Here is a 111923-nt window from a genome sequence, read left to right as displayed (position 1 = left end):
TGTGTGTGGCATCAAGAAGAGCGTGTTGCTGGTGCGCTGACATGGGCGGCCCAGCTTGATGGGTGGCATTCGGCGCTGTAGTGGGCGTTGCAACGATGCCCATGGAGAACACGGCTAAAGCCAGATGATACGCGGCTTGCATGGTTATCCTCTATCACTAGCGTGCTAGGACAGAGAACGGATCGGTCATGAGGTTTATTCCGATCCTTTACAAAAAACGGCATACCTCTTCCGAGGTAGGCTGCAGACTAGCGTACGAATTCGGCTAATGCCTTAGCCTCCGCCTCTCCTTCCAGGGGGCTCCCGGCACCGAGATTGCCAAGATAGGCATCGACAAGGTCACCGCCCGAGCTTGGCATATACTCAGCCTCCTTCACAGGAGTTGCCAAAGCAAAGGTCACGTTCCATTCATCAGATCGGCAGGCGACTGCATTGGTTGCGCTGGAGGTGGAGTGAAGCCTGAACTCTCGGCATAGCGATTCATTTGCGAGTCGGTATGTCGAGACCACCCTTAGCCGCCCAATCGGAAGTTCGACCTCACGACCAGATCCGAGGCGGCTCAGTTCCTGCCGAACGAGGGGGTCTTCCAGCTGTGCCAGGCGACCTGCCTCCGGCTGGGATTGCTGCCCGATCAAATAGCCTGCGGCCACCGCGACAGCTGCAAAGGAGGCGGCCAGAGCCATCCTCATGGGATATGGTCTGCTTGGCCTTAGGTTCCTTGTCTCTATGGGTGTAGGTCTATCGCCGCTCTGACTTGTAGCTTCATAGGCCTCAATCTGCGCCGAAATGGCTGCATGAAGCTCACTTGGGACATCAGGAGCAAGGTTGCTGGCAAAAAATGAACGTGTCAGGCGGCGGCTTCGCTGAAACTCGACAATCTTCCTTGCTATTGCTGGATCCTGGGCCATGACTCTGGCGACGGCTGCAGCCACGGGCTCATCGAGCTCTCCGTCCGCAAAGGCCATCAGGATTTCATCGGTGAGATGCAGCTCCGACATCTTCCTACTCCACTCTTATCTCTTGTGCCCTCAGGCAGCCGCTGTCATTTCGACCAGTCGCTTTCTGGCTCGAGCCAGACGACTCATGATCGTTCCAACAGGGATTTGCAGCACCTCTGCAGCTTCCCGGTACGTGAGATCCTCTCCACACACCAAAGCAAGGACCTCGCGCTGTTCCTGCGGCAGGCTATCGATCGCCCGCTGAACTTCCGCCAAGGCGAGCCTGCTCATGATCGGCTGCTCGCCCGGATCGCCGATCAGCTGCGTCTGCGAATCCACGTCTTCCATCATGCCTTCGGTTCTCATTCGTCTGAGGTGGTCGATCCAGTGATTACGGAGAATTCGGAACATCCATGCATCGAACCGGGTGCCCGGCGTCCAAGTGTTCGCGTTGGCGAGAGCGCGTTCGCAGGCCCCTTGAACAAGATCATCCGCAAGGGGCTGCGAGCGGCAGAGCACCAACGCGAAGCGTCGAAGCCTCGGGAGAAGCGCCACAAGTTCCTGTCCTATGGCTGTTGCCATTCCTGCTCCACGTGACCTGATAGAACCATAACGGGAAAGCTAGTCGTTTTATTCCAACCTCAAGAGGAGGCGACTTCACCGAGGCGCTGAGGAGGACGTTCGCTTGGCCAACCAAAATGAAAAAGGGCGGCCCAGAGGCCGCCCCAAGCTCAATACTAAACCTAGTTAGCGTTAGCGGATAACCTGCACGATCCTGCGGGTGCCGGGCTCGACAAGCACGGGGGTGTTGTTCACCACCGTATAGCGGTAGCCCTTCACCTTGTACTGGGCCGGAACCTCATGGAAAGTCACACCGGATTCAGGCAGGGTCGCGCCGACACGCACCTCTTCCTTATAGGTATAAGACGGCACGCTCTGCGTGGTCACATACTGGCGGAATTCCGGCTGCTGCTGGTCGGCAATACCGCCCACGATCGCACCCGTGACACCGCCCACGGCCGCACCGACAGGGCCGCCAACGACCGCGCCACCAACCGCACCCGTGGCTGCACCCGCAGCGGCACCGCCGGACTGTGCAAAGGCCGCCGCAGGGGCAAGAGCAGCGAGAACAACGCTGGTGAGAAGAATCTTCTTCGACATGATCTGACTCCTGAACAAAGCTTCGGGATTATCACCCGGCAACCGACAACGCGCTGCCAGCGAAGTAGTTTCCAAGAAACAAAGATACAGATGCCGATGTTCTTACATAAAAATCTTCATGAACGTACGATGAACAGGAATGGCGGCGAATATTCATAAAATTCCAATAAATACGAATGTGATATTTTGAACCTGCTCACTTCTTTACATTGACGTACATCATTTACCTAGCTTGTTAAACCAAGTGACTTCTAGCCAACTGCTTCAACTTACTAACTTGCTGCCGCTGCCCAGAGACTTCGAGGGATTCTGAAACCAGCTGGCGCTCTGACCGTTATCTTATGTTCACTGGGCCATTAGAGCCCATTGCGGGAACATGGGCCCGTTCAGGGCACATTGGCGAGCCGGGATGATGACATCGAAACGACGCTCCTTGCTGGTATTGGCATCCTGTCTTGCCATTGCTTGGCCGGCTAAGATCCAGTTTGAGATCGCCGAAGGTATGAGCCTACCCATCACCGGAGCTCGAGCCATAGCCGAGCCCGGCAACAACGGTGGGAATGGCAATGGGGGCAACGGAAACGGTGGCAATGGCGGCGGGAACGGGGGCGGAAGAGGTGACGGCGGGTCTCCAGGAAATTCTGGCAACAGCGGCAATGCAGGCGACCGAGGAAATGGCGGCAATTCGGGTGACCGCGGAAATAGCGGGAACGCAGGGGATCGCGGCAACAGTGGAAACACAGGAGGTCGAGGAGATTCTGGCAACAATGGCAGCGGCAGCGCAAATGGCAATGCCGGGGGCGCCGGAAACTCTGCTGGAAACAATAGCTCCTCCGGCAACGGCAACGGCAACGGCAACGGCAACGGCAACGGCAACGGCAACGGCAACGGCAACGGCAACGGCAACGGCAACGGCAACGGCAACGGCAGAGGGGCCGGGAATGAAGGGGCCGGTCAAGGCAAATCCTCAGGCCAAGAGGGATCGTCAAACGCCGGAGGGACGTCAGGCCGAGGAGATTCATCTACGCAAGGAAATTCCTCAGGCCGGAATACGGGGAATACCTCTCAAAACAGCCGCGCTTCGCGCTCCCCGACACCTGCAGGGATGCCAGGATTTTTAGGGGCGATCACCAACAGCCTTCGCCCCATTGCAGCAGCTCCTGTCAAAGCCATCGAGAGAGCCTTGGCTCCCAGGGGCACTCCAAAAGATAATTCTGCTCGATCCGCGAAATCCAACGCAACCTCATCGCAGAAAGCGGCGCGACCAGGCAAAGCTGACCCCAATCCCAGCAAGGCCGCGGCAACCTCTGCAAAGCCCCCTAGCCCTCCACTTCGAGCACGCGTCCAGGCAACAGGTGCGGCTGCGGATCAAAACCTGCCTAAACCCAAGCAGGCATCGCGCTCAATCGTGGCTGTCGGACTCACTTCGGAGAGCCTCACGCGCCTGAGGGCGCGAGGATTTCAAGCTGACAGGCAGACCAAGGGCACCCTCGCGAGCGTAGTGCGTCTTGTCCCGCCCCGTGGCATGTCTCTTGCTCAGGCACAGCGCGCCGTGCGCGTAGCCGATGCGGCGGCTATCGCCGATTATGATCACTTTTACTATACGGATGGAGCTTCGGGCTGCACTGGGGTCAGCTGCGAGGCGGTCTCCCTGGTTGGCTGGAACCTGCCGGCCACCAAGCAATGCGGTCCAGTTCCGACAATCGGCCTCATTGATACGGGCATCGACCGCGAGCACGAGGCTCTGCGGGGCCAGTCAATTGAGATTGTTTCCGGACTGCAACTTCACGGCGATCCTTCTCAGCGCGACCACGGCACCGCTATCGCGGCTCTTCTCGTGGGTCGGAGTGGAAGCAGCGCTCCAGGTCTTCTGCCCGAAGCACGCATTCTGGCGGTGGATGCCTTCTATCGCGATGGCGGAACGGCGGATCGAACGGACGTGACGACGCTCGTCATGGCCCTGGAGGCACTGGCGGAGAGAAAAGTACGCGTCGTCAACATGAGCCTGTCCGGACCTCCCAACGAAGTGCTCAAGCGGGCTATTGCCTCGGCCCAAGCAAAGGGCATGACCATCATAGCCGCAGCCGGAAACAATGGTGCAGGCGCCGAGCCATCCTATCCCGCCGCTTATCCAGGCGTGATCGCCGTCACGGCCGTCGACAATAAGCGCGATGTCTATCGCCGTGCGACTCAGGGCGATTACATCGACCTTGCGGCGCCCGGAGTGGACCTGTGGGTTGCCGCGCCGGGTGGAGGCGGCACGACGAAAAGCGGCACATCCTATGCCGTGCCCTTCATCTCCGCCGCTGCCGCAATCCTGCACGCTTCCGACACAACCCTGAACCCGGCTGACCTCGAGGCTGCTCTCGATAGCAACGCATTGGATTTAGGCAAGCCGGGCCGTGACCAAACCTACGGGCACGGGCTTTTACAGGCGGCGAACCTGTGTCCGTCTCACGCAGACGAAATGCCTGTCGCACAATCGCACGTCGAATCTGACGCCACGGCTCCTTGAGGAACTCCGGCTACAGGACGAGAATGTCGTGGGTGATCTCATCCATTGAGAGCAACCTGCTCCCAATGGATGCCGGATGGCCTTAGACCAGCCCGCTTAGATAGCGTTGCAGGGTTGCGCGAGTGCCTTCGCGCCAGAGTCCGCTCAATGCGGCCGCGAACCGGGACCGGAAGACCGGGCTTTCGGAAACATCGCCGAAGATGTCTCTCAGGTTCAGGAAGGCGGGCGCATCGTCTCTTGCAGCCAATGCGGCCGGTTGCAGACGGCTGGCATTCGGATCGTCAAGAGAAAACGGTTGGCCCTGATCGTCCAGACCTGCGCAGTACCGGCACCAGAGCGCAGATACGAGGGCCAACCCTGTGACATCACCGCCAACCTTCAGTCGGTCACGTGTCGAGGGAAGGATAAACTTGGGCTGTCGGTTGGAGCCGTCCTGGGCGAGACGCGGGATTGTGTCCCCTACATCGGGATTGCTGAAGCGGCGGGCGATCAGCCGGTAGTAATCCTGGAGATCGACACCCGGCACAGGAGGCACGCAGGGGATGATCTCCTCCATCTCCAGCTTGTCGAGGAAGCCACGCACCAGCGGATCCTCCATGGCCTCATGGACGAAATGAATGCCCAGAAGCCCAGCCGGATAGGCGATGGCCGCATGCCCGCCATTGAGAATGCGCAGCTTCATCAGCTCGAACGCCGCTACGTGAGGCGTGAAGGTGACACCAACCTCCTCCAGAGCCGGACGTCCGGAGGGGAAATGGTCCTCGATCACCCATTGACGAAACGGCTCGCAGAAAACGGGCCAGTTGTCCTGCACGCCGAAGCGCTCGGCTAAGGCGGCGCGCTCCCTGTCCGTGGTTGCTGGTGTGATGCGGTCGACCATGCTGTTGGGAAAGGCCACCTGCTCCCGAACATAAGCTGCAAGAGACGGGTCAATCAGATCCGCAAGGCCAGCAACGGCCTCCCTCGCGACCCTCCCATTATGAGGAATGTTGTCGCACGACATGATGGTAAAGGGCGCAAGTCCCTCATCCCTCCGGCGCTTGAGGGCCGCTAGGATGACACCAAACACACTCCTGGGCGTCTGCAAGTGAGCGGCATCATGCACGATGTCCGGGTGCTCGGGATTGAAGGCCCCTGTGCCCGGATCGATGCAGTAGCCTCCCTCTGTGATGGTGAGAGACACGATCCGCAGCGCAGGATCATTGAGGGCTTGGACAATCGCGCGGCCATCTTCTCCAATAGGAACGAAGTCGACCATCGCACCAGTCACCCGGGCATGGTTGGCTCCGGGCTCAAGCTCCACCACGGTAGTGAGCCAGTCCTGAGGCTCGAGCGCTTGCCGCATCGCTCTATCACCAGCGCGAATGCCCGCGCCGACGAGAGCCCAATCAAGGTCTTTGCCGGCATTGAACAGATCATCCAGATACACGGCCTGATGAGCGCGATGGAAGTTGCCGACGCCGACGTGGAGAATGCCAGCCCGGAGTTCTGCACGATGATAATGTGGCCGGGCTATGCTGGGGTGCAAATCTGAGAGGTGGGCTAGGTTCAGGATCCGGCTCATGATGGTGACTTTGGCTGGAATCGGAGGAAGAGTGCTTCAGGGAGGTGGCTCCCCTCCATCCATCAACATTGATTGTAACAATGTCAACAGTTCGGCTTTAAAATCCAGCGCTGCTTTAGCTCTGCTGATAAACTGGCCTATGCGCGTCTCTCATAGAGGCTTTCGTAATCATCTCGGAGCATGCAACTTTGATGCCGGCAGACGTTGGCTGCACATCCCTGTGATGTATTCCCTTATAGTCCCGCTATGGCCATTGTCAGCGCTATTCATGAATCGACCCTAGCTGTCACATCGTTTAGGATACGGCTTGGAGCATAAACCGATAAACTGCAGTGACACCTGATCTGGCTCGGACGACCAGCAAAGAGAGGGTTCGCCTGTTATAATGTCAGCATAGTCTCTTCTGGCAAGTGCTCCGAAGACGTTGATGCAGCCAAGTGGCGGGAGGATCGCCATGGAACGGAAACTGTTGCGTCTTGCTGCGGCCATTGTCTTTGCAGTGGTGGGGGCCAGTTCGGCTGGCGCTGAGATTCTCATCGGCATGGCAGGAGCACTCACTGGCCCTAATGCCTACCAAGGCGAGCAGCAACAGCAGGGCGTGGAGATGGCCATCGTAGACATCAACGCTGCCGGCGGTCTGCTCGGCCAGCAACTGAGGCTCATTTCTGTTGATGATGCTTGCGACAGCGGCCAAGCGATCGCCGCGGCTCACAAGCTTGTGGCCGAGAAAGTAGTCTTTGTCGTTGGGCACCAATGCTCGGCCGCCTCCATTCCAGCAGCCGGTATTTATGAGAGAGCCGGCGTCATCCAGATGACTCCGGCCTCGACCAATCCACGACTGACGGAAGAGGGTCGCGCGAATGTCTTTCGCATTTGTGGAAGAGATGACCAGCAGGGCGCAATCGCTGGGGCCTATCTGGCAGAACGAGGGAGGGACGCAAAGATCGCCATCCTCAACGACGGCTCGATCTATGGCAAAGGGATTACCGAGGAAACCCAGCGTCAACTCCGCCAACATGGGGGCGCAGAGACACTCTCCGAGGAGCTTGAGCCAGGTTTGAACGACTATTCACTCCTCATCGCAAAGCTGCAGGGTGCCGGTATCCAGATTGCCTACTTCGGTGGATACTACCGGGAAGCAGCCATTTTGATCCGCAATGCCCGCGAGCAGGGTTACAATCTGCAGCTGGTGTCCGGTGACAGCATCGCGAGCGAAGCCTTCGTACAGGTAACGGGCGAGGCTGGAGAAGGCACGGTATTCACCTCCTTCCGAGACCCCCGCCGAAACCCCGGCGCCGCCTCTCTCATCGAGCGCTTCCGGCACCAAGGGTTCGAACCTGAAGGCTACACGCTCTACAGCTACGGCGCCGTTCAGGCCTGGGCTCAGGCCGTTGCCAAGGCAGGCTCAACCGAGCCTCAAGCCGTAATGAGCGCGCTTCGCTCGAACGAGTTCGACACCATTCTTGGGAAGGTCAGCTTCGATGCCAAGGGCGACGTGCGGCAACCCGGCTTCGAATGGTTCATCTGGCGGAGTGGCCAATATGTGCCCCTGGAATGAGGAAGGGGCCTTGCCCCTGCTAGAATGCCCTTCTACCTGAGCGTCCGCTGGCGCTTGCTCCTCGCCTTTCTCGGAATCAGCGCCTTCGCGGTGCTGGCCGCAGCCACGGGGACCTATGCCTTCCGCCAGATGGCCCATGTGATTGAACGGATCACGGAGCAGCGCGTCCCCTCCGCTCTTGCTGCTCTCGACCTGTCGCGGCAAGCCGAACGCACTGTTGCCGCAGCGCCAACGCTTCTCACAGCCCGCTCACAGGCGCAGTATCGGGAGATCTCTGCCGCCGTTACAGCGGAAGTCGAGCGTCTCGAAGATCTGCTTGCCCAGATCCGGAGCGAGGTTGATCCCGCCACGGTCGCCGCCATGGAGCCCGCTGTCGCGGGATTGCGGCGCAACCTCACGGCGCTCGCCGGCCTTGTGGCAGGACGCCTCGCAGTAGCAGCGCAAAAAGATGCACTCGTCCAGCGCCTTTCAAACGCAACAGTCGCAGCGCAACGCCTGATCGCCCCTGCTCTTGTGGTTTTGGACGCCAAGTTTGCAGCCTCCCGTCGCATGGACCGTGGCGAGCAGACAACTGCCGGCTTCCCGCAACCTCCTTCGGTGATTGTGCAGGAGATTGCCGAGAATCTTCTTATGCAGAAGGCGCAGCTCGAATTCGCCTCGATCAGTGACGGCTTGCTCAAGGCGTCACTTGCCGAGAAGCCTGCCGATATCCCGGTGATGAGCTTCCCTCTCAACCGCTCCCTGTCGGCATTGCGCCAGATCGCTTCCGAACTCGCGGATCAGCGTCTGCGATCGCGTTTCGATCAGCGGATCTCGGACTTCGCTCGGCTGACCGATGGGCAGGACAGCATCCTGTCCGCACGGAGGACGGAGCTTATCCTCGTCGAGGATGCCGAGCGACTTCTTGCGGAGAATGCTGGCCTTTCCGCACAACTGACGAAAGCAGTCGATGGTCTTGTCGCAACGTCCCGCGGCGATATTCGTGCGGCAAGCGACGAGGCCTTGATGGCTCAGAGCATCGGCCGGAATATCCTGCTGAGTGTCGTATCTCTCAGTCTTCTGAGTTCTCTGCTCATTGTCTGGATCTATGTCGATCGCAATCTCGTTGCGCGGCTGCAGAACCTGAGCAACAGCATGCTGGCGATCGCCGGAGGCAACCTGTGCGCTCCTTTGCCAAGGGACGGGGGAGATGAGATCGGACAGATGGCAAAGGCTCTCGCCGTCTTCCGAGACACGGCGATTGAGGTCGAGGAGAAGAACCTGCGCGAGGTCGCCGATGCCCGGCAACGATTGATCGATGCAATCGAGAGCATCAACGAGGGCTTCGCCCTCTATGGCGCCGACGATCGCCTCATCCTATGCAACAGCCGCTATGAGGAGCTCCTTTATCCTGGAACCGGTGTTCCCATGGAGCCAGGAACACCGTTTGAGACGGTGATCCGACGCGCGGCGGAGCGCGGTCTCATCCTGGAGGCAAAAGGACGGGTCGACACCTGGGTTGCCGAAAGGCTGGATCGGCACAGGAACCCGGTCGCAGCCGAGATCCAGCACCGCGATGGCAATCGCTGGATTCAGGTCTGCGAACGCAGGATAGCAGGAGGCGGAACTGTCGCGGTCTACACCGACATCACGGAAATCAAACACCATGCGGCACAGCTGGAGCTCGCCCGCGATGAAGCCATGGCAGCGACACGGGCGAAGAGCCAGTTCCTCACGAACATGAGCCATGAGCTCAGAACGCCACTGAATGCGATTATCGGCATCACCGAGATGCTCAAGGAAGAAGCTGAGGAGACCGGCGAAGAGCCGCTGGTGGAGCCGCTGGACAGGATCCGTCATGCCGGCACGCATCTGTTGACCCTGATCAATGAAATCCTCGACCTTGCCAAGATCGAGGCGGGCAAGCTCGAGCTCCACCCGGAAGAGATCGACCTCCGTGTTCTGATCGGAGAAACCTCCATGACGGCTGAGCCTCTCGCCAGAAGGAACAACAACCATCTCAAGGTCGAGATCGCCTCGGATATCGGCCGGATGCAGACCGATCCTGTGCGCCTGCGACAGGTTCTGCTCAATCTGTTGAGCAATGCCTGCAAATTCACCAAAGGCGGAACCGTGACAGTAACGGCCTCTCGGATCATGGATCGAGGAGGAGACACGATCACCATCGCGGTTCGCGATACAGGCATCGGCATGACAGCAGAGCAACGCGACAGGCTCTTTCAGGAGTTCAGCCAAGCGGACAGCACGACGACACGAAAATTCGGAGGAACGGGGCTTGGACTTGCCATCAGCCGCCGACTTTGCCGTGTCATGGGTGGAGACATCAGCGTGCAAAGCGCCGTGGGGGTCGGCAGCACGTTCACCGTTTCCATGCCGACGGGCGGGGTGGTGGGCCCTCCCAGGAGACGCTCCAGCGCAGGGAGCTCTTCCGTGATGCTGCAACCTCTCGGGCAAGGACAACGCGCGCTGATCATCGATGACGAGACCACATCGCGGGAGATCCTGCGCCAGATCCTGATGCGTGAAGGCTTCGAGGTGGTGATGGCGGAGAGCGGTCAACAAGGGATCGAGATCGCCCGTGAGATCCGGCCGTCCGTTATTACCTTGGATGTGCTGATGCCGGGTCTCGATGGCTGGAGTACCCTCCAGCAATTGAAGCGCGATCCTGAGCTTCAAGATATTCCTGTCATCATGGTCACCATCGTCGACGAGGAGAACCAGGCATATGCCTTAGGTGCCGCCGCCTATCTGACGAAGCCAGTCAATCGCGAGTGTCTCCTGAAAGCTCTTACGGCCTGCCGAACCGACCACGCAAGCTCTCGAGTTCTGATCGTGGAAGATGACCCACACACCCGAGGATGGCTCGCCCGTATCTTGCGTGAGGACGGGTGGGAGGTGGCCGAGGCCGAGAACGGACGGGTTGCGTTGGACCGGCTTCCGCTCGTCAAGCCCGACATCATCCTCCTCGACCTCATGATGCCGGAGATGGACGGTTTCGAGTTCGTCGATGAGGTCCATCGAAATGAGGAGACGCGGCATCTTCCTTTGATCGTACTGACGGCAGCCGATGTCGACGAGGAAGCTCAGCGTCGCCTGAGCGGTGGGATTCAAAGGATCCTGCGCAAGAAGTTAGGTGGCAGGGATGAGGTGCTCGCCACCTTGCGGGACGTCATTGCCGATTGCCTTCGGCTCGGCAGACCGGAGCACCAGGGGCGAGTATGACCAGAATTCTCTACGTCGAGGACAACGAGGACAATGTCTACATGCTGACCCAGCGTCTGACGAGACACGGCTTCGAAGTCAGCATTGCCTCGGATGGCACACAGGGTATCGAAATGGCTCACCGGGAGAAGCCCGATCTGATCCTGATGGATCTCGGTCTGCCTTCTCTCGACGGCTGGACGGCGGCACGTCAGCTCAAGCAGGGGCCAGATACCCAGGATATTCCGATTCTTGCACTGTCTGCGCACACGATGCCAGGAGATCGGGAGAAGGCGCTGAGCGCCGGCTGCGACGACTATGATGCGAAACCGATTGTTTTCGAGCGATTGCTTGAGAAAATTGATGCACTCATCCGGAGCCGGAGCTTTCCATGACCGCTTCCGGCGTCCGTATCCTTGTCGTGGATGACAATGAGGACAACCGATATACGCTGACGCGGAGGCTGCAACGTGAGGGATGGACTGATCTGGCGACCGCCGAGAATGGACGCGAGGCTCTCGCCCTGATCGCCGACGAGCGCTTCGATCTCGTTCTTCTCGATATCATGATGCCCGAGATCAACGGCTACGAAGTCCTGAAGCGGCTCAAGACGGATGTGGCTACGCGCGACATTCCGGTTCTGATGATCTCCGCCCTGTCGGAATTCGAAAGTGTCGTCCGCTGCATCGAACTCGGAGCCGAGGACTACTTACCCAAGCCTTTCAACCCGGCGCTCTTGAGAGCACGCGTGAGAGCCTGCCTTGAAAAGAAGAGACTGCATGACCAAGAGGTCAATTATCTTACCGAGATCGACCATCAGCGGCGACGGGCTGAGGCGCTCCTTCATGCCATTCTGCCGTCACAGGCTGTGGACGAGCTCGAGCAGTCCCATACCGTGATCCCCCGCCGCCATGAAGATGTGGTCGTGTTCTTTGCAGACATCGTCGGATTTACGGCCTATTGCGATCTCCTTGCGCCGGAGGAGATTGTCGCGAACCTTCATGTTTACGCTTCAACCTTCGAGGACATCGCGTCGCAGCACGGCCTTGAGAAGATCAAGACCATCGGCGATGGGTTTCTCGCAACCGCCGGCCTGCTTCTGCCCAATCCGGATCCGGTGATGGCGAGCATCGAATGCGCAATAGCGACTATTGCCTCCGCCCGTAGCCTGCCTCTGCCCTGGGATGTGCGAGTCGGCATTCACATCGGCCCGGTCGTCGCGGGCGTCGTAGGCCGGCAGAAATTCAGCTTCGACATCTGGGGCGATACCGTGAACGTCGCCGCACGGCTTGCCGGATACGGTAGGCAGAGCGGCATTAATCTCAGCGCCCCCGCCTGGGAGCGAGTCCGGACGCGGGTCGACGCCGCTCCTCTGGGACCTGTTCCCATCAAGGGCAAGGGCGATATCGAGGCCTACAGGGTTGTCCCTCCCGAATAGATAAGACGGACGGCCGGCACCGTCCGCCGGTCTCAGATATGGAGCTCACGTCCCAGGGATTTCAGGGCACTCTCCTGGAAAGCCTCGCCCTGTGTGGGGTGCGCATGGATGGTGCCGGCGATATCCTCAAGACGTGCCCCCATCTCGATGGCGAGGCCGAAGGCTGCGGAGAGTTCGGACACGCCCTGCCCGACGGCCTGGATACCGAGAATCAGATGGTTGTCCGCCCGGGCCACGACGCGAACGAAACCGTCCTCGCCGAGCTTTGTCATGGCGCGCCCGTTCGCCGAGAAGGGGAAGTGGCCGACGCGGATCTCACTGCCGATCTTCTGAGCCTCGTCCGAGGTCAGGCCAACAGCGACGATCTCCGGATCGGTGAAGCATACCGCCGGGATGGCTCGCTTGTCCCAGACTCGCTTATGGCCTGCGATGATCTCGGCCACCATCTCACCCTGCGCCATGGCGCGGTGGGCCAGCATCGGCTCGCCCGTCACATCACCGATGGCATAGATGCCCCGCATCGAACTCTGGCACCTCTCGTCGATCCGAATGAAGGGGCCATCCATATCAAGGACAAGTTCCTCCCTACCCCACCCATGAGTGACCGGCCTCCGGCCAACCGTGACGAGGATCTTGTCGGCCGCAAGCGGCACTTCAGATCCGCTCTCCGTTTCCACCAGCAGAGTCCCGCCAGATTTGGCCAGTCCCTTGGCCTTTGCACGTGCCATAACGTCGATGCCGAGAGCCTGCAGCCTCTTGGAGACAGGACGGGTGAGTTCCGCATCGTATTGCGGCAGAATGCGCGCCTGCGCCTCGACCACGGTCACTTTTGCGCCCATCTTGGCGAAGGCTGTTCCAAGTTCCAGGCCGATATAGCCGCCGCCGACGACAACGAGTTTCTCCGGAACCGATGTCAGCGAAAGCGCTTCGGTCGAGGAGATCACGGTGCCGCCAAACGGCAGGTTGGGGAGTTCGACGGGAGCCGATCCGGTTGCGATCACGACATTCTCGGCACGGATGATCTGCCGACCGGTCTCGGTTTCCACCTCGACCGTCTTCCCGTCTCTAAAATGTGCCCGACCTTGGACCATCTTGACCTTGGAGCGCTTGAGGAGACCCGACACGCCGCTGTTCAGGCGACTTACGACGGTGTCTTTCCAGGCAATGGTTTGAGACAGGTCGATCTCGGGTCTCGTCGTTCTGATCCCAAGAGGGTTCTGTCCCGATGCGAGATGAACGATCCGATCGTATTCTTCCGCCGCATGAATGAGCGCCTTGGAAGGGATGCAGCCCACATTGAGGCAGGTTCCGCCCGGCTTTTTCTCTTCGACGATCACCGTATCGATCCCAAGCTGCCCGGCACGGATGGCGCAGACATAGCCGCCCGGTCCGGCTCCGATGACAAGGAGCTTGCAGGAGATATCTTTCATGACTTCAAGCCTCCACGAAGATCATGGCGGGTGTCTCCAGCAGCGTCTTGATGCGCTGCACGAAGACCGCGGCGTCCCAGCCGTCGACGATCCGATGATCGAAACTGGAGGACAGGTTCATCATCTTGCGCGGAATGAACGTCGAGCCGTCCCACACAGGCCGCACCATGATCTTGTTGACTCCGATGATGGCAACCTCCGGGTGATTGATCACCGGTGTCGTGACGATGCCGCCCATCGCGCCAAGCGACGTGATGGTGATCGTCGAGCCGGCCAGCTCCTCGCGGGTGGCAAGACCGGCCTTGGCGGCTTCGGCCAGACGGGTCAATTCTGTGGCGCAGTCCCAGATGTCCCGCGCCTCCGCATGCCTGACGACTGGCACCATCAAGCCTGAGCCGGTCTGCGTGGCGATGCCGATATGAACGCCGCCGTGCTGGTGAACAACGCCCGCCTCGTCATCATAGATCGCATTCAGGTGCGGCTGCTCGGCAATGGCCTTGACCATGGCGCGCATCAGGAAGGGCAGCAGGGTCAGCTTTGGCCTGTCGGCTCGTTTGGTCGCGTTGAGTGTCGTCCGCAGGTCCTCGAGAGCGGTCACATCGACCTCTTCGACATAGGTGATGTGCGGGATGCGCGACTTCGCGATCGCCATCTTCTCCGCAATCTTGCGGCGCAACCCGATCACCTTGACGTGCTGGACCGATGTGTCCTGAACCAGGCCCTGGGCTCTGGCGACCTGCGGTCCGTGGGTGAGGAACGCGTCCAGATCCTCATGGGTGATCCGGGCAGCAGGGCCGGTGCCGGGAACTTGCCTCAGGTCGATTCCAGCCTCACGGGCTCTCAGCCGAACGGCCGGCGAGGCAATCGGCTTGTCACCCTCCATCCGCGGGACGGAGGGGCGGTGCGCCCTCACAGGCGGGCTCTGCGGAACTGCGGCAGGTTGAGGCCGGGGGGCTTCCCTCGCCTGCTTCTCGACGACGGCATCCGAGGTTTTAACTGCACCATCGGCCTGCGCCTCGATGTCCTTCGGCCGAGCCGGCGCTTCAGGCCCCTTCTCGGATACGTCTCGACCGGAGGCAGCGCTCTCCTCGTCCCCTGTCTTCAGGCGGATCAGGGGAGATCCGATCGCGACGACGTCCCCGATGTCCGCGCCAAGCCACAGGACCTCGCCATCGACGGGAGACGGAATCTCCACTGTCGCCTTGTCAGTCATCACAGCGGCGAGCAGAGCATCCTCGCGCACGAGATCGCCGACCTTGACGTGCCATTCAACGAGTTCGGCCTCAGCGATCCCCTCACCGACATCAGGCATCTTGATCAGGTGCTCACTCATGTCAGGCCTCCACCGTTTCGACGAGCGCGCGCCCGACCCGGGCCGGCCCCGGGAAGTAGTCCCATTCCTGCGCATGCGGGTAGGGTGTGTCCCATCCAGTCACCCGCGCAATCGGTGCTTCGAGCTGGAAGAAGCAGGCCTCCTGCACGAGTGCCGCCAGTTCCGCCCCGAAGCCGGACGTGAGCGTCGCCTCATGGACGATCACGCAGCGGCCCGTCTTCCTGATGGACACCGTGATCGTCTCCATGTCGAGGGGAAGCAGGGTGCGCAGGTCGATGATCTCCGCATCGACACCTGTTTCAACTGCCGCCGCCTGGGCGACATAGACCATCGTGCCATAGGCCAGCACGGTCACGGCTGCCCCCTCACGCACGATGGATGCCTTGCCGAGGGGCAGGGTGAAATGCCCGCTCGGCACTTCGCCGAGGTCGTGCTTCGACCAGGGCGTGATCGGGCGGTCGTGGTGACCGTCGAAGGGGCCGTTGTAGAGCCGCTTCGGCTCGAGGAAGATCACCGGATCGGGATCCTCGATGGCGGCGATCAGGAGGCCTTTGGCATCGTGGGGGTTCGACGGCATGACGGTTTTCAATCCCGACACATGGGTGAACAGTGCTTCCGGGCTCTGACTGTGGGTCTGCCCGCCGAAGATTCCGCCACCGGTCGGCATGCGGACGACGAGCGGACAGGTGAACTCGCCATTCGAGCGATACCGCAGGCGGGCTGCCTCGGACACGATCTGGTCATAGGCCGGATACATGTAATCGGCGAACTGGATCTCGATGCAGGGGTGAAGCCCGTAGGCCGCCATGCCTATGGCTGCTCCGACAATGCCGGCCTCGTTGATCGGTGCATCGAAGCAGCGCGTCTTTCCGTATTTCTGCTGGAGGCCTGCCGTGCAGCGGAAGACGCCCCCGAAATAGCCCACATCCTCCCCGAACACCACGACGCGCTCGTCGCGCGCCATCATCACGTCCATTGCATCCCGGATGGCCTCGATCATCGTCATGCGTGCCATGGATCAGACCCCCGCCTGCTGACGCTGCCGGCGCAGATGAGGCGGCATCTCGGCATAGACCCCGTCGAACATGTCGCGCGCAGACGGCTTTCCGCCGGCATGCAGCGTGCCGTAGCTCTCCGCCTCCTTCTGGGCGGCGATCACCGTATCGAGAATCTCGGCCTCAGCCTGCTTGTGCCGCTCCTCGGACCAGACGCCCCGCACGATCAGATGGTTCTTCAGGCGGATGATCGGGTCGCCGAGAGGCCAGGCGTCGGATTCGGTCTTCGGCCGATAAGCCGAGGGATCGTCGGAGGTGGAATGTGCTCCGGCCCGGTAGGTGACGTATTCGACCAGCGTCGGCCCGAGATTGCGACGGGCCCGCTCGACGGCCCACTTTGCCACCGCATAAACGGCCAGATAGTCGTTGCCGTCCACCCGCAGGGACGGAATGCCGAAACCTATGCCTCTGGCTGCAAAGGTGCCCGACCCTCCTCGGGCGATGCCCTGGAAGGTCGAGATCGCCCATTGGTTATTGACAATGTTGAGGATGACGGGCGCCTTGTAGGTGGAGGCGAAGACGAGGGCGGCATGGAAGTCCGACTCGGCCGTTGACCCGTCACCGATCCATGCTGCAGCGATTTTGGTGTCCTTGCGGATCGCCGATGCCATCGCCCAACCGACCGCCTGGATGTATTGGGTCGCCAGGTTGCCGGAGATCGTGAAGAAGCCGTGCTCCTTGGAGCTGTACATGACAGGCAGCTGGCGCCCCTTCAGCGGATCGCGCGCGTTGGAATAGATCTGGCACATCATGTCGACCATGGGATAGCCGTCCGCGATCAGGAGGCCGGCCTGGCGATAGGTCGGAAAGTTCATATCGCCCGGCGAGAGCGCCCTTCGAAAGGCGCAGCTGATCGCCTCTTCCCCGAGATGCTGCATGTAGAAGGACGTCTTGCCCTGGCGCTGGGCGATCAGCATCCTGGCGTCGAAGGTCCGCAGCGTCATCATGTGGCGCATGCCCTCGATCAGCTCCTCGTCGCTCAGTAGGCCGGCCCACGGACCGACGGCCTCGCCATTGCGGTTCAGAACGCGAATGATGGAAAAGGCGAGATCCCGGATGGTTTCCGGATCGACATCGATCTCGGGCCTGGGCACGGCTCCTGCCTTGGGGATTTTGACATTCGAGAAATCCGGGGTTCCTCCCGGACGAACGGCCGGCTCCGGCACGTGAAGAGACAAGGGGGCGTCAGACGTCATGATTTGTTGTTCTCCTCCGGAGAGAACTAGGAAAGAAACACCGTCTGGCCATAGGTGCAACGATGCGGACATGAGAGCCAAGAGCGGAGTTTGCTGATCCCCAACTTGCTTCTGCTGAATCAGGGATGGTCCGACTCAGCTCAAGCCTCTCGACCTCCCTTCAGGTATGCACGAAGACATCCGCATGCTCGGCCGAGAAACGCCCCAGTTCCTCCATGACCGCCTGGAGATGAGCCGCCATGGCTTGGTGCGCCGTCTGAGGGTCACGGGTTTCAAGAGCTTGGAAGATCTCGCGATGCTCGGCCAGGGTCACGGTATGGCGGCGAGGCGACGAGAGGAGCCGGCGCACCCGGTCGATATTGGCCCGGGACGCATCGATCACGGCAGCCACGCGGGGCAGGTTCAGCCCTTCGACCAGGATCGTGTGGAACACGAGATCGAGGGCATAGAAGCCGGGGCGATCCCCACGCTCGACCGCCTCCTGCTGGGCCTGCAGGTTTTCGCGAAGGGCCTCCAGATCGGCCGCCGACAGGTGTTCGGCTGCCTTTTCCGCCACCATGCATTCCAGAGCCTGGCGGATCAGCATCGATTCCCTGATCTCCGGAAGGCGGATGCGTGCGGCACGGCTGCCACGCTGCGGCAGGATTTCGACGAGCCCCTCCGCCGCAAGGCGCGCAAGAGCCTCCGAGACAGGAAACCGCGAGACCCCGAGGGCAGCGCAAACAGCCCCTTTGTCGATGAACTCGCCCGGCTCGAAATCGAGATCGACGATGGCCGACCGAAGTGAGCGCTCGACCTGCTCGGTCGTGTTCCCCCGCGGTCCACGTTCCAAGGGAATTAGGAATTCGTAGTATTTTCTCTTGTCGAACGCGTCCATATGCCTAACATGTTAGTCCAACCGATGGGCGAAAGCTATCAGCTTGTCGGGTGCTTCCGGTGAGCGGGCTGCTCGCCGATCATCACGAACCGGCCGCAGAGCCGGGCTATTTCGGAGGAACGCCTATGTCATCTTTGACCCGCCGCCTAGCCTTCGGCCTCATCGCCGCCGCGACCGTCGCCCTCCCCGCCCTGCCGGCAAGCGCCCAGACCAAGCTCAAGTGGGCCCACGTCTACGAGACGTCCGAGCCTTATCACAAATGGGCCCTCTGGGCCGGTGAGGAACTCAAGAAGCGAACCAACGGCAAGTACACGATCGAGGTCTTCCCAGCCTCGTCCCTCGGTAAGGAGAGCGACATCAACGAGGGCCTGTCCCTCGGCACGGTCGACATCATCTATACCGGCCAGCTTTTCGCCGGCCGCGCCCACGGGCCTGTCGCCATCGGTGGCGCTCCCTACATGTTCCGCGACTTCGGCCACTGGAACGCCTTCCGGAAATCCGATCTCTTCAAGGAACTCGGTCAGGGATACGAGAAGAAGACCGGCCACCGCGTCGTGAGCCTCACCTATTACGGCGAGCGGCACGTGACGGCGAACAAGGACATCACCAAGCCCGAGGACATGAAAGGGGTGAAGATCCGCGTGCCCGATGCGCCGCTCTACACCATGTTCCCGAGAGCCACTGGGGCCAACCCGACGCCGATCGCATTCGCGGAAGTCTATCTGGCGCTCTCGCAAGGCGTGGTCGACGCGCAGGAGAATCCCCTCGTCACCATCCAGGCCAAGAAGTTCCATGAGGTCCAGAAGAACATCGTGCTGACGGGGCACATCACAGACGCACTTCTCAGCATCGTGTCCGGCGGCACGATGAAGCGCCTCTCGGCCGAAGAGCAGAAGGCGCTGACCGAAGTCCTGCAGGAAGCGGCAGACAAGTGCACCGACGACATCGCCAAGATGGAGAAGGAGCTGGTCGACTGGTTCAAAGGACAGGGCAAGAACATGGTGACGGTGGACCGGGTGCCGTTCCGCGAAGCTGTGGTGAAGATGCACATGGGCCCCGACGCGACCTGGGACAAGGCGGTCTACGATCGTCTCCAGGCCATCAAGGCAACCACCAACTAGCACGACCATCGAGGCTCTCTCCCTCGTGGAGAGAGCCTCACGCTTCTCATTGAGAAAAGCCGGAACGCATGCCCGCAACCCAGACCACCCAGGCTCCCGCCGCGACTGCAACGGGGAACAATGCAGCTCCTCCGGAGGACATCCACCGGGACGTGGATGAGCTGTTCGAGCAATGGCGCGAGGAGGAGACCCATGTGGATCTCTCCGACCTCCGGTGGTCGGATGCCTTGGTGTTCGCGATCTTCTGGATCCTGTTCAGCATCGTCTTCCTGCAGTTCTTCACCCGCTATGTCCTGAACAACTCCTTGGGCTGGACGGAGGAGATCGCCCGGTACTTCCTCATCCTCGTCACCTTCTGCGGCTCGGTGACGGCCATGCGCAAGGGCTCGCACATCGCCGTCGAGGCGCTTCTCGTCTACCTTCCCCGTGAAGCCCGGCACTGGACCCTTGTTGCGGTGGACGGCCTCGTTGCCCTCTTCTGCGGCGCAATGGCGTGGTATGCCTACCAGCTCGGCGCGCTTGCCCCAGGCTACATGGTCTCCATCGACATTCCGAAAAGCTACCTGTACTGGGCGGTTTCCGCGGCCCTGGCTGGCGTGACCGTGCATGCAACCTTACGGTTCCTGCGGCGTCTCCGGCGCCACGAGGCGGATGCTCCTCACAGCCTGACAATCGACTGAGAGCTGATAATTCCATGCTAATCACCCTGATGCTCGTCGCGCTCCTGGTCATGATCGTCATCGGTGTGCCGATTGCGGTGGCACTGGCCGGTTCCTCGCTCCTGTTCCTCTTCGTTGGAAACCTGACCGGTGAGATCACGACCCCGGTGATCACGGTGATCCACCGCATGGTGAACGGAGTCGATTCCTTTCCTTTGCTGGCTGTCCCCTTTTTCATCATGGCTGGCAACCTGATGAACTCTGCCGGCATCACCAAGCAGATTTACGACTTTGCCGTCGCAGCCGTCGGCTGGCTCAGGGGCGGCCTAGGCCACGTGAACGTCGCAGGCTCGGTCATCTTCGCCGGCATGTCGGGAACCGCTGTAGCGGACGCGGGCGGTCTCGGAACGATCGAGATCAAGGCCATGCGCGACCATGGCTATGACACGAAGTTCGCCGTGGGTCTGACTGCAGCCTCATCGACCATCGGGCCGATCATTCCGCCATCCCTGCCGCTGGTCATTTACGGCGTGGTTGCCAACGCGTCGATCAATGCACTCTTCGTCGCAGGCATCATCCCCGGTCTGATCATGGCACTCTTCATGTCAGCCACTGTGGCTCTCTATGCCCATCATTATGGGATCGGGCGCGATGCGAAGTTCGAATTCGGCCGCCTTGGACGCTCCTTTATCAATGCCTTCCTGCCTCTTCTCACCCCCGCCATCATCATCGGTGGCATGAGCTTCGGCCTGTTCACGCCCACTGAAGCGGCCGTCTTCGCCTGCGCCTATGCGCTGCTGCTGTCGACCGTGATCCATGGCAGTCTCAATATGCTGTTGGCGTTACGGGGGCAGCGAGCCCGCTATTCGGTGCTGAGCCTGCGCCAGCTCGTTCGTGTCACCATGGACACGATCGAGACAACGGCTGTAGTTCTTCTCATCGTGGCAGGTGCTTCGATCTTCGGCTGGGTGCTGACTACAACCCGTACCACCGACGCTCTTGGTGAGTGGATCATCACCTATGCGGCCGATCCAATCACCTTCCTGATCCTGGTGAACGTCTTCCTGCTGATCGTCGGCTGCTTTATGGAGACGATTGCAGCCATCACTATCTTGACCCCAGTGCTGCTGCCGGTTGCCATCAAGCTCGGCATCGACCCGGTTCACTTCGGCATCATCATGGTCCTCAACCTGATGATCGGATTGCTGACGCCGCCTGTCGGAATGGTCCTCTACGTGCTGACCCGCGTGGCGAACATTTCCTTCGAGGAGTGCATGAAGGCTTGCGCGCCTTGGCTGATCCCCTTGCTTCTCGTTCTTATCCTCATCACCTTTGTCCCTGAAACCGTCCTTTGGCTGCCGCAATTCCTCAAGGAAAACGGCTACCTTTGATTTTGAAAAGTGATTGCCATGAATACCCCCCGCACAATCCGTCTTTCACCTGATGACAACGTCGTCATTGCCATCGATCTCGTGAGCCAAGGTGCCGACGCTGCCGGTCTGACAGCCCGCGAGCGCATCCTGCGCGGCCACAAGATGGCCGTTGAGCCGATCCGCGAAGGGGATCCTATTCGGAAGTTCGGTCAGATCATCGGCTTTGCCAAGAATCATATTGCGCCAGGCGAATGGGTGCACGAGCACAATGTAGGACTGCACGATTTCGAGCGGGACTATGCCTTCTGCGCCGATGCGAGAGACAGCGATCTGCTTCCGCCGGAACTGCGGGCCACCTTCCAGGGATACCGGCGTGCCTCGGGCAAAACTGGAACCCGCAACTACATCGGCATCCTCACATCTGTGAACTGCTCCGCGTCCGTCGCGCGCTTCGCGGCAGCCGAAGTCGAGCGCTCAGGCATCCTGCGCGACTATCCCGGCATCGACGGTATCGTGGCCATTGTCCATGGCACAGGTTGCGGCCATGCGGCTTATGGCGAGGGGTTCGAGATTCTGCGCCGGACCCAGTGGGGCTATGCCAGTCACCCCAATTTCGCGGGCGTGATCATGGTGGGCCTGGGCTGCGAGGTGTTTCAGATCGGGCGCATGAAGCAGGAATACGGACTCACCGAGACGGACACATTCCGCACGCTGACGATCCAGGAGACAGGTGGCACGCGGAAGACCGTGCAGGCTATTGTCGATGCAGTGAAAGCTATGCTTCCCATCGTCGCGAAGGCGCAGCGGGAGACACGTCCTGCCTCTGAACTCATCCTGGCTCTTCAATGCGGCGGCTCTGACGGTTATTCCGGCCTCACTGCCAATCCCGCTTTGGGCGTTGCCTCCGACCTGCTTGTGCGGCACGGCGGGACATCTATTCTCTCTGAGACGCCGGAGATCTACGGCGCTGAGCATCTGCTCACCCGCCGCGCCGCAACCCGGGAGGTCGGTGAAAAGCTCGTTGCGCGGATCAGATGGTGGGAGGCCTACACGGAGCGTAATGGCGGCGAGATGAACAACAACCCGTCACCCGGCAACAAGGCAGGCGGCCTTACGACGATCCTCGAGAAATCTCTGGGCGCCACGGCCAAGGGCGGGCGCTCCACGCTTCAGGCCGTGTACGAATATGCCGAGCAGGTGAAGGATCACGGCTTCGTCTATATGGACACGCCCGGCTACGATCCTGTCGCCGCAACAGGCCAGGTAGCGGGCGGCGCCAACTTAATCGCCTTTACCACCGGGCGTGGATCCGCTTTCGGCTGCAAGCCTGCGCCGTCGCTCAAGCTCGCCACCAACTCGGACATCTACCGCCGCATGATCGACGACATGGACATTAATTGCGGCGACATCCTCGACGGCGTCTCCTTGGAGGACAAGGGACAAGAAATTTTCGATATTCTGCTGAAGGTGGCTTCCGGAGAGCAGACGAAGTCTGAGGAACTGGGCTACGGCGACCTTGAGTTCGTGCCCTGGCAGGTGGGCGCTGTCATGTGACCAGGAGCGAAGGGAGAAAGCCTCTGCCCGCCTCACCTGCCCTTTCTCTCTCCAGGAGGCGTCAGGGGCGCGGTGCGCCAGGCCGCCATCTGACAATTCTTACCTTAAGGAAGCATCTTTTAACGCTGTGTTAACTATATTCCGGCAACCATGCTCGGGCTGATCCAACATAGGGATCAACACTCTCCCATAAGTGAAGGAGGCACGGATGTACTGCCTCGCTTCGCTTTGGGATGCAGTGTCTTAGGGCGTGACGAGGCCCGCGAATTTATCGCGGGATATGAAAAAAGCTCGGCAGTTTTGGACTAATCATCTGCCGTCAGCCGTTCAACCTGCGTCAGCCCATGACATAAAGCGCCGTTGCAAGGGCCGCGATCCCGCCGACGAAGGCATAAGGATACCAAGCGGGAAAAGGCTTTTCGTGATCTTTGAAACCCACACTGAACTCCTCGATGCAGAGCGTCCTGTTGGTTTCTTGTCCTTTTCCAAAACGGTATTTTTGTGAAGCATGGAGGATGCTCATTCGAGAGCGATCGAGAGCACTCGGCAGACGCGACGCTACCAAAAAGCAGAGAAAATACTTTGAAGGTATTTTAAGGAAGCGAATTCGTTCCCGTTCTCAACACTGTAGGGCCTGTTTTAGAACACCTCTGACTTTCGCATAACCCCTTGATCTTAATGACTTCTCCCAGGTATTTCATCTGATCGTCTCACAAGAAGCTTTCGCTGATCCCGGACCAGCGGACCACAGGGACGCCAGCGTTTTATCTCGCGTCCGTGAGTCTGCGCATTCTGCGCGCTCGTCGATACGAACGAGGAGGAAGAGTTCATGGGGACAAGCACGTGGAACGAGCCTGGATTTTCGACAGGCAGCATATGGGCATGCCTCGCCCTGCTTTTTCCCTTCAGCGGATCGGCTCTGGCTCAGGACCGTGCTTCGCCCACTCCATTACGGATCGAGCTGAACAAGATCGAGGCTGCGGGTGACAACTGCCGAACCTACTTTCTGATCGATAACCAGAAGGGCGACAGCTGGCGCTCGCTGAAACTCGATCTTTTTGCTCTCGACACTGACGGTGTCGCGGCCAAGAGGCTGGCAGTCGAAGTCGGCCCGGTGCCCGGCCGCAAGACCCTCATCAAGCTCTTCGACTTTCCAGGCTTGAGTTGCTCCCGGTTCGGCCGCGTTCTCCTCAACGATGTCATGGCATGCGAGGATGCTGCAGATTCACGGGAAGAGTGTCTGTCCGCAGTCGAGACGTCCTCCAAGATCGACACCGTTTCATTCACGAAATGAGATTGCTGCGATGACTGACACCGTACCCGCCACTCTGCACGATCTGTCATTTCTGGGTCTCTTCCTGCAGGCCGACCCGATCGTCAAAGGGGTTATGATCCTGCTCATCTTGGCATCGCTCGGCTGCTGGACGATTGTCGTCGAGAAGCTCCTGCGTTTCAGAAATGCCCGCTATCAGGCGCGCACCTTTGAAAAGTCAGCCCGCTCGGCTGAAAACCTTCACCCGCAATCTGCCGGGACGACGGGGCGGATCATTGCCGCCGGTCACGAGGCGTGGCGCGATCAGGACCCGTCGGAGAGCCGTGGGGAGCGACGGGAGCGGATCGAGCGGGCCATGCGTGCAGCGCTCTCTGCCGACATGCGCCAGCTTCAGGTAGGACTGCCGTTCCTGGCCACCACGGGATCGGCTGCCCCCTTCATCGGCTTGTTCGGCACAGTCTGGGGTATCATGAACTCGTTCTCCGCTATCGCCGCAAGCCAGGACACCAGCCTCTCAGTAGTGGCGCCCGGCATCGCCGAGGCCCTGTTCGCGACGGCCATCGGCCTTGTCGCCGCCATTCCCGCCGTGATCGCCTACAACAAGCTCACGACCGATCTCGGACGCCTGCAGCAATCCTTTGCGGCGGGCATCACGGCGCTCGGCGACCGGCTCGCGCGCGACCGCAAGCCTCATCTGCGCGCAGAGGCCGCCGAATAATGGGCATGGGACCGCTCCGCGCAGGCGAATCCGACGGCGATTTCGGTGTTGCACCTCTGTCCGAGATCAACGTCACACCGCTCGTCGACGTGATGCTCGTGCTGCTCATTATCTTCATGGTAGCAGCACCGCTGATGACCGTTGGCGTCCCAGTGAACCTGCCGAAGACGGCAGCGGCGAAGGTGTCGCAGCCGAAGCAGCCTGTTGTCATCAGCATCGACGCGCAGGGCCAGCCGTTCCTCGATAAGGATCCGCTCACGCCGGACACGATGATGCCTCGGCTCAAGGCGCTTGCGAGTGCCGATCCGACTCAGGTCGTGCTGGTCCGCGGCGACAGGGCAGTTCCTTACGGTCGCATCGTCGAGATCATGGGACAAGTGAGTGCAGTTGGCTTCAGCAAGGTATCGCTCATAGCACAGGCTCCGAGCGGACTACCGGTTCAGTGAGACCTGCAGCACGTCCGATGTCAGCCCAAAGCATTAGATCGACACAGGAGCCGAGTCGGCTCGGGATTGCCTTCGTCACGGCCCTTGCCCTGCACGGAGCCGTTCTGGGTGGGCTGACGCTTTGGCATTCCACCGAACGTGATAATCCCCCTGGCGAGCAGGAGATCACCATCAATCTTGCTCCCGCCATGGAGGAGGCAGTATCCGTGGCGCCTGCGGAGATAGCCGCGGTGGCAGCGCCCTCAGCAGAACCGGAAACAGTACCGCTGGAACCGGAGACTTTCGAACCTCTGCCGCCTGAAGAAGTACCGGCAGAGCAAACGAAGGAAGTAACCGAACTCCTCGAACCACAAGAACCGACGGAAGTGCCTCCCGTCGAAGCGGAGTTGGCGACAGAGCCCGAGCCTGTGGTGGCTCTTCCCCCACCTGAGATGGTTGTCGCAAAGCCTCTTCAGGAGCCGCCATCCCTGAGACCCGAGCCAAAGCCCGAGAAGAAGCCGCCACCGTCAAAGCCCATTGAGCGGAAGCCTTCTCAACGGCGGGCCGCCGCGCAGCCGCCGCAGCCCCCGTCGGAGGCACGTCAAGGACAGGCATCCTCCTCGCGTGAGAACACAGGAGGAGCCGCAGCCTCGGCCGATCCGAACGTGCTCAACCGATATGTGAGTTCTCTCACCGCAGCTCTGCGGGGTCGTCTGCGCTACCCGAATATCGCACGCAGTCAGGGCGTAAGCGGGCTCGCGACCCTTCGCTTCACCATGGATCGCTCGGGGCGCATTATCAGTGCGACTCTGGTGCGCAGCGCTGGCCATCCAGCTCTCGACCAAGCTGCGCTCGCGGCCGCAGGACCGGGCTCCTCTCTTCCTCCGGCACCGGCGGCTCTTCCTCAGCAGCAATTCACCATCTCAGTACCTCTGCGCTTCAATCTGCGCTGATCGCCCCCGCCTGCTGCAAGAACTTGACGGTCGCGGGGACGGGTTTAACCTGCTCTCAAACAGCGCCTTTGGTCATTTGACCGTCTCGCAAACGACGGAAGAAGGGCTTCGGCAAGCGGGAGGAACACATGACTGAGAAGACTTTCGCCTCGACGGGAGATATGTCCGACAAGACAGTGTCCTTCACCGAGATCGGACCGGATCTCTACGCCTATACCGCCGAAGGCGATCCTAATTCCGGCATCATCGTCGGTGACGACGGCTGCATGGTCATCGACGCACAGGCAACTCCGATGATGGCCGAGGACGTGATCGCCCGCGTGCGGTCCGTGACGGACAAGCCGATCAAGTATGTGGTGCTCTCGCACTACCATGCCGTCAGAGTTCTCGGCGCTTCGGCCTACAACGCGCAGGGCATCATCGCGTCGAACGCCACCTACGACCTTATCGTCGAGCGCGGCGAGCAGGACAAGGCCTCGGAGATCGGCCGCTTCCCGCGCCTGTTCAAGGGCGAGAGCAGCATTCCGGAGGGCCTCACTTGGCCGACGCTCACCTTCGAGAGCGGCATGTCGGTCTTCCTCGGCAAGCGTGAGGTGAAGCTGTTCCATCTGGGCGCTGGCCATACGGCTGGCGATATCGTCGCCTGGGTGCCGGATGCCGAAGTTATGTTCACGGGTGATCTCGTGGAGTACCACTCGGCCTGCTATTGCGGCGATGCCTACCTGCGCGAGTGGCCGCAAACACTCGATGCCATCCTGGACTTCCAGCCGCAGGCCATCGCGCCCGGTCGCGGCGCCGCCCTGCAGGGCAGCCAACAGGTGCGTGAGGCGGTGGCCATGACCCGCGACTTCGTCACCAGCCTTTATGGCGCGGCCGAGCTGTCGGTGGCGCGTGGGCGCTCGCTGAAGGAGACCTTTGCCGCAGCCCGTGCCGTCATGGACCCGAAGTTCGGGGGCTTCGCCATCTATGAGCATTGCCTCCCCTTCAACGTCTCGCGGGCTTTTGATGAGGCCTCCGGAATCGACCATCCGGTGATCTGGACGGCCGACCGGGATCGCGAGATGTGGGCGGCTCTTCAGAGCTGATGCTCGATAGGAGATGGAGGAAGGGGAAGCGCCATGAACACCCGCAAGATCCTCTATCAATACGGCTACAGCCGCTGCCTTGATCAGGATCGCGCCTCCCCTGCCCGGCGTCCTGTTATCGTCATCGGGGCCGGACCTGTCGGATTGTGTACGGCCATCGATCTCGCGCAGCGCGGCATTCCTGTGGTGCTGCTCGACGATGCGGACAGGATCGGTGAGGGGTCACGCGGCATCTGCTATGCCAAGCGCACCCTTGAAATCCTCGACCGCCTAGGAGTTGCAGATCCTTGCCTCGAGAAAGGCGTCACCTGGAAGATCGGCAAGGTCTTCCAGAACAATGATCTCCTCTACGCCTTCGACCTTCTGCCCGAGGACGGGCAGAAGATGCCGGCCTTCATCAACCTCCAGCAGTACTACCTGGAACATGCTCTCGTAGAGCGCGCTGCAGCACTGCCGAATCTCGAGATCCGTTGGCGCAACAAGGTGGCTGGCCTGAAGCGCCGCAATGATGGCGCCACACTCACGGTAGAGACGCCCGAAGGCCTCTATGATCTCGACGCCGAATGGGTTATCGCCGCCGATGGCGCTCGCTCCGCCTTACGCGGGATGCTCGGTCTCGTATTCCAGGGCGAGGCTTTCGAGGATCGTTTTCTGATCGCCGACGTGAAGATGAAAGGTGATTTCCCGCCCGAGCGCTGGTTCTGGTTCGATCCACCCTTCCACGAGGGTTACTCCGCTCTGCTGCACAAACAGCCGGATGATGTTTGGCGTATCGATCTGCAGCTCGGGCGTGACGCGGACGTGAAAGCCGAGCAGGCACCTGAGCGTGTGATCCCGCGGCTCAGGCAGATGCTGGGTCACGACGAATTCTCGCTTGAGTGGGTCTCGGTCTACACCTTCCAGTGCCGTCGCTTGGAACGCTTCGTGCATGGCCGCGTGGTCTTTGTCGGAGACGCAGCCCACCAGGTCTCGCCCTTCGGCGCACGAGGCGCGAATTCCGGCATTCAGGACGCGGAGAATCTGGCGTGGAAGCTTGCTTTCGTCCTCAAAGGAGAGGCGCCGGATAGCCTGATCGAGTCCTACGATGTCGAACGCTCCGCCGCAGCCGATGAGAATATCGCCCACTCCACCCGTTCAACGGATTTCATCGCACCCCGCTCGGCGCAGGAGCTTCGCTTCCGCAATGCTGCTCTGTCGCTCGCGCGCCATGCTCCCTTTGCCAAGCGAATGGTGAATTCCGGCAGGTTGTCGATGCCATCCACCTATGAAACGCCCCTTTCGACACCGGATGTGGACCCTTGGTCCGGCTCTGCCCGTCTCGGCGCCCCTGTTCCCGACGCTCCCATGCGAGATCGCAGCGGACGATCAATCTGGTTGCTGGAGGCGCTCCGCGGTGAGGAGACGATCCTGCACGTCCCGAATGGGGTTCAGCCACCACCGAACGGCTCTCGCGTTCTCGTCCTCGGGGCTGATCTTATCGACGAGCACGGCATCTTCGCGCAGCGGTTCGACGCGAGGCCTGGGAGCACTTATCTCGTGCGGCCTGACCAGCACCTCGCAGCACGCTGGCGCCACGGAACACCCTCGCTGATCAAGGGCGCCTCGCGACGCCTGCGAGGCCTTGAGGGAGGGCATGCATGAGCGCGCTTGTGACTGAAAACCGTTTGGCCGATCCGGACCGCAGCTATCGCGCCCTGATCGAGGCTCATCGCGGATTGTCAGATGAGGAGAGTGCGGCGCTCAACAGCCGCCTCGTCCTGATCCTTGCCAACCATATCGGCGAGCATGCCGTGCTCCAAGAAGCCATTGCCCTTGCGAAGCAGAGCATTGAGCCGGTGAAAGCCACATCGGAGTGATGGGGTCGGCGAGTTACGCAATGCCGAGATAGGCCGCCTTCACCTGGGGGTCAGCGAGCAGGGAAGAACCCGTTCCGCTGTAGGCGACCTTGCCGGTCTCAAGCACATAGCCGCGATCGGCGATACCTAAAGCCGCGCTGGCGTTCTGCTCCACGAGAAGCACCGTGATCCCGTCCTTCCTCAGGGAAACGATGGCATCTAGGATCTGGTCGACCAGGAGCGGCGACAATCCAAGCGAAGGCTCGTCCAGCAGCAGGAGCTTCGGGCGCCCCATCAGGGCCCGACTGATGGCCAGCATCTGCTGCTGACCGCCCGACAATCCACCAGCCAGGAGATGACGCTTCTCGGCCAGGATCGGGAACATCGCGAAAACCCGGTTTCGATCCTGCTCGATCTCCTTGTCACGCCGCCTGTAGGCGCCGAGCCTCAGGTTGTCGTCGACGGTAAGAGGTCCGAATACCTGCCGGCCCTCGGGCGACTGGGTGATGCCGAGCTCCACCCGCTGATGAGACGGCAGGCGATCGATGCGCTGTCCGTTGAAACGGATCTCCCCACCGGTCATCGGCTGCACACCTGAGAGTGTGCGCAACAGCGTCGTTTTTCCGGCACCGTTCGCGCCGACGAGCGCCACAACCTCGCCGGTGCGCACCTCTAGGCTGACGCCTTTTAGGACCTCAATCCGGCCATAGGCGCTGCGCAGGTTCTCCACCTCAAGCACGGGCAGCCTCCCGGGCGCCGTGCTGTCCCAGATAAGCCTCAAGGACCTTTGGATCATCGCGCACCTCCCGCGGCGTTCCTTCGGCCAGCGGCCTGCCTCGCTCCAGAACCAGGATCCTGTCGGAGATTTTCATCACGAGCTTCATGTCGTGCTCGACCAGCACGACGGCGACACCCCTATCGGCAACCTGCCGGATCAGATGATCAATTTCCTCGGTCTCGACAGCATTGCAGCCGGCAGCCGGCTCATCGAGAAGCAGCACGCGCGGCTCGGCGGCAAGAGCGCGGGCAATCTCAAGACGCTTGCAGGCACCGTAGGGGAGCGAGCCGGCCGGCACGTTGGCCACATCCTTCAAGCCGACATAAGCAAGAAGATCGAGCGCCGCAGTGCGCGTCTCCCGGTTTTGACGCGTCACAGACGGGGTTCTGAACAGCGCCGGCAGAAGGCTGCACTTTTCCCGAAGGTGGCGCCCGACCATCACGTTCTCGCAAGCCGTCATGCGCTGGAAGATCTGCAGGTTCTGGAACGTGCGGGACAGCCCGCGCGCCGCCAGCTTATGCGGCGAAAGACCGGTCACGTCCTCATCGGCCAGATGAATCGTGCCACGGCTTGCTGCATAGATGCCGGACACGATGTTGAAGAGGGTCGTCTTTCCGGCGCCATTGGGGCCGATGATCGAGAGGATCTGCCCCGAACTCACGGAGAAGCTCACGCCATCGACGGCCTTCACACCGCCGAAGGAGATGCCGATATCCGTTGCCCTGAGGATCGTCATGACCGTGCCCTCCTCAGCAAGAGGCCCGAGAGGCTCGGCACGATGCCGTTGCGCATGAAGATCATGGACACGATGATGATAAGCCCGAGCAGGAGATGCTCGTATTCGGCGAAGATCGTCAGCGCCTGCGGCAGCGTGACAAGGACGGCGGCGCCGATAATGCTGCCGACGACGGATCCAAGGCCACCGAGCACCACGATGGTGACGAGTTCCACGGAGTGCAGGAATCCTGCCTGATCCGGATTGATGAAGCCGTTCATGAAAGCCAGCGCAGAGCCTGCGATCGAGGCATAAACGGCCGCGATCACGAAAGCCTGCAGCTTGAAGCGGGCGACATCGACGCCCACCACCTGGGCGGCCACTTCGCTGTCGTGCAGCGCACGGAAGGCCCGTCCCGTCGGTGTCTCGTCGAGGTTGAGCGCGATCCAGGTTCCGACGAGCAGGAGGGCGCCGGTCACCCAATACCAAGTATAGGACCCGCTGACGCGCCAGCCGAACAGGGTCAGCCGCTCGACCGGCATGCCGTCCGGCCCGCCGGTCCATCTGCTCTCTGTCGAGATCACGAGCGCGACGAGCACGCCGAGGCCAAGGGTCGCAATGGCCAGATAATGCCCTTTCAGCCGCAGGATCGGGCGCCCCACGAGATAGGCGAGCACGGCGGACAGCGCGGCTCCGATGAGAAGCGCCGCCCAGGGCGGGATGCCGAGATGCGTTGGCCCGATGGCAACGGCGTAAGCTCCGATTCCGAAGAACGCCGCATGGCCGAGGCTGACCTGTCCCGCCTGCCCCATGAGGATGTTGAGGCCGATGGCGGCCAACGCCGACACCCATACGAGCGACGCCACGCGGAAATAGTAGCTCGAGGGAAAGAGGAACGGGAGCACGGCGATAACCACCGCCAGAATAGCAAGGATCATGAAGCGCTGGTTCAGGCGAGCACCCATTCTCACACCCTCTCAACGGCTCTGCGTCCGAACAGCCCCTGCGGGGCTGCGAACAGGACGATGAGAATGACCAGGAACGCGAAGGCGTCCTTGTAGGTGGAGCTCAAATAGCCCGCACCAAAGGCCTCCAGCAGACCAAGCAGAAGCCCGCCCACGACAGCACCCAACGGGTTGCCCATGCCTCCCAGCATGGCGGCGGCGAAACCCTTCAGGGCCAACAGCGTACCGACATCGTAGTTCGTCAATGTGATCGGCGTCACGAGAATGCCCGCGATGGCTCCAATGGCGGCGGAGCCTCCGAAGGCAAGTGCCATGATCGTGGTCGTGTTGATGCCGACCAACCGTGCTGCCAGCCTGTTGGCTGCTGTTGCCAGAACAGCCTTGCCGAGGAGCGTGTGCTCCAGAAAAACGTAAAGCGCGACCACAACGACTGCGGTTCCGCCGAGAACCCAGAAGCTCTGCGGCTGCACGGCCGCGCCCAGGATGTCGATCGGCGCCTCGCCCGTGAAACCTGGAAGCTTGTGGAACTGCTTGTCGAAGACGATTGCGGCAATGCCGCGAAGCAGGATCGATGCCCCGATCGTGATGATGATGAGGGTCACGGCCGATGCCCCGCGGGCAGGCTCGATGGCGAGACGGTGGAGGAGCAAACCGATGACCACAGCGGCCACGACCGCGATGACAGCAGCCAGCGGCAGCGGCACGCCGGCGGCCGATACGAACACCGTCACCATACCCCCGAGCATGACGAACTCGCCTTGCGCGAAGTTCACCACGCCGGATGCGTTGTAGATCAGCGTGAAGCCCATCGCGACCAGCGCATAGACGGCGCCCACCGTCAGCCCGGAGATGAGAAACTGGAGGAACTCGGCCATGATGATGTCCTGGGATCGTCAGATTGACCAGCGGGAGGCTGATGAACCCGCCTCCCGCTGGTCTCTATCACCGCGGATCAGCTGCCTGACGCCACCAGGTTCCAGTCGCCGCCCTTGATCTCGAGCATGCGGAACGCCGAGAGATCGAGGCCGAGATGATCGGTCGCCGACATGTTCACGATGCCCGCCGTGCCGACGAAGCCCTTGGTCTTCTCGATCTCGTCACGGATCTTCTGCGAATCCGTGGAGTTGGCGCGCTTCATGGCCTCGACCAGGATGAAGAGGCCGTCATAGGCATGACCGCCGAAGGTCGAGACAGGCTGCTTCGTGGCGCTCTCATACGCCTGCTTGTACTCGGTCACCACCTTCTTCTGCGGATCGCTGTCAGGCAGCTTGTCGCCCACGAGCAGGGCCGCGGCCGGCAGGCGAACACCTTCCGCCGCAGCACCCGCAAGATCGATGAAGCTCTTCGAGGCGACGCCATGGCTCTGGTAGAACGGAATGGTGTTCATCCCGAGCTGAGCATAGTTGCGGGTCACGATGGCGGGACCCTGGCCGAAGCCCGGATTCACCACCGCCTGCACGCCGGCCGTGCTCTTGATCTTGGTGAGCTGAGCGGTCATGTCGCTGTCGCGCGGCCCGTAATTCTCGTCGGCGACGATCTGCATGCCGTAGGTGGGCGCGACCTTCACGCATTGCGCGCGCATGGACGCGCCGAAGCCATCGGTGCCGGAGATCAGGCCGATCTTCGTCAGATTGCGCCTTTTCAGGTCCTCAAAGATCTTCTCGCACGCCATCTTGTCGGTATGTGGCGTCTTGAAGACGGACTTGCGCACGGGATCAATCACCTCGATGGCGCCCGCGAGCGAGATGAAGGGAATCTTGGCGTCCTCGAACACCGGGATCATCGCCATGGTGCTGCCGGTCGTCGTGCCGCCGACCATGGCGATCACTTCGTCATCCTCGACAAGCCGTGTCGCGAAGGTGCGCGCCTTGTTGGCATCGCCCCCATCGTCATAGATCACCAGCTCGATCTTCTTGCCGGCGACGCCGCCAGCCGCATTGATCTTTTCAACGTAGAGCCGCAGCGTCTTATCCTCAGGCTCTCCGAGGAACGACGACGGACCGGTGACCGAGAGAACCGAGCCGATCTTGACGGTATCCTGCGCGAGAGCGGCTTGTGACATGCCAATCGCCATGGCGCTGGCGACCAATAAGCTTTTGAACGTTGCTTTCGAGTTCATCTGTTTCCTCCTGGTTCGTTGTCGGCGGTTTTCTTGTTGTTGCGCAGGCAGCGGGGCTCAAATGAGCCTGCGGTTCGTTGCGGAATTGAAGCACGGGGATCTGGGAGACAGCAGCATGACGCACGTCGAAAAAACGTCAGCACTCAAGCTGCGGCGCATGGCGTGCGCATCCTGTCCGTCGTCGAAAAATGCCATCCTGTCTGCTCCCTTGAGGGCCGAGTGTTGGCTCATTGACGCTGCTTCTCCAATCAATATAATTGACCGAACGGTTGGTCAATACTACACAAGATGCAGAAAGCCCGCTTGCCATCAGCGATAGTTTGGGAGGGCCACGGTGGAGACTGATCTCATCCTCACGGAGCGGCGCGAGGGATATCGCGTCATCACCCTCAACCGGCCCGATCGCCTGAACTCCTTTAACGAGGCCATGCATGCGGCATTGATGTCCGCGCTCCTCGAAGCTGAGGCTGACGACAGCTGCAGGGCGGTCGTTCTGACGGGTGCCGGACGCGGGTTCTGTGCGGGCCAGGATCTCTCAGACCGTGTCTTCAGCCCCGGACAGGTGCCGGATCTCTCCTCCACCCTTGAGCGGCTCTACAATCCCCTCGTGCGCAAGCTGCGCGACCTGCAGATGCCGGTCATCTGCGCCGTCAACGGCGTCGCGGCCGGTGCCGGGGCCAATATTGCGCTCGCCTGCGACATCGTTCTGGCGGCCCGCTCGGCGAAGTTCATTCAAGCTTTTGCAAAGCTCGGCCTCGTACCCGATTCCGGTGGAACCTGGTTCCTGCCGCGCCTCGTGGGACCTGCCCGTGCGCGCGCTCTCGCGCTCCTGGCGGAGCCCGTCATGGCAGAGCAGGCGGAAGCTTGGGGCATGATCTGGAAAGCGGTCGATGATTCCAGCCTGATGGATGAAGCCCATCGTCTTGCCGCTCACTTCGCAACGCAGCCCACTGCCGGACTGGCACTGATCAAGCAGGCGCTCGATGCCTCGCAGACGAACGACCTCGACCGGCAGCTCGATCTCGAACGCGACCTGCAGGGCCGGGCTGGCCGCACGCCGGATTACATGGAGGGCGTAACGGCCTTCTTCGAGAAGCGGCAGCCAAAGTTTACCGGGAGAGCCTGATGGACGCATCCTCTTCCGCAATCGCGGCACATGATATCGCGCAAGCCTGCGCGCAGGCCATGTGGGCCGAGGATCAGGCGAGCCAGGGCCTCGGCATGGTCGTGGAGTGGGTTGCGCCGGGCGAGGCCGTTCTGTCCATGCCAATCCGACCCGATATGACGAACGGCCATGGCATCTGCCATGGCGGATTCATCTTCACGCTCGCCGACTCGGCCTTTGCCTTCGCGTGCAACACCTACAACCAGCGCACCGTTGCCCAGCACTGCGCCGTGACGTTCCTTCAGCCGGGTCGCAGAGGCGACACGCTGACCGCTCATGCAGTCGAGCGCAATCGCTCCGGCCGCTCCGGCATCTACGATGTCACGGTTCGCGATGGCCGGGGTGAGGTCGTCGCCGAGTTCCGGGGACACTCGCGCACCATTGCCGGCACGCTGCTCGCATCCGCCCCAGGCAGCGGCGCTCAACAAGAATGACAGGATGGGAGGTTTCCTTGGCCGAAATCCCGCTTCGCAAGCTCTCCGAACTCAAGCCTCAGCCGGCGCAGCTCGACCGTGTCGAACTGGCCTCGCGGGACGAGCTTGCTGCTCTGCAGCGCGAGCGTCTCGCCTGGTCCCTGCGTCATGCCTACGAGAACGTGCCGCACTACCGGGCAACGTTCGATGCGGCGGGCGTGCATCCGGATGATTTCAAGGATCTGAGCGACCTCGCCAAGTTTCCCTTCACCACCAAGACCGACCTGCGCGACAATTATCCGTTCGGCATGTTTGCCGTACCTCAAGATCAGATCGCCCGTGTGCACGGCTCATCCGGCACCACCGGAAAGCCCACGGTCGTCGGCTACACCAAACGCGACATCGATACCTGGGCCGACGTGATGGCCCGTTCGATCCGCGCGAGCGGCGCACGTCCGGGCATGAAGGTGCACGTCGCCTACGGTTACGGTCTCTTCACTGGCGGATTGGGCGCGCATTACGGCGCCGAGCGCCTCGGCTGCATGGTGATCCCCATGTCGGGCGGCATGACCGAGCGCCAGGTTCAACTCATCAACGACTTCCAGCCGGACGTGATCATGGTCACGCCCTCCTACATGCTGGCGATCCTCGACGAGTTCCGGAAACAGGGCCTCGATCCCCGCAAGTCCTCCCTGAAGATCGGCATCTTCGGCGCCGAGCCCTGGACGAACGCTATGCGCACAGAGATCGAGGAAGCCTTTGACATCCATGCGGTGGACATCTACGGCCTCTCGGAAGTAATGGGACCGGGCGTCGCGTGCGAGTGCATCGAGACCAAGGACGGCCTGCACATCTGGGAGGATCATTTCTATCCCGAAGTGATCGACCCTTACACCGGCGAGGTGCTGCCGGATGGAGAGGAAGGCGAACTCGTCTTCACGTCGCTGACGAAGGGGGCGATGCCGGTCATCCGCTACCGCACCCGGGACCTGACGCGCCTCATGCCTGGAACCGCGCGCAGCATGCGCCGCATGGAAAAGGTCACGGGTCGCACCGACGACATGATGATCATCCGGGGCGTCAACGTTTTCCCCAGCCAGATCGAGGAAAAGCTCCTGACCGTTCCGGCCCTCTCCGGCCATTACCAGATCGTGCTGACCCGCGAAGGACGCATGGATCAGATGGAGATCAAGGCCGAGATCAGGCCCGAAGCCGACTATCCGGAAACCCGGAAAGCCGCAGCAGACCGCTTGAGTCAGGCTATCAAGGAGACTATTGGCATTACCGCCCAGGTCAACGTCCTGGATCCGGAAGGCATCGAGCGCTCGCTTGGCAAGGCGAGGCGCGTGATCGACCGCAGACCGAAAGAATAGCAGCCCCCATGGCCCGCACCCGCGCCACCGATTACGACGACAAGCGCCGCGCGATCCTCGATCGTTCGGCCGAGCTCTTTGCCGAGCATGGTTATGACCGTGCCTCGATGAGCAGGATTGCAGAGGCGTGCGGCGTCTCCAAGGCCAATCTGTACCACTACTACAAGGACAAGGAAGAGTTGCTCTTCGACGTCATCCGGTTCCACCTTGAGGAACTGCTCGAGGTGGTGGAGGGCGCCGATAAACCAGACCTTTCCCCGGGCGAGCGCCTCAGATCACTCGTGGCGGCCCTCCTGGAGGCCTATCGGGACGCGGATGCCCAGCACAATGTGCAGATCAACGGGCTGCGCCTCCTGCCCGCCGACCGGCAGGCCGAGATCAAGGCAATGGAGCGCGACCTCGTGCGCATCTTCTCCGATGCGGTGGCGGGCGTCGCGCCTCAGATGAAGGGAACCAAGCTGCTTAAGCCGGTGACCATGTCGCTCTTCGGTATGATCAACTGGCACTATCTCTGGTTCAAGAGCACAGGTGAAGTCACGCGCACAGACTATGCGGAGATCGTCTCGCAGCTGATCGTGGACGGCACCCGTAATCTCTATGCAGAGCCCACATCGGCACCACGACGTATTACGGCTGCGGAATAGCAAACGGGTTAAGCCTGCAGAGGCCGGAGATTACTGCAAAGAGACCTGCTCACCCATCTCATGCGGCGCATCGCCCGGAGCAACAAGTCCGAACCGCGAGAGGATCGGATGGACGATGCTCTGCCATTGAGCGAGAAGTTCTTCCCTGCCCTTCTGACGCAACCCGTACTTCCGGTGTTGCGAGAAATGATCCGACGTGCTGCTGCCGAACGTATCGGCGACGCGCGGATACCAGTAGTTCACCGATGCTTGAGCATCGGTCCTGTCGTGACCTTTCTCCAGTGCCGCCTTCAGCCCGTGCTCACCGAGTTCCGCGTGGCGCTTCTCGACGGGAAGGATAACCGCGAGTACATCAGAAAGGGGCTGGTAGGAGCCGCGCGTCAGCTCGTCGAGCTGCACCACGGTCGCCTGTCCCATCAGGCAGTTCATCACGACCGCATCGACCCAGCCGTTGATTGGGTAGTGGAACACGTTGAGGCGCATATCGCCGTCCATGCGCCGGAGCCTGAGGTTGACGCTGCGGTCGAGGCGCGACGACCAGGGGTGGGCGCCGACATATTGGCCCGTATTCGCGCCGAACTGCTCCATCAGTTCCAGAACCTGTCGTGCATGATTGAACTTGTCGAAGACCATACGCGTGGCCGTAATCCGCTCCTTAAGCCCCGGCGCCAGATTGATGCAGTCTGCAAAGCCCGAGGCCCCTGCCATCTCGGAATCGACGAAGATCGCCATAAGACGCATGAGTTCCGCGCGATAGCGGGGCGTGACGTTGTCGGGCGCGCTCAGGCGCCCGCCGCCGGCCACGAAGCTGACGAGGCCCTCTTCATCGACCATGGCGCTCCTCCTCGATCACCTGTCGAAATCGACCAGGATCTTGTCCGTCACCGGATAGCTCTGGCAGGTGAGAATATACCCCCGGGCGATCTCGTAATCCTCCAGGGCGAAGTTGGCATCCATGTCGACCTCGCCCTCGACCAGCATCGCCCGGCAGGTGGAGCAGACACCGCCCTTGCAGGCATAAGGAAGCTCAAGACCTTCCTGGGTCGCAGCATCGAGCACCGACGCGGTGCCCTTCTCGAAGGACAACGTGCGGGCGCGTCCGTCGATCACGATGGTGGCCTCGCAGAGATCCTTGTGGTTCCTTGCCTGCACTTCTTCGGGCGTGCGCTGGCGGCGGCTCGGGGTCGATGTGGCAAACAGCTCGAACTTGATCTGCCGCTTGTCGAGGCCGTGCTCTTCAAGGCTCTTGGCCACGCCCAGCATCATGTCCTGCGGCCCGCAGATGAAGGCCATATCGATGGAAGAGGCGTCGATCCAGTGGTCGAGGAGCTGATCGCACTTCTCCTTGGTCAGACGGCCATTGAAGAGATCGATGTCCTGCTGCTCACGGCTGAGAATATGGATGAGGCTGAAGCGCTCCAGATGCTCGTTCTTCAGATCCTCCAATTCCTCCCGGAACATGATCGAGCTCGATGCGCGATTGCCATAGAACAGGGTGAAGGACGATTGCGGCTCTGCCAAAAGGGTCGTCTTGACGATGCTCAGCAGCGGCGTGATTCCGCTGCCCGCCGCAAACCCTACGAAGTGTCTTTTCTGCGTGCGGTCGAGAGGCACGAAGAAGTTTCCCATCGGCGGCATGGCCTCGATCACATGTCCGGGAGCCAACTGCTCGCTCACCCAGTTCGAGAACACGCCCCCTGCGATCTTCTTGATGCCGACCCGGAGCTTACCTTCCATTGGCGCGGCGCAGATGGAATAGGATCGCCGGACCTCGTCGCCGTCGATGGTGGTGCGCAGGGTCAGGTATTGCCCCGGCGAGAAGCTGAACGCCTCCTTGTGCTCATCCGGCACATCCAGGGTGAGGATGATGGCGTCGCGGGTCTCGCGCCTGACGTCGGCAACGGTGACGGGATAGAACTTGGTCATGGAGCAGCCGCTCGTTTCAGATGCACTTGAAATAATCGAAGGGTTCGAGACAGTCGCGGCATTGATACTGAGCCTTGCACGGCGTCGAACCGAACTCACTCACCCGGTTCGTGTTCTCGGATTTGCAGCGCGGGCAGGCGATGACCAGGGGCTTGCGCAGGAAGCGATCGAAGGGCGTAGGAGCCTCCCCCGCCTTCTCGGCTGGCGGTGCGATGCCGTAGGCTTCGAGCTTTCGCCGTCCATCTTCACTGATCCAGTCCGTCGTCCAGGGCGGCGAGAGCCTGCGGTTGATCCGCACTCGGTCGAGCCCGTTCGCCCGCAGGGCAGCCTCGATGTCGAGAGCGATGACGCTGGTCGCCGGGCAGCCTGAATAGGTGGGCGTGATCGAGACGACGAGTTCATCATCCTCCCAGCGCACATCCCGGACGATGCCGAGATCCATGACGGAGACCGCCGGCACCTCCGGGTCGGGAACCTCTCCCAACCAAGACTTCACCTGGTCCAGGTCCGGTTGTGTCAGGCTGCCAGCCATCGGCGTCTGCCTCTTACCACGTGGCGTTGGGATAGGCCCGCTGCAGGAATTGGAGATCGGCCAGGATATAACCGAGATGCTCCGAATGGAGGCCGCGCTTGCCGCCCCGCTGCGCCCATCCGGGCTGCGGCAGAGTCAGCGTGGCATCCTCCACTGTCGCACGAATGAGGCCGAGCCAGGGCTCGTGCAACGTCGCAAGGTCGGGTCCCAGACCTGCGAGGGCTATGGCCTGATCGACTTCGTCGGATTCGAACATCTCGCCCGTATACATCCAGAGGTCGTCGATCGCCGTCTGCATGCGGCGATGGCTCTCCTCCGTGCCGTCACCGAGGCGTAAGATCCAGTCGCGGCTGCGCTCCAGATGATAGGTAACCTCTTTGAGAGCCTTTGCAGCGATCTCGGCGATGCGAGCATCCTTCGAGCCCGTCAGCTCCCGCAGCAGCAGGTAGTGCCAGGCATCGAAGAAGAACTGGCGCGCCATGGTGGCGGCGAAGTCTCCGTTCGGCTGTTCGACGAGCAGGACATTGCGGAAGTCGCGTGCGTCGCGGAGATAAGCGAGCTTGTCGGCATCCCGCCCCTTGCCTTCCACCTCTCCGGCAAGGTTCAGCCAGAGCTGCGTCTGCCCGATGAGATCAAGCGCGACATTGGAGAGCGCCAGATCCTCTTCCAGAGCCGGCGAATGCCCGCACCATTCCGACAGGCGATGACCAAGGATCAGGGCGTTGTCGCCAAGGCGTAGCAGATACTCGAAAAGAGCCTCCTGCCCGCTCATCACATATGCCCCAGCTCTTCAGGGATTTCGTAGAATGTCGGGTGCCGGTAGACCTTGCTGTTGGCCGGGTCGAAGAGCGGACCCTTCTCGCTCGGCGAACTCGCCGCGATGTCGGAAGCGCGCACCACCCAGATGCTCACGCCTTCATTGCGGCGCGTGTAGACGTCGCGCGCATTCATGATCGCCATCTCGGCATCCGGCGCATGCAAGCTGCCTACATGCCGGTGGGCTAGACCATGCTGGCTGCGGATGAACACCTCCCAGAGAGGCCACTCCTTCTTGTCGGTCATCGCCGTCCTCCCCTTATGCGGCCCTGGCTTTGGCGCGTGCCGCCTTCTTCGCCGCATAGGCATCGGCAGCATCGCGCACCCATTGGCCCTCTTCGTAGGCTTTCACCCGTGTGCGCAAGCGCTGGCGGTTGCAGGGTCCGTTGCCGGCGACCACCTGATAGAACTCGTCCCAGTTGACCTCGCCGAAGTCGTGGTGCCCGCGTTCCGCGTTCCACTTAAGATCCGGATCCGGGACGGTGAGCCCGAGATACTCGGCCTGGGGTACCGTCTGGTCGACGAATTTCTGACGCAGCTCGTCATTCGAGTTGATCTTGATCTTCCAGCGCATGGACTGGGCACTGTGCACCGACTCCGCATCGGAGGGACCGAACATCATCAGCGAGGGCCACCACCAGCGGTTCAGCGCGTCCTGCGCCATGGCCTTCTGCTCTGGCGTTCCCTTCGCAAGCTTCATCATGATGTCGTAGCCCTGACGCTGGTGGAAACTCTCCTCCTTGCAGATGCGAATCATGGCGCGGGAATAGGGGCCGTAGGAGCAGCGCTGCAGCGGCACCTGGTTCATGATCGCGGCACCGTCCACGAGCCAGCCGATGGCGCCGATATCGGCCCAGGTCAGCGTCGGATAGTTGAAGATGCTCGAATACTTGGCCTTGCCGCTGTTGAGCTGCTCCAACATCTCGTCGCGGCTCACGCCCAAGGTCTCGGCGGCGCAGTAGAGATAGAGCCCGTGGCCCGCCTCATCCTGCACTTTGGCGAGCAGGATGGCCTTACGCTCGAGGGTCGGCGCGCGGGTGATCCAGTTGCCCTCCGGCTGCATGCCGATGATCTCGGAATGAGCATGCTGCGAGATCTGCCGGATCAGGGTCTTGCGATAGGCCTCCGGCATCCATTCCTTGGGCTCGATCTTGATGTCGGCATCGACCCGGTCCTGGAAGGCACGTTCCTGCGGAGACATCTCCTCCTTGGACTGGATGTGCTCGACGCCCGTCTTCACCATCTGTGCGTACACGGCGCTTCTCCCTGCCTTCGTTGTGTTGTCTGTCCTCGCAGCTTTCAGTCAACGCCAGCACGGCAGCAATTTTCCATGCATCAGCAAGCAGGCATCGGACAGTCCGCCCCGAGGATGAGCGACTACACCATAATATGTCACACAAAACATTCTATTCAAGATATTTTTGTAACATATCGATTAGCTGGCCTTCAATTCTGCAGCCGGCTGAACCGCGGCAAACCGCTGCTGGAAATCCTGATCCGCAGGCGGAAGCGGGCCTTGATCGTTCTGCGCGTGGTTATCGAGCCAGCCCTCGGCGGCAGGCAGAAGCGTCTTGTAGACCGTCCCGCACAGCAGGCGGGCAGCCGCTCCCGCCCAGGGGTCCGGGAGAAGCCGTTGGGGAAGCAAGGGGTCCTTCAGAACGGCCCGACGGTAGTCATGGATCAGGAGAATGCGTATCAGCAGGGCGTCGAGGCTGCTGAACCGGGCCCCTCCCTCTAGCGCCGTGAGAGTTCCTGCATAGGTGTCGATGAAGCGCCGGTAGCGGCCTTCGATGCTCTCCAGAGGCCAGGCCCGCCCCGCCAGCCGCCGGGCGGTCGCGAGATCAGCCGGAGCGGCCGAGAGGCGAAGGACGCCCTCCGTTTCATTGGAAGATGGTGCGGCAGCGATGAGGAGGTCCGGCCCGAGAACCCCATAGCCAATCCCGGTCAGCTCGGTGCGGAGAGCACCCCTATCCTGTCCGTTGTCGAGGAGGAGGAGATCGAAGGAGCCGTGCCAGCTCTGCGGCGGCTCGGCATAGATGCGCTGCGTCGCCCGAGCGAAGGCCTCCTGCCCTTGGGGTGTTAGCCGGTAATAGCTGTTCCGCCCCACCTTCCACCGCTCGAACCAGCCCTCCGACACGAGACGGGACAGGGCTGTTCTGACCAGAGTATCACTGATGCGGAAGGCCCGCATGATCTCGTGGAGCGAAGACAGGGACAAGACCCCGCCCCGTGGCACGACCGCGTCCCCGAAGACCGTCACGATCAGCGAACCCGCCCGGATAGGGGTCCGCTCATGAAACCGGTCCAGGAGGGATTCGACAAACGCGGCCATTCAAGCCAACTCCGTTGCTTCAGATCAGGCGACCATCGCCCTCATGGTCCATTGTGCCCTAACCTATTCATGCTTCCCCGGTCCCTGTCGACTCCGGAACCCCGGAGGCAGGATCCCCAAAATTTCTTGACTAACCGACCGGTCGGTCAATAATGCGGACAAAGGCGCAGCTCCATTTGAGCCGACGCTGCCACCCCATTGCTTGAGGTGTCCAGATGAGACTTGAGAGCTTCGTTCGCGAACGTTGGATGTCCCCGGGTCAGGAGTTGGCAGAGGTTCGCAGCGCAGTGACAGGCGACTTGGTCGCCGAGGTCGCCAGCGGCGGTCTCGATATGGGCGAGGTGCTGGCCTATGCCCGGCAGGTCGGCGGCCCCAATCTGAGGCAACTGACCTTCCATCAGCGCGCAGAGCTTCTGAAACGTCTTGCCATACATCTGTCAGAGCGCAAGGAGCAACTCTACAAGATCTCCTATCAGACCGGTACCACGCGGTCCGACAACTTCATCGACGTGGATGGCGGCATCGGCACCCTCTTCGTCTACGCCTCCAAGGGCCGTCGCGAACTACCCAACACCACCTTCCTCCTGGATGGCGCCGTCGAGCCGCTCTCCAAGGGGGGCAGCTTCGTCGGCCAGCATGTGATGGCGCCATTAGCCGGTGTCGCCGTTCACATCAACGCCTTCAACTTTCCCTGCTGGGGCATGCTGGAGAAGCTCGCGCCTGCCATCCTGGCCGGAGTGCCGGTGGTCACGAAGCCGGCGACCATCACCTCCTATGTAGCGCATGCCCTGGTGCGTATGATCGCGGAGTCCCGCATTCTTCCCGAAGGCACGCTCCAGTGCATCATCGGCTCCACCGGCGATCTCTTCGACCACCTCACCTGCCAGGATGTGGTGTCCTTCACGGGCTCTGCAGACACGGCCCAGAAGCTGCAACGGCACCCAGTCATCGCCAGAGAATCCGTCCGCTTCATTGCGGAGCGCGACTCGCTCAACGCCGCCATTCTTGCACCCGATGCCGGACCCGGCACGCCGGAATTCGACCTCTTCGTCAAGGAGGTCGCCAAGGAGATGACCGTCAAGGCGGGGCAGAAGTGCACTGCCATCCGCAGGGCCATCGCGCCCAACGTCCATGTGCCTGCCGTGATCGAGGCCCTGCGCGAGCGGCTCTCGAAAGTCACCGTCGGCAACCCGGAACTCGACAACGTCCGCATGGGCCCCGTCGTCGGCCTTGGCCAGCGCCGGGACGTGCTGGCGCAGGTGGCGAAGCTGCGGAGCGAGGCTGACATCGTCGTCGGTGATCCGGACAATTTCACGGTCGAGGGGGCAGACAGCGAGCGCGGCGCCTTCATCCCCCCGCTCCTGTTGCACTGCCCGGATCCGATCCGCGCCACCAACGTGCACAGTGTCGAGGCCTTCGGTCCGGTCTGCACCCTCATGGGCTATGATGGGCTCGATCAGGCAGTCGCTCTCGCCAATCGCGGCGATGGCAGCCTTGTGGCCTCCGTCTACACGTACGATCCCGTCACTGCGTCCGATCTCGTCTTCGGCGTCGGCGCCTTCCACGGACGTCTCGTGCTGATCGACCGCGACTGCGCCAAGGAGCAGACAGGCCACGGCTCGCCCATGCCGCACATGGTCCATGGCGGGCCGGGACGCGCCGGCGGCGGCGAGGAGCTCGGCGGCATGCGTGGCGTCCATCACTACATGCAGCGCACGGCTCTGCAGGGCTCACCCGCCATGCTGTCGCGTGTGACGCAGAGCTGGATCAAGGGCGCACCGATGGTCCAGGAAGGACGGCATCCCTTCCGCTACCACTTCGAGGATCTCGCCATCGGCCAGACCTTCATCTCGAAGGAGCGGACGATCACCCTGGAGGACATCAAGCACTTCGCCGAGTTCACCGGCGACACCTTCTATGCCCACATGAGCGAGGAGGCCACGAAGGGCCATCCGTTCTTCCCCGGCCGCGTCGCCCACGGCTACCTGCTCCTGTCCTTCGCAGCCGGCCTGTTCGTCGATCCGGATCTGGGTCCGGTCCTGGCCAATTACGGCCTAGACTCCTTGCGCTTTATCAAGCCCGTGCAGCCGGGCGAGACGATCAAGGTTCGCCTCACGGCGAAATCCAAGTCGCCGCGCAACGAGCAGTATGGCGAGGTGCGCTGGGACGTGGAGATCACCACCGACAAGGACGAGACGGTCGCAACCTATGACCTGCTCACCATGAACGCGGTGCGCCCGTGATGGAAGAAGTCTGGTAGCATATACCAGTTGCCTTGACATAAGCTGGATATCTGATGCCACTTCACAGCTGGTGTCGGATACCAGAAGAAGAACGACCGGGGGAAACTATTGTCCACGTTCGATCAAGCCACCGCCGAGCGGATGCTCACCGATGTCTTCGCTCCATGGATCCAGGCACTCGGCCTTTCCATTGAGAGCCTCGGCTCCGAGGGCGCGGTTCTGCGGATGCCGTTTTCGGAGAGGCTGTGCCGCGACAATGGCGTGATCTGCGGACAGGCGCTCATGAGCCTCGCCGACACCGCCATGGTGTTTGCGGTCTCCTCGGCCGGAGGCGCGTACCGCCCCATGACCACAGTCGATCAGACCATGCATTTCCTGCGCCCGGCAGCGAGCGCTGATGTGCTGGCAGAGGCGAAGGTGGTTCGCCTTGGGCGGACTATGGCATTCGGCAGCGTGACGCTCACCGCCGCCGGCGACACCCGGCCCGTCGCTATCGCGCAGCTCGCTTATGCGCTGCTGCCTGAGAGCAAATAGGCTGCTGCTTCAAAACGGCAGCGCGACGCTGGTCTTGATCTCCTTCAGGATCACGTTGGTGCGCACATACCGGATGCCGGGCAGCCGGAACATGAACTCGTCGAGGAATGCGTTGTAGGCCTTCATGTCGCGCACCACGACCCGCAGGTGATAATCGGCGTCGCCCGTCGTGGCGAAGCATTCGAGCACTTCAGCACGGGCTGTTACACGTGAAACAAATTCGTCGACGAATTTCGCGTCGTGCCGTTCGAGTGACACGTGCAGGATCGCCGAGGTGGTGAACCCCGCCTTTTCTCGGTCCACTAGGGCCGAATAGCCGACGATCACCCCTGTCTCTTCGAGCGCGCGCACACGCCGCCAGCAGGCGGAGGTTGACATGCCCACATCCTCAGCCAGCTGCTGGTTGGTGGTGCGCCCCTCCTTCTGGAGCTGCACCAGGATGTGCTCGTCCTGCTTCTCCAGCATGGCGCCCTCCTGTTGGTAATTTTTACCAAATATAGCGCCAAATACTGAAACATCTACCACATAGAAGGCTCAACCAGGAACAAAGAGAAAGCACCTACCAGCCGCTCGGAACTACCATAGTTAGCCAGGACATGGCTCTCTCCTTGGGATCAGGCTGATGACAAGCGTTCCCTCCCTCGACGATTACCGGCTTTCCGACCGCTACGCCCGCGAGACCGGCCGGGTGTTCCTGACCGGCACGCAGGCCATCATCCGGATCGTGCTCGACCAAGCCAAACGCGACAGGGCGGCGGGCCTCAACACGGCAGGCTTCGTCTCGGGCTATCGCGGCTCGCCGCTTGGCGGGGTCGATCTCGAATTCTGGCGTGTGAAGGAGCAGATCAAGGAGCACCGGATCGAGTTTCTGCCCGCCGTCAACGAGGACCTCGCGGCCACCGCAGTGCTGGGCTCGCAGCAGGTGGAGACCGACCCGAACCGGCAGGTCGAGGGGGTGTTCGGCCTTTGGTACGGCAAGGGTCCCGGCGTCGATCGCTCGGGCGATGCCTTGAAGCACGGCAACGCCTATGGCTCCTCGCCCCATGGCGGCGTGCTGGTGGTGGCGGGCGACGACCACGGCTGCGTGTCCTCGTCGATGCCGCACCAATCCGATGTCGCGTTCATGAGCTGGTTCATGCCGACGCTGCATCCGGCGAGCGTCGCCGAATATCTCGAGTTCGGCGAATACGGGTATGCGCTGAGTCGCTTCTCCGGCATGTGGGTCGGGTTCAAGGCCGTATCCGAGATCGTGGAATCCGGCACCTCCGTGGAGTTGCGCCCTCCCCGCCAGTTCCGTGAACCCGATTTCACGCCGCCTCCAGGAGGCCTGCACTACCGTTGGCCGGACCTGCCGGGGCCACAGATCGAGGAGCGCATGGAGGCGAAGAAGCACGCCGTCTATGCCTTCGCCAAAGCCAACCCCATCGACCGGCGCATCTACGACATTCCAAACGCGTCTTACGGCATCGTCACGGCCGGCAAGGCTCATCTCGACCTGATGGAGGCGCTGCGTCTCGTCGGCCTCGACGAGGCCGCCTGCCGCCAGCATGGCATCGACATCTACAAGGTCGGCATGGTGTGGCCGCTGCCGCTCCACGACGCCATGGAGTTCGTAAAGGGCAAGCGCGAGATCCTCGTGGTCGAGGAAAAGCGCGGCATCATCGAGAGCCAGTTCAAGGAATACTTCTACGATTATCCGGGCTCCAAGCCCGAGCGCATGGTGGGCAAACACGACGAGACCGGCGAACGTCTCATCCCCTGGACGGGAGAACTCACGCCGCGCTTCCTCGCCGGTGTTCTGGCAAAGCGCCTCGACCCCATCTTCCCCGATCTCAACCTCGCGCAGCGCGTAGCAGCCCTGTCGCCTGATCCGGAGCGTGTGATCACTGTTCCGGGCGCGACGCGCACGCCCTATTTCTGCTCCGGCTGCCCGCACAACACCTCGACCAAGGTGCCGGAAGGATCCAAGGCGCTCGCCGGCATCGGCTGCCACTTCATGGCAAGCTGGATGGACCGCGAGACCTCGTCGCTGATCCAGATGGGCGGCGAAGGCGTGAACTGGGCGGCCTCCTCCAAGTTCACCGGCCAGGGTCACATCTTCCAGAATCTCGGCGAAGGCACCTATTACCATTCAGGCTCCATGGCGATCCGGCAAGCGATCGCGGCGGGCGCCAACATCACCTACAAGATTCTGTTCAACGACGCGGTCGCCATGACCGGTGGCCAGCCTGTGGACGGCCCTATCAGTGTCTATGCCATCGCCCACAGCGTGCGCGCCGAGGGCGTGCAACGCATCGCGCTTGTTTCTGACGATCCCGACAAATTCGTGCCCGCCGATCTGCCGAAAGGCGTGACGATCCACCACCGCGAGGATCTCGACGGAGTTCAGAAGGAACTGCGCGATATCTCCGGCGTCACGGTGCTGATCTACGAGCAGGCCTGCGCGACGGAAAAGCGCCGCCGCCGCAAGCGCGGCCAGATGGAGGACCCGAAGCGCTTTGCCTATATCAACGACCTCGTCTGCGAGGGCTGCGGCGACTGCTCGGTGGCGTCGAACTGCTTGAGCGTGGAGCCGAAGGAGACGCCGTTCGGGCGCAAGCGCAAGATCAATCTCTCCACCTGCAACAAGGACTTCTCGTGCTTGGAGGGCTTCTGCCCGAGCTTCGTGACGGTGGAGGGCGCGACGCGCCGGGCGAAGACCACGTCCGGCTTCGATGCGCATGCACGCGCCGCGACGCTGCCGTCCCCTACCCTTCCGAATCTGGAGAAGCCTTTCGACCTGCTCGTCACCGGCGTCGGCGGCACGGGTGTGGTCACCATCGGGGCACTCATCAGCATGGCGGCGCATCTTGAAGGCCGCGGCGTTTCCGTGCTCGACTTTACCGGCTTCGCCCAAAAATTCGGACCGGTGCTGAGCTATCTGCGCATCGCCACAAATCCAGGCGAGCTGAACCAAGTGCGCATCGACCAGGGCGCGGCGGACGCGCTGATCGGCTGCGATGTCGTGGTCAGCTCATCGCCCAAGGCCTCCGGCACCTATCGGCATGGCACGCGCGCCGTGATGAACACCGCCGAGATGCCCACCGGCGACGTGGTGCGCTTCCGCGATGCGGATCTGGCGGGCCGCACGCGCCTGCGCGCCATCGAACGCGTCATCGGCGCCGGCAACATGGCGGCGGTCAACGCCAATGCGCTGGCTGAGACGCTGCTCGGCGATACGGTTTTCGCCAACGTGATGATGCTGGGTTTTGCCTGGCAGCAAGGGCTCGTGCCGGTCTCGCTCAACGCGCTTGCGCGCGCCATCGAACTCAACGGCGTAGCGGTCGAGCGCAACCGGCAGGCCTTCGCCTGGGGCCGTCTGCTCAGCGCCGATCCGGCCATCGTGCATGAGATCGCGAACGACAAGCCGGACGAGCCCGAGACGCTGGATCAAGTAATCGCGCGGCGTGTCGCGTTCCTCACCGCCTATCAGGATGCGCTCTATGCCGCCCGCTACGAGATGATGGTGTCGCGGGTGCGCAAGGCTGAAGCTGCCTTCGGTTCCGAGGCACTCACGGACGCGGTGGCGCGTTCGCTTTTCAAGCTCATGGCCTACAAGGATGAGTACGAGGTCGCACGCCTCCACATGGAGACCGGCTTCCTCGATACGCTGCAGCGGGAATTCGAAGGCGACTTCACGGTGAAGTATCATCTTGCGCCGCCGCTCCTGGCCTCCAAGCGCGATGCCCGGGGCCGCCCGAAGAAGCGCGCCTTCGGCTCCTGGATCCAGACGCCCATGAAGGTGCTGGCCAGGATGAAGTTCGTTCGCGGCACGCCTTTCGACATCTTCGGCTATACGGCCGAGCGGCGCACTGAGCGCGCTCTGATCGGCTGGTACGAGGCGCAGGTCGAGAAAATTCTCGCGAGCCTCGACGCGCAGCGTTCCGCCGATCTTCTGGCGATTGCCAAGGCCCCCATGGACATCCGCGGCTATGGCCCGGTCAAGGAAGAGGCCATCCACAAGGTGCAGGCGGAGGTCGAGCGCCTGTGGTCGCGTGTGGCGGAGCAGCCGGAGGTGGTCGACACGCGCCCGCGCGAGGCCGCTCACGCGTGAAGACCCGCTTTACTGAACTTGGGATGCAGCGCCTATTGCTCCGTGTCACCCCTCAACGTCATGGCCGGGCTTGACCCGGCCATCGCGATTTTATGAAGCGCTGCGCTTTCCGGGTCGAGATCACCGGCACAAGGCCGGTGATGACGAGGAGGGTTTGGCCCCACCTTTCCGATTGTCTGGATGCGCCGCCCTCAGGCCTCCGGTGTCAGGCTGTTCTGCGGCCGCCGGGCCATCACCTCCTGCAGCGCCGCGATCAGGTCGTCGGGCATGATGGGTTTGTGCAGGAACATGGCGTTGGGCGGCAGATCGCCCGGTCCGGGACCGGTCTTGCCGGAAATCACCAAGACGGCCACCTCCGGCCAGCCCTGCCGCACCAGCCGGGCGAACTCGAAGCCGTCCATGGAGCCGGGCATATTGACGTCGGTCAGGATGGCATCGATCTCCGGCCGCGTTTTCAGGAGTTCGAACGCCTCGTCGGCGTCCTGGGCCTCGACGACCCAAAACTCGGATTCCTTCAGAATGTCGACCTGAGTCAGACGCACGAGAGGTTCGTCTTCGACCAGAAGGATGACAGGCTGCTTTACGATGCGGCGATGCGGTTTCATCGAGCAAGAAACGGGAAAGGCTCCGTCCGGTTCCCTCCCTGCCAAGCGGCCGTGATGCTGTGGCGCGGAGGCCGGGGGCCTGCCGCAAGGTGGCCGAGGTAAGCTTAGAAGCGCTTTGCCTTGGCCTTCAGCTGCTTGATTCGGTCTACGACCTCCTGCGTGTGATACGGCTTTTTCAGCAGGGGACCGGCCTCGCAGAGGGTTCCGGCGATGTCTGCCGACCGCTCCGCTCCGGAAGTGAGGATGACCTGGGTCTCGGGCATGTTGGCTCGGACCCAGCGGGCGAGCTCGAAGCCATCCATTTCCCCAGACATCTCGACATCGCTGAACACGATGTCGACCGAAACCTCCGGCGCCTGGAGGATGAGGATTGCCTCCTCGGCGCTCACGGCCTCATGGACCCGGTAGCCGCACTCCCGCAGGTATTCGGCGATCACGAGGCGGATCAGCACCTCGTCCTCGACCACGAGGATGGTCTGGAGGGGGGTGTTGGCCTCAGCCGAGAGATGGGTCGATGACGTGCTCACGCATAGCTAACCGCCGAGCTTTTGCCTTTGTTCCTGCGGTCAAGCTTGTGGAGGATTGTGCCAATTCAGGGTGCGTGCGACGAGTTCGGCAACCTCAGCGACCCGGTAGGGCTTGCGGACAAACGGCTCGGGGCTGTCCAGCGGATCCGTTTCCCCGCATGTTAGGATCATCTTCGTGGGAGTTCGCCTCTCGCGGATGTGACGAACCATGTCCCAGCCGCTCCCGGCCACCGGCAGGTCGAGAGCCAGGAACAGAAGATCGACCGGGACCGCATCGAGCACCGTCAGGGCCTCGGATGCGGATCCAGCCTCCAGCACCTTGAACCCCCAGGCCCGCAACTCGTCGCTCACACGACACCGGATCCGGACATCGCCCTCGACGACAAGGATGCTCGGCGGTGTCCGGCGTGGTAGAACCGTAACGGATGCAGCACTCATTCCTGCCCCTGACGCATACAACAGGCGGACAACGTCGTGCTGCCTCAGGGGTTCTCCACCCCTGTGCGCTAAGTCACCACGCGGGTCGGGCTGGCCCTCTCAGGTGGAACCGTCTATCAATGGCCACGTTTGACCCTTGTCCTATCCTCTTGTCCTCTTTCCCGTCGGTGCCGTGTCCCATCAGCAACCCATAGGCGTCGTTCTCCTGGTCGAAGACGAACCGCTGGTGCGGCTCGTCACGGCCGACATCCTGATGGAGGCGGACTTCCACGTCATCGAGGCGGGCGACGCCGAGGAGGCCCTGCGCGTTCTGAAAGCCGAGGTCGCTGTCGACGTGCTGCTCTCGGACGTGGAAATGCCGCCTGGCATGAACGGCTATGAGCTGGTTGGCCACGTTCATCGGGACTGGCCTGGGGTCGAGATCATCGTCTCCTCCGGCCGCGAATGGCCAGGAGAGGACGATCTGCCGCCGGGGGCTGTCTTTATCGCAAAGCCCTATCTGAATGCCACGCTGGTGTCCCACGTCCAGGCAGCGGCCAAGAGGGCGCAGGAGGCTCGTCGGCTCACGCGTGAGGCTGGCGGCGCGAGCGAGAGCGCGCCCATCGAAAACATCTCCAAGATGGCCTGACGGCTCCCGGAACAGGTAGCCTGACAGAAAAAGGCGCAGACCAAAGCGCTGCGCCTTTTTGTTCTCGTCGTTGATTTTTAGCGTTACGCCGCCCGGACACCCTGCAGGAAGCCTTCGACCTCCCGGCTGAGGGCCGACGAGTTGGTCGACAATTCCCCGGCCGCAGCCAGCACCTGGGAGGCCGCCGATCCGGCATGGGTCGCCGCTCCCTGGACCTGGACGATGCTCTGGGTCACCTCCTGCGTGCCGCGGGCCGCTTCGCTGACATTGCGGGCGATCTCCTGCGTGGCCGCCTGCTGCTCTTCGACCGCAGCCGCCACGTTGGTGGCGATCTGGTGCACCTCCTCGATGGTGAGGCCGATCTCGCGGATGGCGTCCACCGCCCCCTTGGTTGATTGCTGGATCTGGTTGATGTGCGAAGTGATGTCCTCGGTCGCCCGCGAGGTCTGGTTCGCGAGTTCCTTCACCTCGGCTGCCACCACGGCAAAGCCCTTCCCGGCCTCACCGGCGCGAGCCGCCTCGATGGTGGCATTGAGCGCCAGCAGGTTGGTCTGGCTCGCGATGCTGTTGATGAGGGCAACCACCTCGCCGATCTTCTGCGCGCCGTCCGCAAGCGTCTCCACGAGTTCGTTGGTCTTGCGCGCGTTCTGCACGGCCCGGGCCGCAGCAGCCGACGTTTGCGCTACCTGCGTTCCAATCTCGTTGGAGGACGCCGCGAGTTCCTCGGTCGCAGCAGCCACCGCCTGGACGTTGCTGGAGGTCTGCTCGGCCGCCGCCGCCACCGAGTTCGACTGCTGGTTCGTCTGCTGGGCGGTGGTGGCCATCGAGCGGGCTGTCGATTCCATCTGCTGGGCAGCGACCGAGAGGTGCTGGACGAGACCGCCCACGCTGCCCTCGAAGCTCTGCGCGAGCGTCATCATCTCAACCCTGCGGCGTTCGATGGCGTTCTTTTCGGATTCCGCCTGCTGGCGCCGGAGCCCGTCCGCCTCCTGCATGGTGCCGGCGAAGACCTGCGTTGCCTTCCAGATATCGCCAACCTCGTCATTGCCGACCTTCGCATTCGGCAGATTGTAATCGCCGGCTGCCAGTTTCTGGATCGCCTCGTTGACGATTTTCAGCGGACGGGCGATCTGTCTGTGGCCCACGAGCCAGCCGATTAGAAGCGCCAGGATCGTGCCGCCAAGGGCAATCGAGACGAGCAGGGTGAGACGCTCGCCGTAGAGTTCAGCCGAGTAGCGGTTAACCGCTTGGATCTCTTCGCTCCCCTTCTGCGTCAAGGCATCGATGCTGACCTGGAAAGCCTTCCTGTTGGCGCGGTTGGCGTCATTGTTGCCCTGGGCGTTAGCCGCTTCAGGCGACACCTCGGCGCCGAGGCGCACGGTCTCGGACCTAAACGTCTTAAACGCGGCGGCGTCCTTGACCACGGCATCGAACAGCGCCCTGTGCGAATCCGGAACGATCGGCTCCCATTCCTTCAGGAGCGCGTCGATCTCATTCAAGTTCGCGGTCAGTCCCTCGCCGAACTTGCGCGCATCGGCCGTCGTCTTCGAGGCATAGATGCCGCGCGCTTCCATGACTACGTGCGTCACAAGCCGGTTCAGGCGCTCTCCATGAAGTGCGCGCGTGGCTGCGAGCCGCACATCGTCAACCGCCTGATTGTAAGTCTGCAAGGTGCTGATGCCGACGGCGGCGATGACCACCGCAACCAAACTCAAGGCAGCGACAAGCGCAAATATCTTCGTTCTGATCTTCATGCATCCCCCAGAGTCGGCTTGATCCGAAATATCGCGTGAATAGAGACCGCAGTATTCACGGAATGCTTGTGCGAGGCTTGCTCTGGCGGCTCAAGATTTTCAACAGGGTTTCTCTGCGGCAAGTGACGGATTGTTAAGCATAACCTCATAGGAATGATTGCAGTCGATTTTCATAGCGGCGGGTTCCATGGGCGTACGGTTCGATAAAGTGTTGGAGCAGGTGGCCAGGGCCGGACAGGCCGGGCGCGGAGCCGCCATCGAAACCCAAGAGCGCAAGGTGCGGCGCCTGGAGGAGCTGATCCGGGCGCGCGAGGTGGTAGGCGATCGGATTGTCATGTGCCTCGGGCTGGCGCTCACCCTCTCGGCCGTCGCTCTACCGGTTTATGCGGTCTACCTCAGCGACGGCTATGCCTATCTCCAAAGCACAGGCAAAGGCTTAGGTATGGGCAAAGGCACAGATGCAAACCATGCGCGTGCGGCCGATCTCAGCCCGACAACGACCGGTTCGTTGAACAGGCAGAAGAACGTGGAGCCTGCCCTGGAGGCCAGGAGCGACAAGGCGCTACTCGCCATCGACCGGCAGAGCCAGTTCCAGCGCTACGTGATTCATCGCGCCACAAGCGAGTCCGCCCTGATCGAAGGCCCGGAAGGTGTCTGGTGGGTCACACCGGGGATGACGCTTCCCGGCATTGGCCAGATCATCTCAATCGAACGCTCCGACAATGGCTGGGTCGTTCTGACGTCTGAGACGATGATCAGCCAGCGGCCAACCTCGAAGGCTGCGAGCTGATATGCGCTTTGTCTGCATGAGCGCGGCTCGCGCGCTCATGCAATCTGCCTATTTGGTGGCCGTCACGATCGGTGCGGCCTGATTGCCGAGCCACACCCAGGTCGCGCCCTCGGAACCTTCCCGCTTCACATAGCGGTAGCCGGTCTCCTGCCAGGACAGGACGGCCGCACGCTTGTTATCCAGGATGTAGTCGCCGCGATCGGTGCGCACCATCAGCACCGCATGGCCTGCGCCGAGTTCGTCGATGACCACGGTCATCCGCAGGGCCCGGCGCGGCAGGCCTGCGTCGATGAGCACGCGACGCTTCAGGATCTGGATATCCTCGCAATCCCCCATCCCGTCATCCGGATAGTCCCAGCGATCCGCCACGCCCCAATGCTCCTGGTCCGTCACCGGCAGGATGGTAGCGTTCACGCGCTCGTTGGCATCGACGAGGAGCTTCCAAGTCTCCGCATTCAGCGCGATGATGGCGGGCTCTGAGGCATCGAGCGCGCACTCGCCCGGCACCTGCTTGCAGAACGCGACCCACGCCGGCGTCGGCCCGGCCTGTCCGGACGACAGGATTGCTGCGCTCATCACCGGCAGGTTCAACTGCGGGAACGCATGTGCTGAACTCACTGCAGCCATACCTGACAGGATCACGGCGCCAAGCCCCGCAGCTACCCGAAGCCGCCTCCCCGTCTGCTTTAAGAAATCGGTCCTGTTCATGCCCCCGCATCCATCCGCTTCTTTTCATCAAAGCTGTCAGCCGCGCGAGATCTGCGCAAGCGCGATTCGGGGTAAGATGTCAGAACGATGTCGCAGTGTTGACTTCAAGCAACAGGCCGACCAGCGGACAATATGCCGTTTGCCGATACTCTTCGAATGAAGAGGATCGCAGAAATCGACTCTTTAGTTCGCAGCAACTTTTTACCAGCAAGAAGCCGCCCTTCCGCGTCGAGTAGATTGGCGGCGCGGCATCTTCTCTCACCAGGCCAGTCCAACCTTCTTCAGTAACGGCGCAGAAACCCGCTCTGGCTCCTGGCCCAAGTCCTGGCTCTTTTCGACGATGTCATGAGGCGAATAGTGGGCGTACCGACAAGGCCGATCAGCGATGCAGCAATAACCGGCACCAGAATGATACTCATTCCACCCTCCCAAGTGTCCGACAGCTTCGTCGTTCAAGGCGCAGCATGCGCGGCCATCCTTGTGCGAAACTGGCTCGATCATGCGAGAGCAGCTCGCAAAAAAGCATCGGATGGAGCAAATGTCGTCTTTACCAAACGACGCGAAGGCTGATCACAATGGATCGGAGCGCCAGGAATTTCGTGATACGTTCTGCAGGTCACTGGGAGGCCCGCTTGAGATCCATTTTCGCTTCATTCGCGATCGCGCTTAGCGTCGGTGGATGCACGACAGCCACCTATGAGGCGGCCGAGATGTCCTGCTCGGATTACATCGGGAAGCCGATCTCGTCGCGCATTGCAGCCTACGGTCCTCCCACCTCCGTGTACCGCATCAACGCCAGCCAAGTCGGCTATGTCTTCAAAACCAAGACGACAGCCTATGTGGGCGGCGCGCCCTATTACACGGTGAACTACCTGACGGGAGCAGACAAACACCACACGCCTGTCCGTCAGATCACCCGGATCTGTCACGGGGTATACGTCGTCCATGCTCCATCGGATGCCATCCCCGTATCCGAGCGCATCATCGTAGGCATCCAGGCGAAGGGCTAAGCGTCTCCAACAGCGCTGCGTGACCTGAGCGCTATCGCGAGACTAGAAACCGCCGGGACGGAGCTTGGCGATGCTCATCATCAGATCCACGCTGAAGCCTTGCTGAGACGACGATGGATCGAAGAGCGTCAGCACCGGCGCAGCAGTGGCCATGCTGGGATTGGTCACGTCCCACATGGCGTTGAAGCGCTGGATCAGCTTGTCCACTTTCTTTGGATCCTGCAGATCCTTGATGTTGATGTGCTTCTCCAGGTTGCGCACCTGGATGTCGAGATCCGCCTTGGAAGCGTTCTGGGGGATGTTGAAGGTGGTCTGGACGAACTTGAGAAGCGCTTTGTCGGCCAGCAATCCCATCATCGTGGTCACCGACGAGGCTTTGCGCTTGAAATACATGGCGAGCTGCACGCCCTGATTCTGCTCGCCCTCCTTCTTTTCAAGCTCCATCTGGACGTATCGGGCGACCGTGTCGGTCGCCAGTTTCGGCTCCCAGGTCGTAGCCTCCCCCTTGCTCTTGAAGTCGAAGGCTTTGGCGAACTCCTTGTAGAGCGGATTGGTCATTTTGTTCGCCATGCTCAAGGGATTGGTGACACCCTCCTGGAGCATCTTCTTAATAAGCCCCTTGCCGAAGATCATGTCCTCAAGCCCAAAGGCCTTCATGGCGTATTTGTACAGACGATCGTCCTTGAGGAATTCGTCGATGTTCTTGACGTTCTTGATATTGGCCTTGAAGTAATCGGTCTCACGCTTGACCGTTGGATCTTTCTCGACCCTTGCTTTTGTCTGTGCAAGGTTGTTCGAGATCATCTGGTATCGGACCGATGTGCTGATCATGGGCAGCTCTCCAATGCTCAATGACGATGAGGCTGGCTGCGAAGCCGGCGGGAATCACGTGCGGTTTTCGCGGAGGATATCTCGACAATCCTTCGTGAACCTGTCGGCGACATCCTTGGTGTCGCCCGCATCGAAGTGGAAATCGAGAGTCCTGGTTTCATAGCGATAGTTCGAGAGCTCGACAGTGAGCGTTCGCGCCTGGGCGAGTCTCTGGATGAAAGCATGGACCTGCTCGGGATCCGGGATTTGCCCGTGCCGGTCGCGATAGACCCAGTGACCAACCTCCGGAGAGCCGCCGTCGAACCAGTAGACGGTGCTCCTCCCCCGAGGATCGCTCCGGCCGAGATATTGCTTTTGGAGAACGGCCGCTGTGATGAAAGGCGTCGGCGGCAGTTCGCTGTCCAACACCTGGCGCTGGCAGGTCAGCCACAGAAGCGAGCCGTTCTGCCCATACAGGCGGGCGAAGGCCGCCTGAGGCTGTCCCTCCGCATCGTGCCTGAGGACATAATCCCATGATCCAAACCGGTTCGCTAGCGCGCCGGCTTTACTCGGCACAACAAGCAATAGCGCGATAGAGGCAAAGCCTGCGGTGAGCGCCGTGATGCGGGAGCGAGTATAAGACGATAGCTTCTTCAGCATCGTGATCCTCCTTTCCAACGAAAGAAGCCTCGCCCTTTGCAAGGCGAGGCTCCCTTCAGGTGGATGCTGGAACTCTTACTGGAAGAGCTTCAGGATCATCTGGCTGTTCTGGTTAGCCATCGAGAGAGCCTGCACGCCGAGCTGCTGCTGGGTCTGCAGAGCCTGATAGCGAGTCGAAGCCTCGTTCATGTCGGCATCGACATAGGCGCTCACGCCGGCGGTCAGCGAGTCGGACAGGACACCGATGAACTCTTCCTGGGTCTCAAGGAGAGCCTTGGTGGCGCCGAGCATCGAAGAGCCCTTCGTCACAGCTTCGATGGCACGCTCGATGTTAGCCAGAGCTGTATCGACAGAGGTGCCGGAGCCGGAACCAGCGGCGGCTGTGGAGCCGATCTTGCCCAGGTCAGCAGCCAGCGTGGCATCCGCGATTGTCGTCGCGTTATCCATGCTTTGCCCATCCAGCTTAGAGACCAGGCGCAGGTTGCCATCGACGACTTGGGCGCTCACCAGTGCGCTCATTTTAGCATCACCGTTGATCTTGTTGACCACGTCGTTGATCGTCTTGGCTTCGCCAGCAACGAACGTTACGGATGCAGCCGTTGCGGTAGCACCGGTTCCGAACTGTACCGTCAGCGTACCAGCGGTGGCCGCATCGAGGGTGGAAACTGCACCGCCCACGGAGGTGTCAAAGTCAACATAGCTGGCCGAAGGCGCCGCAGCGACGTTGATCGACGCCACGTTAGCCAGCAGACCGCCAGTGCCGGCGGTAGCGTTCTGGAACAGCTGGACACCGGCCGTATCAATGGCAAGCTTGCCAAGCACGCCATTGTCGTAGGACGTGACGAGCTGCACGCTCTGCGGGTTGCCCTTGAGCCAGTTCTGGCCGTTGATGGTGGCGGAGTCCGCCGTGCTCTTGAGGCCAGCAATGCGCTGGTTCAGCTCGGTCTGGATCGCCCCGAGATCGGCGCCCGGGTTGCCGCCGGTGGCGACCTTCTTCTTCATCTCGTTGAGGTGGACGAGAGCCTTGTCCATCGCGGAGCTGAAGGTGTCGATCATTGACTTCGACTGCTTGATGGAGTCCTTCACGGAGCCGAGGGCACCGTTGTCGGACTTCATCTGGGTCGCGATCGACCAGTAGGAGGCGTTGTGCGAAGCCTCGCCGACGCGGAGGCCGGACGAGATCTGGTTCTGGGTCTTGTTCATGGCCGTCTGAGTCGACTTGAGCGACTGCAGAGCGGTCATGGCGGAGAGGTTCGTGTTGATTGAAGACATGTGCTTCTTCCTTGAATGATGTGATTGTTCAGGGAATGTCGGGATCTAACCGACCCAGCGGAGTGGCTTCATGCCTCGAGACAATCTCGATCCGCTGCTCACATGACATCCGGGCTTTTACCGGCAAAATGGATTGGCATCATGCCTGGCCTTCTCGTGAAGGCGTACCATAGTGCTTTCTCTGCACCAGGAGAGCTTGCGCTCTCCGTCTGCGGTGCTTGCAGATCTTGTCTACCAACCCCCTCCTCCAACGTCAAGCGTCAAGATCGACATTGGAGCAGAAATTTTTGTCGTTAATCTTTTGTTAACTATGAAAGCTAGGGTTATTTACTATTCCATGCACATCACTCAACGTATGAATAATGCGCATGAAATAGCGAAACCTAAGATGAGCAGGTTTCTGCACTCTGATTTACCGTCCGCCGACAGCGAACATCTTCGGCGCGGCGCTTGAAGCATTCTTGGAGTACAGGCCGCGATGAGCAGGATCTAGCGTCAGCGCATCGGTTACGCCGAGCACTGTCTCGGATGCGCCGAGCAGCAAGGAGCCGTCGGGCACCATGACGTTTGCGATCCGGCGCAGCACATCGGCCTTCAGGTTGGCGTCGAAGTAGATCAGCACGTTGCGGCAATAGACGATGTCGAACTGGCCCAGGCGATTGAAGTCCTCGATCAGGTTCAGGTAGCGGTAATCCACCATCGTGCGGATCTCGGGGGCGATCTGCCACTGGTCGCCGACTTGCGTGAAGTACTTGACCAGAAAGCGGATCGGCAGGCCGCGCTGCACTTCGAACTGATTGTAGAATCCAGCTTTCGCCTTCTCCAGAACCTCGTTGGAGATGTCCGTGGCCACGATGTCGATGTGCCACCCCGGCATGCGCGGCGCGGCTTCCTTGAGCAGCATGGCGAGCGAGTACGGCTCCTGGCCGGTGGAGGCCGCTGCACACCAGATCCGGAGCCTGCGGTTCGATGCGCGCTCCTTCAGGTATTTCGGCAACAGGACGTCCTGGAACAGATCGAACGGACCTTTGTCCCGAAAGAAGAAGGTCTCATTCGTGGTCATGGCCTCGACGGTCGCCTTCTCCAAGGCGATCGACCGCCCTGCCCTGATCTCGCGCACGAGGTGCGACAGGCTGTCGATCTTGAAACGCGTGCAGACCGATGAGAGGCGGCTCTCGACGAGATATCGCTTGTCCGGGGACAGCGCCAGGCCCGAGCGGGCTTTGAGAAAGACGCGCAGGGCGTCGAATTCGGCCTCGGTCATTTCGAACATCCAGTGATGTGGCCCTTCAGAGAGCGGCCGATGGATTCCAAGGGAAGAACCTCGTGGGCCAGGCCGGCCTTCACGATGCTTCCCGGCATTCCCCAGACGATGCTCGTGGCTTCGTCCTGTGCGATCACTGTGGCGCCCGCCTTGGTGAGGTGGCGCGCTCCGTGCGTTCCGTCGGACCCCATGCCGGTGAGCACGGCCGCAAGGGCGGAGGCGCCGAACACGCCGGCGGCGTCCCTGAAGAGCACATCGACGGCGGGCCGGCAGAAATTCTCAGGCGGTCCATCGTTGAGCCGGATGACGGCCCTGCCGCCGGACGAAACCACACCCATGTGCCGCCCGCCGGGGGCGACGAGGATTGTTCCTGGACTGACAATGTCACCATCCCTGGCCTCCCGGGCCGGAACGGAGAGGAAGGACTGCAGGTGCTCGGCGAAGACGGCCGTGAACATCGCGGGCATGTGCTGCACGATCAGCACCGGGATACTTGAAAGAGCAGGCTTAAGGTCGAGCAGAACCCGTTCGACCGCACGGGGACCGCCGGTGGAGGATCCGATCAGCAGGCATTGCGGCTTCACCGTGCCGGGCCTCGCAGCCGGTGAAGCAGATGGTGTCGGCAGGACGGAGAGAGCCGGTGCCGACGATCTCGTCTGGCGGCTCTTCGCCTCACCGAGGGCGCGCAGTTTTGCAATAAGGTCGCGCTGGAAGTCGGCCGCCGCTCCCGCCGCGCGGGCGCTTTCCGGCTTCGCCAAATAATCGACGGCCCCCAGGGAGAGGCACTTCAGCGAGATCTCCGCATTTCTCTGCGTCAGCGTCGAGATGACGATGACCTTGCTGGTCGGATGAGCCTTGAGGATCATGGGAAGCGCCGCGAGGCCATCGACCTCTGGCATTTCGATGTCGAGGAGGATGATCTCCGGCTTGGAGCGCTCAGCAGCATCAACCGCGATGCGCCCGTTGGACGCCGTGGCGACAATCTCGAAACCGCCAGCCTCTGTGAGCCAGCGCGCGATCATCCCGCGGATGACGGCGCTGTCGTCGACGATCATGACGCGGGTGGGCCTGCTCTGCGCTGGACCAGGCTGAATGACGGGAGCAATCGACATGATGTCACGCTGAATGGGAGACGGGAAGGACGCCGAGTTCCTGGAACTTGGCTGCAAGGATATCCCTGTCGAACGGCTTCATGATGTACTCGTTCGCACCAGCATCCAAAGCGCGTGTGATATGGTCGATGTCGTTCTCCGTCGTGCAGAACACGACCTTCGGGGCCTGACCCTCTGGCGTCGCCCGCAGGTGCTTGAGGAAGCTGTACCCGTCCATGACGGGCATGTTCCAGTCCAAGAGGATCACGTCCGGCATCTCCGCCCGGCACGCCTGGAGCCCCACTTCGCCGTTCTCGGCCTCGGCAACCCGGAAGGCTAAGCCTTCAGCGATTTCGCGGGAGACTTTCCGGATGACGCGCGAGTCATCAATGATCAAGCAATAGCTCATTTAAAAATTTCCTGTTCCCGAGCAGCTCGGCTCCTGGCGGAGCGCACACTGACTAGGAGCGAATGGCGGACTTGTCGACGAAGTTGAAATTTTCGACCAGGATTTCCTTGACGATCTCGGCACCCAGACGCTTGTTAATTCTGTCGCGAACGCTGCTGATCATGCCGTTGACGTTGTAGCGGGACAGCTTCCTGAAATCGAGGGTCTCGTCAGCATAGACGTATCGGAAGACTTCATCCTGGATGAAGGCTTCCGGCGGGACCGAAATCTCCCGCAGCGTCTTGGCATCGGCCGTGAAGACAAGATTGGCGATCACGTATCCCTGGACAGCTCCCTCGGCAATGACCGGGATGTTCATGGCTGGTAGCTTCTTGTACTGCAGGCCCTCATAACTTCCCTTATCCTCGACAGGCGCCTTTCCGACTGTCCATGTCACCGCCGCATAGCATGACGCCAACGTGACGGCGCAGACCCAGAATCCCGCCATGACGTTCTTGATCATGCGCCGTAACCTGCCTTGGCGATATGAGCCGAATAGGTGCTGTCGGAGTCAGCCCTCTGGATCGCGCTCGAGATAATGCTTGCAACCTCTTGCACGGCATGCATGTGGCGACGGAGAATATCCTGGTTCTGTTCGATCTTGCCCTGCAGATTCTGAAGACGCTTGGTTGCATTGGGATCCAGGGCGCTGATTTCGGCCGTCCGGACAATGCGGCTGATCTCGAGAAGGCACTGGCTCTTGCGTCGGTTGAACTCGTCCAGGTTGGAGAGGTCCCGCGCCATCAGCGCCGATGTTTCCATGTCGAGCGTTTCTTCAAGGCGGTCCAGCGATTTCATCAGCATGGGCATATTCCTTTGTTCGAATGAACTCTCATGGCAGGCGTCATACCTTGCCCAGCAGGGTGTTTATCGACTGGCTTGGCGCCTGCGGCGCGGAAGCGGAAGTACCGTGCTTGCGGGCATTGAGAAGCCTCTCGGCTATCCCGATGCCGCCGACCTTCGACAGCTGCCCGCCAATCTGCTCAGCCAACATGGATTTCCAGATCGACCCCGCATTGCCCTTGCCATAGGTATTCTCGGCCTCCTTGGGCAGCATCGACTCGACGAAGGTCTGCAGGATGTAAGCCTCGAACTCCTGATGGGCTTTTCGCACCTTGTCGGCGTTCGCGGTCTCGGCATCGTTGCGCAGTGAGTTGCGCAGCGAATAGATGTCAGAACCCGGCATCATAAGGGGCTTGTCGGCAACCTCCTTCACGGCGTCGTCGAAGCTTGCACCCTCCGCACCCGAGGCTCCCTCCATGAGCTTGCGGGACGCGGCCTGAAGGCGGGCCGGGTCCGCTGCTCTTGCAACGTCATTGATAATATCTGAGGGCGGGCTGATTGCCATCGCATCACTCTCGGTTCTTGAATTCTGCTTCTTTCTACATCGGCTAGCTTACGGGAAGCTTGCGCTGGCGCCCTTTACCAATAACTCCAGGATCGAGGTGAGATCCTTCTTCTCGGTCTCTCGGCGATCCTGGCTCTTAAGGTTCGTCAGCATCTTCTCGGTCCGCTTCGTCTGCATCGCTTTATCAAGAGCGATTGCCTTCTGCGCGACCTTTGCCTTCTCGGCGTGACCCTCCTGGGTCGACAGCGCCTGCAGGCGCTTGGCGGCCACGTCGACGAACAATCCGTGCAGCGTTTCGTGATCGTTCATCGAATGAATGATCATCTCCTGCGCGGTTCTCAGCTCTGCAACTTCCCTCTCGAGAAGCGAGACTTTCAGCTCGGCCTCCTGCTTGAGACGCTCCTGTACCTTCAGAATGCGGTTCATCTTTCGAATGCGCTGTTTCATGTCAGTTATCCATTCCGGAGCCAAACGGAAAAGGCATCCATGAAGAGAAGGACGTAATCCTGGGCGGCGAAGTACATGATGAACAGGCCGCCGAGCATGATGAAGGGGGTCGCCAGGAAGTAGACTGGGATCTGCGGCGTCAACTTGTTGGTAAGCCCCACGGCCAGATTGACGATGACGGAATAGAGAATGAAAGGGCTACTGATCCTGAGGGCCAGAACGAAGGCCGCGGCGATCTGGTCGACCAGCTGAGTCAAGGACAGGCGCGCGCCGAAGCCCACGCCTATCGGCAGTCGCGTATAGGACTCCACCAATCCGCGATAGAGCTCCCAGTGGAGATCGGAGAAGAACAGGATTGCCGTTGCCGCCATCATGATGAAGGAGCTGATCGGCGGGAGGGGCTCTGACTCGTCAATGGGGGTCCCGGGCATACCGCCGAGACCCAAGGCCATGGCAACGGCGCTCAGCATTGTCTGCAGGGCCAGAAAGTAGACACGCCCCAGCAGCCCGATCAGGAGACCGGTCAGAAGCTCGGACCCGATCGAGGCGAGCATCGTGGCGGGAACGAGCGCCGTCACCCCATCGCTCAGCTTCGTCAGCAGAACGGGGGCCAAGGCGAGGCTCGTCGTCAGGGCAATGAACAGGCGAACTTGAAGCGGAATGCGGAAGCTTGAGAAGCCGGGGGCGATGAGCAGGCAGCCCCCAATCCGACAGAAGATCAGGAAAATCCCGAGCAGGATCTCGGAAGTGGCCTGGGTCACGAGATCGTACCGAGGGAATTGACCTCCACGCCGCGCGCGATTTCCAGGTGAGACAGGACAGGGAGCGACGAGAACATGCGCTCGATGATCATCCGCACATAGGCGCGCGCATCCGGCGCAGTGACGATGGCGAAGCTCTGAACCTGCCCCATGCGGGTCTTGATCGCCTCCGACGCTTCAGTGCCGAACTGCTCGACCAGTCGCGGGTCGATGTCGAACTCGACCACATCGCCCTTTGCGTCCCGCTTCAGGCTCTGATGGAAGGCGATATCCCACTTGTTGCCCAGACGCAGCACGTTGAGGGCGCCTCCCTCTGCCAAATCGCCGCAAATCTGCTGGGCGATGCGCACCCGCACATGCTCCACCAGCTGCTCGGCCCGCCGCGCATGGGGGGCAATCTCGGCGATAGCCTCGAGAATGAGGCTTAAGTTTCGGATTGAGACGCGCTCCGCCAGAAGGAGCTTCAGCACGGCTTGAAGGCCAGAATAGGAAATCTGCGAGGGGCAGATGTCGTCGAGCAGCCGCTTGTACTCGCTGTCCAGTCCGTCCAGAAGATTGCGAACGTCTTTGTAGGACAGAAGCTGCGGAAGGTTGTTGCGGATCACCTCGCTCAGGTGCGTGAGGAGGACTGAGGCTCCGTCGACTGCTGTGAAGCCCTGCCGCTTGATCTCATTCACATAGACGTCGGAGATCCACAGGGCCTTCATTCCGAAGGCAGGCTCGCGGACCTCGTCACCCGGGACATCCGGCATCGGGCCGTCACCGAGCACGACGAGGAGATCGCCCGGCCGGATCTCCTGCGTCGCCACCACCGTTCCGTGAATCTTGATCTGATAGCTTTTCGGCGGAATCATCAGGCTGTCGGAGAGCTTCACGTCGGGCAGAACGAAACCGTAATCCTGCGCGAATTTCTTGCGCATCTTGCTGACACGGTGCGCAAGATCGCCATGCGAGCTTGCGAGATAAGATGCGAGATGCTTGCCGAGGCACACCTCGATCTCCGCGAGCTTCAGAGACTCCTTCACCGACTCCCGCGATTCCAGCAGGTTCTTCTGCTGCTCCTCAGCGAGCTTAGTTTTGACCTTTGCTTCCTGGTCGGCCCGTTGCTTCGGGATTGTGTAGGCAATGAAGCCCATGCAGCCGCCCAGCAGAAGGAACGGGATCATGGGCAGCCCGGGCATGATGGCGAACACGAACATCAGGGCTGAAGCGACCATCAGGGCCCGCGGATAGGCTCCCAGCTGATCGAGAACCGCCTGCTGCGCCTGACCGCGCGTGCCGCCCTTCGAAACCAGGAGACCAGCCGCGAGGGAGACCACCAGCGCCGGGATCTGGCTGACAAGGCCATCGCCCACAGAGAGCTGCGTGAACACGTCGGCGGCCTTGGACAGCTCCATGCCGTGCCGGGTCACACCGATGATGATACCGCCGAAAATGTTGACAGCAATCGTGATCAGGCTCGCGATTGCCTCACCGCGGACGAACTTGGAGGCACCGTCCATGGAACCGAAGAAGGCGCTTTCCTCCTCGAGTTCCCGCCGCCGGTGCTGGGCTTCCTTCTCGTCGATCAAACCCGCAGAGAGGTCTGCGTCAATCGCCATCTGCTTGCCGGGAATGGCATCGAGGGTGAAGCGGGCGCCGACTTCCGCGATGCGGGTGGCGCCCTTGGTGATGACCAGGAAGTTGACGGTGATGAGGATGATGAAGACGACGATGCCGATGACGAAGTCACCGCTCATCACGAACTGGGAGAAACCGCTGATCACGTGTCCAGCCGCATCGACGCCTTTGTGACCATCGGAGAGGATCAGGCGGGTCGACGCGATGCTCAAGGCGAGGCGCAATAGGGTCGCGATGAGGAGAACGGTTGGAAAGGCCGAGAATTCGAGAGGCTTCTGGATCCAGAGAGCCACCATCAGGATCAGGACGGACATGGCGACCGAAAGGGCGAGACCCATGTCGATCAGCAGGGGAGGAATCGGCAGGAAGAGAATGGCCAGAATGGCCACCACGCCGCCGGCGAAGGCCAGATCCCTGCTGCGGCTCAGTGCTGTAGTTTGAACTGCTTCCATGTGCCTGTCAGCTCACCGATTGAACGTTGAACCTGACAGATGCACCACGAAGCTTGCGCGGAGGTCGCAAGCCTTAAAGGTCTATGAGTGGATCGCCCTCTTGGTCAGCACAGGGTTCCGGCCGCCGCTAGAACCCTGTTACGATCCGGCCGTAGACGAGTTCCGTGAACGCAAAGATCTGGGAACCGACGAACGAGCCCGTCACCAGAGCGACGACGAGGATCGCGATGATCTTCGGGATGAATGTGAGGGTGACCTCCTGGATCTGGGTCAGCGCCTGGATCAGGGCGATGACGATGCCGATGACCATGGCCGCGGCCACAGCCGGTCCTGCTCCGATGATGACGGTCCAGATCGCAGCGCGGACCAGTTCCAGGGCGTCGACTTCGTTCATGTCAGCTCACCACGATGCCCGGGCCGAGCAGGACATTGGCGCCACCCGTCAGCTTGGCGACGGCTCCCTCGTTGGTGATGATCACCGAATCCACCTTGCCGGAGATCTTACCGTCGGCCGTTGTCACGGTCCGGCCAATGACGCTGTCGGCCTGGGAAAGAGCCGACGACGCGAGCAGCGCATCAAGCTTGGCGTTGCTCTGCACCGTCTGCTCGACCTGAGAGAAGGTCGCGAGCTGAGCCATGTACTCGGTGGATTTCATGGGCTCCGTCGGGTCCTGATTCTTCATCTGGGCCATCAGGAGCTTCAGGAAGTTGTCGTAGGTCGCCGTGGCGGTCGACTGGCCGGTCGCGTTCGAGCGGCTTGCGACAGGCGACGATACGGAGGTCACATTCATTGCAAGTCTCCCTGTTAGGCGGCCTGGACGGCTGCAGCGGCTGGCGCAACAGAGCGCTCGTCCGGCTCGAACAGGGTCTTGATGAGCTTGAGGGCTTCAAAGATCCTGTCTGCTTCGACCAGATCGCCGGCCCGGCGAAGCGTTTCCTTCGCGGGTTCGTTGGTCGTCATCAGCAGAATCGAGTCGTACAGCGTGCGGAAGGCGCCCATCACCTTTTCAGCGTCCTGAGGGTTGATCAGGATGGACTGCGCGACGAAGTAGAGCTGGCGCATCGGCGTGGTCGCCTCCGCGACCTGAAGCACGTGGCTCTCCAGGAGGAAGCGCGCCTCGTTCAGAAGGCTCAAAGTGACCTTCTGGCTCACCGTCAGAACCGCACCGTTGATGAAAATCCGCTCGCCCGCCTTGAGGGAAAACCGCATCTTCGCTTTCATTTCAGGCCTTCCTGGATCATGGCATTGATATCGATCAGAGCATCGAGATTGTTGTGTTCGCCTCGGATCACGCGGTCGGATTCGCGCATGACCCAGAGGCCGATAGAGATGAGCTGTCCCTTGAGTTTATCCGGGAGCCCGTTGTCGGGGTGCCCGATATCCTTGATCAGGAAGGTCCAGAGACGCTGAACGAAGACGATGGTCTCAAGCATTTCCTGGGACTGGGACGGCTTGCCTTTGGCCGCCTTCATCATCGTGATGGCCCGGTCGAAAAGCTGGTACTCGCGGTCGCGGCAATCCCTGGAGGAGTCCTCAATAACTTCGGCGTAGGAGAAACGGTACATACTTCACTCCACCCATTACAAATAGTTGATCAGGCTCATGGTCCTGAGCTGTGCCGTCAGGGAGTAGGACGTCTGAATCTGCGTCATCAGCCGATCGACCCTGATCTTCGCCTCGGCCGGGTCAACCGCCTCCAGATGGATGACTTTCGCGTCGAGGATATCCTTCTGCAGGCTCATCCGCTCGTCGGCCTCCTCGACCTTCTCCTGAACGGCTCCAAGTTTGGACTGCATGGTTTTCACGCCCGTGGTTGCCTCGGAGAAAGTTTCAAGTGCCTTACTGACGAGAGCTTCCCTGGTGGTTTCGCCAAGACGATCAAGACCGAGTTCGGAGATCATCGTATAGGCCATCGCCATCTTCTGGATGCCTTGGCCGTTGGCGTTGGTGGACGCCTCTACCTTTTCCGTCGCGGAGATCTTGCTCTGGATGTTCTGGCTCGATGCATTCGACCAGTCCTGCCAGTTGGAACCCTCGAACAGCGCCGCGAAAGAACCGTCCAGGAAGGTCTTCATGTCGCCGGGCGTGATCGTCGACACGGCAGCGTCACCCACCCCGAACCCGAAGGTCGACCTGAAAGCCGAGGCGACAGCGGCTTGAGGGCTTCGCGTGACGGATCCCTCGACCGGGATCCCAGCCCCGTCCACATCCGTGAAGGAGCCGGTCACGTCGGTCTTGCCCATCAGATCGATTGATTTCAGCACGAGGTTGCCGGTCACCGGATCGCGGGAAGCCTCCACGCCGCTGAGGGTGGTCGCCGCGACCGCTGCGTTGATGGACGTGACAAGAGCGTCGACGGTGGTCTCTCCGGTGACAGTGAAGACCTGCTCCGGAGTGCCGCCCACGCCGAACCTGATGACATCGCCGGCCGACAAGCCCGATACGGGAATGCTGACAGCCGCGCGTAAGGTAGGCGTTCCGCCCGAGTAGTCATTGAGCGGCTTCTCCTGCGAATTGATGCCGCCAAAGATGTACTGACCACCCACGTTGCTGTTCATCGACGAAACCATGCTTTGGAGATTGACTCTCGCCTGATACATGACCGTCGTGAGGCTCGATGAATTCAATGGCGTCGCAATGAGCGCATCCATGAACTTATCGCCGTTGGTCCGGACCTGATCGAGGGCCGTCGTGCTCGACTTCATCCGAAGCAGGATCGAGGCATTGCTGTCGATCAGGGCATCGATCTCGGCGCGGTCCTGGCGCAGGGACAGGGTCTGGCCGGTCTTGTAGCCGAGCTTGAGACCTACATCCGCATCGCGGCCGGTGACGAGCTCCTTGTTCGCTTTCACAAGGCCGGTCTGCATCTTGTCGAGGGACGTCTTGGATGAATTCCAGAGCGCCAGGGTCGAGACAAAAGAGGTTCTCATGGATTAGCCCACCACGCTGAGGAGTGTCTTGAGCATCTGATCGATGACGGAGAGCAGCTTGGCCGAAGCGGAATAGGATTTCTCCAACTGCAGCATGAGTGCCGTCTCGTCATCCATGTTCACGTCTGTTGCGTTGGACAGCGCCTCGGATGCATGCCCAAGGAGTGTCGTTTGGTATTCAACCCGCTGATGCGCGCTCTGACGTGTTGCCTCAAGCCAGCTGCCCGACGATGAGGCAAGGCTCAGAAGCGATGATTGAGGACCGAATCCGAGGCCGGTATTGATCGGACGCTGAACGGACATGGCATCCACCAGGCCGGAGAGGCGCCCGGAGAATGCAGCATTCGCGCCGCCGGCAGGGTTGTAGGTGTAATCCACCCCGTTGATGCCGCCGTCGCGAATCAGCTCGAACTTGCCACCCTCGGCTGGATTGACTGCGGAATTCACCCGAAGCACCCCAGCCAGACCTGTCGGAGCTGGGGTTCCGGGCACACCTGTGGCAGCCGGATAGGTGAAGATACCCGGCCTGTCGGCCTTTGCGGCGGCCGTCTGGTCTTTCTCCGCGAAGGCTTCGACAAGGGTACGGGCGATCTCGTCGAGCTGCTCCTGGTAGGCTACGGCGACATCGTCACGCAGCTGGGTGAGACCCGCGAGGTTGCCAGAATTCAGCGGCATCGGCGCCCCCGGCCCCGTGACGCGAATTCCATCGATCAGGACATCCGCTCCCGTCACGGCAGGCCCGAACACGGTCGTCCGTGAGAAGGTCACGGTCCGTGGGCTTCGGTCGAAGAGCGGAACGCCACTGTCCGTGTAGAGAGCAACATCATGGCCGGCACGGGGGACGACCGTGATGCCGATCTCCTCGGACAGCTGCGCGATCAGGCTGTCGCGCTGGTCCATCGAATCGCTCACGTCGGCTCCGAGGGCCGATCCGCTCATCACCTGGTTGTTCGCCTTCTCGTATTTGCGAAGGAGATCGTTGATGCGCGCAACCGAATCCCCGACCTGGCCATCGGTCTCAAGACGGACAGCCTGAACCGTGGCTGTCGCGTCATTGAGGCTCGTCGCCATCTCCGTGGCGGCCTTGACGACGGCCTGAGCAAGGTCAGGATTGTCTGGCGCATTCGCATATTGCTGCAGCGCACTGTTCAAGGCTCCCATGCGAGCCGCAGGCGATTGATCGAGTTCCGTATCACCGATAGTCACACTGAGCTTTTGCAGCCCCTCGAGCAAGGCCTTCTGAGTCGCGGCGCTGGAGGTGGTCTCCAGCATCTTCGACAAAAGGGCGCTGTCGCTCGCTCGGAGCACCGTGATGCGGGCGAACCCGCCCGTCGTCGTGAGCGCCCCGATCTTGCGGGAGTAGCTTGGGTCCGAGGCGCCAGCCGTATTGCGCGACACAACCGCCATCTGCGACTGCGACGCCTGGAGCGATGAACGTGCCGTGTTGTAGGCAACAGACAAAGACATGGATCAATGGCCCTGGGGCAAGAGAGTGCAGGTTACCGCTTCAGGTTCATCAGAACGTCGAGCAGTTCTGATCCGGTCTGGAAGACCTTCGAGTTCGCGGTGTAGCTGGTCTGGGCCTCGATCATCGCCGTGAGCTCGGTGCCGATATCGACGTTCGACCCTTCCAGGGCTCCCGAAGCGATCGAGCCGAAGCCGGACATCTCCGGGAAGCCGACCTGATAGCCACCGGAGGCTGCCGTCGTCTCATAGACGTTGCCGGCTCGGGGGCTGAGGTTGTCGGGGCTCGGGACGGTCGCAAGCGGGATCCGATAGGCGCCGACACGGGTGCCGTCCTCGTAGACCGCATAAACGGTGCCATCAGCGGCGAACTCGACGTCCTTGACGGCTGACGGCGCATTGCCGTTGGAGCTGCCGGTGACGTTGTACTCGCCAGCAAGCTGCGTCATGCCCGACATGTCGAGGTTGAACGCCTCGCCCCCGGGGATGTTGAACCCAAGCGCGCCCGATCCGGTCAGCTTGCCGTCCGCATCGAAGTTCAGCTCCATCGAGGTCGTCCCCGTGAGGGGCGCGGCGGGATCGCTGCCGTTGAAGACGCTAATGGTCCACGTATCGGCATCGATCTTCGAGAGTGCGATGTCGACTTTGATTGGATTACCGACCTTATCGTAGACCTGCAGCGACGATGCCTTGCTCACCGAGGTGAAGGACCCTGCTACATTCGTCGAAAAGGCCGGATCGGTCGAGGTCAGGATCAGATCGCCGGCCGCATTCGTGGAAGCGTTGACCCCGGTCAGCGTGCCGGCGGTTACGGCTGCGTTGATGGCTGTGGCGACTTCGGCCGGCGTCTTTTGCGTCGTGACCGTGAAGATCTGATCGGCACCGCCACCGACGCTGAATGCGATCTGCGCGCCACGGCTCACGGCGGGACCTGCGAAAAGAACGCTGCTGGCCACAGGCGGCGCCACGCTTGCAGGCGTTGCTGCACCATTAGCGACCGCGACAGGCTGGCCGAAAGGAAGGTTGCCTTTGAAGGTACCCGCCGTCGACCCTGTCGCCTGCATGCCAAAGGAAGCCATGTTGACCGGCTCGACACCGTCGAGGCTGTTCAGAGAAGGATCGACCGCCTCCGCTCCGAGCTTGTAGCCCATCAGCGTGAAGCCGGCGGCGTTGATCAGGTTGCCGGTTCGTCCATCTTTGACGAAGTTGCCGGCGCGGGTGAGGTAAGGAGAGCCGCTCGGATCGGACACCACGAAGAAGCCGTTTCCCGAGATCGCCAGGTCAGATCCGGACGTCGTATAGGCAATAGGACCCTGATCGGCGATGGTGTAGCGGACGCGGCTCGTGACGGAGCCGGAATTATAATTGCCTTCGCTCGAGGGCAGGATGAGCGACGAGAACTCCGTCGAGGCGCGCTTGTATCCGGTCGTGCTCGAGTTCTGGATGTTTTCGGCGACAGTCCCCAACTTGTTGGACTGGGCGTTCATGCCAGAGACGCCGCTACGAAGAACGCCATAAAGACTCATGGATAGCTCCTAGATTTCAGCTTGAACTAAACACCACGACGCTTGTGCGAAGCTGTGCTGGGCCATGCTTTGGATAAGGGGTGAAGGGTTCATGCTATTGTCTCAGGATCTGAGCCAGATCCATGAAGGCATCGCGGCTCGCCGGCATGGACGGATCCTGCCGCAGAGCCTCGTAGATTTTTGGTACGAGCACCACGGCCTGGTCGAGCTCCTGATCGTTCCCGGGGTGGTATCCGCCCATGAGCCTGAGATCACGCGTATCCTCGAACCGAGCGATGAGGCTGCGCAGGCGACGAACGAGTTCCTTCTGATCGGTCGACCACACATGATCGGCCAGACGCGAGATGGAGCCCAGAACGTTGATGGCCGGATATCGCCCCTGATCGGCGATGGCGCGATCAAGAACGATATGCCCGTCGAGCGTTCCACGGATGTTGTCAGCCACAGGATCGTTGTGGTCGTCACCATCGATCAGCACCGAGAAGATCCCTGTGATTGCTCCTCCTCTGCCATCCTCGCCCGGCCCGGCGCGCTCGAGAAGGCGCGGGAGATCGCTGAACACGCTGGGTGTATATCCACGTGCGACTGCAGGCTCGCCGGCGGCAAGCGCCACGTCGCGGGCCGCATGGGCATAGCGGGTCACGGAATCGACGATGAGCAAAACCGATTCGCCGCAATCGCGGAAGTATTCCGCCAGGGCTACGGCCGTCCTCGGCGCCTGACGGCGCATCATCGGGCTCTCATCGCCGGTAGAGACGACCATGATGGATTTGTGGAGGTTGGCCTGGATCGGCCCCTCCAGAAACTCTCGGACCTCGCGACCGCGCTCGCCGACCAGAGCAACGACGATGGTGTCGAAGCCGTCGCATTTCGCCAGCATGGTCAGGAGGGTGGACTTGCCGACGCCCGAACCGGCGAAGATGCCGATGCGCTGCCCCTTGCAGATCGGCGTGAACAGGTCGATGGCTTTGACGCCCGTCCGGAGCGGCTCCTTGACCCTGGAGCGCAGCATGGCCGACGGAGGCTCGGCATCGTTCCGGACCGTTGTCGCGCCGGGGATGAGGGGTCCCAATCCATCCAGCGGTTCTCCGAGGGCGTTGATCACCCTCCCGCGCCAGCTGTGATCGGGGCTCAATCCGACATTTCCCACGAGAAAGGCGGGCATTCCGAGGCCGGCCTCGATCCTCCCATTGAAGGGTTTGACCGTGACGCCGCCACTATCGATGCGGACCACCTCTCCGATCTCGGTTTTGCCCTGAGCTGAAAACCCAACCCGATCTCCGAGCTTCACGAACTGTGACAGGCCGGCGACCCGGTAATAGCTCGGCGTGACCTCGTTGATGACGCCGCTGATCCTGATCTTCCGTCTCGCCCCACCTTCAGTGAGGACAAGCTCTTCAAGCGACTGCAGCGCATTCATAACGGCCATCAGGTGCTAGGACCCAGGGTCTTGATCGCATCCATGAGCGTCGATTCGCTCTCCTGGATCGTCGTCGCCGCGCTCTCGAAGCTTCTCTGAACGGCGATCATTTTGGTCATTTCCAGGACAGGGTTGACGTTCGAGCCCTCACTGTAGCCCTGCTGAATGCCGTTCGAGTTGAAGTCCTGAACGACGTCGCCGGGAATGTTCGAGATCACTCCCGAGTTTGCGTAGCGGGTGAGCTTGGCGTCAGGCCTCAGGTTGAACAGGCCGATGGCTCCAACCTGATTGCCGCCCTGTGTGATGGTGCCGTCCCGGCTGATCGTGGGAGTTCCGGCCATGGGATCGAGGGCGATGGGAGCTCCGCCCGCATCAAGAATCTGAAATCCCTCCACTGTCAGCAGATCGCCATTCTCATTCATCCTGAGGCGACCATCCCGCGTGTAGACAGCTCCATTGGGACCGTTGAAGGCGAACCAAGCCTCTCCCTGGATCGCAACATCGAGCGGATTGTCCGTCTTGATGACGGGACCCGTGCGCCGTGACACGAAGTTCTGACCAGATGATGCAAAAGAGACGTTCTCTTTCGCCGCCAGAGACAAGATCTCCTCGAACTTGACCTCATCGGCGCGAAAACCGCTCGTGTTGATGTTCGAAACATTGTTCGCAATCGTGCTGAGGCGCTTTTCCATCGCCACCTGAGCGGACAGCGCCACATAGAGCGAAGATTGCATCTGAACTCCTCCAGCCTGTGTCCCATGGGACACTGATGTCACCGGGTGGTGCGCCAGCCTTCCATGTGCGGCAGCTGCAGGCCCGACGATCAATGCAAAATCCGTAATCGAGCAGCCTTGCACGAGGCTTGCTCCCGCGGTTCCAGCTTCGCGCAAGCCTCCGCGATTAGGACATGGTCAACAGGTTGAATTTCGATAGGGGACTACGGCATTGGGCGTCTTGATCGGACTGGCAGTTGCCATCGGCTCGCTCGTCAGCGGCTATGTCGCCATGGGCGGGCACTTGGCCATTATTTGGCAGCCTTGGGAGTACGTGATCATCTGCGGCATCGCAATCGGCACATTCATCATCGCCAACCCCATGCCCCTGGTGAAGGATACCGGGCGCGCCGCCCGTGAGGCAATCTCCGGCGCCGTCCCCAAGCGGGAACACTACCTCTCGATCCTCGGCCTCCTCTACGCCCTGATGCGGGAACTGAAGAACAGGCCGCGCAACGAGGTCGAGGGCCACATCGATCAGCCCGAGGAATCGGAGATCTTCAAGTCCTTCCCGAGCGTCCTGAAAGACCGGGACCTGACACTCTTCATCTGCGACTATGCCCGCCTGATCATCATCGGCAATGCCCGTCCCCATGAGATTGAGGCGCTCATGGAGGAGGAGATCGCAACTCTCAAGCGCGATCGTATGAAGCCATACTATTCCCTCAACACCGTCTCTGAAGCCCTGCCGGCGCTCGGCATCGTGGCTGCCGTGCTCGGGATCGTGAAGGCGCTCGGCGCCATCGACCAATCCCCCGCCATCCTGGGCGGCCTGATCGCCTCGGCTCTTGTGGGAACATTCGTCGGCATCTTCATCTCCTATGCGTTCCTGTCGCCCCTCGCCAACAAGGTCAAGGCGACACGGGAGAAGCAGACACGTGTTTATGTGATCGTGAAACAGGCGCTCATTGCCTACATGAACGGCGCTCTACCGCAGATTGCCGTCGAGCATGGCCGCAAGGGCATCTCGGTGGAATACCGCCCGACTATCGACGAGGTCGAAGCCGCCACCACCACAGGCGGTCGGTCCGAAGAGCTGAAAGAGGCGGCTTAATCGATGAGCGCGACACAGAATGCCAATGATATTCGCGACATGCTGCTGGATTCGGCGGGCCTCTCGCTCGACCGGCTTCCGATGCTCCATGTCATCTTCGACCGCATGACCACGAGCTGCGCCGAACATCTGCGCCACATGGCGGCCTCGCCCATGTATTATTCGCTCAGCGGGCTCGAGAGCGGGCGAGTCAGCGAGATCCTTGAGATGTATGAGGCCAATGCGGTCGCCGGCATCTTTCACGCTCCCGAGTGGGACAGCCACATCCTGATCGGCTTCGATCGCGACTTCATCTACACGATGGTGGAAATTCTCTTCGGATCCGATGGATCCGAGCCGCCTGTCGAGGAAGCTCGCGGCTTCTCCACCATTGAGCTGCGGATGGCACAGACTCTGTTCGAGCAGGTTGCCAAGGCTCTGCAAGCCTCCTTTGCACTGGTTGCCGATACGAAATTCAAGCTTGAGCGCATCGAAACCCGCATGGACTTCGCGGTCATCGGGCGCCGGAACAATCAGGCAGTCGCTGCGAAGTTCCTGCTCCAGGCCCTCAACCGCGGCGGCGAGATGTTCGTCGTCATCCCGCAATCGGTTCTAAACCCGATGCGTAAGGTGCTCTCCCGCGTTGTCTCCAGCGAGTCCTCCGGCCGGGATCCGCGCTGGATGAAGCAGATCGCAACCGAGGTGAAGAAGACCGAAGTGACGCTCAAGGCGGTGCTTGAGGAACGCTACCTCTCACTGGGCGAGATCGCCGATCTGAAGGTGGGCGATGTCATCGAGCTGCAGGCGACACCCCGCAGCCGGGTCAAGCTCGAAGGCAACCAGCAAGGCCTGTTCTGGTGCAATATCGGTCAGTCTGAAGGCAGCTATGTTCTTAAGGTTGACGAACATATCGACCAAGAAAAGGAATTCCTCGACGATGTCCTCCCTCGCTAACATCATCCTCTTCCTGGCTCTCGTAACGACCAGCATCATGGTTGCGGTCATGTATGTGAAGCTCAAGAAGTTCGACCGGTATCATGCCGAGTATCAGCAGATTTTCGACCGGACTGGAGAAGCCCTCAAGAGCGCTCAGACGGCCGTCATGAGTTTCGGGACCGAAGGCAAGGAGACTCTTGCCTTGCTCGGTGCTCGCATCGAGGAGGCCAAGGCAGTCGCGGCGCAGCTGGAAACCCTCACGAGAGAGGCGGGCCGGCAGGCTCAGTCCCGCTCCAATTCTCTTAATTCGTAAAGTCGGATCCCATGACAAATCCTTTCGAAAACAAATCTCAAGACAAAGCCATCTGGCAGCAGGAGAGCGCCATCTCCTCGCAGGACGACAAGTTCGGCGGCAGGAATCTCGATTCCATCCTGCGCATTCCGGTCACGATCCAAGTGGTTCTTGGATCCGCCACCATGCCTGTCGCCAACCTCATGAAGCTCGGTAGGGGAGCAATCGTTCCTCTCGATCATCGCGTGGGCGAACCTGTCGACGTCGTCGTGAATGGCAGGATCATCGCCCGCGGCGAGGTCGTGGTCGTCGAGGATGACAACTCCCGCTTCGGCATCTCGCTTACCGAGATCGTCGGCCCCCCGAGCAACGATCTTAACGGCTGAAGTGGTTTTTCCGCATGGTCGCACCAGTTCCCATGAAGGCGAATGGCTCCAAGGTCCTGAAGGGACCCGAGCGTGTCGCAACACTGCTTTTTGCAATGGGGAAGCCTGCTGCCAGTAGGATCCTCAAGCATTTCAGCGAGGATGAGATCCGCCTCGTCACCAAGTCGGCCGCGCAGCTGGGTCCCGTCTCACCCACGCAGATCGAGCAGCTGGTGGAGGAGTTCGCCTCCAACTTCACGGACGGGGCAGACCTCATCGGAGGCGTCGCTCACATCGAAAAGTTGCTTACCGGCATCCTGAGCCCGGAGCAGATCTCCAGCATCATGAGCGAGGTGGTCGGCAACGCGAACAAGAGCATCTGGGAGCGGATTTCGACGGTATCGGAAAGCGCCATCGCCTCTTACCTGATGAAGGAGCACCCGCAGACGGCAGCCCTGATCCTTTCGAAGGTCAAGCCCTCCTGCGCCGCAAAGGTGATGACCCAGCTCCCTCAGCCGCTTCGGAACAACCTCATGCGCCGCATGCTCAGCATGAAGCCGATCGTGGACGAGACCATGAAGAACATCGAGAAGACTCTCCATGAGGATTTCATGGCGAACTTCTCGAAGAACGCAGGCGCGGACACCCACGCAAAGATCGCCGACATCATCAACAAGATGGAACGCGACCACATGGAAGACGTCCTGACCAATCTCTCGTCCGTCCGCCCCAAGTCGGCGGAGATCCTCAGAGGGCTGCTCTTCACGTTCGATGATATCGTCAAGCTTACTCCGAAGGATCGCACGACCCTGTTCGACCAAGTTCCGCCAGATCGCGTCGTCCTCGCGCTTAAGGGCACGAACGAAGAGTTCCGCAAGGTTGTCCTGTCGGCTCTTTCATCGCGCGTCCGCCGCATGATCGAGCACGAGCTGAACAGCAAAGAGCCCTCGTCACACCGCGATATTGCCGAAGCCCGCCGGACCATCACGGACCTTGCCCTCGAGATGGCCGGCCGCGGAGAGATCGTCATCAATTCAGAGACCGAGGATGAAGCCTACTTCTAACCGACAGGCTTCAGCCCATGTCTGATACGGATGACAAGGACAGCAAGACAGAAGCGCCCTCTGACAAGAAGGTGCGCGACGCCCTTGAGAAGGGAAACATCCCTTTCTCAAGGGAGGCGCCGCTGTTCGCTTCGATCCTGGGCATCCTCATCGGCTTGGCTTTTGCAGTCCGCAGCAACACCAAAACGTTGACGGAGAAACTGTCGCTTTTCATCAACCGGCCGCAGGATTTTCGCCTGGAGACAGGAGCCGATGCGGCAAACCTGATGCAGGCTGTTGCCATCGAGGTCGCACAGTGCCTGATTCCCGTCATCGTCATCCTTGCCGCATGCAGCCTCGCAGCTTCCATCCTTCAGAACGTTCCATCCGTGGTGTCCGAGAGAATCAGGCCGCAATGGAACAGGGTCTCTCCGATGGGCGGCTGGAAACGAATCTTCGGTCGGCAGGGTCTCGTCGAATTCTTAAAGTCGTTGTTCAAGTTCGGAACGATGACACTGGTCAGCATCCTGCTCCTGAGATCGGAGCAATATAAGGTCTTGAATGCTATGTTCAGTGATCCGTCCCTTCTTCCGGAGCTGATGTTGACCATGGCGATGCGTCTCGTCTCCGCCATCGCGATCGCAACGATCGTCCTCGTCGCCGCCGACCTGCTCTGGGCCCGTTTCAAGTGGCGCAGCGACCTGATGATGACCAAGCAGGAGGTGAAGGAGGAATACAAACAGATGGAAGGCGATCCCATGGTCAAGGCGCGCATGCGCTCCCTGGCTCAGGATCGAAGCCGCAAGCGAATGCTGGCTGCCGTGCCAAAGGCGACCTTCGTCATTGCAAATCCAACCCACTACGCGATCGCCTTGCGCTACGAGCGCAACGAGGCTAGCGCACCGATCGTTGTTGCCAAGGGGCAAGACCTCATCGCACTTAAGATACGTGAAATCGCGGAGAAGAGCGGCGTTCCCGTTATCGAAGACAAGCCTCTGGCAAGATCCATGTACAATCATGTTGAGGTGGATCGTATGATTCCTCCCGACTTCTACAAAGCTGTCGCACAGATCCTATTCTACATTCTCACGAGGTCGAAATGAGAAGCATTCGCACCGTGGACATGGTGGCCTCGTCTAGCGAGCATCTGGACATCCAGGCGTTCGAGGAGGTTCTCGCTTGCAATATCAAGGATGTCATTGCGGATTTTTGTCTCGCGGATGCCGATATCATCAGGTTCTATGCTGACAACCAGCTGCACGGAAACATGGATGAGATGCTGACCTCATCCGCCGAGCTGTTCTTCAAGGGCGAGACGCTGTCATATGGCCATGTCGCTCATGTTAGCACAGTCCGGGGCAATCAATCCTGTGTTGTCCTCGACATGGAATTTGTGCATGATGCGGTGACCGTCTTCTTCCAGCTCATCTTCGGCGATTATTATATCGGGGTAAAGATCAGCAGGGTTCTGCTCGATCCGGCCTTCAAGCGGTCCGATTTCAACCTTTCCTCCTTCGCGCGCATCGTTTCCTCTGCACGCTTGCGACCCCTTCCTCCGCACTTCCAATCACCCTATTGCCTTGCCGAATCTATCCGGCATTGATGGCTGAGCGCTGGCAGCTTACCTTCATGAATCGCAAAGCAGTTTCCAAGGTTGCCTTGTTCATGGTTGCAGGCGCGGTTACAGCCTGCAACTCAACGGAAAATCTCTATGGCCAAGGCCCATGGGGACCCGCCTCCACGCCAAGGAGCTACCCTGCATACTCCGCTCCTTGGGGCGGTCGGCCGGCCGTCCCTACATATGGGATTGCCGTTCAGCCGTTCGATGAGCCGATTCATATGGTGGAATCGCCCTCTCGCTTTGCACGGAAAGGCTATGAGGCCCATCTGGAGCCGGAGCTGCCTCCTGGGCCTCTTCCAAGTCGGCCCGGGTTTGATGTCGGCTCAGCCCCGGAGCCTCTGCCCGCGCCCGATCCTCAATACCCCTCCCCCGCACAACTCGGAACCAACGACGATGTTCAAGCCAGTGCCCCTGGGGTCTTCAGGCCACCACATCGCCCGTCGTCCTATGCTGGAATGTGGAATGCCAGAGTCAGTTCCACCTCGTGCCGCGTCCAGCTCTCGAGCGTCCCGTCGCTCGATTTGTACAAGGCTTCGTCCCAGGGCTGCTCCAACGGCGCTCTGAAGACGGTCAACGGATGGAGCATAAGCGACAATCATGTCATCCTGTTCTCCCGCGGCCAGGTCGTCGCCCGGCTTTCAGGCGCCGAAGCGGCTCTCTCGGGTACGCTGAACGGCTCAGAGACTGCACTGACGATGACACGCTAGGACAGCGCGTCTCATCGGGAAACGCAACTCGTGGAAGTTCTCTAATCTGTCGCAGCCGTTTGTCCGGGGTTGAGACCGGGAGCATCCGCGCAGAACGAGCGCGCGCCTGGGGTCCAGGCGCCGAATCCCGTTGCGACCATGTTGGCGATCACCCGGCAGACATAGCGCTTCTGCGCCGGATCGTTGTTGGGTCCGGCATGATAGCGCGCGACCGCCATAGTCCACGTCTCATGGCGGGCCTTCAGCTCCTTGAGAAAGCGCGCAGCATATTCCACGTTCATGCGCGGGTTCAACATGTTCTCCAGCGACGGGAACTTCTCGCGGTGGTAGTGATGGTTGATCTGCATGCAGCCCATGTCGATCAGTCTCGCTCCGGATCGGCTCGCCTGCTCGAATTTATGGATCGCCTCAGTCGCGCTGTTCGAGAAGACCGCCTTGCCCTCTACATTCATGGCATAGGGCTGCAGGCTTCCGCGCCTTCCGGTTTCAGTGAGGCCCACAGAGTAGAGCATTCCCAGCGGAACGCCATACAAAGCGGAGGCACGCATCATCTCCCGCTCACACAGCCCTGCCAGAGGCTGAGCGACGGCTGACGTCACGGGAATGGTGCTAGAGGTAAATGCCGCCAGAGCTGCCGCTAGCAGCAGTCCGTTTCTGTTTCGGCTCATTACGGAGTTCCGCCTCGTCCTGTCCATGCGGCCCATGCTGCCTTGAGGAATGGCTCTGGCCGCCTGCACTGCCCTGGAAGCTTTGGTCTTGTGTCCCCGGCTGCGGACGCTGGAATGAATTGCGGTCATGGTTCATCGATTCAGCGGTCTGGATATTGATCACATCGGGTCGATAGCCGGAGGTTCTCAGCAGGCTGGAGAGTTTCTCGGCATCGTTTCTGAGGAGTTCGGCCGTTTCCTGTTTTTCCACCTGAAGCTCCATTTCCAGGCTGTCTCCGGAAAGACGCATCTTAATCGTCACAAGCCCCAGCTCCACCGGGTTGAGCTGCAGGCTGAGGACCCTGAGAACACCCCCTGAGGCACGGGCCACGGCAACGCGGTGCATACCATCGCCCTGGAAGGACGGCTGTTGAAGGCCGGAGACCTCCGACACATCGTCCAGGATCGCTCTAGCCATCTGGTGGAGCGTTCCGGCCGGCAGTGAGCCGCCATCTATCTTCTGAAGGCTTGGAGCGGCTTGCTTCTGCACCTCAGCACGATCAGCCATTCGGCTGAGGGAAATTCTATCGAAGCTTTCATCCTCATCATTCCGAGGGGGGCTAGCCGTCTCGGCATCAGGAACGACCGGATCGTTGCCCAACTCTTGCTGCAGATTGACTGAGGGCATCTTCATTGCGACGCCTACGGACTTCTTGCTGCCAAGATCGGCCGGAAGAACTCCAGTCGAAAGGTCGACTGACTCAGCCGGTAACTTTTCTTGAAGCGCCGTTTCGAAACCCTCAATGACGGGTCGGAAATAGGTTTCCTGGTTCTGAACAGAGACTGATAGCTTCGGCCCAATGGCAGGGCTCAGAATGCTGTCCGCAGTCGCGTCCGATGTCAGCAACGGCAGCATCGAAGAGGAATTGCTGTGTGCTTCGGGATTAGGCTGGCCGCCTGCACCCGCCTGCGACAGAATTCGGGGCAGAAGGCTCTCGAGAACGGAATAGGCCTGGCTCCCCGGCGCGAGAGCAGCCACTCCCAGAGAGGCCGCGTCCGTCGAAGTGGCTGAGAGTAAAGCCTGCAATGCCGTGGCATCAACTACGGGCGATTCCACTGTCTGCTCGTTCAGGCTTAACAGACTGTCATCCTGAAGGAGATTGACGCCCTCGCGGCTTTGCTCCCGCGAGAAGCCTTCGAGCAGGGTGTCGAATCCCATCATCCCGCTCCCAGAACCTTTGCCGCCCTGTTGCGCATCGGTCGCAGAGGATGATCCGCGCGGTGTCTGTGCCGTCTCAGGGAGGCGCGGCGGTGTCTGGGGCTTGAGATCGAGACGGTTCATTGACTTACGGACGCCTGATTCTTGATTAACTTGTCGACGCGGCTCAAGGCGTCACGGGCTTTGGATAAAGCCTGAAGCTGTTCCAGCCCTTGCGCTTGGGTGTTCAGGTCTGCTGTCTTTTCGGCAGCAGCCTTCGTGAGCAAAGGCTTCGCCTTTTCAGCCAGAGCAGCCGGTGCGCCCGGCATCGTCTGGATGTGCCCTGCCATTGCAATAGCTGAGTCCAGCAAGGCCACGTCACTGGCAGGAAGAAGGGCTCGGTCGAGCTGGTGGAGTTCTTCGACCGCGGCTTTGATCTCCTCAGGTGAGGTGATCATTGAGGCCGCGCGATAGAGCCTTGCGCGTGCGATGCTGACCGTATCGCCCTCCGCAAGCTCCTTGGCCTTGCTGGCTAGCAGGCGAGCGGATTTGGCGAATCCCTGCTCGACAGATGCCCGAGCGACAAGGAGATAGAGGTCACGCCGTGCCTCAGGCTCCAGCTCCTGCATCATCGCGACAAAGCCGTCGAAGCGGGACCTGTCCTGACCGAAGTCGATGCGCGTCGATGCCGAGGCCAAGCGCTGACGGAAATTGCCGGCATAGACCGAGTGACGGAAGCGTCTCAGGTAATCCGTTGCGAGAGATTGAAATTTCTCGATATGCCCGGTCTGGCTCGCAACGAAAACCTGTCGACGCAGCGCCCCCTCCTCCAGGAGCGTGCCAGGAGCTTGGAGGCGTACAAAGTCGAGCAGTTCATCGGATTTCGCAGGATCCTTCCGCACAGCGAGTGCAGACTGCACCAATGCCAGCTGCGCACTCATGGTCGGTGGAAAGGTGCGCGGGTCCAGGGATACCAGAGCGTTGTAGGCGGCCTCCTCCCGTCCCTCGACATAGGCGAGAGCACCTTCGACGAGAGGCCTGTCGTTCTCCGTGACCACGGAGGAGCCCAGCTCCAAAAGCTTCCTCAATAGACCAGGGTTGCCGCCGCTCAGGACGAAGGATACGGCAGCATGAACGTTCTTGCCATTCTGCCAAACCTCTGCCGCGAGTTCCATTAACCGGATGTCCAGGACGCTGAGCAGACCTCGCTGCCCAACATGGGCCTCCGTGGAGCCCGTTGCGATCTGATCTTGCATCAGGTGCAGCGTGCGCACCATCTGCAGAGGGCTAGGCGTCGCCAACGGTCTGGGCTCCTGCTCAACGAGAGGTTCTGCCTCAGCATCAGCAGGGCGGCTGCTCTCATTCGCGGCGGCAACCGCAACGAACAGCAGGATCATCCCAAGAGCAGCGGGCAGGCACAATTTCACCGTCATCACTCCTGCAAAAGAATCTCAACGCGACGGTTCTGATCCGCATTGGGATCGGACGGGGTCTTCGGTTCACGATCCGCATGTCCCTCGACACGTACGATCCTTTTTTCATCCAGCCCCCCTCGAACGAGCATGTACAAGGCCATCTGGGCTCTGGCATGAGACAGGCGCCAGTTGTCGTAATTGGCCGACTTGAAGGGCCGGGCATCGGTGTGACCGCGGATCACGATCTTGCCTGCTCGGGCCTGCAGGATCTTCGCAATTTGGGCCATGGCATGCACGACCTTGGCGTGCGGCTCCGCAGACCCTACCGCGAACATCGTGAAGTCGAAATCGTCCGTGAGACTGATCAGGGTTCCCGCACCGGTCCGGCGGACCTCGATATGCGGCTGAGGCGTAACATCCTTCGCTGGCTGAACGGCTTTGAGAATTTCCCGCTTCAGATCTGCCGCCTTCTGATCGGCGGCATTCTGTTCCGCAGCGGAGCCGGGAGTAGCGGACTGAGTCCCTGCTGAAGAGGTGGCCCGTCCCTCAGGCGATTCTGCATTGCCCGCGATTGCCTGCTGTTGCGCTTTGTGGCCTGTCTGCGGCTTCTCGCTTAAGGACGCGATCGCATCGATGACGGCTTTGGACGGAGCAGAGGGCGCTGTTCCCGGCTTCAACGGGGTGTCCGTCTTCAGCTCCTCAACAGGTGCAACCTGCCAGTAGAGCGGATCGAACGGATCGCGAAACGCTTCACCCGCCTTCAGGCCAGGCACGTCGTTCTCACCGGGAGTGACGTCGGCGCCAAGCGTGTCATGTGGCGTTGCCTCGATCTCATCCGCTATCCTGGCGAGTACAGCGTAAGGATCCTGAAAAAGAGCCCCTTCCTTGAAACGAGGTTTCTGCAACTGGTGGGACTTCCCGCCTGTTCCCTCGCCACTCCCCTTCTCCTTGCCGTCCTTCGTATTGTCGGTCTCGTTGTCGGGGGGCACGTTCTGCGGGTCGTCGAGTCCTTTTTTGTTCGGGGTCGATTCCGCAAGTTGCACCGGATTGAAATAATTGGCCACGCCGCTGCGCGTCTCCTCATCCGTCAGGCTGATGAGCCACATGACAAGAAAGAAGGCCATCATGGCGGTCATGAAGTCCGCGTGGGCGATCTTCCACGCTCCGCCCTTTACGACCTCCTCGCTATCGTCACTTCTCCTGACGATGACGATCTCCTGCTTATCCGATTTCGACATCATGATTCAGCTCTCAATGTTTGTTCGAGCCGATCCGACCAAGCACTCAGCTGGGTCTGCACGATCGTGTCGCGGGCGGTGACGCTTACCTCGACATGATCGCCCGGGAGGAACTCAATCGCGCCTCCATGGGGGCCGAGATTCTCTTTCATGGTCTGCACGAGATCCTCGGGACCCGTGATTTTCATGGACTCTGTCTCATCACTCATGAGAAGCGTTGCGAGCGCCTCCTTGAATTCGACAATGCTCTGCTGCCGGAAAGCCTCGGAAACGAATGGCTTCAGGATGTTCGCGACCCGATCCGAGAGGATAGCTTCGATCCGGCCGATACCCTCCACGATCTGTGTCGAGAGCTGGCCTGCCTGCTGCTCCACCCAGATCACGCGCTGCGATGCCAACTCGTCCTCATATCGAGCCTTTTCGGCTGCAATCGCGTCTTCAAGCTGCCGCTGAGCAATAGTCTTCTCCTCAGCCCTCACCTTCGTTTCCACAGCCTTCATCAGTTCGGCCTGTCGATCCACCGGCGGTGAGGCGGGTGTCAGATCGGGCTCGGCAGCGGCCTTGACGGCACGCAGGATCCCGATTCCCACTGGCTCGCTGCGGGGTGCAGGCGAGAAGTCTTCCAGCAGGTTCGCGATTGCTCCCGCCATCACGCAGCCTCCCGCCCGAGCCATTGCTTCAGCACGGCAGCAGCATGCTCTTCGCTGAGCTCAATGATCTGCTCCAGTTTGCGTTGCGGGGTGCGGGGCATCTCGATGAGATTCTGCTCCTCCCGCTCGAGAGCGGCCTGCAGTGCCTGCCTTCCATTCTCGTTCTCGGCCTCCTCAGCCTCGGCCGCTGCCAAGGCAGCTGCCTGCTCACGCTGAAGCTCGAGTTCGGCCTGATGGCGCGCCATCAGCATTCTCACGGCAGGGCGTAGCCCGAACCAGATCATCATCGCGCACAGGGCCAGGATGGTGAGGGCATTCACGACCGTGCCGAACTGGCGCATGAGGATCTCGGTCAGAGACGGACCCGGCACCGGCTGCAACATGCCGCCATCGTCGACGAAGTTGACAGCCGCGACCTTGATCTGGTCACCCCGCGTCTTGCTGAATCCAGTGGCTGATGAAACCAGCTGCTCAATCTCCGTGATCTTGGCATCCATCTCTGCAGGAGTGGCATTCTCGCCCAGCAGAGAGGCAATACGAGACCGGTTCACCAACACTGCGACCGAAAGGTTTTTAATCTGGTAGCCGTCACTAATGGTCTGGATCGTCTTCGATGAGATCTCGTAGTTCGTCAGCTCCTCGCGGCGCTGGTTGTCTTCGCTTGAGCTATCACCCGATTCGGCGCGAACGCTCTCATCCGGCAGGTTCTGCTGGACAGTGGTTGGCTTTTGCCCGCTCCTGTTCTGAGCGACCTCCGTCTCCTTGATCGTGCGGACCGAGCGCTCGACCTTCGATTCAGGGTTGAAGATCGTCTCGTTGGTGCTGACCTTGTCCGTGCTCAGCCGGGCGGCCACGCTGATCTCGAAATTGCCGGTGCCGAGATAGGGGGCCAGCGTGCGGCGAACATTGTCCTGGATCTCCAGACCTACCGTCTTCTCAAGGCGAGCCATCTTGCCTGTTGTGGCATTGGCGGCATCGTCTCCGGACATCAGAAGAGTACCGTCCGTGTTCATGACAGTCACCTTGTCGACCGCCATGCCTGGGATGGCGGCAGCGACCAAGTGCCGGATGGCTTGCGCCGACGATGCATCGTCAGCCGGCGAGGTGCGGATGACCACAGAGGCGGAGGGCGCCTGCTGTTCTCGGCGGAAGGAGCCCCGATCCGGAAGAACGATGTGGACGCGGGCGGCCTTGATTCCCTTCATTCCCTGGATGGTGCGTGCCAGCTCGCCCTCGAGAGCGCGAACCTTCGTGACCTCCTGCATGAAGGAGGTCAGGCCGAGGGAGCCGAGATCGTTGAAGAGCTCGTAGCCGGACTTCGTGCTGTGCGGCAGCCCCTTCTCGGCCAGAAGCATTCTGGCTGAAGCCGTGTTGCCATAGCTGACCAGGAGAGCCGTTCCGTCGGCGCTGACATCGAAGGGGATGCTGGCGTCCTTGAGAACGGCGCCCATGCGACCGACATCCTCGCGGTCCAAGCCGGTGTACAAGGTCTCCTGAGCCGGACGGCTGAGGTAATAGGCTCCAATACCGACAGATAGGAAGACAGCAAGGCCGATGGCGGCCAGGGCAGCCAGGCGACGCGGGCCCAGCAGCAGCAAGCTACTCCAGATTCTTTCGGCGTGTTGACGACCAGGCATGAGGAATCTCGGTACTGATAAATGTTATCGAGACTACTTTTGCGTCGCCAACCTTGTGCGAAGGTTGCTGCCTTTCAGAATTTTACTGAGAGGATGGGAATATTAAGAAGAAATCAGAAATAGGAGCGCACCAAGCCGCTCACGAGAATGTTCCAGCCATCGATCAGGACAAAGAAGAGAATCTTGAACGGCAGCGCCAGCACAGTCGGTGGCATCATCATCATACCCATGGACATCACCAGGGTGGCGACGATCATGTCGATCACAAGGAATGGGAGGGCAATGAGGAAGCCGATCTCGAATCCGCGCCTCAACTCGGAGATCATGAAGGCGGGAATCAGGATTCGCAGGTCGATCTTCTCGCCCTCCTCAGGCTTCGGATAATTGACTGCTGCGAGGTCACTGAACATCTGAAGGTCCTTTGGCCTCACATGCGTCAGCATGAAATCCCGAAACGGCTCCGTCGTCCTAGTGAAGGCCTCCGTCTCGGAGATGCGATTCTCCGTCAGCGGACGAACCCCATCGTTCCATGCTTTGTCGAAGGTCGGACCCATGACGAAGAAGGTCATGAACAGAGACAGGCTGATCAGGAAGATGTTGGCCGGGGTGCTCTGAAGGCCAAGCCCCGAGCGCAGGAACGAGAACGCCACTACAAATCGGGTAAAGCTTGTCACCATGATCAGAAGCCCCGGCGCCAGGGACAGCACTGTCAGGAGAACGACAAGCTGAATCATGCGCCCGCTGACAGCGCCTTCTCCTGAAGGAAGCAGAGCCTGAAGATCCGCCAACTGGGCATTGGCGCTGGACGCCAGGAGGATGAATGCGCCGATGAGGATCAGACGGAGAAACATGGCAATGGTCTTTCGGGAAAATGAACAGGCGGCTTGAAAACTCAGACTGCGTCCGACCTACTGAACGATAAGGGTTTCGAGAACAAGCTCCTGGATCACGCCCTTCGAGCGCAATTTGACGCGCTCGTTGAGGTCTTCCCTGAGATGCAGAAGGCCGCTCGGCCCCTGAATCTGTGCCAACGATAGGGTGCGGATATAGGCCAGAATATCCTGCCGTATCTCTCCGGCCATCACATCGGGGTTCTGCTCTTCGCTCGTCTTGTAGACAATGGAAGCCTCAATTCTCACCCAATCCTCCTTCGAGGCGGCCAGATTTGTGACGACAGGAGCGAGCTTCTTGATCCCGATATCGCCTGCGTAGGGGCTTGCGACCTCGGTCTTCTCCGGCAGGGCTTTGTACTTCTCCTCGACGCGTTTCTCGATGCCAGAGACCATCACGAGCCCAAACCCGCCTCCGATCGCAGCCGACAGCAGGGTCAGGAGACCGAGCGTGAGGAGCCACCTCAACGATCCCTCTCGAGCGGGTGCGCTGTCGGCTGGAGCAGGAAGTTCCAATGTCTTGGCCATCTCTCTGGTCCTCGTATTCCGCTTAGAAGGGAGCCAGAACGTCGAACAGCTGCTGCCCATAGGCAGGCTGCTGGACCTCCATCAGGCGCCCGCGTCCGCCATAGGAAACCCTGGCCTCTGCGATCTTGTCGTAGCTGATGGTGTTCTTCGGCGATATATCGCGGGGCCGTACGATGCCGGCAATGTTGAGCACGCGGACTTCGTAGTTCACACGCACTTCTTGCGAGCCGCTGATTACCACATTGCCGTTTGGAAGAACCTCGTTGACGATAGCGGCAACCGACAGGCGCAGCTTCTCCGAGCGATCGATGGTTCCCTGCCCTGTCGAATCGGATGAAGAGTTGATGCCTGCATCCGCCGTGCCATCCGCGTTCCAGCCCTTAAATGAGAAGGCATAGTCGAGACCGGCACTCACGGAGGATCGCCGCGACCGGTCGCTGGCATTTTCAAACTCCGCCTTGTCGTCGATCTGGATATTCACCGTCACGATATCGCCCACCTGCCGGGCCCGCGGGCTGGTGAAGAGGTCGGCGCTGGCATTGCTCCAAGTGGAATTTGCGGCGGACGGGCCGCTGCCCTTGAACAGATGCGGGAGCGGCTCGCGCTGAACAGAGATGCCTGAGCCGACCGGCGTCATGCCCGGTTCACGCCCCAGATCCTCCGGCCTCGTCGCGCAGGCGGCGAGGAAACACAGGCCGACAATGGCAATAAGATGCTTCAATTTTGCCTCACGGGGTTCTTTTCACGCTTGGGAGCGTCGGTGATGACATTGGCCAATTGGGCAGCCCGAGCCGGCTCCATCTCGTTCAAAACCGCGCTTGCGGCTCGCGGATTGAGCTTGGCGATGACGGCGGCCGCAATCTCCTCGTCCATGTTCATGAGCTGGAGAGCCGCCGCGTCTGGACGCATCCGCGAGTATATCATGACGATCGTCTCGTCGGCTTTCTCGAGGACTTCATTGCGGCGCTTGAGCCATTCCTCGTACTCGGCGCGCTTCGCCTCCAAGACCTTGATGCGGCCCTCGATTTCCTTTTCCATGTCGGCAAGCGCCTGCTTCTGCAGTGCAAAGCGCGTATCCGACGCGGCATCGGCGATATTGGTGCAGTACTGGCTGTTCTTGGCAGGTGTACTCGCTTCTTGGGCATGAGCAACGCCGGAAGCCATGGCTCCCAGGACCAAGCCACAGGCCGCCATTCCCCATACTTTCTGGCAGGTGATGCGAGAGATCATTGGATCACCAACTCCGCTTGAAGGGCTCCGGCCGTCTTGACCGCCTGGAGGATCGCGATGACATCGGACGGCTTGAGGCCCATCTGGTTCAGGCCCTTGACGAGGGTCTGCAGATCCGAGCCTCGGACAATCGCGAGGGGCACACGCTCCTCTGCTGCCGTAATCTGTGTGCGCGGCACCACCACGGTCTGGCCCATCGAGAAGGGATCCGGCTGCGAGACCTCGGGCGTCTCCGTCACGCGGATCGTGAGAGCCCCATGGGTGATGGCTACGGTGGATATCTGCACGTTCTTACCGATCACGACCGTCCCGGTTCGCTGATCGATGACGATGCGGGCGGGAGTATCGGGCCTGATCTCGAGGTCGCCGAGTTCGGCAATGAAGCGGGTCGCTGCGATGTTCTTCGGCTTTTGTAGCACGACGGTTCGGAAATCACGGGGGGACGCGACACGAACACCGAAACGCTGCTGGGCATATTGATTGATCGCGTCGGTGATCATGGTCGCCGTCTTGTAGTCGGGGTTCTTTAGCTCGAAGGCCAGCCCACCGACGGCATCAAAGCCGCCCTGGACCTCACGCTCAATCAAGGCGCCATTCGGAATGCGGCCGGCCGTTGCGACGCCGGAGGTCAGGGTCTCAGCCTGACCCTGTGCAGAGAAGCCAGACACTACAATCGCACCTTGAGCAACCGCATAGACCTGTCCGTCGCCGCCCTGCAGGGCGGTCAGCATGAGGGTGCCGCCTTTCAGCGAGGTCGCATCGCCCATGGACGTGACAGTCACGTCGATGCGCGATCCGCTGCCGACGAAGGGGGGCAGATCGGCCGTGACTATGACGGCTGCCACATTGCGGGTGCGCAGATTGATGTCACGGACGTTCACACCCATCCTGTCGAGCATGGATTGCAGGGACTGCTCGGTGAACTGGGAGTTGCGGAGGGTATCGCCGGTTCCCTGAAGGCCCATGACGAGGCCATAGCCGATCAGCTGGTTGTCCCTGACGCCTTGAACCGACGCCACATCCTTGATGCGGGTGGCGGCCTGAGTCTGCATCGCAAACAGAGCAGTGAAGAGAAAGAGGATGACGCGGAGCATCAATAGACTCCAATCCGGACTCGGCCATCGGCCTGAACGCGCCCGGTGATCACCCGCCCACTGTCGACATTCTTCACCTGGATCGTCTCACCCATGGTGCCGGATTGCAGGGGAATGCCGACGCCCATGATCGAGAGTCCACTTTCCTCGAACACGATCTGAGCCTGAACGCCCCGCGTGACGAGCTTGGGGTCGTCGACCGCGTTCATCGGGATTGGCTCGCCTGGAAGGAGAGTCCGGCGCGCCAACTTTCCGGTCAGGACGCGGGGGGACTCAACAACTGCGGTGCGGTAGCGGTAGTTCTCCGGGAAGGCCCTGTCCTTGAGCATCGACTCCTGGATCGTATCGCCCGCATAGATGGTAACGGCTGGAACCGGGAGTATACGCTCCTCGGCAGACGCACCGTGCAGGGTTGCGACGCAGAGCACGATTGCGGCGAGAGCGAGTTGAACGAGATGCTTCATGATAGGGTCACCCGGATGCCGCCTTTAGCGGATGCCTTTTGAGACAGTTCCGGCCATGTCGTCCGCAGCTTGAATGACCTTGGAGTTCATCTCGAAAGCACGCTGGGCCGAGATCAGGTTCGTGATTTCCTTGATGGGATCCACGTTCGAGGCTTCAAGATATCCCTGGTGGATCTTCCCGTAGCCGGGATCGGACGGGATGCCCACAGCCGGTGCACCCGAAGCCAGCGTCTCGCGATAGTAGTTGCCGCCGAGGGGCTCCAGGCCGGCATCGTTGGCGAAATTTGCAAGGGTCAGCTGTCCCAGGTTCTGAGGCTGAGCTTGCCCGGCGATCTTCGCGAAGATCTCGCCGGATTCGTTGATCGTCACGTCAAGTGTGTTGGGCGGGACAATGATGGGAGGATTGAGGGTATAGCCGTCGAGGGTGACGAGTTGTCCATCGCCATTCTTGTTGAATGATCCCGCGCGGGTGTAGACGATCTCGCCGCTCGGTGCGTTCACCTGAAACCAGCCGCGTCCGTTGAGGGCGAGGTCGAACTGGTTCGCGGTATTCGTCAGGGATCCCTGCCGGTGGAGATTGCGAATGGCCGCGGTCTTCACACCCAGGCCCAGCATGGCTCCTTCGGGTACTGGGCTTGAGCCTGCCTGGTTCGGAATGGCCTGCGAGCGCTCGGTCTGATAGAGAAGGTCCGTGAACTCCGCCCGTGCCGCCTTGAATGCGGTGGTGTTGACGTTCGAGATGTTGTTGGCAATCACCTCGACATTCAGCTGCTGTGCATTCATTCCCGTGGCAGCAATCGCAAGCGCTCTCATTGCATTATCCTCTTAAATCGCCATCCGGGCGATTTCCTGATAGGCCGCAACCACCTTGTCGCGGATGGCGATCGCTGTCTGAAGTGTCTGTTCGGCAGACATCACCGCCTCGACCACCTGCTGTACCGAGGCTTTCCCCTGGATACCGGCAATCGACGCGGCCTCACCCGCTTTCATCGTGTCGATGGATGACGTCGCCACTTGAGCCATCATGTCGCTGAAGCTCACAGGCGCGGCGCCGGTGACGGCTCCTGCGGCCGGCTGCGCTGTGCTGAAGGCTGGAACGGCCGTGACCGCCGCAGGGCTGTCAATCATTGAAGAGATGGAGGATACGGCGCTGATCATATCAGCCTCTCATGAGATCGATTGTTGCGGAGATCATGGCTCGCGCCTGCTTCATCATCTGCAAGTTGGCCTGATAGGAGCGATTGGCCTCCCGCATGTCGGCCATTTCGATCAGCATGTTGACGTTCGGTTTCTTGACCATGCCGTTCTCGTCGGCGGCCGGATTACCGGGATCATACTCGACGGGATAAGGGGCCTCATCCTGGCCAACGTCCTTCACCGATACCGAAGCCGCGCCGAGTGTTCGATCAAGCTCGGACCGAAAAGTGATCGTCTTGCGCGAATAAGGATCTGAACCCGGAGCCCTCCCGGTGGAGTTCGCGTTGGCAATGTTCTCTGACACCACGCGCAAGCGAGCCGACTGCGCCTCAAGGCCGGCGCTGGAGAGCTTGCCGGAAGCAATCAATGGATCGATCATGACGGAGTCCTCACGCTGGTCAGCAGCATTCTGTGAAATGACTTGACGATGCTCGTGTTCAGGGAGTGCTGGCGATTGACCTCGCCTGCCTTGATGAGCTCCTGCTCAAGGCTCACGGAGTTTTTCGAGTAGACCGTGTCCCAGCTCTCGGACTTCTTCACCTTCGTGGCTTCAGCGCGCGATGGAGAAATTCCGATGTGGCCGTTATCCGTTGCCGCCATGACCAGCTTCGTCTTGTCCAGAACATCGGCGAAAGGCTCGACATCCCGGGCCCGATAGCCGGGAGTATTGGCATTGGCGACATTGCCGGAAATCGTCGTCTGGCGAGCGGCAAGCCACTGAGCCTGTCGCGATGCCAAATCGAACAGATAGACAGGTGCCGTCACAGGAATCTCCGAGCAAACATGGTAAAGAAGCATTTAAGCCGCCAACCTTGCACGAGGCTGACTTGGCCTCGATGGATGCCAGCCTGACGGGATGCAGAGGCTAGATTCAGTTCTCAGGAACTCGGTCCGAGCCGACGGCTTGCACAAACTGCCCGCAACTCTATTTCACGTTTCTTACGACAGAACCAAACTGCATTGCGCCTGTGAGCGCTACCATGTCGCAACCGAATCAGTTGCTTTTCAGCCAGCTATCCTCATGAAGAGCGCAGTCGCCGAACATTGTCCGATATGGCATGTGCCGATCCGGACTTCCGATTTGCGCGATCAATTGCCAATACGTTAAAAACCTGCAAGCAACGCAGCTCTTGGGTTGGGGGCTATGACTCATACATCTGCGTTAGAGGGTTTCGTCGGCGGGCCTGCGGTTCACGCAAGTCCCGATCCTGCCCGCGTTCTCAACGCCGTAACTGATTTTGCGCTGATCACCCTCAATCAGGTAGGAAATATTATATCGTGGAATATTGGCGCAGAACGCATTTATGGTTGGCGATCAGATGAGATTTTGAACTGCCACTTCTCCCTTCTCTACTCCTCGGATGCACAGCTTCGCGGAAAGCCCCTTCAAGATCTCAACACAGCAGCCACTTTGGGGCACTCTGTCAACCAGATCCGATGCAGGACAAAAGATGGCATTCACATCCTGTGCCGAGTAACGCTTGACGTGATCAGCCCCAAGGCCGGCGAGGGCTGCAGCTTTGTTCTTACGGCCCGAGATATCAGCCGCTTCATGGCCGCAGAAGCGGCCCTGAAGACTCAGGAGGAGCGTTACCGGGCTCTCATCGAAGCAAGCTCCGCAATGGTATGGCGTGCAGATGCTGGCGGAATAATCATCGATGGGTCGCTGAGTTGGGGCCTATCTCCCTCCACGCCTTCTGGAAATGACGGTGATTATGCTTGGCTGGATGCTGTTCATCCTGAAGATCGGGACCGCGTGACGGCAGCCTGGCTGGAGACGTTGGCTTCGGAAAAAGCCGGAACTAATGAATACCGGGTGCTTGCGCCCGATGGCCAATACCGCTGGGTTCTAACGAGAGCCGTTCCCCTTCACGATGCTGATGGCGCAATTCAGGAATGGGTTGGAACCGTCACGGATATCCATGAACAGAAGCGTGCCGATGAACGGCTGCGCCGAAGTGAAGAACAGTACCGTGCTCTGATCGAGGCCAGTTCTGCCATTGTGTGGCGCGCAGCAACCGACGGAGCGATCACCAAGGTCTGGGGTTGGGAGACTTTCAGCGGTCAGTCCAACGAGAATTATACAGGTTTTGGCTTCTTGAACACCGTTCATCCAGACGATCGGGCAAAGCTTCTCACGCAGTGGCAAACTATCCGCGCGCTGGAAGAGCCGGGAATGGTTGAGTATCGTGTCCGGCGCCTCGACGGAAAGTACCGCTGGATGCTCACCCGGGCGGTCCCACTGCTGAACGAAGAGGGCCATGTTCAGGAATGGGTCGGAACCGTCACAGACATCCATGATCAGCGCCAGGCTGAGATGAGACTGCGCAGCAGCGAGGAAAGGCTGCGCCTAGCCATCGAAACAACAGCGCTCGGCATTTGGGATCAGGACCTTGTCACCGGCCGGCGTCAGTGGATGCCCGAGGCGCGGCAGATCCTCGGCTTGGCGCCGGATGTGACCGTCACGCGCGAACTCATCCTAGATTGCGTTCACCCCAACGACCGTGAGCGGATGGCGAACACATTTTACGATGATCAGCCGGGCAGCGATCTAACCTACAGTGGCAGCTTCAGGATCATCCGTGCCGACACGGGAGAGGAGCGCTGGGTTACAGCCATTGGCCGCACCTTGGTCGATGATGATGGGCGGCCCATCCGCAAGATCGGGACAGTTCAGGATATCACGGAGCGAAAGCTGGCCGAGAACGCCCTGCGCTCGAGCGAAGAGCGCCTGCGCACGAGCGAGGCGCATCTCAGGTCCATTCTCGAGACTGTTCCCGACGCCATGGTCGTGGCGGACGAGACCGGCATCATCCGCTCCTTCAGCGCGACAGCCGTGAACATGTTCGGCTATCGGCCCGAGGAGATCATCGGCACGAATGTCAAGTTCCTGATGCCTCTGCCTTATCGTGAGCAGCATGACGGCTACATCCGCCGTTACCGCGAAACGGGAGAGCGGCGCATCATCGGGAGCGGACGCGTGGTGGTTGCCCAGCGCAAGGATGGCTCGACCTTTCCTATGGAGGTTCAGGTTGGCGAGATGGAATCGGATGGTGAGCGCTTCTTCACGGCCTTCATCCGAGATCTGACGGAACGCCAACGTACCGAGACCCGGATGCAGGAACTGCAGTCCGAGCTCGCCTACATGTCCCGTTTTACAGCCCTGGGAGAGATGGGCTCGACACTGGCCCATGAGATCAACCAACCGCTGACAGCCATTACAAGCTACCTGAAAGGGTGTGGCCTTCTTCTCAGCAACGTTGAAGGCGACAAAATATCTCTCGTCCGCCATGCCGTGAACGAAGCTGCCGAGGAAGCCCTGCGCGCTGGAGAAGTGATCCGGCAGTTGCGAGAGTTCGTGTCCCGCGGAGGAAGCGAGCACCAGATCGAAGAGCTTCAGCGTCTTGTGGAGGAGGCCAGCGCCTTAGCTCTGGTGGGCGCCAAGGAGAAAGAAGTGAAGGTCGAATATGACCTTCCGTCTGAGAACCCGCTGGTCTTTGTGAATCGTGTCCAGATCCAGCAGGTTCTGCTCAACCTAATCCGCAACGCCACCGAGGCGATGCAGGACGTAGATCGCCGCGAACTGGTGATCAAAGCAAAATCTGTGCCGTTCGATTCCATGGTCCAGGTTAGCGTTCAGGACACTGGCTCAGGGATTGCGCCAGAGGTCTTGAAGAACCTTTTCAAGCCCTTTACCACCACGAAACGAAGCGGCATGGGCGTGGGCCTCTCGATCAGCCGCACGATCGTGGAGTCCCATGGCGGCAAGATCTGGGCTGAATCGAATCCCGGTGAGGGCACCACCTTTCATTTTACCCTGAGAACCGTCGACAAGGAGGACATGGCCAGTGTCGAACACGCCGATCGTGTATGTGGTGGATGATGACGTCGGAGTGCGGAAAGCCCTCTCTTTCCTGTTGGTGTCGGCTGGCCTGAACGTTCGTCTATACGAATCCGCCAAAGCCTTTCTCGATGAGGTGAGCGATCCTGGGCGATGCTGCATTGTCACAGACGTGCGGATGCCCGGCATCGACGGGCTGGAACTCATTCGGCGCCTTAATGCGCGCGGGCTGAACGTTCCTGTCGTAGTCATGACCGGTCATGCGGACATTCCGCTAGCCGTGGAAGCCATGAAGGCAGGGGCAATCGACTTTCTTGAAAAACCGTTCCGAGAAGACCGCTTCCTGGAGGTGGTCCGCTTTGCGCTGGTCTGCGACGAGAAGAGCGTTCGCAGGAATCAGGAGCTTCTTCGGACCCAGGCGCGGCTGCAATCTCTCTCACAGCGGGAGCGGCAGGTGCTCGATGGCTTGGTTGCCGGCAAAGCCAACAAGATGATTGCTCACGAGTTGACCATCAGCATCCGCACCGTCGAGATCCATCGGTCGAACGTCATGGCGAAGATGGAGGCCAAGAGTCTCTCCGAGCTGATCCGTATGGCCCTGTTCCTGGAGGTCGCGACGGGAAGCTAAACGCGCCAGCAGATGACGTATAGCCCAAGCCTGCGGCGCTGGCGAACTGCGAAGGTCCAATTGACGGCCTCCTCCCCATGCCCAAAGGAAGTAAAGGCCCGCGCCGCGATAGGATCTGTCAACGCCATCTGATCCCACGCTCGCGTGTACTGCGTCCCTCCTCGGAAAACCCTTCCAACCTAGAATTCTGGTGCCTGAATGGCCGATATCAAACAGATCCTTCCGACGCTTCGAGAGCGCGGCGACGAGGTAGCCCAGGAAGAAACCGAAATCCGGCAGTTTATCGTCTCCAATCAAAATCGATGGTCGCGAACCACACTCGAATTCAAGGACCTTTCTCAGGACGTCTGGTGTGAGCTCGGCTTCCAGATCTCTTGGCACCCTGAAGAGAAAAGCCGGACGGCACATGATTTCGCTATCATTGGTATCGACTTCCTGACCGAGGATGGGTCAAGCATCGACTTCGCCTATGTTCCGGGTTTGGCCAGGGCTCAGATCGACCCTCACAGCTCCCACATCGCGGGACCTGACTACTACGACCGAAGCGGCGATCAGGCCCACATTGGGAGGGTTCATTGCGCCTTTCTGATTCCTTCTCCAACGAAGCGCATCTCGGTTACCTTCCGCAGCTGGCGCAACTCCCATCCCTTCACGATCATCGACCCGAAGCTTCTGCAGGTTGCTCAAACTACGGGTGATGATGCTCGAGCAGATTTAGCGCAAGCAGCTTCTTCTCCGGCACTGAACAACCCACGTCGTTCCTGGATTCAGCTGAAGACTGAGCCAGCGTGGCTGGCCTATGGAGTCGTCCCGGCTAAAACGCTTTTTATCCGAGGTCAGCTAATTAACCAGGGTGTCAGTGCCGAAGGAGCTCTGGCGCGTGTCATTTTTCGCAACGGGAACGGTGAAATCGTCGCCTCACTCGACGATCTGCCAACTTCACCGGCAGTCGGAACCTACATCGACATTCCAGTCATCCGTCAGACCAGGCGCTTCACGATTGAACTCACCCCACCACATCAGGCCGTAGCGGTCGAACTCGGTTTTCAGGTCTGGCGCGATGAGGCAGAGATCAGCCTTGTGACACCACTGGAGACATCTCTGGGTGATGATCTCCTGCTGGAGAGCATCCTCAGTGAAGAGGGCTCCGATGCTCCCGCTCTTGCGGGCGAAGTTTTCAGACGGCTTCAGCCGAGCTCTAATTTTGGGATCAAAATTGGTGACACCAACCTGATTGACGGTCTGATCGATCACCAGATCCTGTCACGGGCGCCAACCATACACGACAAGCTGAAAGCGGTTCAGCAAGGTGAATCGGCAGTCCTTGCTGGGAACCAGCTTACTCTCGACGGCTTCCAGGCGTGGCCCTTGCCCTCAATGCCGGACTGGACTGAAGATCCTTTTAAGTCGCCGGCGTGGCGCCTGGAATACCAGTCCCTATCCTGGCTTCTGGATCTCGTTCGCGACCAAGAGGAGAGCGGGGTACAGAAGGCCATAGATCTCGCTGTTTCCTGGTCTCGAGCCAATCCATGGGGTCAACCCAAGGATCCTCTCAGCGCATACCCTGCGTCGATCTCCATACGCACAGATGTTCTGATTCGACTGCTTGCGGCCGCAAACTCGGTCAAGAAGAAATCTATAGAAAAGCTGCGCGTACTCACTGCGGAGGTCATTCAGCACGGTTTCGCGCTTTCCGAGATTCTGAGCCAAAACATCTTTCTGCATTCCGTTCTTCAGGTCCGGATCGCCTGCGCTCTTCTAAGCGTCTCGATCGGACTCCGGAACTTTGCCCTTTCCCCTTACTGGAGATCTGTCGCCCTTGCTCAATTGCGCAACGGCTTCGACCATCTCCTCGGTCCGCAAGGTTCATCCAATGAGCAATCCCAGCACTACCGGCTGGAGTTAATCTCACTCGGCATGATCTTGGCTCAGCAACTCAAGGGTCAACATGAGGCTGAGGACCTCGGACAGCTTCTCGATGTCCGCCTTAAAGATGGTCTAAAAGCTCTCGTCGCCGTAACAGATCCGGCTGGCATGCTTGCTCCATTCGGAGACACGCCGCGCAACCTTCATCATGCCTCTTGGCTCCGACGCCTTATCTCCGGGTACGGAAGACAACTCCTGTCGGACCGGGCACTCGCGGAAGAATTGGCGTACCCTCTAGGCCCGAGGCTCTATACATCGGGTTACGCAGGCCTCATTTCCTTTCGAAACTATGTGCAGAGGCCTGACTGGAGCTATCTCTGCGCGTCGATCGGCGAGCAACGGCATGAGAACGGGCATTACGACTGCACTTCCTTCGTTTATTCCGCTCGCGGAGTAAGGTGGATCACGGATCCAGGCGGGTCAGGGGTTATGGAGGCAGGTCCTGCGCGCCAGTATCTACTCTCATCCCGGGCCCACAATGTGGCCATTCCGGATTCTCGCGAGCAGAATGCAGGCTATGGTTGGATTGAAGCAACGCTTTCGCTCGAGAAAGCCCATGCAGTTAAAGTAGGCACAAATGTGCATGGCCCTTGCTACAATCATTCGCGCATCTTCGTGTGCCTGGACGATATGAACGCGATCGCCATTCTTGATCACTTTCGATCATCCCAGAGCACCACTGGCTTCGAGGCCCATCTTCACTTCGAAGACACTATTGCGGTTGCTCTGGCCAACAGCAAGCTTGCCATTGCTTTCCACAAGCAGGATAGGTTGCGGATTATACCTCATCTTGTTGCAGGGCAGTTCACCGGCTTAAGGGTTCAGAATGGACATACCAGCCGAGCCGGATCAATGCAGGGCTACCTCTCAGATGGCAGCGGCGGCCTTCGGCCTGCCAATGTGCTGAGCTATGGTTTAACCGGTGCATCAGTAATATGTGGAGGCGCGGTCCTTGCAATAACTGACGACGGCTTGAAGAGGCTCATGACCCTCATTTCCTCCCAAGAGGTGCAGAACCTGCTGAACTAACTTTTCCTTCAAGCCGCGCTTGCCATGCAAGTAAAGCCCAGCCTTTGAAGGCTGGGCTCGTGGAACACATGTAGTCCTGACTGCGGTTCAACTCGGACTAGTTGAACAACGCATCAATGGCATCCTGGGACGTCACGCCGTTATCGTAGGCCAAAGCAGGCCCATTCAGGAGTGCTTTCTCTCCCTGGCGCTTCGCATCGTCGATGGTTTCGATATCCTTGAAGCTTTCCATGCCACCCCAGATTTCCATCATGTGATGAACACGCTCCTCAACAAACTTCATCGCACCGACGACCTTGCTGATGCGCTGACCGGTAATGTCCTGGAAATTGCAGGCCTCGAAGATACTGATCACGTGATCAAGGATCTCACGGGCGATGTCCTGATCACTTCCGGCCAATCTAGACGAGAGATTGCTGGAGAGATCATCAATTCTTTCCGCTGCTGCCAGAATCGAATTTGTAGCAGTTTCCGTTCCGGTGACGATGGCGCCGAGTTCGTCCGTGACCCGGGTGATCTCTTTTCCCTGAGCACCAGCATATCGGAGTGTGGCGATCTCTCTCTTCGTGCGCTCGATCGCTTCGTAGATCGAATCGAGTTCCGCCTTCAGGCGAAGAGCCTCCTGCATGTCGCGGCGGTGCTCCTCCAGCAGGGAGGACGAGATCTCCTTCGCAGGAACGATTGATTCCTTGATGACCGCCAGCATCCCCATAACTTCGGAATGACGATCTAGAACTCCCTCGTCCTGTGAGACAACGCCTAGATTTGCCTCGATGCGATAGCTCTTTCTATAGGTCATGATCATCGCTCTCGTTCTGTTCACGCACCAAAGACAGCGCTGATTTTTGACCGCAGGGTATCGGCATTGAACGGCTTGACGATGTAGTTGTTGACGCCGGCCTGCTTGGCGGCGACCACGTTCTCGGTCTTGGCCTCCGCGGTGATCATGATGAACGGCAGGCTGCCCAGCTCCGCGTCGGCCCGCACCTTCTGCAGCAGCTCGAAGCCGGTCATGGGCGCCATGTTCCAGTCGGAGATCACCAGCCCGTACTTCTTCTCCTTGAGCTTGCCCAAAGCCTCGGAGCCGTCCTTGGCCTCGTCGACGTCGTTGAAGCCGATCTGCTTCAGCAGGTTGCGGATAATGCGCAGCATCGTCTGGTAATCGTCAACGATGAGAACAGGGGTGGATAGATCAAGGCTCACGACAAACTTCCTGTATCTGGATTACATAAAATGAAGCACATGCGCTCGACGAAAATGGCTTATGCAGCCTCCCGCTCCGTCTCAAAGGCAAGAACGGCGTCAACATCGAGCACGATCAGTAGCTGGTCACGCAACTGGTGTACGCCCTGCGACAGCCCCACCCAGCCCCGATCCATATGAACCGGGTTTGGCTGCATTTCGTCTGGGTTCAGCTTAAGAACCTCGCCGACCTCGTCCACGAGCAGACCATAGGCTTCACCCTGGTTCTCAAGGCCGACAGCCATGCGTCGCCCTCCTTCATAGGTGTCGCCCAACCCGAGACGGCGGCGCAACGACACAGCTGTGACGACCCGACCACGGAGGTTCAAGAGGCCTGCGATTTCTCCCGGTGCGAGAGGAACGGTCGTCATCTCGCTCACGACAAAGACATCGTGTACACGGCTGATCGGCAGTCCAAGCAATTGTCCTGCCACCATGACCGTCACGAACTCCATCTGTTTGGAGGCTGCCTTCGGGTTTCCATAAGGGATTGAATCTATGAGCTTCATGATTAAGCAGCCTCTTCGAGCGTTTCATTGAGCTCTGCGAGAGCGGAGAGAAGACCTCTGCGGTCGATTTTCGAGACGATCTCGGAAATGTGCAGCTTTCTTGCTAAGGCAATCTGCTGTGGATCAGACCTGACGGTCAGGCCGATCACGGGGATCGTGGTGTGATGCGGATCGGCCCGCAGGGACGCGACCAAGGCGAAGCCGGAATGTCCTGAAAGTTCGAGATCCGTAACGACCACGTCAACATGCAGCCCACTGGATAGGAGGCGAACCGCTTCCTGGGCTGTCGAGGCGGTTTGAACGCGATATCCGGATGCCTTCAGAACCGGCACAAGCATGTCCCGGAAGAAGGTCGAGCTGTCGACGAGGAGCAGAGACCGCTCTGGCCTTCCCTTTCGCTCCTTGCGCGACCACGTCTCAAGAACCATCGGCAGGTAGTGTGCAACATTGACAATCTCAGTGGTGCGCCCCCTGACGACAGCAGACCCAACAAGGTCTGACCGCTCGGCAAGGAGTTCAATATCCAGTTTGTCCTCTACGATGTCGACGATCTCGGCAACTGCCAGACCCATTGACACGTCGCCGTCCGAGAATACCAGCAGAGATTGCATGCCCTCGCGTTTGATCGCGAGTTCTTCGTCACAGGAGACCAGCGGCATCAGGCGTCCACGGTACTGGACCACTGGACGTCCGCTCGACCACTCGATCGTCGATGCTTCGATCTCCTCAAGACGCGTCACCAAGGAAAGCGGGACGGCCTTCAGGCTCTCGCTTCCGCCACGGAAGACCAACAGGCTCGTCAGTTCATCCGCTGCAACGGCCGCTTGCTCGAGGTTCGCGTCGCTCTGGAACTCGTTGCGGTCCGCGTCCGAACCCACCATGCGGGCGAGTCCATTGGGGTCGATAATCAACACGACGGCGCCATCACCCAGAATCGTGTTGCCCGAGAAGAGCTGGATGTGCCTCAGCTTCGAGGACATCGGCTTCACCACGATTTCCTCGGTATGGAATACACCGTCGACGAGGATGCCGAAGCGTTGATGCGCGACTTGCGTTACCACCACGAAGCCATGGTTGACATCCTCATTTCCGGACAGGCCCATGACCTTAGACAGCGGCACGATTGGCAGCAGGCGGTCGCGCAAACGCAGGATCGGTGTTCCGTTGATACGTTCAATAGAATGCTCGGAGGTAGGCGACACCCGTACGAGTTCCGATACCGCGATCTGCGGAATGGCAAAGCGCTGATCCTTAGAGGAAACAATGAGCGCTGCCACAATCGCCAGGGTCAGCGGGATTTTGATCGTGAAGGTCGTTCCGCGCCCTTGCTCGGAGCGGATATCGACTGTTCCGCCGATGAGCTCGATGTTGGTTTTGACCACATCCATACCGACGCCGCGGCCAGAGACAGATGTGACCTTTGCGGCGGTCGAGAAGCCAGGATGGAAGATGAATTTTGCCACCTGGGCATCACTCATCCGCTCCAGCTCGGCGTCACTTGCGATTCCGCGCTCGGCGGCTTTCTTCCGGATAGCCGCGAAGTTCAATCCCTTGCCGTCGTCGGCGATCTCGATCGTAATCGAGCCGCCTTCGTGATAGGCATTGAGGCGGATCGTGCCCTTCTCCGGCTTACCGGCAGCCTTTCGTTCGGCCGGGCTCTCGACGCCATGATCCGCCGAGTTGCGGACCATGTGAGTGAGAGGGTCCTTGATAACCTCCAAGACCTGCCGGTCGAGCTCGGTGTCTGCGCCCTGCATCACGAGATCGATTTTCTTCGAGAGCTCGTTCGAGAGGTCGCGCACGACGCGCGGTAGCTTCTGCCAAGCATTCCCGATCGGTTGCATCCGGGTCTTCATCACCCCGTCCTGCAGCTCGGCGGTAACCTGCGACAGACGCTGCAGCGGCACTTTGTAGCCGTGATCTTCCGAGCTGCGTCGGGCGATCTCGAGCAGCTGATTCCGGGTGAGGACGAGTTCGGACACCATCGTCATGAGATGTTCGAGGGTATCCACGTTGACCCGGATCGTCTGAACCTTACCAGGGATTGCTTCACCGCTCTCCCCAGCCTCAGCCGGGTCCATATTCTTCTTTGAAACTGCAGGCACTGCGGCAAGAGCAGTCGGTTTCTCGTTTGATGCTTTCGCCATCGGCTTCTCAATCACGAGAGCAGCCGGCCCAGGCGCCTCACGGAATGCGCGCTCCAGCTCATCCAGTGAGACCTCTCCTGGCTTCAGAGAGCGCTCAAGCACCTGATACGCCAGGGTGCCAGCGGTCGTAGCCTTCTCCGGACCAGGAGCCTCCCGGAAGGCGCGTTCTAATTCGTCGAGCGAGACCTCGCCCGGCTTCAGCTCCCTCTCGAGTACTTGGTAGACTGCAGCACCTGAAGTTTGCGACGTCTTTGGAGCCGGAGCTACTTCCTGAGCAGTCGGCTCCTGCGAGGCCATCTTGTCCAACATCTCGATGAGATCGCTGTCGGATCCTTCCGGTTCAGCACCCTGACGCTCGAGTTCCCCGAGAATCTCCTTGATGCGATCAAGGGTGCTGAGAATCAGCGAAACGGAAGGGGTCGTGACCGGCATTCCATCGCGGAACTTACCCATCAGCGTTTCAGCTGCATGGGCAAGTGCCTCGAGCCGGGGCAGGCCGAGGAAACCGCAGGTTCCCTTGATGGTATGGACCAGGCGGAAAATGTTACTAAGAATCGCTTCGTTGTTTGGATCCTGCTCGAAACGGACCATCTCCACGTCGACCGTTTCGAGGTGCTCGTTGGTCTCCGTAAGAAACTCAAGAAGAAGGTCGTCCATTGCCGTGTCTCAACTCTTACTATGTGAACTGAACGACGCCGGTCATCTGGCGCTTCAGATTGGGAGAATTGTGCGGCCTACACGCCGGCAATAAAGCGCTGAACCTCATGTTCATGCGTGGGAACTGAAGGGCAGGTATCGGCTCAGAATTAGAAGTCCCGGAAGCGCCTGCTGCGCATTAGCCGCATGCAGACGGTAGCCCGCGAAATCCTTATCCTCATGATCGTGCCCCAGTACGCCTCGTTCACTACATCACTTTGTCAACCATCAAGGTTGAGCGGCTGGACCTGATCATCACTTCGACTGTAATCAGACGAAGAGTCGACCCGCTGAGCTTCACGCCTCTTAAGTCGCAGCCATGACGTTGAGGAAGAATAGGTCGGCGTTTCCTGCAATAGAGTTAACGCACGAAGGAGATGAGGTCCGAATCGCCCTATTTTCAAATAAAACCGCAAGACGAAATAGAATCATTGTTGCATTTGATACTGCTGCCATGTCTGCAAGCTTGGGGCATGTATTTGCCACCACAGCCTGCACCTCCATTCGGAGCGGCCTAGCAGGATCTTTGAGAGTTGCCCGTCTGCAGTTCAGCCACAACCATTAAGTCATGAGCATTGCAAAACTCAGTCAAACTACGTGATCAGGCAACCTTGATCCGCACCGGGCACTCAAGCTGCCAGCCGGCCTCAATCAGTTCTCATAGGGAGCAGATCCGAAGGCCGTCCAGAAATCGTACTTGCCTTGCAGGATCCCCAAATGCGTATGGCTGCCGCAGCTTACTGTGGCAGCCATATATCCCCGTGACCAGAATTAGATCGCGGCCCCTACGTAGGAATAACCGATGTACCGCTTAGCATCGATAGGATCATAACCGAGGCGCTGCCGGAGCTTCTTGCGCAGCTTGCTGATATGCCCCTCGACAACACTGTCCTCGACATCATCGCTGTAGATCCCGTAGACCGCATCGAAGATCTGCTTCTTGGTGAGCCGGTGCCCCTTCTTGCGAACCAGATATTCGAGAATGTGCCTCTCACGGCGCGGGAGGGAGAGAGGAAGGCCATCGATCTCCGGATCACGGCCATCAAAGAAAACCTTCAGCCGGTCACTATTGTCCTGGGTCTTCTTTCCCGCGCTTGCGTTCACGCGGCGCCAGACGGCTTCGGTCCGTGCGAGAATTTCCCGGACGTGAACGGGCTTACGAACGACATCGTCAAACTTTGCAGTGAAGAGTTCCAGAGTCTCTTCGAGAGAGCGAACATCGCTCAAGGCAATGATCGGCGCCTTGGAGTAGCGCCGGATGCTTTCGGCGGAGTGAACCCGCTCCTCGAAGGTGCCCAGAACGAAACCCTGCACGGCTTCCAGATCGGAATCGGAGGCCGTCTCAAGCCAATCGCTGAACTCATCTGCGTATAAGCCAAGGGAGGATATGCCTTCACGCTTGAAGCTCGCAACATATCCAGACGTAACCATCTGCCGGTCATCGACGACGATATACATTTTTTCTGCCCCGCCTTAGTAATTAAGTGCGTTTAGTTGTTATATGCTAGCCGATCACGTTTTTTACTTAGTTGGACTTCGTTAAGCGGCTGAGACAGAAACTATATTTTGGCACTTCAACGGGCAATACGTAAATAATGGTATCTGTTACTCGCTTATGGTTAATGCTCCTTAACTATCGTTAATCAAAGCTTTCAGAGAGAGAATGCCCCCGCCGCTCGTAGCAGCATCGCCCAGGCAGTAAGATCAAGGAATTGTAAAGCCTGATGTTTTTAAAACGTTAGAACTTAGCCTTCGCTCTCATTCCTCTCACGAGAGCCGCTATATCTTCGTGCAACTACGTAGTTCCCGAAATTTGAGGCTACGTAGAACCACCTACGCGACTTGCGAAGACAGCATGCTTCCAAGGTCAGATTGCAGAGCTCATGTCTCTTACAACTCGGGGAGCAAAGCTCTTTCAGGCATAAGCACACGACAGGTAGAACTGACGGATTGCGGCGCTGGCCGAATAGGAATCTGCAAGCCTTGCAGCGAGTGAGCCGAATATGAGGCTTCTGTTAACTCTAAAACTTGGTATCGCAGTGCCGCTTCTTGACCTCTCGCAGAGCGGCAAGTACCTCATTTGTTTGGTGATTGTTCAATCATTGCGGACAGGAAGTCATCAGCATTATGGCAGGTCCTCGCTGAGGACCTGCATGACGCACTGCCATTTTACCGGTTGGCCCGGATCATAGGTTTGCAACGGATCGAGCGAGCGCTCGAGGCATGATGCCGCTCCGTTGGGTCGGTTGAAGTCCGACATTCCTGAACAGTTCCGATGCTATCCAGCGGGCAGTTTTTGAATGATAAAGTGTCATGGTCACGACAATCTGCCTCGTTGGAAGGAAGTCGATCGCCTTGCTGCGCTCCAGAACTTCGACATTCTGGATACGGAACCGGAAGTTGAGTTCGACAGCATTGCGAAGATAGCGGCTCATATCTGCAATACTCCAATCGCCTGCATCTCGTTCCTCGATGAACGTCGGCAGTGGTTCAAGGCCACAATTGGACTGGAGCTTAAAGAGACTCCCCGCGAGAACTCGGTCTGCAATCATGCTATCCTGCAGCCAGGCCTTTTTGTCGTCCCAGATTTGAGCCTCGACCCGCGCTTTGAAGACAGGGCTCGTCTCGAAGGTGAACCCGACTTATCCTTCTACGCAGGGGTTCCGCTCAGAACGAAGGATGGGTTGCCTCTTGGGATGCTTTGCGTTCTCGATTACGTCACGCGCCCTGATGGCCTCACTGAACAGCAGGGAGAAGCGCTTGCTACGCTCGCCCAAGCCGTCATGTGTCAGCTCGAGCTAAAACTCACCAGCAAGACGGCAGCGGAAAGCGAGGAGTTCACACGCCGCCTGCTGGCCAGCTCCGATGATTGCATCAAGGTCTTCGACCTGAGAGGGCGTCTCCGCTTCATGAGCCAAGGCGGCATGCGTGCCATGGAAGTCGAGGATTTCCGCACGATTGAGGGCCGCCATTGGACCGAGATCTGGAGCAGTATCGCCGGCGAGGACGCAGACGCGGCTGTCGAGGCTGTCAAGTCGGGCGGGATCGGGCGCTTCCAGGGCCCGTGCGCAACGATGACAGGAACCCAGAAGTGGTGGGATGTCGTCGTTACACCCATCATGGGGCGCGACCTTGCCCCACAGGGCTTCCTTTGCATCTCACGGGACATCACGGAATTTCGCGCAACCGAGGAACGCCTTCGGAGAAGCGAGAGGCGCCTTCGCACCCTTGTGGATGCCATGCCGGCATCCATGAGCTCCCCGCAGATCGTCTGGTTCAGCGCTCCGGATGGAGACTTCACCTATTGCAACGACGTCTGGTACGATTACACCGGCCTGCACTCCGAGGACGGACCGGCCGGAAGTTGGAACTTGGTACTCGACCCCTTCTATCGAGAGCGGATCACCGGCACATGGAATGAGGCTCTCGGAAGAGGCGCATCTTTCGAGATCGAGATGCCATTGCGTCGCGCCTTGGATGGCATGTACCGTTGGTTCATCGTGCGTGGCCAGCCCTTAAAGAACGAGCAGGGCAGGACCGAGCAATGGTTCGGTATTGCCATGGACATACACGAACGCAAGCAGTCGGAGCAGGCGCTGAAGAAAAGCGAGGAGCGTCTGCAGCTCGCACTGAAGGCCGCCCACATGATCGCGTGGGAGTTCAACCCGCTGTCCGGGGCAACCACCCGCTCCGAGAATTCCCTGGCGCTACTTGGAATCAGGCCGGGTACCGACAGAACCTTCATGACGGGCATCCACCCCGATGACCATCAGAAGGTCGAGCATTTCTTGGGCGAGATCCAGTCAGATGGGGCTAGTTCTATCGAGTGTCGCTATGTCTTGCCCAGCGGAGAGACGCGATGGCTGCGCGCCCGTGGCGAGCAGGCTGGCCCTGATCGCATCGTGGGTGTCACCTTCGATATCAGCGAGCAGAAGGAGGCGGAGAAGGAAATCTGGCGCTCAGCCAATCATGATGCGCTAACTGGCCTTCCCAACCGCACCCTGTTTCAGCATCGCCTCGATGCTGCTCTTGAGCATGCACGGCAGAGCGGCACAAGTGTTAGCCTTCTTCTGATTGACTTGGACGACTTCAAGGACATCAACGACACCCTTGGTCATGATGCCGGAGACGCTCTGCTGCAGGAGACAGCTCGTCGCCTGTCAACGATGGTTCGCGGATGCGATACCGTGGCGAGGATCGGCGGCGACGAGTTCGCCGTCCTTGTCGTCGACCCACTGAAACTGGAGAGCGCGACGAGGCTTGGCTCGTTGATCGCCGAAACGCTTCGCCAGCCGTTCATCTATCAAAAGCGGACGCTGATCAGCCGGGTGAGCATCGGCATCGCCGCCTATCCTGATCATGACGGGAATCCGGCGGAACTCATCAAGGATGCCGACATTGCGATGTACCAGGCCAAGTCTCAGGGACGAAACCGGGTCATCACCTACTCATCCAAAATGCGGAACGTCATCGAGCAGCGCGTCTCCCTCGGGCAAGGCATGCGTGAGGCCATTTCCAATGATGAGATCGTCCCGTTCTATCAACCTAAAATATGCCTCACGACAGGAGAGATCATCGGTCTTGAGGCACTGGCACGGTGGCAGCATCCGACCGATGGCATTCTCACCCCAGGATATTTTGGTGCAGTCTTCGAGGACCATGACATCGCAGCAGCCATCGGCAAGAAGCTGATCACAAAAGTTGCCGCAGATGTCCGGAGCTGGCTGGATCAGGATCTCCTGGTTGGCCGGATCGCTCTGAACCTTTCGCCGGCTGAATTCAGCCAACTGAGCATCGTCGACAACTTGCTGCGGGCGCTCGATCAGTTGAGGGTACCTGCCTCATTGTTCGAGGTAGAGGTCACCGAAACCGTTCTCCTTGGCAGGAATTCAGACAACGTGTCTTCGGCGCTCGCTCAATTCCGGCAGCACGGGATCCAGATCGCACTGGACGACTTCGGGACCGGGTATGCCTCCCTGACTCATCTCAAGCAGTTTCCAGTAGATCATATCAAAATCGACAGGAGCTTCGTGCGAGATCTTGAGCAGGACTCCGATGACGAGGCGATCATCGCGGCGGTTATCAGCCTTGGAAAGAGCCTACAGCTTCAGGTCACAGCCGAAGGGGTGGAGACGCACGGGCAGGCTCGGCGTCTGCGCGAGTTGGGTTGCGATTATGCCCAAGGTTTTCTGTATGCAAAGCCGATGGCCGCTTCACAGATTCCGGATCTCGTCAGCCGGTGGAATTCCATGCTTGTAAGGCCTCGCTCCGACAGGCCGGCAAAGCTGATCGGCAAGTAGGGCGAGACACGCAGCATGATAGGCCAGAAGGAAAGACTCCTGCCTTGTCGAAGGCTTTCACCTGCCTTGTCCATTCTGCTTCCGGCCCCATCTGCCTCTCCGCGTCTTCGTACCAAGGCCAGTGTCACGAGAAAGGGAGCTTGAAGAATGAGCGTCGTCATCTCCAGTCCGCAGCTGCGCGCACAGGTGTCTGCCGATGGGGCCGAGCTCATTCGGCTTCAGGATGAGCAGGGACGTGACTGGTTGTGGGACGGAGATCCTGCCTTCTGGGCCGGGCGCTCTCCCCTGCTCTTCCCTATTGTCGGTCGCGTCAGGAACGACCGCATCCGTGCCGATGGCATGGAGTACGAACTGCCCAAGCATGGCTTTGCCCGCACATCTCGCTTCGACATCGAAGAAGCAAGCCCATCTCATTGCCGCCTTCGGCTCTGCTCCAGCGAAGCCACGCTCCAGCGCTATCCCTTTCCTTTCCAACTTGACGTGAGCTATGCGGTTGAGGGCGCCACTTTGAGCATCACCGCGAGCGTGGCGAATACCGGCTCCTCAGACATGCCTGTCTCATTTGGGTTCCACCCGGCCTTTCGGTGGCCCCTGCCCTATGACTCCCCGCGCGATGCCCATGAGATTCAGTTCGAGCAGGAGGAAACGGCGCCGATTCGTCGATCTCTTGAGGGTCTGATCAAGCGCGAGGCCGAGCCGAGTCCTGTGCAGGGCCGTACCCTCGCCTTGCGCGACAATCTCTTCGAGGCGGATGCTCTTGTGTTCGATCAGTTGGGAAGCCGTTCCGTCGAATATGGTGCGCGTGACAGTGCTTCGCTGCGTGTCGACTTCCATGACATGCCGCATTTAGGGATCTGGACCAAGCCGGGCGCAGGCTTCGTCTGCATCGAGCCCTGGCAGGGCTATGCGGATCCACAAGACTTTGTAGGCGACTTCTCAGACAAGCCTGGAACAGTTTCCATCCAATCCGGAGAGACTCGCCGCTTCGCGATCACTATCACTGTCAAGCCTCCAGTTCGGCAACCGGCATGAGACAGTCAGATCGAGATCAATGGCTCGTCACGAGCTCGCGGATCTGCTGAACGACATCGTCGCTGCAATAGGGTTTCGACACGAACCGCCCGTCATCGGGAAGTGTCTCGGGACCCGGACGATGATAGGCCGAGGAAATCAGGAGTGAGATGTGCGGCCAGCGCTGCTGGACGTTTTCCGCAAGATCCAGTCCATTCATGGAGCCTGGCATGTCGATGTCCGTAAAGAGAACCTGCACGTCGTGGGAGCAGGATTCCAGAACCGCCAGCGCAACATCGGCATTGGCAGCCTCGAGGACATGAAAGCCAGCATCCTGCAGATCGTCGGCCGCTGCCATGCGCACGAGCGGCTCGTCCTCGACCAGCAGAACGACAGGAAAGCGATGTGAATAGTTGTTCATCATGAGGCTGGGAACGAAACTAACCTATGTTAGTTCCTACTGCTTAGGTAGTTATCGAGCGGGGGATCGCGCCATGACGTCGCACAAGTTCAAAGTCGGGGACCGGGTGCATCTGGTCAAGCTTGCAAGCACCAACACGGTGGAAGCTTTCCTGAACATGGTGACAACCATCGACAGCACGCGCCCTGACGATGTGTGGGAGGTCACCCGTCTCCTCCCCTCGGACCAAGCAGGCTTTCAGTATCACGTGCGAGGGACCCATCAGGGTCCTGCCCGTCTCGTCCGTGAGGAGCAGTTGCAGCCTATCTGATGCTACGACAGTACCGCAGCA

The 111923-nt window shown here is 60.2% G+C and carries 115 protein-coding genes (1 of these 115 running past the window's edge); 40 read left to right on the top strand and 75 right to left on the bottom strand.

All coding sequences use genetic code 11. The features are described 5' to 3' along the window. The 5 genes from VB618_RS19770 to VB618_RS04510 form a co-directional block, all read right to left on the bottom strand. Positions 1–43: the 5' portion of a DUF1236 domain-containing protein gene (locus VB618_RS19770; protein ID WP_442931692.1), read on the bottom strand. It extends 215 nt beyond the left edge of the window; the window shows 43 of its 258 coding nt (coding positions 1–43); it begins with the start codon at positions 41–43; its stop codon lies beyond the left edge, outside the window. 205 nt (positions 44–248) lie between these two features. Next, positions 249–998 carry a hypothetical protein gene (locus VB618_RS04525; protein ID WP_329795359.1) on the bottom strand — a complete coding sequence of 250 codons (750 nt, stop codon included), beginning with the start codon at positions 996–998 and terminating at the stop codon, positions 249–251. 30 nt (positions 999–1028) lie between these two features. Next, a complete protein-coding gene (locus tag VB618_RS04520) occupies positions 1029–1520 on the bottom strand; it encodes an RNA polymerase sigma factor (protein ID WP_329795358.1) in 492 nt (163 codons plus the stop codon). Positions 1521–1691: 171 nt separating this feature from the next. Next, positions 1692–2099 (bottom strand): DUF1236 domain-containing protein, encoded by a 408-nt coding sequence (locus VB618_RS04515; protein ID WP_329795357.1) that lies wholly within the window; start codon positions 2097–2099, stop codon positions 1692–1694. A gap of 508 nt (positions 2100–2607) precedes the next feature. Next, the gene (locus tag VB618_RS04510) at positions 2608–3057 is read right to left on the bottom strand and encodes a hypothetical protein (protein WP_329795356.1); all 450 of its coding nucleotides are present in this window, start codon (positions 3055–3057) and stop codon (positions 2608–2610) included. Between the two features lie 450 nt (positions 3058–3507). Between VB618_RS04510 and VB618_RS04505 the strand changes: the two genes are divergently transcribed. Continuing rightward, a complete protein-coding gene (locus tag VB618_RS04505) occupies positions 3508–4614 on the top strand; it encodes a S8 family serine peptidase (protein ID WP_329795355.1) in 1107 nt (368 codons plus the stop codon). Positions 4615–4696: 82 nt separating this feature from the next. Here VB618_RS04505 and VB618_RS04500 read toward each other — a convergent pair whose 3' ends face one another. After that, entirely contained in the window at positions 4697–6178 is a 1482-nt protein-coding gene (locus VB618_RS04500) for a mannitol dehydrogenase family protein (protein ID WP_329795354.1), read from the bottom strand. Positions 6179–6632: 454 nt separating this feature from the next. On the opposite strand from VB618_RS04500, the gene VB618_RS04495 reads away from it, so the two are divergent. The 4 genes from VB618_RS04495 to VB618_RS04480 are packed head-to-tail and all read left to right on the top strand — an operon-like array spanning position 6633 to position 12375. Next, positions 6633–7736, top strand: coding sequence for a branched-chain amino acid ABC transporter substrate-binding protein (locus VB618_RS04495; protein WP_329795353.1), 1104 nt, complete (start codon positions 6633–6635; stop codon positions 7734–7736). Positions 7737–7760: 24 nt separating this feature from the next. Further along, a complete protein-coding gene (locus VB618_RS04490) occupies positions 7761–10958 on the top strand; it encodes a response regulator (protein ID WP_329795352.1) in 3198 nt (1065 codons plus the stop codon). Then, entirely contained in the window at positions 10955–11332 is a 378-nt protein-coding gene (locus tag VB618_RS04485) for a response regulator (RefSeq protein ID WP_329795351.1), read from the top strand. The genes VB618_RS04490 and VB618_RS04485 overlap by 4 nt, the downstream gene beginning before the upstream one ends. Further along, complete coding sequence (locus VB618_RS04480) at positions 11329–12375, top strand: adenylate/guanylate cyclase domain-containing protein (protein ID WP_329795350.1); 1047 nt, start codon at positions 11329–11331, stop codon at positions 12373–12375. Before VB618_RS04485 ends, VB618_RS04480 begins: the two co-directional genes overlap by 4 nt. A gap of 32 nt (positions 12376–12407) precedes the next feature. Here the strand turns inward: VB618_RS04480 and lpdA are convergent, their stop codons facing one another. The 5 genes from lpdA to VB618_RS04455 form a co-directional block, all read right to left on the bottom strand. Further along, positions 12408–13805 (bottom strand): dihydrolipoyl dehydrogenase, encoded by a 1398-nt coding sequence (lpdA, locus tag VB618_RS04475; RefSeq protein WP_329795349.1) that lies wholly within the window; start codon positions 13803–13805, stop codon positions 12408–12410. Positions 13806–13809: 4 nt separating this feature from the next. Next, complete coding sequence (locus tag VB618_RS04470) at positions 13810–15138, bottom strand: dihydrolipoamide acetyltransferase family protein (RefSeq protein WP_329795348.1); 1329 nt, start codon at positions 15136–15138, stop codon at positions 13810–13812. Between the two features lies 1 nt (position 15139). Next, entirely contained in the window at positions 15140–16153 is a 1014-nt protein-coding gene (locus tag VB618_RS04465) for an alpha-ketoacid dehydrogenase subunit beta (protein ID WP_329795347.1), read from the bottom strand. Between the two features lie 3 nt (positions 16154–16156). After that, on the bottom strand, positions 16157–17389 hold the full coding sequence (locus VB618_RS04460) for a 3-methyl-2-oxobutanoate dehydrogenase (2-methylpropanoyl-transferring) subunit alpha (protein ID WP_329795346.1): 1233 nt from the start codon (positions 17387–17389) through the stop codon (positions 16157–16159). 160 nt (positions 17390–17549) lie between these two features. After that, positions 17550–18221: a GntR family transcriptional regulator gene (locus tag VB618_RS04455; RefSeq protein ID WP_329795345.1), complete on the bottom strand. Its 672-nt coding sequence runs from the start codon at positions 18219–18221 to the stop codon at positions 17550–17552. A 179-nt stretch (positions 18222–18400) separates the two neighbouring features. Between VB618_RS04455 and VB618_RS04450 the strand changes: the two genes are divergently transcribed. The 4 genes from VB618_RS04450 (at position 18401) to VB618_RS04435 (ending at position 22973) form a co-directional block, all read left to right on the top strand. Then, positions 18401–19387, top strand: a complete 987-nt coding sequence (locus tag VB618_RS04450) for a sialic acid TRAP transporter substrate-binding protein SiaP (protein WP_329795690.1) — start codon at positions 18401–18403, stop codon at positions 19385–19387. A gap of 68 nt (positions 19388–19455) precedes the next feature. Next, a complete protein-coding gene (locus VB618_RS04445) occupies positions 19456–20067 on the top strand; it encodes a TRAP transporter small permease (RefSeq protein ID WP_329795344.1) in 612 nt (203 codons plus the stop codon). A 20-nt stretch (positions 20068–20087) separates the two neighbouring features. Continuing rightward, the gene (locus VB618_RS04440) at positions 20088–21437 is read left to right on the top strand and encodes a TRAP transporter large permease (protein ID WP_329795689.1); all 1350 of its coding nucleotides are present in this window, start codon (positions 20088–20090) and stop codon (positions 21435–21437) included. Between the two features lie 18 nt (positions 21438–21455). Further along, on the top strand, positions 21456–22973 hold the full coding sequence (locus VB618_RS04435; protein WP_329795343.1) for a UxaA family hydrolase: 1518 nt from the start codon (positions 21456–21458) through the stop codon (positions 22971–22973). Positions 22974–23310: 337 nt separating this feature from the next. Here the strand turns inward: VB618_RS04435 and VB618_RS04430 are convergent, their stop codons facing one another. Next, entirely contained in the window at positions 23311–23496 is a 186-nt protein-coding gene (locus tag VB618_RS04430; RefSeq protein ID WP_329795342.1) for a hypothetical protein, read from the bottom strand. Positions 23497–23802: 306 nt separating this feature from the next. On the opposite strand from VB618_RS04430, the gene VB618_RS04425 reads away from it, so the two are divergent. The 7 genes from VB618_RS04425 (at position 23803) to VB618_RS04395 (ending at position 29283) form a co-directional block, all read left to right on the top strand. Further along, the gene (locus VB618_RS04425; RefSeq protein WP_329795341.1) at positions 23803–24267 is read left to right on the top strand and encodes a Tat pathway signal protein; all 465 of its coding nucleotides are present in this window, start codon (positions 23803–23805) and stop codon (positions 24265–24267) included. Positions 24268–24277: 10 nt separating this feature from the next. Next, positions 24278–24964: a MotA/TolQ/ExbB proton channel family protein gene (locus VB618_RS04420; RefSeq protein ID WP_329795339.1), complete on the top strand. Its 687-nt coding sequence runs from the start codon at positions 24278–24280 to the stop codon at positions 24962–24964. Beyond that, positions 24964–25410, top strand: a complete 447-nt coding sequence (locus VB618_RS04415) for an ExbD/TolR family protein (protein ID WP_329795338.1) — start codon at positions 24964–24966, stop codon at positions 25408–25410. Before VB618_RS04420 ends, VB618_RS04415 begins: the two co-directional genes overlap by 1 nt. Positions 25411–25427: 17 nt before the next feature. Beyond that, complete coding sequence (locus tag VB618_RS04410; protein WP_329795336.1) at positions 25428–26342, top strand: TonB family protein; 915 nt, start codon at positions 25428–25430, stop codon at positions 26340–26342. Between the two features lie 128 nt (positions 26343–26470). Further along, positions 26471–27427: an MBL fold metallo-hydrolase gene (locus VB618_RS04405; protein WP_329795335.1), complete on the top strand. Its 957-nt coding sequence runs from the start codon at positions 26471–26473 to the stop codon at positions 27425–27427. Positions 27428–27460: 33 nt separating this feature from the next. Beyond that, a complete protein-coding gene (locus VB618_RS04400) occupies positions 27461–29068 on the top strand; it encodes an FAD-dependent oxidoreductase (RefSeq protein WP_329795334.1) in 1608 nt (535 codons plus the stop codon). Beyond that, positions 29065–29283, top strand: coding sequence for a DUF2783 domain-containing protein (locus VB618_RS04395; protein ID WP_329795333.1), 219 nt, complete (start codon positions 29065–29067; stop codon positions 29281–29283). The genes VB618_RS04400 and VB618_RS04395 overlap by 4 nt, the downstream gene beginning before the upstream one ends. A gap of 13 nt (positions 29284–29296) precedes the next feature. Here the strand turns inward: VB618_RS04395 and VB618_RS04390 are convergent, their stop codons facing one another. From VB618_RS04390 to VB618_RS04370, 5 genes are all read right to left on the bottom strand, one after another. After that, the gene (locus tag VB618_RS04390) at positions 29297–30001 is read right to left on the bottom strand and encodes an ABC transporter ATP-binding protein (protein ID WP_329795332.1); all 705 of its coding nucleotides are present in this window, start codon (positions 29999–30001) and stop codon (positions 29297–29299) included. Further along, positions 29994–30776, bottom strand: coding sequence for an ABC transporter ATP-binding protein (locus VB618_RS04385; RefSeq protein WP_329795331.1), 783 nt, complete (start codon positions 30774–30776; stop codon positions 29994–29996). Before VB618_RS04385 ends, VB618_RS04390 begins: the two co-directional genes overlap by 8 nt. Next, positions 30773–31720 (bottom strand): branched-chain amino acid ABC transporter permease, encoded by a 948-nt coding sequence (locus VB618_RS04380; RefSeq protein ID WP_329795330.1) that lies wholly within the window; start codon positions 31718–31720, stop codon positions 30773–30775. Before VB618_RS04380 ends, VB618_RS04385 begins: the two co-directional genes overlap by 4 nt. 2 nt (positions 31721–31722) lie before the next feature. Next, positions 31723–32595: a branched-chain amino acid ABC transporter permease gene (locus tag VB618_RS04375; RefSeq protein WP_329795328.1), complete on the bottom strand. Its 873-nt coding sequence runs from the start codon at positions 32593–32595 to the stop codon at positions 31723–31725. A 77-nt stretch (positions 32596–32672) separates the two neighbouring features. Next, the gene (locus VB618_RS04370) at positions 32673–33794 is read right to left on the bottom strand and encodes an ABC transporter substrate-binding protein (RefSeq protein WP_329795688.1); all 1122 of its coding nucleotides are present in this window, start codon (positions 33792–33794) and stop codon (positions 32673–32675) included. Positions 33795–34173: 379 nt separating this feature from the next. On the opposite strand from VB618_RS04370, the gene paaG reads away from it, so the two are divergent. The 4 genes from paaG to VB618_RS04350 are packed head-to-tail and all read left to right on the top strand — an operon-like array spanning position 34174 to position 37434. Further along, the gene (gene paaG / locus VB618_RS04365; RefSeq protein WP_329795326.1) at positions 34174–34965 is read left to right on the top strand and encodes a 2-(1,2-epoxy-1,2-dihydrophenyl)acetyl-CoA isomerase PaaG; all 792 of its coding nucleotides are present in this window, start codon (positions 34174–34176) and stop codon (positions 34963–34965) included. Continuing rightward, on the top strand, positions 34965–35438 hold the full coding sequence (paaI, locus tag VB618_RS04360; RefSeq protein WP_329795325.1) for a hydroxyphenylacetyl-CoA thioesterase PaaI: 474 nt from the start codon (positions 34965–34967) through the stop codon (positions 35436–35438). Before paaG ends, paaI begins: the two co-directional genes overlap by 1 nt. 17 nt (positions 35439–35455) lie before the next feature. Next, positions 35456–36790, top strand: coding sequence for a phenylacetate--CoA ligase PaaK (gene paaK / locus VB618_RS04355; RefSeq protein WP_329795324.1), 1335 nt, complete (start codon positions 35456–35458; stop codon positions 36788–36790). A gap of 8 nt (positions 36791–36798) precedes the next feature. Beyond that, entirely contained in the window at positions 36799–37434 is a 636-nt protein-coding gene (locus VB618_RS04350) for a TetR/AcrR family transcriptional regulator (protein ID WP_329795323.1), read from the top strand. Between the two features lie 30 nt (positions 37435–37464). Here VB618_RS04350 and VB618_RS04345 read toward each other — a convergent pair whose 3' ends face one another. From VB618_RS04345 to VB618_RS04315, 7 genes are all read right to left on the bottom strand, one after another. Then, a complete protein-coding gene (locus VB618_RS04345; RefSeq protein ID WP_329795322.1) occupies positions 37465–38268 on the bottom strand; it encodes a Phenylacetic acid catabolic protein in 804 nt (267 codons plus the stop codon). Between the two features lie 15 nt (positions 38269–38283). After that, the gene (gene paaE, locus VB618_RS04340; RefSeq protein ID WP_329795321.1) at positions 38284–39360 is read right to left on the bottom strand and encodes a 1,2-phenylacetyl-CoA epoxidase subunit PaaE; all 1077 of its coding nucleotides are present in this window, start codon (positions 39358–39360) and stop codon (positions 38284–38286) included. 16 nt (positions 39361–39376) lie between these two features. Next, positions 39377–39892, bottom strand: a complete 516-nt coding sequence (paaD, locus tag VB618_RS04335) for a 1,2-phenylacetyl-CoA epoxidase subunit PaaD (protein ID WP_329795320.1) — start codon at positions 39890–39892, stop codon at positions 39377–39379. Between the two features lie 13 nt (positions 39893–39905). Further along, positions 39906–40664 (bottom strand): 1,2-phenylacetyl-CoA epoxidase subunit PaaC, encoded by a 759-nt coding sequence (gene paaC / locus VB618_RS04330; RefSeq protein WP_329795319.1) that lies wholly within the window; start codon positions 40662–40664, stop codon positions 39906–39908. After that, positions 40664–40954, bottom strand: a complete 291-nt coding sequence (paaB, locus tag VB618_RS04325; protein WP_036358944.1) for a 1,2-phenylacetyl-CoA epoxidase subunit PaaB — start codon at positions 40952–40954, stop codon at positions 40664–40666. The genes paaC and paaB overlap by 1 nt, the downstream gene beginning before the upstream one ends. 13 nt (positions 40955–40967) lie before the next feature. Beyond that, on the bottom strand, positions 40968–41963 hold the full coding sequence (paaA, locus tag VB618_RS04320; protein WP_329795318.1) for a 1,2-phenylacetyl-CoA epoxidase subunit PaaA: 996 nt from the start codon (positions 41961–41963) through the stop codon (positions 40968–40970). A gap of 180 nt (positions 41964–42143) precedes the next feature. Continuing rightward, the gene (locus tag VB618_RS04315; RefSeq protein ID WP_329795317.1) at positions 42144–43040 is read right to left on the bottom strand and encodes a PaaX family transcriptional regulator; all 897 of its coding nucleotides are present in this window, start codon (positions 43038–43040) and stop codon (positions 42144–42146) included. A 215-nt stretch (positions 43041–43255) separates the two neighbouring features. Between VB618_RS04315 and paaZ the strand changes: the two genes are divergently transcribed. Further along, positions 43256–45283: a phenylacetic acid degradation bifunctional protein PaaZ gene (gene paaZ, locus VB618_RS04310; RefSeq protein ID WP_329795315.1), complete on the top strand. Its 2028-nt coding sequence runs from the start codon at positions 43256–43258 to the stop codon at positions 45281–45283. Positions 45284–45424: 141 nt separating this feature from the next. Beyond that, complete coding sequence (locus VB618_RS04305) at positions 45425–45817, top strand: PaaI family thioesterase (protein ID WP_329795687.1); 393 nt, start codon at positions 45425–45427, stop codon at positions 45815–45817. A gap of 9 nt (positions 45818–45826) precedes the next feature. Here VB618_RS04305 and VB618_RS04300 read toward each other — a convergent pair whose 3' ends face one another. Continuing rightward, the gene (locus VB618_RS04300; RefSeq protein WP_329795314.1) at positions 45827–46282 is read right to left on the bottom strand and encodes an Lrp/AsnC family transcriptional regulator; all 456 of its coding nucleotides are present in this window, start codon (positions 46280–46282) and stop codon (positions 45827–45829) included. A gap of 157 nt (positions 46283–46439) precedes the next feature. On the opposite strand from VB618_RS04300, the gene VB618_RS04295 reads away from it, so the two are divergent. Continuing rightward, entirely contained in the window at positions 46440–49910 is a 3471-nt protein-coding gene (locus VB618_RS04295) for an indolepyruvate ferredoxin oxidoreductase family protein (RefSeq protein ID WP_329795313.1), read from the top strand. 191 nt (positions 49911–50101) lie between these two features. On the opposite strand, the gene VB618_RS04290 is transcribed toward VB618_RS04295, so the two are convergent. From VB618_RS04290 to VB618_RS04280, 3 genes are all read right to left on the bottom strand, one after another. Continuing rightward, positions 50102–50515, bottom strand: coding sequence for a response regulator (locus VB618_RS04290; protein ID WP_329795312.1), 414 nt, complete (start codon positions 50513–50515; stop codon positions 50102–50104). Between the two features lie 104 nt (positions 50516–50619). Beyond that, positions 50620–51042, bottom strand: coding sequence for a response regulator (locus VB618_RS04285; RefSeq protein WP_329795310.1), 423 nt, complete (start codon positions 51040–51042; stop codon positions 50620–50622). A gap of 39 nt (positions 51043–51081) precedes the next feature. After that, entirely contained in the window at positions 51082–51480 is a 399-nt protein-coding gene (locus tag VB618_RS04280) for a response regulator (RefSeq protein WP_329795309.1), read from the bottom strand. 136 nt (positions 51481–51616) lie between these two features. Here VB618_RS04280 and VB618_RS04275 point away from each other — a divergent pair, with 136 nt between their 5' ends. Beyond that, positions 51617–52108, top strand: coding sequence for a response regulator (locus VB618_RS04275; RefSeq protein ID WP_329795308.1), 492 nt, complete (start codon positions 51617–51619; stop codon positions 52106–52108). A gap of 83 nt (positions 52109–52191) precedes the next feature. Here VB618_RS04275 and VB618_RS04270 read toward each other — a convergent pair whose 3' ends face one another. Continuing rightward, entirely contained in the window at positions 52192–53862 is a 1671-nt protein-coding gene (locus tag VB618_RS04270) for a methyl-accepting chemotaxis protein (protein WP_329795306.1), read from the bottom strand. A 187-nt stretch (positions 53863–54049) separates the two neighbouring features. Between VB618_RS04270 and VB618_RS04265 the strand changes: the two genes are divergently transcribed. Then, the gene (locus VB618_RS04265; protein ID WP_329795305.1) at positions 54050–54652 is read left to right on the top strand and encodes a hypothetical protein; all 603 of its coding nucleotides are present in this window, start codon (positions 54050–54052) and stop codon (positions 54650–54652) included. 48 nt (positions 54653–54700) lie between these two features. On the opposite strand, the gene VB618_RS04260 is transcribed toward VB618_RS04265, so the two are convergent. Both VB618_RS04260 and VB618_RS04255 read right to left on the bottom strand, forming a co-directional pair. Next, positions 54701–55228: a transglutaminase-like cysteine peptidase gene (locus VB618_RS04260; RefSeq protein ID WP_329795304.1), complete on the bottom strand. Its 528-nt coding sequence runs from the start codon at positions 55226–55228 to the stop codon at positions 54701–54703. Positions 55229–55641: 413 nt separating this feature from the next. Next, entirely contained in the window at positions 55642–55779 is a 138-nt protein-coding gene (locus tag VB618_RS04255; RefSeq protein ID WP_329795303.1) for a hypothetical protein, read from the bottom strand. A 213-nt stretch (positions 55780–55992) separates the two neighbouring features. Here VB618_RS04255 and VB618_RS04250 point away from each other — a divergent pair, with 213 nt between their 5' ends. Next, on the top strand, positions 55993–56370 hold the full coding sequence (locus tag VB618_RS04250) for a hypothetical protein (RefSeq protein WP_329795302.1): 378 nt from the start codon (positions 55993–55995) through the stop codon (positions 56368–56370). 42 nt (positions 56371–56412) lie between these two features. Here VB618_RS04250 and VB618_RS04245 read toward each other — a convergent pair whose 3' ends face one another. From VB618_RS04245 to flgF, 21 genes are all read right to left on the bottom strand, one after another. Continuing rightward, on the bottom strand, positions 56413–57201 hold the full coding sequence (locus VB618_RS04245) for a DUF1217 domain-containing protein (protein WP_329795300.1): 789 nt from the start codon (positions 57199–57201) through the stop codon (positions 56413–56415). A gap of 54 nt (positions 57202–57255) precedes the next feature. Next, positions 57256–57840 (bottom strand): hypothetical protein, encoded by a 585-nt coding sequence (locus VB618_RS04240; RefSeq protein ID WP_329795298.1) that lies wholly within the window; start codon positions 57838–57840, stop codon positions 57256–57258. A gap of 75 nt (positions 57841–57915) precedes the next feature. After that, complete coding sequence (locus VB618_RS04235) at positions 57916–59112, bottom strand: flagellin (RefSeq protein ID WP_329795297.1); 1197 nt, start codon at positions 59110–59112, stop codon at positions 57916–57918. 412 nt (positions 59113–59524) lie between these two features. Continuing rightward, positions 59525–60376: a CheR family methyltransferase gene (locus VB618_RS04230; RefSeq protein WP_329795296.1), complete on the bottom strand. Its 852-nt coding sequence runs from the start codon at positions 60374–60376 to the stop codon at positions 59525–59527. Beyond that, a complete protein-coding gene (locus VB618_RS04225; RefSeq protein ID WP_329795295.1) occupies positions 60373–61488 on the bottom strand; it encodes a protein-glutamate methylesterase/protein-glutamine glutaminase in 1116 nt (371 codons plus the stop codon). The genes VB618_RS04230 and VB618_RS04225 overlap by 4 nt, the downstream gene beginning before the upstream one ends. A gap of 4 nt (positions 61489–61492) precedes the next feature. Continuing rightward, positions 61493–61876 carry a response regulator gene (locus VB618_RS04220; protein ID WP_329795294.1) on the bottom strand — a complete coding sequence of 128 codons (384 nt, stop codon included), beginning with the start codon at positions 61874–61876 and terminating at the stop codon, positions 61493–61495. Between the two features lie 52 nt (positions 61877–61928). Next, a complete protein-coding gene (locus VB618_RS04215) occupies positions 61929–62378 on the bottom strand; it encodes a hypothetical protein (RefSeq protein WP_329795292.1) in 450 nt (149 codons plus the stop codon). Next, entirely contained in the window at positions 62375–62719 is a 345-nt protein-coding gene (locus VB618_RS04210; RefSeq protein WP_329795291.1) for a flagellar protein FlgN, read from the bottom strand. The genes VB618_RS04215 and VB618_RS04210 overlap by 4 nt, the downstream gene beginning before the upstream one ends. A gap of 40 nt (positions 62720–62759) precedes the next feature. Further along, positions 62760–63263, bottom strand: a complete 504-nt coding sequence (locus tag VB618_RS04205; protein WP_329795289.1) for a rod-binding protein — start codon at positions 63261–63263, stop codon at positions 62760–62762. Positions 63264–63311: 48 nt separating this feature from the next. Continuing rightward, positions 63312–63710 carry a hypothetical protein gene (locus tag VB618_RS04200; RefSeq protein WP_329795287.1) on the bottom strand — a complete coding sequence of 133 codons (399 nt, stop codon included), beginning with the start codon at positions 63708–63710 and terminating at the stop codon, positions 63312–63314. 5 nt (positions 63711–63715) lie between these two features. Then, entirely contained in the window at positions 63716–64471 is a 756-nt protein-coding gene (gene fliR / locus VB618_RS04195; RefSeq protein WP_329795285.1) for a flagellar biosynthesis protein FliR, read from the bottom strand. Beyond that, positions 64468–66543 (bottom strand): flagellar biosynthesis protein FlhA, encoded by a 2076-nt coding sequence (flhA, locus tag VB618_RS04190; RefSeq protein WP_329795283.1) that lies wholly within the window; start codon positions 66541–66543, stop codon positions 64468–64470. Before flhA ends, fliR begins: the two co-directional genes overlap by 4 nt. Before the next feature lie 127 nt (positions 66544–66670). Further along, positions 66671–66937 carry a flagellar biosynthetic protein FliQ gene (locus VB618_RS04185; protein WP_329795282.1) on the bottom strand — a complete coding sequence of 89 codons (267 nt, stop codon included), beginning with the start codon at positions 66935–66937 and terminating at the stop codon, positions 66671–66673. Between the two features lies 1 nt (position 66938). Then, positions 66939–67334 (bottom strand): flagellar hook assembly protein FlgD, encoded by a 396-nt coding sequence (gene flgD, locus VB618_RS04180; RefSeq protein WP_329795281.1) that lies wholly within the window; start codon positions 67332–67334, stop codon positions 66939–66941. A gap of 14 nt (positions 67335–67348) precedes the next feature. Further along, complete coding sequence (flbT, locus tag VB618_RS04175; RefSeq protein WP_329795280.1) at positions 67349–67765, bottom strand: flagellar biosynthesis repressor FlbT; 417 nt, start codon at positions 67763–67765, stop codon at positions 67349–67351. Further along, positions 67762–68109, bottom strand: coding sequence for a flagellar biosynthesis regulator FlaF (flaF, locus tag VB618_RS04170; protein WP_329795278.1), 348 nt, complete (start codon positions 68107–68109; stop codon positions 67762–67764). The genes flbT and flaF overlap by 4 nt, the downstream gene beginning before the upstream one ends. A 15-nt stretch (positions 68110–68124) precedes the next feature. Then, positions 68125–69474, bottom strand: coding sequence for a flagellar hook-associated family protein (locus tag VB618_RS04165; RefSeq protein ID WP_329795277.1), 1350 nt, complete (start codon positions 69472–69474; stop codon positions 68125–68127). 3 nt (positions 69475–69477) lie between these two features. Continuing rightward, on the bottom strand, positions 69478–70941 hold the full coding sequence (gene flgK, locus VB618_RS04160) for a flagellar hook-associated protein FlgK (RefSeq protein ID WP_329795276.1): 1464 nt from the start codon (positions 70939–70941) through the stop codon (positions 69478–69480). A 32-nt stretch (positions 70942–70973) separates the two neighbouring features. Next, positions 70974–72464, bottom strand: coding sequence for a flagellar hook protein FlgE (locus tag VB618_RS04155; protein WP_329795275.1), 1491 nt, complete (start codon positions 72462–72464; stop codon positions 70974–70976). Positions 72465–72558: 94 nt separating this feature from the next. Then, a complete protein-coding gene (fliI, locus tag VB618_RS04150) occupies positions 72559–73884 on the bottom strand; it encodes a flagellar protein export ATPase FliI (RefSeq protein ID WP_329795686.1) in 1326 nt (441 codons plus the stop codon). Between the two features lie 8 nt (positions 73885–73892). Then, entirely contained in the window at positions 73893–74618 is a 726-nt protein-coding gene (gene flgF / locus VB618_RS04145; RefSeq protein ID WP_329795273.1) for a flagellar basal-body rod protein FlgF, read from the bottom strand. A gap of 211 nt (positions 74619–74829) precedes the next feature. Here flgF and motA point away from each other — a divergent pair, with 211 nt between their 5' ends. Genes motA through VB618_RS04105 form a run of 8 tightly spaced genes read left to right on the top strand, consistent with a single transcriptional unit; the run spans position 74830 to position 80654 of the window. Next, complete coding sequence (motA, locus tag VB618_RS04140) at positions 74830–75711, top strand: flagellar motor stator protein MotA (RefSeq protein ID WP_329795272.1); 882 nt, start codon at positions 74830–74832, stop codon at positions 75709–75711. A 3-nt stretch (positions 75712–75714) separates the two neighbouring features. Continuing rightward, the gene (locus VB618_RS04135) at positions 75715–76644 is read left to right on the top strand and encodes a flagellar motor switch protein FliM (RefSeq protein ID WP_329795271.1); all 930 of its coding nucleotides are present in this window, start codon (positions 75715–75717) and stop codon (positions 76642–76644) included. Further along, positions 76628–76939 (top strand): hypothetical protein, encoded by a 312-nt coding sequence (locus VB618_RS04130; RefSeq protein WP_329795269.1) that lies wholly within the window; start codon positions 76628–76630, stop codon positions 76937–76939. Before VB618_RS04135 ends, VB618_RS04130 begins: the two co-directional genes overlap by 17 nt. Positions 76940–76950: 11 nt before the next feature. Further along, on the top strand, positions 76951–77304 hold the full coding sequence (gene fliN / locus VB618_RS04125) for a flagellar motor switch protein FliN (RefSeq protein ID WP_329795268.1): 354 nt from the start codon (positions 76951–76953) through the stop codon (positions 77302–77304). Between the two features lie 14 nt (positions 77305–77318). Next, entirely contained in the window at positions 77319–78347 is a 1029-nt protein-coding gene (locus VB618_RS04120; protein ID WP_329795267.1) for a flagellar motor switch protein FliG, read from the top strand. Positions 78348–78364: 17 nt separating this feature from the next. Further along, positions 78365–79429: a flagellar biosynthesis protein FlhB gene (flhB, locus tag VB618_RS04115; RefSeq protein WP_329795266.1), complete on the top strand. Its 1065-nt coding sequence runs from the start codon at positions 78365–78367 to the stop codon at positions 79427–79429. Beyond that, on the top strand, positions 79426–79929 hold the full coding sequence (locus VB618_RS04110) for a hypothetical protein (protein ID WP_329795265.1): 504 nt from the start codon (positions 79426–79428) through the stop codon (positions 79927–79929). The genes flhB and VB618_RS04110 overlap by 4 nt, the downstream gene beginning before the upstream one ends. Continuing rightward, positions 79929–80654, top strand: a complete 726-nt coding sequence (locus VB618_RS04105) for an AprI/Inh family metalloprotease inhibitor (protein WP_329795264.1) — start codon at positions 79929–79931, stop codon at positions 80652–80654. Before VB618_RS04110 ends, VB618_RS04105 begins: the two co-directional genes overlap by 1 nt. A gap of 41 nt (positions 80655–80695) precedes the next feature. On the opposite strand, the gene VB618_RS04100 is transcribed toward VB618_RS04105, so the two are convergent. From VB618_RS04100 to flgB, 16 genes are all read right to left on the bottom strand, one after another. Next, entirely contained in the window at positions 80696–81322 is a 627-nt protein-coding gene (locus tag VB618_RS04100) for a transglycosylase SLT domain-containing protein (protein WP_442931640.1), read from the bottom strand. Further along, entirely contained in the window at positions 81264–82520 is a 1257-nt protein-coding gene (gene fliK / locus VB618_RS04095; RefSeq protein ID WP_329795261.1) for a flagellar hook-length control protein FliK, read from the bottom strand. The genes VB618_RS04100 and fliK overlap by 59 nt, the downstream gene beginning before the upstream one ends. Positions 82521–82639: 119 nt before the next feature. Beyond that, the gene (locus tag VB618_RS04090) at positions 82640–83932 is read right to left on the bottom strand and encodes a chemotaxis protein MotC (RefSeq protein ID WP_329795259.1); all 1293 of its coding nucleotides are present in this window, start codon (positions 83930–83932) and stop codon (positions 82640–82642) included. After that, a complete protein-coding gene (locus tag VB618_RS04085) occupies positions 83932–85155 on the bottom strand; it encodes a MotB family protein (RefSeq protein WP_329795257.1) in 1224 nt (407 codons plus the stop codon). Before VB618_RS04085 ends, VB618_RS04090 begins: the two co-directional genes overlap by 1 nt. Next, positions 85152–85802, bottom strand: coding sequence for a hypothetical protein (locus VB618_RS04080; protein WP_329795256.1), 651 nt, complete (start codon positions 85800–85802; stop codon positions 85152–85154). The genes VB618_RS04085 and VB618_RS04080 overlap by 4 nt, the downstream gene beginning before the upstream one ends. Next, complete coding sequence (gene fliF / locus VB618_RS04075) at positions 85802–87439, bottom strand: flagellar basal-body MS-ring/collar protein FliF (RefSeq protein WP_329795255.1); 1638 nt, start codon at positions 87437–87439, stop codon at positions 85802–85804. Before fliF ends, VB618_RS04080 begins: the two co-directional genes overlap by 1 nt. 113 nt (positions 87440–87552) lie before the next feature. After that, entirely contained in the window at positions 87553–88290 is a 738-nt protein-coding gene (gene fliP, locus VB618_RS04070; protein ID WP_329795254.1) for a flagellar type III secretion system pore protein FliP, read from the bottom strand. A gap of 57 nt (positions 88291–88347) precedes the next feature. Then, positions 88348–88857, bottom strand: coding sequence for a flagellar basal body-associated FliL family protein (locus tag VB618_RS04065; protein ID WP_329795252.1), 510 nt, complete (start codon positions 88855–88857; stop codon positions 88348–88350). Between the two features lie 22 nt (positions 88858–88879). Beyond that, complete coding sequence (gene flgH / locus VB618_RS04060) at positions 88880–89578, bottom strand: flagellar basal body L-ring protein FlgH (protein ID WP_329795251.1); 699 nt, start codon at positions 89576–89578, stop codon at positions 88880–88882. Further along, positions 89575–90051, bottom strand: a complete 477-nt coding sequence (locus VB618_RS04055; protein ID WP_442931690.1) for a MotE family protein — start codon at positions 90049–90051, stop codon at positions 89575–89577. Before VB618_RS04055 ends, flgH begins: the two co-directional genes overlap by 4 nt. 32 nt (positions 90052–90083) lie before the next feature. Continuing rightward, positions 90084–91181 (bottom strand): flagellar basal body P-ring protein FlgI, encoded by a 1098-nt coding sequence (gene flgI, locus VB618_RS04050; protein ID WP_329795248.1) that lies wholly within the window; start codon positions 91179–91181, stop codon positions 90084–90086. Then, positions 91181–91645 carry a flagellar basal body P-ring formation chaperone FlgA gene (flgA, locus tag VB618_RS04045; RefSeq protein ID WP_329795246.1) on the bottom strand — a complete coding sequence of 155 codons (465 nt, stop codon included), beginning with the start codon at positions 91643–91645 and terminating at the stop codon, positions 91181–91183. The genes flgI and flgA overlap by 1 nt, the downstream gene beginning before the upstream one ends. Before the next feature lie 24 nt (positions 91646–91669). Next, positions 91670–92458 carry a flagellar basal-body rod protein FlgG gene (gene flgG / locus VB618_RS04040; RefSeq protein WP_329795244.1) on the bottom strand — a complete coding sequence of 263 codons (789 nt, stop codon included), beginning with the start codon at positions 92456–92458 and terminating at the stop codon, positions 91670–91672. Between the two features lie 12 nt (positions 92459–92470). Next, positions 92471–92803 (bottom strand): flagellar hook-basal body complex protein FliE, encoded by a 333-nt coding sequence (locus tag VB618_RS04035; RefSeq protein ID WP_329795242.1) that lies wholly within the window; start codon positions 92801–92803, stop codon positions 92471–92473. A 1-nt stretch (position 92804) separates the two neighbouring features. Beyond that, the gene (gene flgC / locus VB618_RS04030; RefSeq protein ID WP_329795241.1) at positions 92805–93221 is read right to left on the bottom strand and encodes a flagellar basal body rod protein FlgC; all 417 of its coding nucleotides are present in this window, start codon (positions 93219–93221) and stop codon (positions 92805–92807) included. Further along, a complete protein-coding gene (gene flgB / locus VB618_RS04025; RefSeq protein ID WP_442931639.1) occupies positions 93218–93640 on the bottom strand; it encodes a flagellar basal body rod protein FlgB in 423 nt (140 codons plus the stop codon). The genes flgC and flgB overlap by 4 nt, the downstream gene beginning before the upstream one ends. A 346-nt stretch (positions 93641–93986) precedes the next feature. Here flgB and VB618_RS04020 point away from each other — a divergent pair, with 346 nt between their 5' ends. The 3 genes from VB618_RS04020 (at position 93987) to VB618_RS04010 (ending at position 100266) form a co-directional block, all read left to right on the top strand. Next, positions 93987–96725: a PAS domain S-box protein gene (locus VB618_RS04020; protein WP_329795239.1), complete on the top strand. Its 2739-nt coding sequence runs from the start codon at positions 93987–93989 to the stop codon at positions 96723–96725. Continuing rightward, positions 96691–97311 (top strand): response regulator FixJ, encoded by a 621-nt coding sequence (gene fixJ / locus VB618_RS04015; RefSeq protein WP_329795237.1) that lies wholly within the window; start codon positions 96691–96693, stop codon positions 97309–97311. The genes VB618_RS04020 and fixJ overlap by 35 nt, the downstream gene beginning before the upstream one ends. Positions 97312–97509: 198 nt before the next feature. After that, positions 97510–100266 carry a heparinase II/III domain-containing protein gene (locus tag VB618_RS04010; protein ID WP_329795236.1) on the top strand — a complete coding sequence of 919 codons (2757 nt, stop codon included), beginning with the start codon at positions 97510–97512 and terminating at the stop codon, positions 100264–100266. A gap of 97 nt (positions 100267–100363) precedes the next feature. Here the strand turns inward: VB618_RS04010 and VB618_RS04005 are convergent, their stop codons facing one another. The 6 genes from VB618_RS04005 to VB618_RS03980 all read right to left on the bottom strand — a co-directional run bounded on the left by VB618_RS04005 (position 100364) and on the right by VB618_RS03980 (position 107412). Beyond that, the gene (locus VB618_RS04005; RefSeq protein ID WP_329795235.1) at positions 100364–101065 is read right to left on the bottom strand and encodes a protein phosphatase CheZ; all 702 of its coding nucleotides are present in this window, start codon (positions 101063–101065) and stop codon (positions 100364–100366) included. Between the two features lie 20 nt (positions 101066–101085). Beyond that, on the bottom strand, positions 101086–101469 hold the full coding sequence (locus VB618_RS04000; protein WP_329795234.1) for a response regulator: 384 nt from the start codon (positions 101467–101469) through the stop codon (positions 101086–101088). A 59-nt stretch (positions 101470–101528) separates the two neighbouring features. Then, positions 101529–102017, bottom strand: coding sequence for a chemotaxis protein CheW (locus tag VB618_RS03995; RefSeq protein WP_329795233.1), 489 nt, complete (start codon positions 102015–102017; stop codon positions 101529–101531). A gap of 2 nt (positions 102018–102019) precedes the next feature. Beyond that, positions 102020–104821: a hybrid sensor histidine kinase/response regulator gene (locus tag VB618_RS03990; protein WP_329795232.1), complete on the bottom strand. Its 2802-nt coding sequence runs from the start codon at positions 104819–104821 to the stop codon at positions 102020–102022. Positions 104822–105631: 810 nt separating this feature from the next. After that, on the bottom strand, positions 105632–106318 hold the full coding sequence (locus VB618_RS03985) for a response regulator transcription factor (protein ID WP_329795231.1): 687 nt from the start codon (positions 106316–106318) through the stop codon (positions 105632–105634). Between the two features lie 728 nt (positions 106319–107046). Beyond that, complete coding sequence (locus VB618_RS03980) at positions 107047–107412, bottom strand: hypothetical protein (RefSeq protein WP_329795229.1); 366 nt, start codon at positions 107410–107412, stop codon at positions 107047–107049. 144 nt (positions 107413–107556) lie between these two features. Between VB618_RS03980 and VB618_RS03975 the strand changes: the two genes are divergently transcribed. Both VB618_RS03975 and VB618_RS03970 read left to right on the top strand, forming a co-directional pair. Continuing rightward, a complete protein-coding gene (locus VB618_RS03975) occupies positions 107557–110160 on the top strand; it encodes a sensor domain-containing protein (protein WP_329795228.1) in 2604 nt (867 codons plus the stop codon). Between the two features lie 147 nt (positions 110161–110307). Then, a complete protein-coding gene (locus VB618_RS03970; RefSeq protein WP_329795227.1) occupies positions 110308–111192 on the top strand; it encodes an aldose 1-epimerase family protein in 885 nt (294 codons plus the stop codon). Between the two features lie 16 nt (positions 111193–111208). On the opposite strand, the gene VB618_RS03965 is transcribed toward VB618_RS03970, so the two are convergent. After that, positions 111209–111595 carry a response regulator gene (locus tag VB618_RS03965; protein ID WP_329795226.1) on the bottom strand — a complete coding sequence of 129 codons (387 nt, stop codon included), beginning with the start codon at positions 111593–111595 and terminating at the stop codon, positions 111209–111211. 70 nt (positions 111596–111665) lie between these two features. Here VB618_RS03965 and VB618_RS03960 point away from each other — a divergent pair, with 70 nt between their 5' ends. Continuing rightward, complete coding sequence (locus VB618_RS03960; RefSeq protein WP_329795225.1) at positions 111666–111902, top strand: hypothetical protein; 237 nt, start codon at positions 111666–111668, stop codon at positions 111900–111902. The last annotated feature ends 21 nt before the right edge of the window (positions 111903–111923 follow it).

It is taken from the genome of Microvirga sp. CF3062, assembly GCF_036314045.1.
Classification (GTDB): Bacteria; Pseudomonadota; Alphaproteobacteria; order Rhizobiales; family Beijerinckiaceae; genus Microvirga.
This window is presented reverse-complemented; position numbering and strand designations above follow the sequence as displayed.

Bases quoted from the DNA above. Each gene is read 5' to 3' on its own strand.
- VB618_RS04130 (WP_329795269.1), top strand. From the start codon at position 76,628: ATGTCCTCCCTCGCTAACATCATCCTCTTCCTGGCTCTCGTAACGACC.
- VB618_RS04120 (WP_329795267.1), top strand. From the start codon at position 77,319: ATGGTCGCACCAGTTCCCATGAAGGCGAATGGCTCCAAGGTCCTGAAG.
- VB618_RS04295 (WP_329795313.1), top strand. From the start codon at position 46,440: ATGACAAGCGTTCCCTCCCTCGACGATTACCGGCTTTCCGACCGCTAC.
- VB618_RS04430 (WP_329795342.1), bottom strand. From the start codon at position 23,496: ATGAGCATCCTCCATGCTTCACAAAAATACCGTTTTGGAAAAGGACAA.
- VB618_RS04185 (WP_329795282.1), bottom strand. From the start codon at position 66,937: ATGAACGAAGTCGACGCCCTGGAACTGGTCCGCGCTGCGATCTGGACC.
- VB618_RS04385 (WP_329795331.1), bottom strand. From the start codon at position 30,776: ATGACGATCCTCAGGGCAACGGATATCGGCATCTCCTTCGGCGGTGTG.
- VB618_RS04380 (WP_329795330.1), bottom strand. From the start codon at position 31,720: ATGGGTGCTCGCCTGAACCAGCGCTTCATGATCCTTGCTATTCTGGCG.
- VB618_RS04520 (WP_329795358.1), bottom strand. From the start codon at position 1,520: ATGGCAACAGCCATAGGACAGGAACTTGTGGCGCTTCTCCCGAGGCTT.
- VB618_RS04525 (WP_329795359.1), bottom strand. From the start codon at position 998: ATGTCGGAGCTGCATCTCACCGATGAAATCCTGATGGCCTTTGCGGAC.
- fliF (WP_329795255.1), bottom strand. From the start codon at position 87,439: ATGCCTGGTCGTCAACACGCCGAAAGAATCTGGAGTAGCTTGCTGCTG.
- flgI (WP_329795248.1), bottom strand. From the start codon at position 91,181: ATGCTCCGCGTCATCCTCTTTCTCTTCACTGCTCTGTTTGCGATGCAG.
- VB618_RS04445 (WP_329795344.1), top strand. From the start codon at position 19,456: ATGCCCGCAACCCAGACCACCCAGGCTCCCGCCGCGACTGCAACGGGG.
- VB618_RS04230 (WP_329795296.1), bottom strand. From the start codon at position 60,376: ATGACCGAGGCCGAATTCGACGCCCTGCGCGTCTTTCTCAAAGCCCGC.
- VB618_RS04235 (WP_329795297.1), bottom strand. From the start codon at position 59,112: ATGTCTTCAATCAACACGAACCTCTCCGCCATGACCGCTCTGCAGTCG.
- VB618_RS04425 (WP_329795341.1), top strand. From the start codon at position 23,803: ATGGGGACAAGCACGTGGAACGAGCCTGGATTTTCGACAGGCAGCATA.
- VB618_RS04495 (WP_329795353.1), top strand. From the start codon at position 6,633: ATGGAACGGAAACTGTTGCGTCTTGCTGCGGCCATTGTCTTTGCAGTG.
- VB618_RS04265 (WP_329795305.1), top strand. From the start codon at position 54,050: ATGGGCGTACGGTTCGATAAAGTGTTGGAGCAGGTGGCCAGGGCCGGA.
- VB618_RS04470 (WP_329795348.1), bottom strand. From the start codon at position 15,138: ATGAGTGAGCACCTGATCAAGATGCCTGATGTCGGTGAGGGGATCGCT.
- fliN (WP_329795268.1), top strand. From the start codon at position 76,951: ATGACAAATCCTTTCGAAAACAAATCTCAAGACAAAGCCATCTGGCAG.
- fliI (WP_329795686.1), bottom strand. From the start codon at position 73,884: ATGAATGCGCTGCAGTCGCTTGAAGAGCTTGTCCTCACTGAAGGTGGG.
- VB618_RS04110 (WP_329795265.1), top strand. From the start codon at position 79,426: ATGAGAAGCATTCGCACCGTGGACATGGTGGCCTCGTCTAGCGAGCAT.
- VB618_RS04165 (WP_329795277.1), bottom strand. From the start codon at position 69,474: ATGAGAACCTCTTTTGTCTCGACCCTGGCGCTCTGGAATTCATCCAAG.
- VB618_RS04215 (WP_329795292.1), bottom strand. From the start codon at position 62,378: ATGATCAAGAACGTCATGGCGGGATTCTGGGTCTGCGCCGTCACGTTG.
- paaD (WP_329795320.1), bottom strand. From the start codon at position 39,892: ATGGCTGGCAGCCTGACACAACCGGACCTGGACCAGGTGAAGTCTTGG.
- VB618_RS04305 (WP_329795687.1), top strand. From the start codon at position 45,425: ATGCTCACCGATGTCTTCGCTCCATGGATCCAGGCACTCGGCCTTTCC.
- fliK (WP_329795261.1), bottom strand. From the start codon at position 82,520: ATGGGATTCGACACCCTGCTCGAAGGCTTCTCGCGGGAGCAAAGCCGC.
- VB618_RS04260 (WP_329795304.1), bottom strand. From the start codon at position 55,228: ATGAGCGCAGCAATCCTGTCGTCCGGACAGGCCGGGCCGACGCCGGCG.
- VB618_RS04225 (WP_329795295.1), bottom strand. From the start codon at position 61,488: ATGTCGATTGCTCCCGTCATTCAGCCTGGTCCAGCGCAGAGCAGGCCC.
- VB618_RS04405 (WP_329795335.1), top strand. From the start codon at position 26,471: ATGACTGAGAAGACTTTCGCCTCGACGGGAGATATGTCCGACAAGACA.
- VB618_RS04135 (WP_329795271.1), top strand. From the start codon at position 75,715: ATGAGCGCGACACAGAATGCCAATGATATTCGCGACATGCTGCTGGAT.
- flbT (WP_329795280.1), bottom strand. From the start codon at position 67,765: ATGAAAGCGAAGATGCGGTTTTCCCTCAAGGCGGGCGAGCGGATTTTC.
- VB618_RS03995 (WP_329795233.1), bottom strand. From the start codon at position 102,017: ATGAAGCTCATAGATTCAATCCCTTATGGAAACCCGAAGGCAGCCTCC.
- VB618_RS04085 (WP_329795257.1), bottom strand. From the start codon at position 85,155: ATGATGTCGAAATCGGATAAGCAGGAGATCGTCATCGTCAGGAGAAGT.
- VB618_RS04290 (WP_329795312.1), bottom strand. From the start codon at position 50,515: ATGAAACCGCATCGCCGCATCGTAAAGCAGCCTGTCATCCTTCTGGTC.
- VB618_RS04435 (WP_329795343.1), top strand. From the start codon at position 21,456: ATGAATACCCCCCGCACAATCCGTCTTTCACCTGATGACAACGTCGTC.
- VB618_RS04065 (WP_329795252.1), bottom strand. From the start codon at position 88,857: ATGGCCAAGACATTGGAACTTCCTGCTCCAGCCGACAGCGCACCCGCT.
- lpdA (WP_329795349.1), bottom strand. From the start codon at position 13,805: ATGAAAGATATCTCCTGCAAGCTCCTTGTCATCGGAGCCGGACCGGGC.
- VB618_RS03985 (WP_329795231.1), bottom strand. From the start codon at position 106,318: ATGTATATCGTCGTCGATGACCGGCAGATGGTTACGTCTGGATATGTT.
- paaB (WP_036358944.1), bottom strand. From the start codon at position 40,954: ATGACCGACAAGAAGGAGTGGCCTCTCTGGGAGGTGTTCATCCGCAGC.
- VB618_RS04490 (WP_329795352.1), top strand. From the start codon at position 7,761: ATGCCCTTCTACCTGAGCGTCCGCTGGCGCTTGCTCCTCGCCTTTCTC.
- flhB (WP_329795266.1), top strand. From the start codon at position 78,365: ATGTCTGATACGGATGACAAGGACAGCAAGACAGAAGCGCCCTCTGAC.
- VB618_RS04350 (WP_329795323.1), top strand. From the start codon at position 36,799: ATGGCCCGCACCCGCGCCACCGATTACGACGACAAGCGCCGCGCGATC.
- VB618_RS04200 (WP_329795287.1), bottom strand. From the start codon at position 63,710: ATGAAACAGCGCATTCGAAAGATGAACCGCATTCTGAAGGTACAGGAG.
- VB618_RS04375 (WP_329795328.1), bottom strand. From the start codon at position 32,595: ATGGCCGAGTTCCTCCAGTTTCTCATCTCCGGGCTGACGGTGGGCGCC.
- flhA (WP_329795283.1), bottom strand. From the start codon at position 66,543: ATGGAAGCAGTTCAAACTACAGCACTGAGCCGCAGCAGGGATCTGGCC.
- flaF (WP_329795278.1), bottom strand. From the start codon at position 68,109: ATGTACCGTTTCTCCTACGCCGAAGTTATTGAGGACTCCTCCAGGGAT.
- VB618_RS04500 (WP_329795354.1), bottom strand. From the start codon at position 6,178: ATGAGCCGGATCCTGAACCTAGCCCACCTCTCAGATTTGCACCCCAGC.
- VB618_RS04255 (WP_329795303.1), bottom strand. From the start codon at position 55,779: ATGAGTATCATTCTGGTGCCGGTTATTGCTGCATCGCTGATCGGCCTT.
- VB618_RS04460 (WP_329795346.1), bottom strand. From the start codon at position 17,389: ATGACGTCTGACGCCCCCTTGTCTCTTCACGTGCCGGAGCCGGCCGTT.
- flgC (WP_329795241.1), bottom strand. From the start codon at position 93,221: ATGATCGATCCATTGATTGCTTCCGGCAAGCTCTCCAGCGCCGGCCTT.
- VB618_RS04010 (WP_329795236.1), top strand. From the start codon at position 97,510: ATGGCCGATATCAAACAGATCCTTCCGACGCTTCGAGAGCGCGGCGAC.
- VB618_RS04105 (WP_329795264.1), top strand. From the start codon at position 79,929: ATGGCTGAGCGCTGGCAGCTTACCTTCATGAATCGCAAAGCAGTTTCC.
- VB618_RS04515 (WP_329795357.1), bottom strand. From the start codon at position 2,099: ATGTCGAAGAAGATTCTTCTCACCAGCGTTGTTCTCGCTGCTCTTGCC.
- flgG (WP_329795244.1), bottom strand. From the start codon at position 92,458: ATGAGAGCGCTTGCGATTGCTGCCACGGGAATGAATGCACAGCAGCTG.
- paaI (WP_329795325.1), top strand. From the start codon at position 34,965: ATGGACGCATCCTCTTCCGCAATCGCGGCACATGATATCGCGCAAGCC.
- VB618_RS04415 (WP_329795338.1), top strand. From the start codon at position 24,964: ATGGGCATGGGACCGCTCCGCGCAGGCGAATCCGACGGCGATTTCGGT.
- VB618_RS04315 (WP_329795317.1), bottom strand. From the start codon at position 43,040: ATGGCCGCGTTTGTCGAATCCCTCCTGGACCGGTTTCATGAGCGGACC.
- VB618_RS04245 (WP_329795300.1), bottom strand. From the start codon at position 57,201: ATGATCAGCACATCGGTCCGATACCAGATGATCTCGAACAACCTTGCA.
- flgF (WP_329795273.1), bottom strand. From the start codon at position 74,618: ATGCAATCTTCGCTCTATGTGGCGCTGTCCGCTCAGGTGGCGATGGAA.
- VB618_RS04485 (WP_329795351.1), top strand. From the start codon at position 10,955: ATGACCAGAATTCTCTACGTCGAGGACAACGAGGACAATGTCTACATG.
- VB618_RS03990 (WP_329795232.1), bottom strand. From the start codon at position 104,821: ATGGACGACCTTCTTCTTGAGTTTCTTACGGAGACCAACGAGCACCTC.
- fliP (WP_329795254.1), bottom strand. From the start codon at position 88,290: ATGTTTCTCCGTCTGATCCTCATCGGCGCATTCATCCTCCTGGCGTCC.
- VB618_RS03980 (WP_329795229.1), bottom strand. From the start codon at position 107,412: ATGATTGCAGACCGAGTTCTCGCGGGGAGTCTCTTTAAGCTCCAGTCC.
- VB618_RS04400 (WP_329795334.1), top strand. From the start codon at position 27,461: ATGAACACCCGCAAGATCCTCTATCAATACGGCTACAGCCGCTGCCTT.
- VB618_RS04395 (WP_329795333.1), top strand. From the start codon at position 29,065: ATGAGCGCGCTTGTGACTGAAAACCGTTTGGCCGATCCGGACCGCAGC.
- VB618_RS04035 (WP_329795242.1), bottom strand. From the start codon at position 92,803: ATGATCAGCGCCGTATCCTCCATCTCTTCAATGATTGACAGCCCTGCG.
- VB618_RS04020 (WP_329795239.1), top strand. From the start codon at position 93,987: ATGACTCATACATCTGCGTTAGAGGGTTTCGTCGGCGGGCCTGCGGTT.
- VB618_RS04370 (WP_329795688.1), bottom strand. From the start codon at position 33,794: ATGGCGATTGGCATGTCACAAGCCGCTCTCGCGCAGGATACCGTCAAG.
- VB618_RS04155 (WP_329795275.1), bottom strand. From the start codon at position 72,464: ATGAGTCTTTATGGCGTTCTTCGTAGCGGCGTCTCTGGCATGAACGCC.
- VB618_RS04220 (WP_329795294.1), bottom strand. From the start codon at position 61,876: ATGAGCTATTGCTTGATCATTGATGACTCGCGCGTCATCCGGAAAGTC.
- paaE (WP_329795321.1), bottom strand. From the start codon at position 39,360: ATGACCAAGTTCTATCCCGTCACCGTTGCCGACGTCAGGCGCGAGACC.
- VB618_RS04465 (WP_329795347.1), bottom strand. From the start codon at position 16,153: ATGGCACGCATGACGATGATCGAGGCCATCCGGGATGCAATGGACGTG.
- VB618_RS03965 (WP_329795226.1), bottom strand. From the start codon at position 111,595: ATGATGAACAACTATTCACATCGCTTTCCTGTCGTTCTGCTGGTCGAG.
- VB618_RS04240 (WP_329795298.1), bottom strand. From the start codon at position 57,840: ATGCTGAAGAAGCTATCGTCTTATACTCGCTCCCGCATCACGGCGCTC.
- VB618_RS04410 (WP_329795336.1), top strand. From the start codon at position 25,428: ATGTCAGCCCAAAGCATTAGATCGACACAGGAGCCGAGTCGGCTCGGG.
- VB618_RS04480 (WP_329795350.1), top strand. From the start codon at position 11,329: ATGACCGCTTCCGGCGTCCGTATCCTTGTCGTGGATGACAATGAGGAC.
- VB618_RS04300 (WP_329795314.1), bottom strand. From the start codon at position 46,282: ATGCTGGAGAAGCAGGACGAGCACATCCTGGTGCAGCTCCAGAAGGAG.
- flgA (WP_329795246.1), bottom strand. From the start codon at position 91,645: ATGAAGCATCTCGTTCAACTCGCTCTCGCCGCAATCGTGCTCTGCGTC.
- VB618_RS04345 (WP_329795322.1), bottom strand. From the start codon at position 38,268: ATGGTCGATGAAGAGGGCCTCGTCAGCTTCGTGGCCGGCGGCGGGCGC.
- paaC (WP_329795319.1), bottom strand. From the start codon at position 40,664: ATGAGCGGGCAGGAGGCTCTTTTCGAGTATCTGCTACGCCTTGGCGAC.
- VB618_RS04080 (WP_329795256.1), bottom strand. From the start codon at position 85,802: ATGGCGGGAGCAATCGCGAACCTGCTGGAAGACTTCTCGCCTGCACCC.
- VB618_RS03960 (WP_329795225.1), top strand. From the start codon at position 111,666: ATGACGTCGCACAAGTTCAAAGTCGGGGACCGGGTGCATCTGGTCAAG.
- flgK (WP_329795276.1), bottom strand. From the start codon at position 70,941: ATGTCTTTGTCTGTTGCCTACAACACGGCACGTTCATCGCTCCAGGCG.
- VB618_RS04420 (WP_329795339.1), top strand. From the start codon at position 24,278: ATGACTGACACCGTACCCGCCACTCTGCACGATCTGTCATTTCTGGGT.
- VB618_RS04270 (WP_329795306.1), bottom strand. From the start codon at position 53,862: ATGAAGATCAGAACGAAGATATTTGCGCTTGTCGCTGCCTTGAGTTTG.
- VB618_RS04280 (WP_329795309.1), bottom strand. From the start codon at position 51,480: ATGAGTGCTGCATCCGTTACGGTTCTACCACGCCGGACACCGCCGAGC.
- VB618_RS04055 (WP_442931690.1), bottom strand. From the start codon at position 90,051: ATGGCGGCCTGTGGCTTGGTCCTGGGAGCCATGGCTTCCGGCGTTGCT.
- VB618_RS03975 (WP_329795228.1), top strand. From the start codon at position 107,557: ATGCTTTGCGTTCTCGATTACGTCACGCGCCCTGATGGCCTCACTGAA.
- paaZ (WP_329795315.1), top strand. From the start codon at position 43,256: ATGAGACTTGAGAGCTTCGTTCGCGAACGTTGGATGTCCCCGGGTCAG.
- VB618_RS04205 (WP_329795289.1), bottom strand. From the start codon at position 63,263: ATGGCAATCAGCCCGCCCTCAGATATTATCAATGACGTTGCAAGAGCA.
- VB618_RS04100 (WP_442931640.1), bottom strand. From the start codon at position 81,322: ATGAGCCGAAACAGAAACGGACTGCTGCTAGCGGCAGCTCTGGCGGCA.
- flgB (WP_442931639.1), bottom strand. From the start codon at position 93,640: ATGCTTCTTTACCATGTTTGCTCGGAGATTCCTGTGACGGCACCTGTC.
- VB618_RS04005 (WP_329795235.1), bottom strand. From the start codon at position 101,065: ATGACCTATAGAAAGAGCTATCGCATCGAGGCAAATCTAGGCGTTGTC.
- VB618_RS04090 (WP_329795259.1), bottom strand. From the start codon at position 83,932: ATGACGGTGAAATTGTGCCTGCCCGCTGCTCTTGGGATGATCCTGCTG.
- flgD (WP_329795281.1), bottom strand. From the start codon at position 67,334: ATGAATGTGACCTCCGTATCGTCGCCTGTCGCAAGCCGCTCGAACGCG.
- VB618_RS03970 (WP_329795227.1), top strand. From the start codon at position 110,308: ATGAGCGTCGTCATCTCCAGTCCGCAGCTGCGCGCACAGGTGTCTGCC.
- VB618_RS04210 (WP_329795291.1), bottom strand. From the start codon at position 62,719: ATGCTGATGAAATCGCTGGACCGCCTTGAAGAAACGCTCGACATGGAA.